Origin of the sequence: Pseudomonas pharyngis (assembly GCF_021602345.1) — a bacterium.
Classification (GTDB): Bacteria; Pseudomonadota; Gammaproteobacteria; order Pseudomonadales; family Pseudomonadaceae; genus Aquipseudomonas; species Aquipseudomonas pharyngis.
On sequence record NZ_BQID01000007.1, the window covers coordinates 1 to 114,930 of the forward strand.

General features: G+C 60.1%; 104 protein-coding genes and 2 pseudogenes (1 of these 106 only partly in view). 50 read left to right on the forward strand and 56 right to left on the reverse strand.

Annotated elements, in window-relative coordinates:
- From L6D74_RS15470 to L6D74_RS15480, 3 genes and pseudogenes are all read left to right on the forward strand, one after another.
- A pseudogene (locus tag L6D74_RS15470) lies at positions 1–298 on the forward strand (type VI secretion system tip protein VgrG); the annotation flags it as partial.
- Positions 295–1,128, forward strand: a complete 834-nt coding sequence (locus L6D74_RS15475; protein ID WP_064593688.1) for a DUF4123 domain-containing protein — start codon at positions 295–297, stop codon at positions 1,126–1,128. The pseudogene L6D74_RS15470 and the gene L6D74_RS15475, both read left to right, overlap by 4 nt.
- A 19-nt stretch (positions 1,129–1,147) precedes the next feature.
- Positions 1,148–3,640, forward strand: a complete 2,493-nt coding sequence (locus L6D74_RS15480; RefSeq protein WP_236189714.1) for a LysM peptidoglycan-binding domain-containing protein — start codon at positions 1,148–1,150, stop codon at positions 3,638–3,640.
- A gap of 32 nt (positions 3,641–3,672) precedes the next feature.
- Here the strand turns inward: L6D74_RS15480 and L6D74_RS15485 are convergent, their stop codons facing one another.
- The 5 genes and pseudogenes from L6D74_RS15485 to L6D74_RS15500 all read right to left on the reverse strand — a co-directional run bounded on the left by L6D74_RS15485 (position 3,673) and on the right by L6D74_RS15500 (position 8,034).
- Positions 3,673–4,674 (reverse strand): formylglycine-generating enzyme family protein, encoded by a 1,002-nt coding sequence (locus L6D74_RS15485; RefSeq protein WP_236189715.1) that lies wholly within the window; start codon positions 4,672–4,674, stop codon positions 3,673–3,675.
- 89 nt (positions 4,675–4,763) lie between these two features.
- Positions 4,764–5,759 carry a formylglycine-generating enzyme family protein gene (locus L6D74_RS15490; RefSeq protein ID WP_108559767.1) on the reverse strand — a complete coding sequence of 332 codons (996 nt, stop codon included), beginning with the start codon at positions 5,757–5,759 and terminating at the stop codon, positions 4,764–4,766.
- Between the two features lie 57 nt (positions 5,760–5,816).
- Positions 5,817–6,108 (reverse strand): annotated as a pseudogene (locus tag L6D74_RS30120) (DUF533 domain-containing protein); the annotation flags it as partial.
- 129 nt (positions 6,109–6,237) lie between these two features.
- Positions 6,238–7,230: a formylglycine-generating enzyme family protein gene (locus tag L6D74_RS15495; RefSeq protein WP_236189716.1), complete on the reverse strand. Its 993-nt coding sequence runs from the start codon at positions 7,228–7,230 to the stop codon at positions 6,238–6,240.
- An 81-nt stretch (positions 7,231–7,311) separates the two neighbouring features.
- The gene (locus L6D74_RS15500) at positions 7,312–8,034 is read right to left on the reverse strand and encodes a tellurite resistance TerB family protein (RefSeq protein WP_236189717.1); all 723 of its coding nucleotides are present in this window, start codon (positions 8,032–8,034) and stop codon (positions 7,312–7,314) included.
- A 176-nt stretch (positions 8,035–8,210) separates the two neighbouring features.
- Here L6D74_RS15500 and L6D74_RS15505 point away from each other — a divergent pair, with 176 nt between their 5' ends.
- The 8 genes from L6D74_RS15505 to L6D74_RS15540 all read left to right on the forward strand — a co-directional run bounded on the left by L6D74_RS15505 (position 8,211) and on the right by L6D74_RS15540 (position 18,129).
- Positions 8,211–9,125 (forward strand): LysR family transcriptional regulator, encoded by a 915-nt coding sequence (locus L6D74_RS15505; RefSeq protein ID WP_007954670.1) that lies wholly within the window; start codon positions 8,211–8,213, stop codon positions 9,123–9,125.
- Positions 9,126–9,224: 99 nt separating this feature from the next.
- Positions 9,225–10,712, forward strand: coding sequence for a gamma-aminobutyraldehyde dehydrogenase (locus tag L6D74_RS15510; RefSeq protein ID WP_064593679.1), 1,488 nt, complete (start codon positions 9,225–9,227; stop codon positions 10,710–10,712).
- Positions 10,713–10,794: 82 nt separating this feature from the next.
- Positions 10,795–11,946, forward strand: coding sequence for a putative ABC transporter substrate-binding protein YdcS (gene ydcS / locus L6D74_RS15515; protein WP_085747035.1), 1,152 nt, complete (start codon positions 10,795–10,797; stop codon positions 11,944–11,946).
- A 286-nt stretch (positions 11,947–12,232) separates the two neighbouring features.
- Positions 12,233–13,270: an ABC transporter ATP-binding protein gene (locus L6D74_RS15520; protein ID WP_085647772.1), complete on the forward strand. Its 1,038-nt coding sequence runs from the start codon at positions 12,233–12,235 to the stop codon at positions 13,268–13,270.
- 1 nt (position 13,271) lies between these two features.
- Positions 13,272–14,207, forward strand: coding sequence for an ABC transporter permease (locus L6D74_RS15525; RefSeq protein WP_085611448.1), 936 nt, complete (start codon positions 13,272–13,274; stop codon positions 14,205–14,207).
- Entirely contained in the window at positions 14,197–15,024 is an 828-nt protein-coding gene (locus L6D74_RS15530) for an ABC transporter permease (protein WP_236189718.1), read from the forward strand. Before L6D74_RS15525 ends, L6D74_RS15530 begins: the two co-directional genes overlap by 11 nt.
- A 50-nt stretch (positions 15,025–15,074) precedes the next feature.
- Complete coding sequence (locus L6D74_RS15535; RefSeq protein ID WP_236189719.1) at positions 15,075–16,499, forward strand: gamma-aminobutyraldehyde dehydrogenase; 1,425 nt, start codon at positions 15,075–15,077, stop codon at positions 16,497–16,499.
- A gap of 145 nt (positions 16,500–16,644) precedes the next feature.
- On the forward strand, positions 16,645–18,129 hold the full coding sequence (locus L6D74_RS15540; RefSeq protein WP_236189720.1) for an APC family permease: 1,485 nt from the start codon (positions 16,645–16,647) through the stop codon (positions 18,127–18,129).
- 61 nt (positions 18,130–18,190) lie between these two features.
- On the opposite strand, the gene L6D74_RS15545 is transcribed toward L6D74_RS15540, so the two are convergent.
- Together L6D74_RS15545 and L6D74_RS15550 are read right to left on the reverse strand one after the other, a co-directional pair.
- On the reverse strand, positions 18,191–18,817 hold the full coding sequence (locus L6D74_RS15545) for an RloB family protein (RefSeq protein WP_011332632.1): 627 nt from the start codon (positions 18,815–18,817) through the stop codon (positions 18,191–18,193).
- A gap of 2 nt (positions 18,818–18,819) precedes the next feature.
- Complete coding sequence (locus tag L6D74_RS15550) at positions 18,820–20,085, reverse strand: AAA family ATPase (RefSeq protein ID WP_236189722.1); 1,266 nt, start codon at positions 20,083–20,085, stop codon at positions 18,820–18,822.
- 295 nt (positions 20,086–20,380) lie between these two features.
- Between L6D74_RS15550 and L6D74_RS15555 the strand changes: the two genes are divergently transcribed.
- On the forward strand, positions 20,381–20,893 hold the full coding sequence (locus L6D74_RS15555) for a BRO-N domain-containing protein (protein ID WP_236189723.1): 513 nt from the start codon (positions 20,381–20,383) through the stop codon (positions 20,891–20,893).
- A gap of 99 nt (positions 20,894–20,992) precedes the next feature.
- Positions 20,993–21,196 (forward strand): hypothetical protein, encoded by a 204-nt coding sequence (locus tag L6D74_RS15560; RefSeq protein ID WP_064593659.1) that lies wholly within the window; start codon positions 20,993–20,995, stop codon positions 21,194–21,196.
- Between the two features lie 10 nt (positions 21,197–21,206).
- On the opposite strand, the gene L6D74_RS15565 is transcribed toward L6D74_RS15560, so the two are convergent.
- Positions 21,207–21,392: a hypothetical protein gene (locus L6D74_RS15565; protein ID WP_007954656.1), complete on the reverse strand. Its 186-nt coding sequence runs from the start codon at positions 21,390–21,392 to the stop codon at positions 21,207–21,209.
- 404 nt (positions 21,393–21,796) lie between these two features.
- Here L6D74_RS15565 and L6D74_RS15570 point away from each other — a divergent pair, with 404 nt between their 5' ends.
- Positions 21,797–23,425, forward strand: coding sequence for a glucan biosynthesis protein D (locus L6D74_RS15570; RefSeq protein WP_236189724.1), 1,629 nt, complete (start codon positions 21,797–21,799; stop codon positions 23,423–23,425).
- 157 nt (positions 23,426–23,582) lie between these two features.
- On the opposite strand, the gene L6D74_RS15575 is transcribed toward L6D74_RS15570, so the two are convergent.
- From L6D74_RS15575 to L6D74_RS15590, 4 genes are all read right to left on the reverse strand, one after another.
- Positions 23,583–24,116 carry a GNAT family N-acetyltransferase gene (locus L6D74_RS15575; protein WP_236189725.1) on the reverse strand — a complete coding sequence of 178 codons (534 nt, stop codon included), beginning with the start codon at positions 24,114–24,116 and terminating at the stop codon, positions 23,583–23,585.
- 88 nt (positions 24,117–24,204) lie between these two features.
- Positions 24,205–25,311, reverse strand: a complete 1,107-nt coding sequence (locus L6D74_RS15580) for an NADH:flavin oxidoreductase/NADH oxidase (protein WP_236189726.1) — start codon at positions 25,309–25,311, stop codon at positions 24,205–24,207.
- Between the two features lie 223 nt (positions 25,312–25,534).
- On the reverse strand, positions 25,535–27,244 hold the full coding sequence (gene recJ / locus L6D74_RS15585) for a single-stranded-DNA-specific exonuclease RecJ (RefSeq protein ID WP_064593647.1): 1,710 nt from the start codon (positions 27,242–27,244) through the stop codon (positions 25,535–25,537).
- Positions 27,245–27,298: 54 nt separating this feature from the next.
- The gene (locus tag L6D74_RS15590) at positions 27,299–27,841 is read right to left on the reverse strand and encodes a YaeQ family protein (RefSeq protein WP_064593644.1); all 543 of its coding nucleotides are present in this window, start codon (positions 27,839–27,841) and stop codon (positions 27,299–27,301) included.
- Between the two features lie 146 nt (positions 27,842–27,987).
- On the opposite strand from L6D74_RS15590, the gene L6D74_RS15595 reads away from it, so the two are divergent.
- The gene (locus L6D74_RS15595) at positions 27,988–29,187 is read left to right on the forward strand and encodes a CaiB/BaiF CoA transferase family protein (RefSeq protein WP_085611440.1); all 1,200 of its coding nucleotides are present in this window, start codon (positions 27,988–27,990) and stop codon (positions 29,185–29,187) included.
- A 13-nt stretch (positions 29,188–29,200) separates the two neighbouring features.
- Complete coding sequence (locus tag L6D74_RS15600; protein ID WP_178076181.1) at positions 29,201–30,094, forward strand: TIGR02285 family protein; 894 nt, start codon at positions 29,201–29,203, stop codon at positions 30,092–30,094.
- Between the two features lie 174 nt (positions 30,095–30,268).
- Here L6D74_RS15600 and L6D74_RS15605 read toward each other — a convergent pair whose 3' ends face one another.
- From L6D74_RS15605 to xerD, 7 genes are all read right to left on the reverse strand, one after another.
- Entirely contained in the window at positions 30,269–30,550 is a 282-nt protein-coding gene (locus L6D74_RS15605) for a DUF3509 domain-containing protein (RefSeq protein WP_064382409.1), read from the reverse strand.
- Positions 30,551–30,715: 165 nt separating this feature from the next.
- On the reverse strand, positions 30,716–31,123 hold the full coding sequence (locus L6D74_RS15610) for a response regulator (protein ID WP_236189727.1): 408 nt from the start codon (positions 31,121–31,123) through the stop codon (positions 30,716–30,718).
- A gap of 118 nt (positions 31,124–31,241) precedes the next feature.
- Complete coding sequence (locus tag L6D74_RS15615; RefSeq protein WP_064593633.1) at positions 31,242–32,612, reverse strand: transporter substrate-binding domain-containing protein; 1,371 nt, start codon at positions 32,610–32,612, stop codon at positions 31,242–31,244.
- 119 nt (positions 32,613–32,731) lie between these two features.
- Positions 32,732–34,141, reverse strand: a complete 1,410-nt coding sequence (gene thrC / locus L6D74_RS15620) for a threonine synthase (RefSeq protein WP_221398774.1) — start codon at positions 34,139–34,141, stop codon at positions 32,732–32,734.
- 66 nt (positions 34,142–34,207) lie between these two features.
- A complete protein-coding gene (locus L6D74_RS15625; protein WP_011332618.1) occupies positions 34,208–35,512 on the reverse strand; it encodes a homoserine dehydrogenase in 1,305 nt (434 codons plus the stop codon).
- 132 nt (positions 35,513–35,644) lie between these two features.
- Entirely contained in the window at positions 35,645–36,376 is a 732-nt protein-coding gene (dsbC, locus tag L6D74_RS15630) for a bifunctional protein-disulfide isomerase/oxidoreductase DsbC (RefSeq protein WP_039769559.1), read from the reverse strand.
- Between the two features lie 143 nt (positions 36,377–36,519).
- Positions 36,520–37,416, reverse strand: coding sequence for a site-specific tyrosine recombinase XerD (gene xerD / locus L6D74_RS15635; protein WP_210711064.1), 897 nt, complete (start codon positions 37,414–37,416; stop codon positions 36,520–36,522).
- A 107-nt stretch (positions 37,417–37,523) separates the two neighbouring features.
- On the opposite strand from xerD, the gene L6D74_RS15640 reads away from it, so the two are divergent.
- Positions 37,524–39,332: a cation:proton antiporter gene (locus tag L6D74_RS15640; RefSeq protein ID WP_236189728.1), complete on the forward strand. Its 1,809-nt coding sequence runs from the start codon at positions 37,524–37,526 to the stop codon at positions 39,330–39,332.
- 117 nt (positions 39,333–39,449) lie between these two features.
- On the opposite strand, the gene L6D74_RS15645 is transcribed toward L6D74_RS15640, so the two are convergent.
- The 6 genes from L6D74_RS15645 to ffh all read right to left on the reverse strand — a co-directional run bounded on the left by L6D74_RS15645 (position 39,450) and on the right by ffh (position 43,526).
- Complete coding sequence (locus L6D74_RS15645) at positions 39,450–39,863, reverse strand: acyl-CoA thioesterase (protein WP_011332614.1); 414 nt, start codon at positions 39,861–39,863, stop codon at positions 39,450–39,452.
- A gap of 91 nt (positions 39,864–39,954) precedes the next feature.
- Positions 39,955–40,305, reverse strand: a complete 351-nt coding sequence (rplS, locus tag L6D74_RS15650; RefSeq protein WP_003175895.1) for a 50S ribosomal protein L19 — start codon at positions 40,303–40,305, stop codon at positions 39,955–39,957.
- A gap of 45 nt (positions 40,306–40,350) precedes the next feature.
- Positions 40,351–41,103 (reverse strand): tRNA (guanosine(37)-N1)-methyltransferase TrmD, encoded by a 753-nt coding sequence (gene trmD, locus L6D74_RS15655; RefSeq protein WP_236189729.1) that lies wholly within the window; start codon positions 41,101–41,103, stop codon positions 40,351–40,353.
- Between the two features lie 3 nt (positions 41,104–41,106).
- Positions 41,107–41,643, reverse strand: coding sequence for a ribosome maturation factor RimM (gene rimM / locus L6D74_RS15660; protein ID WP_011332613.1), 537 nt, complete (start codon positions 41,641–41,643; stop codon positions 41,107–41,109).
- Between the two features lie 5 nt (positions 41,644–41,648).
- Positions 41,649–41,900: a 30S ribosomal protein S16 gene (gene rpsP, locus L6D74_RS15665; RefSeq protein WP_003185073.1), complete on the reverse strand. Its 252-nt coding sequence runs from the start codon at positions 41,898–41,900 to the stop codon at positions 41,649–41,651.
- A 249-nt stretch (positions 41,901–42,149) separates the two neighbouring features.
- Positions 42,150–43,526, reverse strand: a complete 1,377-nt coding sequence (ffh, locus tag L6D74_RS15670) for a signal recognition particle protein (RefSeq protein WP_064593624.1) — start codon at positions 43,524–43,526, stop codon at positions 42,150–42,152.
- A 209-nt stretch (positions 43,527–43,735) separates the two neighbouring features.
- Between ffh and L6D74_RS15675 the strand changes: the two genes are divergently transcribed.
- From L6D74_RS15675 to L6D74_RS15685, 3 genes are all read left to right on the forward strand, one after another.
- The gene (locus L6D74_RS15675) at positions 43,736–44,548 is read left to right on the forward strand and encodes a cytochrome C assembly family protein (RefSeq protein ID WP_039769548.1); all 813 of its coding nucleotides are present in this window, start codon (positions 43,736–43,738) and stop codon (positions 44,546–44,548) included.
- A 12-nt stretch (positions 44,549–44,560) separates the two neighbouring features.
- The gene (locus tag L6D74_RS15680) at positions 44,561–45,802 is read left to right on the forward strand and encodes a transporter associated domain-containing protein (RefSeq protein WP_236189730.1); all 1,242 of its coding nucleotides are present in this window, start codon (positions 44,561–44,563) and stop codon (positions 45,800–45,802) included.
- A gap of 235 nt (positions 45,803–46,037) precedes the next feature.
- A complete protein-coding gene (locus tag L6D74_RS15685) occupies positions 46,038–47,354 on the forward strand; it encodes an MFS transporter (RefSeq protein ID WP_064593616.1) in 1,317 nt (438 codons plus the stop codon).
- A 46-nt stretch (positions 47,355–47,400) separates the two neighbouring features.
- Here the strand turns inward: L6D74_RS15685 and purT are convergent, their stop codons facing one another.
- The 5 genes from purT to L6D74_RS15710 all read right to left on the reverse strand — a co-directional run bounded on the left by purT (position 47,401) and on the right by L6D74_RS15710 (position 50,598).
- Complete coding sequence (gene purT / locus L6D74_RS15690) at positions 47,401–48,582, reverse strand: formate-dependent phosphoribosylglycinamide formyltransferase (protein ID WP_039769540.1); 1,182 nt, start codon at positions 48,580–48,582, stop codon at positions 47,401–47,403.
- Positions 48,583–48,682: 100 nt separating this feature from the next.
- A complete protein-coding gene (locus tag L6D74_RS15695) occupies positions 48,683–49,150 on the reverse strand; it encodes a preQ0 transporter (RefSeq protein WP_085611431.1) in 468 nt (155 codons plus the stop codon).
- Between the two features lie 64 nt (positions 49,151–49,214).
- On the reverse strand, positions 49,215–49,430 hold the full coding sequence (locus tag L6D74_RS15700) for a DUF1289 domain-containing protein (RefSeq protein WP_236189732.1): 216 nt from the start codon (positions 49,428–49,430) through the stop codon (positions 49,215–49,217).
- Positions 49,427–49,951 (reverse strand): gamma carbonic anhydrase family protein, encoded by a 525-nt coding sequence (locus L6D74_RS15705; RefSeq protein WP_025112181.1) that lies wholly within the window; start codon positions 49,949–49,951, stop codon positions 49,427–49,429. The genes L6D74_RS15700 and L6D74_RS15705 overlap by 4 nt, the downstream gene beginning before the upstream one ends.
- A gap of 47 nt (positions 49,952–49,998) precedes the next feature.
- A complete protein-coding gene (locus tag L6D74_RS15710; protein WP_039769535.1) occupies positions 49,999–50,598 on the reverse strand; it encodes a CoA pyrophosphatase in 600 nt (199 codons plus the stop codon).
- A 147-nt stretch (positions 50,599–50,745) separates the two neighbouring features.
- Here L6D74_RS15710 and L6D74_RS15715 point away from each other — a divergent pair, with 147 nt between their 5' ends.
- From L6D74_RS15715 to nagE, 7 genes are all read left to right on the forward strand, one after another.
- Positions 50,746–51,297, forward strand: a complete 552-nt coding sequence (locus L6D74_RS15715) for an NUDIX hydrolase (RefSeq protein ID WP_064593610.1) — start codon at positions 50,746–50,748, stop codon at positions 51,295–51,297.
- Between the two features lie 102 nt (positions 51,298–51,399).
- Positions 51,400–51,915: a L,D-transpeptidase family protein gene (locus L6D74_RS15720; RefSeq protein ID WP_007954614.1), complete on the forward strand. Its 516-nt coding sequence runs from the start codon at positions 51,400–51,402 to the stop codon at positions 51,913–51,915.
- A 330-nt stretch (positions 51,916–52,245) separates the two neighbouring features.
- Positions 52,246–52,977, forward strand: coding sequence for a GntR family transcriptional regulator (locus tag L6D74_RS15725; protein WP_064593607.1), 732 nt, complete (start codon positions 52,246–52,248; stop codon positions 52,975–52,977).
- Between the two features lie 30 nt (positions 52,978–53,007).
- A complete protein-coding gene (gene nagA / locus L6D74_RS15730) occupies positions 53,008–54,114 on the forward strand; it encodes an N-acetylglucosamine-6-phosphate deacetylase (RefSeq protein WP_064593604.1) in 1,107 nt (368 codons plus the stop codon).
- Positions 54,095–55,117, forward strand: coding sequence for an SIS domain-containing protein (locus L6D74_RS15735; RefSeq protein ID WP_236189734.1), 1,023 nt, complete (start codon positions 54,095–54,097; stop codon positions 55,115–55,117). The genes nagA and L6D74_RS15735 overlap by 20 nt, the downstream gene beginning before the upstream one ends.
- Before the next feature lie 35 nt (positions 55,118–55,152).
- Entirely contained in the window at positions 55,153–57,666 is a 2,514-nt protein-coding gene (gene ptsP / locus L6D74_RS15740; RefSeq protein WP_236189736.1) for a phosphoenolpyruvate--protein phosphotransferase, read from the forward strand.
- A gap of 23 nt (positions 57,667–57,689) precedes the next feature.
- Positions 57,690–59,405 carry an N-acetylglucosamine-specific PTS transporter subunit IIBC gene (gene nagE / locus L6D74_RS15745; protein ID WP_064593595.1) on the forward strand — a complete coding sequence of 572 codons (1,716 nt, stop codon included), beginning with the start codon at positions 57,690–57,692 and terminating at the stop codon, positions 59,403–59,405.
- Between the two features lie 680 nt (positions 59,406–60,085).
- On the opposite strand, the gene L6D74_RS15750 is transcribed toward nagE, so the two are convergent.
- Positions 60,086–60,397 carry a YqfO family protein gene (locus tag L6D74_RS15750; protein WP_064593592.1) on the reverse strand — a complete coding sequence of 104 codons (312 nt, stop codon included), beginning with the start codon at positions 60,395–60,397 and terminating at the stop codon, positions 60,086–60,088.
- Between the two features lie 5 nt (positions 60,398–60,402).
- Positions 60,403–64,299, reverse strand: a complete 3,897-nt coding sequence (gene purL, locus L6D74_RS15755; RefSeq protein ID WP_103386432.1) for a phosphoribosylformylglycinamidine synthase — start codon at positions 64,297–64,299, stop codon at positions 60,403–60,405.
- 285 nt (positions 64,300–64,584) lie between these two features.
- On the opposite strand from purL, the gene mltF reads away from it, so the two are divergent.
- Entirely contained in the window at positions 64,585–66,045 is a 1,461-nt protein-coding gene (gene mltF / locus L6D74_RS15760; protein WP_011332593.1) for a membrane-bound lytic murein transglycosylase MltF, read from the forward strand.
- Positions 66,046–66,171: 126 nt separating this feature from the next.
- Here mltF and pdxJ read toward each other — a convergent pair whose 3' ends face one another.
- The 8 genes from pdxJ to lptF all read right to left on the reverse strand — a co-directional run bounded on the left by pdxJ (position 66,172) and on the right by lptF (position 74,597).
- Entirely contained in the window at positions 66,172–66,915 is a 744-nt protein-coding gene (gene pdxJ / locus L6D74_RS15765; protein ID WP_236189738.1) for a pyridoxine 5'-phosphate synthase, read from the reverse strand.
- Between the two features lie 47 nt (positions 66,916–66,962).
- A complete protein-coding gene (recO, locus tag L6D74_RS15770) occupies positions 66,963–67,652 on the reverse strand; it encodes a DNA repair protein RecO (RefSeq protein WP_039769514.1) in 690 nt (229 codons plus the stop codon).
- A gap of 169 nt (positions 67,653–67,821) precedes the next feature.
- Positions 67,822–68,724, reverse strand: a complete 903-nt coding sequence (gene era, locus L6D74_RS15775) for a GTPase Era (RefSeq protein WP_039769512.1) — start codon at positions 68,722–68,724, stop codon at positions 67,822–67,824.
- Positions 68,717–69,406: a ribonuclease III gene (rnc, locus tag L6D74_RS15780; RefSeq protein WP_011332589.1), complete on the reverse strand. Its 690-nt coding sequence runs from the start codon at positions 69,404–69,406 to the stop codon at positions 68,717–68,719. The genes era and rnc overlap by 8 nt, the downstream gene beginning before the upstream one ends.
- A 182-nt stretch (positions 69,407–69,588) precedes the next feature.
- On the reverse strand, positions 69,589–70,443 hold the full coding sequence (gene lepB / locus L6D74_RS15785) for a signal peptidase I (protein ID WP_064382430.1): 855 nt from the start codon (positions 70,441–70,443) through the stop codon (positions 69,589–69,591).
- A gap of 9 nt (positions 70,444–70,452) precedes the next feature.
- Complete coding sequence (gene lepA, locus L6D74_RS15790) at positions 70,453–72,249, reverse strand: translation elongation factor 4 (RefSeq protein WP_039769508.1); 1,797 nt, start codon at positions 72,247–72,249, stop codon at positions 70,453–70,455.
- 172 nt (positions 72,250–72,421) lie between these two features.
- The gene (gene lptG / locus L6D74_RS15795; RefSeq protein ID WP_007957365.1) at positions 72,422–73,483 is read right to left on the reverse strand and encodes an LPS export ABC transporter permease LptG; all 1,062 of its coding nucleotides are present in this window, start codon (positions 73,481–73,483) and stop codon (positions 72,422–72,424) included.
- Positions 73,476–74,597 (reverse strand): LPS export ABC transporter permease LptF, encoded by a 1,122-nt coding sequence (gene lptF, locus L6D74_RS15800; protein WP_064593584.1) that lies wholly within the window; start codon positions 74,595–74,597, stop codon positions 73,476–73,478. The genes lptG and lptF overlap by 8 nt, the downstream gene beginning before the upstream one ends.
- A 307-nt stretch (positions 74,598–74,904) precedes the next feature.
- On the opposite strand from lptF, the gene L6D74_RS15805 reads away from it, so the two are divergent.
- The 5 genes from L6D74_RS15805 (at position 74,905) to rlmF (ending at position 81,489) form a co-directional block, all read left to right on the forward strand.
- On the forward strand, positions 74,905–76,395 hold the full coding sequence (locus tag L6D74_RS15805) for a leucyl aminopeptidase (RefSeq protein ID WP_007957362.1): 1,491 nt from the start codon (positions 74,905–74,907) through the stop codon (positions 76,393–76,395).
- A gap of 60 nt (positions 76,396–76,455) precedes the next feature.
- The gene (locus L6D74_RS15810) at positions 76,456–76,884 is read left to right on the forward strand and encodes a DNA polymerase III subunit chi (RefSeq protein WP_236189739.1); all 429 of its coding nucleotides are present in this window, start codon (positions 76,456–76,458) and stop codon (positions 76,882–76,884) included.
- An 8-nt stretch (positions 76,885–76,892) separates the two neighbouring features.
- Positions 76,893–77,285 carry a DNA polymerase III subunit chi gene (locus tag L6D74_RS15815; RefSeq protein ID WP_236189740.1) on the forward strand — a complete coding sequence of 131 codons (393 nt, stop codon included), beginning with the start codon at positions 76,893–76,895 and terminating at the stop codon, positions 77,283–77,285.
- Between the two features lie 199 nt (positions 77,286–77,484).
- Entirely contained in the window at positions 77,485–80,331 is a 2,847-nt protein-coding gene (locus L6D74_RS15820) for a valine--tRNA ligase (protein ID WP_236189741.1), read from the forward strand.
- A gap of 132 nt (positions 80,332–80,463) precedes the next feature.
- A complete protein-coding gene (rlmF, locus tag L6D74_RS15825) occupies positions 80,464–81,489 on the forward strand; it encodes a 23S rRNA (adenine(1618)-N(6))-methyltransferase RlmF (RefSeq protein ID WP_236189742.1) in 1,026 nt (341 codons plus the stop codon).
- 93 nt (positions 81,490–81,582) lie between these two features.
- On the opposite strand, the gene L6D74_RS15830 is transcribed toward rlmF, so the two are convergent.
- Positions 81,583–81,864 carry an HU family DNA-binding protein gene (locus L6D74_RS15830; protein ID WP_007957357.1) on the reverse strand — a complete coding sequence of 94 codons (282 nt, stop codon included), beginning with the start codon at positions 81,862–81,864 and terminating at the stop codon, positions 81,583–81,585.
- 396 nt (positions 81,865–82,260) lie between these two features.
- On the opposite strand from L6D74_RS15830, the gene yejK reads away from it, so the two are divergent.
- Together yejK and L6D74_RS15840 are read left to right on the forward strand one after the other, a co-directional pair.
- Complete coding sequence (gene yejK / locus L6D74_RS15835) at positions 82,261–83,265, forward strand: nucleoid-associated protein YejK (RefSeq protein ID WP_039769496.1); 1,005 nt, start codon at positions 82,261–82,263, stop codon at positions 83,263–83,265.
- On the forward strand, positions 83,265–83,615 hold the full coding sequence (locus L6D74_RS15840; RefSeq protein WP_236189743.1) for a glutaredoxin family protein: 351 nt from the start codon (positions 83,265–83,267) through the stop codon (positions 83,613–83,615). The genes yejK and L6D74_RS15840 overlap by 1 nt, the downstream gene beginning before the upstream one ends.
- Positions 83,616–83,646: 31 nt before the next feature.
- Here the strand turns inward: L6D74_RS15840 and L6D74_RS15845 are convergent, their stop codons facing one another.
- The 5 genes from L6D74_RS15845 to L6D74_RS15865 form a co-directional block, all read right to left on the reverse strand.
- Positions 83,647–84,582 (reverse strand): glutathione S-transferase family protein, encoded by a 936-nt coding sequence (locus L6D74_RS15845; protein WP_064593563.1) that lies wholly within the window; start codon positions 84,580–84,582, stop codon positions 83,647–83,649.
- A gap of 726 nt (positions 84,583–85,308) precedes the next feature.
- Positions 85,309–85,611, reverse strand: a complete 303-nt coding sequence (locus tag L6D74_RS15850; RefSeq protein ID WP_085647749.1) for a GIY-YIG nuclease family protein — start codon at positions 85,609–85,611, stop codon at positions 85,309–85,311.
- 39 nt (positions 85,612–85,650) lie between these two features.
- A complete protein-coding gene (locus L6D74_RS15855; RefSeq protein WP_064593559.1) occupies positions 85,651–86,124 on the reverse strand; it encodes a nuclear transport factor 2 family protein in 474 nt (157 codons plus the stop codon).
- 100 nt (positions 86,125–86,224) lie between these two features.
- Positions 86,225–87,529, reverse strand: a complete 1,305-nt coding sequence (locus L6D74_RS15860) for a CynX/NimT family MFS transporter (protein ID WP_236189744.1) — start codon at positions 87,527–87,529, stop codon at positions 86,225–86,227.
- Positions 87,519–88,178, reverse strand: a complete 660-nt coding sequence (locus L6D74_RS15865; RefSeq protein WP_236189745.1) for a FadR/GntR family transcriptional regulator — start codon at positions 88,176–88,178, stop codon at positions 87,519–87,521. The genes L6D74_RS15860 and L6D74_RS15865 overlap by 11 nt, the downstream gene beginning before the upstream one ends.
- Positions 88,179–88,344: 166 nt before the next feature.
- On the opposite strand from L6D74_RS15865, the gene L6D74_RS15870 reads away from it, so the two are divergent.
- Entirely contained in the window at positions 88,345–88,656 is a 312-nt protein-coding gene (locus L6D74_RS15870; protein ID WP_074691191.1) for a type II toxin-antitoxin system MqsR family toxin, read from the forward strand.
- Positions 88,653–89,144 (forward strand): type II TA system antitoxin MqsA family protein, encoded by a 492-nt coding sequence (locus tag L6D74_RS15875; RefSeq protein ID WP_064593552.1) that lies wholly within the window; start codon positions 88,653–88,655, stop codon positions 89,142–89,144. The genes L6D74_RS15870 and L6D74_RS15875 overlap by 4 nt, the downstream gene beginning before the upstream one ends.
- A gap of 52 nt (positions 89,145–89,196) precedes the next feature.
- Here L6D74_RS15875 and L6D74_RS15880 read toward each other — a convergent pair whose 3' ends face one another.
- The 4 genes from L6D74_RS15880 to L6D74_RS15895 all read right to left on the reverse strand — a co-directional run bounded on the left by L6D74_RS15880 (position 89,197) and on the right by L6D74_RS15895 (position 93,359).
- On the reverse strand, positions 89,197–89,961 hold the full coding sequence (locus L6D74_RS15880) for an amino acid ABC transporter ATP-binding protein (protein ID WP_007957337.1): 765 nt from the start codon (positions 89,959–89,961) through the stop codon (positions 89,197–89,199).
- A gap of 11 nt (positions 89,962–89,972) precedes the next feature.
- A complete protein-coding gene (locus L6D74_RS15885) occupies positions 89,973–91,070 on the reverse strand; it encodes an amino acid ABC transporter permease (protein ID WP_007957335.1) in 1,098 nt (365 codons plus the stop codon).
- A 10-nt stretch (positions 91,071–91,080) separates the two neighbouring features.
- Positions 91,081–92,262, reverse strand: coding sequence for an amino acid ABC transporter permease (locus tag L6D74_RS15890; RefSeq protein ID WP_085611412.1), 1,182 nt, complete (start codon positions 92,260–92,262; stop codon positions 91,081–91,083).
- A 65-nt stretch (positions 92,263–92,327) separates the two neighbouring features.
- The gene (locus L6D74_RS15895) at positions 92,328–93,359 is read right to left on the reverse strand and encodes an amino acid ABC transporter substrate-binding protein (RefSeq protein ID WP_007957332.1); all 1,032 of its coding nucleotides are present in this window, start codon (positions 93,357–93,359) and stop codon (positions 92,328–92,330) included.
- A gap of 468 nt (positions 93,360–93,827) precedes the next feature.
- Between L6D74_RS15895 and L6D74_RS15900 the strand changes: the two genes are divergently transcribed.
- The 5 genes from L6D74_RS15900 (at position 93,828) to L6D74_RS15920 (ending at position 98,993) form a co-directional block, all read left to right on the forward strand.
- Positions 93,828–94,484, forward strand: a complete 657-nt coding sequence (locus L6D74_RS15900) for an alpha/beta hydrolase (protein ID WP_064593550.1) — start codon at positions 93,828–93,830, stop codon at positions 94,482–94,484.
- Positions 94,485–94,580: 96 nt separating this feature from the next.
- A complete protein-coding gene (rhlB, locus tag L6D74_RS15905; RefSeq protein WP_064593549.1) occupies positions 94,581–96,047 on the forward strand; it encodes an ATP-dependent RNA helicase RhlB in 1,467 nt (488 codons plus the stop codon).
- Positions 96,048–96,171: 124 nt separating this feature from the next.
- Positions 96,172–97,116, forward strand: coding sequence for an ornithine cyclodeaminase family protein (locus L6D74_RS15910; RefSeq protein ID WP_236189747.1), 945 nt, complete (start codon positions 96,172–96,174; stop codon positions 97,114–97,116).
- 14 nt (positions 97,117–97,130) lie between these two features.
- On the forward strand, positions 97,131–98,258 hold the full coding sequence (locus L6D74_RS15915; protein ID WP_085647742.1) for an NAD(P)/FAD-dependent oxidoreductase: 1,128 nt from the start codon (positions 97,131–97,133) through the stop codon (positions 98,256–98,258).
- A gap of 93 nt (positions 98,259–98,351) precedes the next feature.
- The gene (locus L6D74_RS15920; RefSeq protein ID WP_064593544.1) at positions 98,352–98,993 is read left to right on the forward strand and encodes a helix-turn-helix transcriptional regulator; all 642 of its coding nucleotides are present in this window, start codon (positions 98,352–98,354) and stop codon (positions 98,991–98,993) included.
- Between the two features lie 108 nt (positions 98,994–99,101).
- Here L6D74_RS15920 and L6D74_RS15925 read toward each other — a convergent pair whose 3' ends face one another.
- From L6D74_RS15925 to L6D74_RS15950, 6 genes are all read right to left on the reverse strand, one after another.
- On the reverse strand, positions 99,102–99,878 hold the full coding sequence (locus L6D74_RS15925; protein WP_064382451.1) for an ABC transporter substrate-binding protein: 777 nt from the start codon (positions 99,876–99,878) through the stop codon (positions 99,102–99,104).
- Between the two features lie 278 nt (positions 99,879–100,156).
- Positions 100,157–100,609 carry a molybdopterin synthase catalytic subunit MoaE gene (gene moaE, locus L6D74_RS15930; RefSeq protein WP_236189748.1) on the reverse strand — a complete coding sequence of 151 codons (453 nt, stop codon included), beginning with the start codon at positions 100,607–100,609 and terminating at the stop codon, positions 100,157–100,159.
- Positions 100,610–100,612: 3 nt separating this feature from the next.
- The gene (gene moaD / locus L6D74_RS15935) at positions 100,613–100,855 is read right to left on the reverse strand and encodes a molybdopterin converting factor subunit 1 (RefSeq protein WP_064593540.1); all 243 of its coding nucleotides are present in this window, start codon (positions 100,853–100,855) and stop codon (positions 100,613–100,615) included.
- Positions 100,852–101,325, reverse strand: a complete 474-nt coding sequence (gene moaC, locus L6D74_RS15940) for a cyclic pyranopterin monophosphate synthase MoaC (RefSeq protein ID WP_064382454.1) — start codon at positions 101,323–101,325, stop codon at positions 100,852–100,854. The genes moaD and moaC overlap by 4 nt, the downstream gene beginning before the upstream one ends.
- A 103-nt stretch (positions 101,326–101,428) precedes the next feature.
- Positions 101,429–102,823 (reverse strand): PhoH family protein, encoded by a 1,395-nt coding sequence (locus L6D74_RS15945; RefSeq protein ID WP_011332563.1) that lies wholly within the window; start codon positions 102,821–102,823, stop codon positions 101,429–101,431.
- A 349-nt stretch (positions 102,824–103,172) separates the two neighbouring features.
- Complete coding sequence (locus L6D74_RS15950; RefSeq protein WP_236189750.1) at positions 103,173–104,297, reverse strand: polysaccharide deacetylase family protein; 1,125 nt, start codon at positions 104,295–104,297, stop codon at positions 103,173–103,175.
- Positions 104,298–104,555: 258 nt separating this feature from the next.
- Between L6D74_RS15950 and yaaA the strand changes: the two genes are divergently transcribed.
- From yaaA to L6D74_RS15990, 8 genes are all read left to right on the forward strand, one after another.
- A complete protein-coding gene (gene yaaA / locus L6D74_RS15955; RefSeq protein ID WP_236189753.1) occupies positions 104,556–105,335 on the forward strand; it encodes a peroxide stress protein YaaA in 780 nt (259 codons plus the stop codon).
- A gap of 810 nt (positions 105,336–106,145) precedes the next feature.
- Positions 106,146–107,462, forward strand: coding sequence for a nucleotide sugar dehydrogenase (locus L6D74_RS15960; protein ID WP_011332560.1), 1,317 nt, complete (start codon positions 106,146–106,148; stop codon positions 107,460–107,462).
- Positions 107,463–107,545: 83 nt separating this feature from the next.
- On the forward strand, positions 107,546–109,027 hold the full coding sequence (gene alg8, locus L6D74_RS15965) for a mannuronan synthase (protein ID WP_163974069.1): 1,482 nt from the start codon (positions 107,546–107,548) through the stop codon (positions 109,025–109,027).
- Positions 109,028–109,062: 35 nt separating this feature from the next.
- Positions 109,063–110,232, forward strand: a complete 1,170-nt coding sequence (locus L6D74_RS15970) for an alginate biosynthesis protein Alg44 (RefSeq protein WP_039769455.1) — start codon at positions 109,063–109,065, stop codon at positions 110,230–110,232.
- A gap of 9 nt (positions 110,233–110,241) precedes the next feature.
- Positions 110,242–111,648: an alginate biosynthesis TPR repeat lipoprotein AlgK gene (algK, locus tag L6D74_RS15975; RefSeq protein WP_052266574.1), complete on the forward strand. Its 1,407-nt coding sequence runs from the start codon at positions 110,242–110,244 to the stop codon at positions 111,646–111,648.
- Entirely contained in the window at positions 111,645–113,132 is a 1,488-nt protein-coding gene (locus L6D74_RS15980; protein WP_102717126.1) for an alginate export family protein, read from the forward strand. The genes algK and L6D74_RS15980 overlap by 4 nt, the downstream gene beginning before the upstream one ends.
- Positions 113,133–113,158: 26 nt before the next feature.
- Positions 113,159–114,730, forward strand: a complete 1,572-nt coding sequence (gene algG / locus L6D74_RS15985; RefSeq protein ID WP_039769710.1) for a mannuronan 5-epimerase AlgG — start codon at positions 113,159–113,161, stop codon at positions 114,728–114,730.
- A gap of 10 nt (positions 114,731–114,740) precedes the next feature.
- Positions 114,741–114,930, forward strand: partial view of an alginate O-acetyltransferase gene (locus tag L6D74_RS15990; RefSeq protein WP_085647738.1) — the 5' end (the start) only. The gene runs 1,262 nt beyond the window's last position; only the first 190 of its 1,452 coding nucleotides appear in the window; the start codon lies at positions 114,741–114,743; its stop codon lies off the right edge, out of view.

Below are 114,930 nucleotides of genomic sequence, written 5' to 3' on the forward strand. Positions count from 1 at the left end.
CGAACTGACGCTGGTCGGCGGTGGCAGCTTCATCAAGATCGATGGCGGCGGCGTGACCATGAGCGGGCCGGCGATCAACATCAACTCCGGTGGTGGACCGGGCAGCGGCACCGGTGCCGCCCCACTGATGCCGGGCGTGCTGAAACAGGCGGATGCGGACAAGGCTGGCCAAGTCGTCAAACCCTCCCTCGGCTCCTTCAAGGCACAGTCAAAGGCAGGCGTGCTGTTGCCGACGCCGTCATGTCATCTCGACGCGACCGGGTGCTGTCCGGTTCACCAGACGGGAGCGTCAGCATGATTACCTCCATCCAGTCACCTTTCGAGCAGCCTACGACAACCGGGGCAATGTGCCTGATTCTGGATCGCAGTTTTGATCCGGACCTGCTGAGCCACCTGTTTCGAGGTGAAGAACAATCCAGGCCCAGCTGTATTCCATTGTTTACAAACACGCCTTACGCCGAGCTCCAGCCTGCTGGCCCCTACGTAGTCATGTACCCGGAAAAGCATTCGGCTGCGAGTTACGCCAGCAAACTGCTGGAGCAATCCGATGCAGGGTGTGTCGCCTGGTTGAGTGATCCGGCCTTGCTGGATCAGGGCATTGAACACTGGCGCAGTCTGCTGACCGTGAAAACCGATGAAGACCCTCAGCAAATGATGCGCTTCTATGAACCGCGCTGGCTGGAGCCTCTGCTATTCAGCCTCAGCGAAGCTGAAAAAGCCCAATTCATCGGCCCCTTCAGTGGCATAGCCTGGCGCAATGAGATCGGCTGGCGGTATTACGCCAAGTCGCCTCAAAGCGCTTCAACGGAAACTCAGGCTCCGGGCTGGCTGCATTTGAGCCCGGAGCGCCAGGCGCTGATCGAGCAGGGCAGGCTAAAGGTCATTGCGACCCGTTTTGCCGACGATTATCAGGAAGTCTTGCCCACGGAGGACGCCGTCGAATTCGTCCACCGCCAATTGCTGGCCGGACAGGACATGGGCTACGAGCAAATGGCCGACCAAGAGCGATGGCTTCGAGTCGCCATCCAGCGTGGCGACAGTTTCTGGGATCAGTCACCGGCCGCCGAATTACTGGCGCGTGACGACGTCGCGCTAGGCGACAAGTTGATGCAATTGGAAAGCCTGTGAATCACAAGGACGATGCGCAATGAGCGACACCTACACCGTTAAGAGCGGCGACACTCTTGGCAGCATTGCCGCCGCCAACAAATGCTCCGTGGCGGATCTTCGGGGACTGAACCCGATCATCACAGATCCCAATCACATCAAGGTCGGCTGGGTTCTGAAATTACCTGCAGCAAAAGCCCTGCCGCCACCCAAACACGCCGACAACCAAAGCACAACGGCTGTAAAAGGTGCCGTCGAGTGCAAGGACGAACTGGTCGATGTCGTACACATCACCGGAGATGAACACTTTTACGTGCTGACTGAAAAAGAGTCGAAAGACCTCAAGCAGCAGAGCGACCTCGTCAAAAAACTCATGGACGAGCTGCATCAGAATCTGGCCAAGGCGACCGAAGCCAGCAAATGCGCCAAGACCAAGGATCCGCAGGCTGGCTGCTCCTGCTCGCGTTGTGTCAAAGATGACTGGAACGCGAAGGCCGAGGAAGCAGGCCTGCTGCAACGTTCCCCTCCCCCGGTGGAAAAACCGAAAACTGTCATCGAGCGCAAGGAGGATCTGCAAGGCCAACTGGCGACCGTGCAAAAGGCCCGTGACTGGTATCAGCGCTACAAGCCGCAGCCCGCATTCGAAGGCAACTATCTGGAGACCAACTGGGAAGGCCTGCAAGCCAAAAAAGTTGCCGAGCTCAACGCGGAGATTCAGTCACTGCGCAACCGGATTGCCGCACAAGGCAAAGCCGAAGCCGGCGACAGCTCCACCAGTGCCAACGGTGCAGCACCAGACATCAAACATGGCAAAGGGAAAGCCTCGGACACCCAGAAAGGCAAGCAGGTCAAAACCGGGATTACGGTGGTCGAATACATTTCCTTCCGTGACCCGTCTCGCCGCCACTACATTCCGGTACGCACCCGAGAACAACTCACCTGGAGTGTCAAAGTCCCTACCAAGGTGATGCAAGGCAAACCACTGGACAAGAATCTGGCCAAGGATCTGATCAAGGACATCCGTACGGCGGTCAATGATGGTCGCAAAACCAGCCCTCTGGGGAGCCTGGAAGCCAAATTCACATCGTGGACGAGCAAGGACGACAACCTGCTCAACGCACTGCACAAAGAATGCTCCTGGACCTCCAACGAAGCGGACTCTGCGATGTACGCCGTGTCGGCCGAAGCCCACGCGTTCCGTTTTGCCGCCACGGCCAGTGCCGGTATCAACAGTTGGGAACCCGGCAAAGGCAACATCGAACTCGGCGTCAAAGGCAGCGCAGCAATCTCTCTGGCCGAAGGCTCCGTTGCACTCAAGAGCTACTTTCCCGACCAGGGTGGCTACGTGGTGCGCATGCCGTACCGCAATGCCGAAGGCAAGGAAGTGGTCAGCGACATTGGCATCTTCCGGCTCGACGGCAAGGTGGAATTGTCTTGCTTCCTTGGCGCCACCGCGCAAGGCCAGGCAGGTGCCAAAGCCCAATACAAACCCAAGGAAGTAGAAGCCTCCGGTGTGACCGCACTGTTGAGTACGCCCGACCTGGCCGTCGACAAGAAACGCGGTGGCAGCCTCGGCCTGAAGGGCAACGCATTCGCGGGCGTTCAAGGTGGCGGAACCGTAACCGGAACGTTGAAGTGGCTTGATTCCACCAAACAAGGTGTGGGCAAGATCACGCCCGGACAGGCGAATGACAGTGGCAGTACGGACTGGTCGAGTCTGGTGGAAATCAAGGCGGAGGGGAATGTCGCACTTGGAATCGGGGCGAGTTTTGATTTTGGGATTGAAATCCGCGCAGACCGGTTGGCAATTAATTGCAAGGCAAGCTTAGTTTTCGGACCGGGTGCAGGTGGTGGCTTTGGTACGTCGATAGACTTAGAAAAAATTGGTGATTTGATCTATGTCTTTTGCAACGCGCTATCAAAAGCAGACTTCCACTATCAGTTGGCGGTGAGCAAGGATGCCTTCAACTATATGGCAAGAGGAATGTTCAGAATAGCTACGCAGCCAGGCGAAGCATTTGATGAGGGTTTTCGAAAGATTGGACTTTGGTGGGACGATCGACAGGCAACCAAGGTAGAAGCCCAAAACCTCGCAAAATATCTAATCAACAACCAGGCCATTAAAATAAAAAACAAGAAAATACCACTTGAAATTTTACCACCTGAAACCATTGGCCCGATGCTTCATTTATTAACCGAAAGCTTTGTGGAAAGCTGGGCTGAAGACCAGGAAAAAGCTGCTGTATTATTACTTTCCCATCTACGCAGCTGGAGACACTTCATTGAGGTGTTAGAATGCTGCTCAAAAGATGGCAGCAAGGTTAATGCAATGAAAAGTCTGAATCGTCTAAACTCCTTACTTGATGGGAAGGAGCAGCAACAATTTAACCGTTTCATTGGGACGTTAGCAGTAAATATTGACAGCAAGGCGCAGGAATATGGAATGCTTGCGTGGAGCCCCGGCCAGCCTTGGCGTAAAGAAAAGACGTTGATAGCAGCAAGGCGGAGCAGCCACTTTGACAATTTGGCTTAATTAAAGGCGCTTTCAGCGCCTTAATTTCTATACTAATTTAATGATACTGACTGAACAGCACATCGAAAACCTGCATCACTCGTATGATATTTTTGTATTGGGCCCACAGCCCAGCGACGGACCATTGGAGCGGCAGATAATGGAGCTTCCAAGACCGTTGAGCCGCGCCTGATTTTTTGAGTACCAAATTCTGGTCCTTGCGGATTTTCAAGAGGAGAAACTTTGTAATAGTCTTTATCGTACCAGTCACTAACCCAATCAGTTGAGTTACCAGAAAAACCATATATCCCCAATGGATTAGGTGCGAAGCGATCCACTGGAAAATTATTCTCCTCGTCTTCGACTGGGAAATTTTTCCCAAAGTCCAGACTTCCACTGTCCGTAGGAAATAAAAGCTTTTTCCCACGACTGCGCGCAGCGTATTCCCACTGAGCTTCAGTCGGCAGCCCCACCGCATAGCCACTTAGATCCCCCAGCCACTGGCAATAATCTCTGGCATCCTGCCAAGTTTTAGTTGGCGCAGGCAAACTAGGCTGATATCTAAATTTTAGATCTTCACGCTCTCGGTACTCCTGATCGAATAGAGACTTTTTGTTTACAAAAAAATACAAATCAAAATCACCCAGAACCACTTGAAACTTAGAAATATAATACCCACTCAGCACTACCGAATGCACAAAATCATCATCACTATCAGGACTTATACTGCAAAGCTGATCCGAATCTTGCCCGCATGGCCAAGCACATACATTTCTTTCGTCATACTCACACGCCCAGCCAAAGTCACCCATATCAAACTGGCCTCCTTCGACAAAAATCATATTGTCAATCGACCGAACTACCATATTGAGTAATTTCCCGCGCAGCTCAGTGGAGAGATTCGGGTAATTAGTCTTTATAGTTGCCGCGATCGATGCGACCTTTTCCGAACTGAGGATCTTACTGACTGGCAGCGAATCATGTTCTGCTTTGCAGCCGAAAATTATAAAAAACACTGCAAAGACGAATACCCACCGACACAAAACTGACAACATCCTTATCATCCTAAAACATCTAAGAGCATCGCTACCGCCAGACCAAAATTGACATATTCACCAATGGAAAAAACGCTTGAGAGAAGCAGTCATTGCAGACGCCCCTCTGACTGAATAGCGCAGCGAAAACCAGTACCAGGATAATAGGCTTCCTGTTCTGGTTTATCCGGCCAGCGTCTAACTATAGATGCGGCGGACATTGGGCCTTCTGGATAGTAGGAGCCTCGCTTAACCTTATATGTACCTTTGTCCGGCCCTTGAGGATTTTCCACTGGTGACTGTCGGTAGTATTCCTCATCGTACCAATCATTAACCCAGTCAGTCGCGTTACCTGCAAGACTGTAAATACCCAGTGGACTGGGTGGAAATTTAGCAATTGAAAACGTTCTACCGCTTCCTTCCACAGGATAGTTTTTCCCAAAACTCAAACTACCTGTATCAGTAGGAAAAAGAATATGTTGCCCGCGATTACGGGCAGCAAATTCCCACTGCGCCTCGGTAGGCAAATCCACCGAATAACCACTAAGGCTGGCAATCCAGTGACAATAATCCTTGGACTCTTGCCAAGTTTTGGTAAATGCAGGCAAATCACGTTGATAGCGAAACTTCAAATCTTCACGTTCGCGCTTTTCAGCATCAAACAGAGGTTTTCCGTTTGCAATAAAGAACAAATCGAAATCACCCAGCGAGACTTGAAACTTTGAAAAATAATAGGAACTCAGTTTGACCGGATGAACAAAGTCATCATCGCCATTACTGCTGATATTACAAAGCTGGTCCGGATCCTGTCCGCAAGGCCAAGCACAAACATCCGTTTCGTCGTATTCGCAAGCCCAGCCAAAGTCGCCCATATCAAACTGGCCACCTTCGACAAACACCATATTGTCAATCGACTGCACTACGGTGTTGAGGACCTTTTCACGCAGATCAGTGGAGAGGTTGGGGTACTTGGTTTTGATGGTTGCCGCAATCGACGCGACCTTTTCCGGTGTCAGGCTTTTGCTGACTGGCAATGGGCCGGATTCGGCCTCGCAGCCGGCCAGAAAAAACAGGGCCGGGAGGGCAAGCACAAACTGACGTAGCACGGGCAATTTCCTTATAGGGTGCGTCAAAGGCCAAACCTTAACATCCCCTGCCGTGTCTCACAAAAACCTGAATACCTCCTCCTCCACAAAAGCCAACCTGACCGGCCTCTCCAACTCAGCCTTCAACCCCGGCCCCAGCTTCAAATGCCGAGCCAGCTCATCCAGATACCACCTCTCCATTCCTATCATCACGCTCGGCACATACACCTCCGTTGCTATCCGCGCAACGTCGGCAGGCTCAAGGAGCTATGGAGTTTGGTGTGAAGCCAGGACTTAAATTGCTGGTCGTTGTGGAGTTTGGTAATTCGTGGATCAATTGACGTTCGCGATCATCGATGTGGCTGTCGGCTTAGTCGATGGCTACAAGGGCTTCTACGACAAAAAAAGGTGACAGATTGACACTTTGAAAAACAAACCTGTCACCTCTTCGTTTGGGGTCTAAAAATGAAGGTGCAGAAGACGCCTTCAGCCTGAAATACTAAAGCGGCTTACTGGACTGAATTGCACACCTAAAACTTGTATCGCTTGAATGATATTTTTGCACTAACTCTTCAGGCCAACGGCGGATGAGAGGTGCCGCAGACAGTGGCGCGTCCAAAGTTGTAGATCCTCTCCTGATCTTCTTTTCGCCCGTTTCCGGCCCCTGAGGATTGTCTACAGGAGAAACTTTGTAATAATTTTCATCGTACCAGTCATTAACCCAATCGGTGGAATTACCAGCCATACCATAGAACCCCATAGGATTAGGTGCAAAACGATTCACTGGGAAATTTTCCTCTTCATTTTCGAAAGGAAAATTCTTACCGTAATCAAGACTCCCAGTATCAGTAGGAAACAGGATGTGCTGCCCACGGTTGCGGGCTGCAAACTCCCATTGCGCCTCTGTCGGCAGGTCTACTTCGTAACCACTTAAAGAACCAATCCAAGTGCAATAATCTTTTGCTTCCTGCCAGCTTTGAGTTGGTGCAGGAAGGTTAGGCAAATAAAGATTTTCCAAATCTTTGCGTTTTCGATCCTCTGCGTCATAGAGCGGCTTTCCATTAGCCACAAAAAAAAGATCGAAATCCGCCAACGTAGCCTGATATTTCGATAGATAGTAACTGCTCAACTTTACCGGATGGACGAAATCGTCATTGCCCTTCCTGCTGATATGACAAAGCTGCTCCGGCTCTTGCCCGCAAGGCCAAGTACAAACATCCGTTTCGTCGTATTCGCAAGCCCATCCAAAGTCGCCCATATCAAACTGGCCACCTTCGATAAACACCATGTTGTCAATCGACTGAACTACGGTGTTGAGGACCTTTTCGCGCATCTCGCTGGATAGGTTCGGATACTTGGTTTTAATAGTTTCCGCAATCGACGCGACTTTTTCCGGTGTCAGGTTCATGCTGACGGGCAATGAGCCGGACTCGGCCCCGCAACCGGCCAGAAAAAACATGGCCGGAAGGGCGAGTAAAAACTGACGTAACACGGGCAATATCCTTATAAGGTGCGTCAAAGGCCAAACCTTAACATCCCCTGCCCTGTCTCATAAAAACCTGAATACCTCCGCTTACACCAAAGCCACCCTCACCTGCCTCTCCAGCTCCACTTTCAACCCCGGCTCCAGCTTCAGTTGCCGCGCCAGTTCATCCAGATAGCTCTTCTCCATGAAGTTTTCCTCATCCACCAGCATCACGCTCGCCACGTACATCTCGGCAGCCATCTCCGGCGTGCTCGCCGCGCGGGCGACGTCGGTGGGGTCGAGGGGTTTGTTGAGTTCGGCGTGGAGCCAGTGTTTGAGTTCCTGATCGTTGTCGAGTTTGGTGAATTCACCTTCGATCAGTTGGCGTTCGCGGTCGTCGATGTGGCCGTCGGCCTTGGCGGCGGCGACCAAGGCTTTGAGGATGGCCTGGCTGTGTTGTTCGACTTGCGCCGGTGGCAGGCGATCGAGGGTTTGCGGTTCGCTTTGTGGGGCGATGCCTTTCTGGGCGTTCCAGTTGCCATAGGCTTTGTAGGCGATCACGCCCAGTGCGGCGAGGCCGCCGTAGAGGGCGACTTTACCGCCAACCTTACGGGCCTTTTTACTGCCCAGCAGCAGGCCCATGGCGCCGGCCGCCAGGGCACCGCCGCCTGCGCCTGACAGCAAGCCGCCGAGTGCGCCGTTACTGGAAGATCCGCCCAGCAAGCCGCCCAAACCACCGGCAGCCGGTTTGTTCTGCGCCCCGCCCGCCTTGTTCTGCAACAGATCCTGGCCGGACTTAAGGAGTTGATCGAGCAATCCACGGGTGTTCATGTTCCGTCTCCAAACTGGGGTTATCCGGATCAATAAGGCCCTCAGCCTAGTTCGAAAGTGCCCGTCACCTGGGTGCGAGTGTGCTTCCAGATGTTGCCTGGCCCACGGCAGCCCTTCGCGAAAATAGATATACACTCGAGGCAATCTATAAAAACCGCCCACCGGGTAAACCTTCCATGATGACCTTGCGTCAGATCCGCCATTTCATCGCCGTGGCCGAGACCGGCTCGATCTCCGCCGCTGCGCAAACCGCGTTCATTTCCCAATCGACCCTGACCCTGGCCATCCAGCAACTGGAGGAAGAAATCGGCGTCAGTCTGTTCAATCGCCACGCCAAGGGCATGACGCTGACCCATCAGGGCCACCAGTTCCTGCGCCAGGCGCACCTGATTCTGGCCACCGTGGACAATGCCAAACGCAGCCTGCAACAAAGCACCGATCAGGTCGCCGGGCAGTTGATCGTCGGGGTGACCAGTCTGGTGGCCGGTTATTACCTAGCGGATTTGCTCACCCGCTTCCAGCGTGCCTACCCCAATGTCGAGATTCGGGTGATGGAGGACGAGCGGCCGTACATCGAGCACCTGCTGGTCAGCGGCGAGATCGATGTCGGGGTGCTGATCCTCTCCAACCTCGAAGACCGCCACGCCTTGCAGACCGAAGTGCTGACCCACTCGCCGCACCGTTTGTGGCTGCCGGCCCAGCACCCGCTGCTGGAACACGACAGCATCAACCTTGCCGATGTCGCCCGGGAGCCGTTGATTCAACTGAACGTCGATGAAATGGATCGCAACGCCCAACGCCTGTGGCGCGGCGCCGGGCTGCAACCGAAGATCACCCTCAGAACCGCGTCCACCGAGGCCGTGCGAAGTCTCGTCGCGGCGGGTCTCGGCGTGTCGATCCAGCCAGACATGACCTACCGCCCATGGTCGCTCGAAGGCGACATCATCGAAGCCCGACCGATTGCCGACCTCAACCAGACACTCGACGTCGGTCTGGCCTGGCGTCGTGGCACCGCCCGCCCCGCGCTGGTCGATCCTTTCCTGACCGTGGCCCGCGAGCAGCCCCACGGCGGACGCAAGCCATCTATTTAATCGAATGCCACCTTCAGTATTTAGAATTTGTCGACCCCGGAGCCGCGCACTAGTCTTGCTGCATCGATAAGACGGTCGGCTCCCGGAACAGGGAGCAACATGGCCATACAAGAAAAGAGATCACGGAAAATGGCTGGCGCGCAGACCCACATGCACACCGCGTTGCTGATCGACGGCGAACTGGTCGCCGGCCAGGGTTTTGTCGAACCGATCCTCAACCCGGCCACCGGCGAAGTCCTGACCCAGATCGCCGAGGCCAGCACCGAGCAAGTCGAAGCCGCCATCCTCGCCGCCCACCGCGCCTTTGCCGAGTGGTCGCGCACCACCCCGCAACAACGCTCGAACCTGCTGCTGGAAATCGCCAACGCCGTCGAAAAGCACGCCGATCACCTCGCCCGCCTCGAAGCCTTGAACTGCGGCAAGCCTTTGCATCTGGCGCGGCAAGACGACTTGACCGCCACCGTCGATGTATTCCGCTTCTTCGCCGGCGCCGTGCGTTGCCAGACCGGCCAGCTCAGCGGTGAATACGTGCCGGGCTACACCAGCATGGTGCGCCGCGATCCGATTGGCGTCGTCGCCTCGATTGCGCCGTGGAACTACCCGATCATGATGGCCGCGTGGAAGATCGCCCCGGCTCTCGCCGCCGGCAATACGCTGGTGTTCAAGCCATCCGAGCACACGCCGCTGTCGATTCTGGCATTGGCCCCGGCACTGGCCGAGATTCTGCCGCGCGGGGTAATCAACATCGTCTGCGGTGGCGGCGAAGGCGTCGGCAGTCACTTGGTTGGCCACCCGAAAGTGCGGATGGTGTCGCTGACCGGCGATATCGTCACCGGCCAGAAAATCCTCCAGGCCGCCGCCAAGACCCTCAAACGCACGCACCTCGAACTCGGCGGCAAAGCCCCGGTGATCGTCTGCAACGATGCGGATCTCAAAGCGGTGGTCGAAGGCGTGCGCACTTATGGCTATTACAACGCCGGGCAGGATTGCACCGCCGCGTGCCGGATCTACGCCCAGGCCGGGATTCACGACAAGTTGGTGGCCGAACTTGGCGCGGCGGTCAGCAGCCTGCGCTTTGCTGGCAAACGCGATGCCGACAACGAAATCGGCCCGCTGATCAGCACCCGTCAGCGCGACCGCGTGGCCAGTTTCGTCGAGCGCGCCCTCGGTCAGCCACACATCGAGCGGGTAACCGGCGCGGCAGTGCATTCCGGCGCCGGGTTCTTCTATCAGCCAACCCTGCTGGCCGGTTGCAAACAGAGCGATGAAATCGTCCAGCGCGAAGTGTTCGGCCCGGTGGTGACCGTGACCCGCTTCGACGAACTCGCGCAAGCGGTGGACTGGGCCAACGACTCGGAATACGGCCTGGCCTCGTCGGTCTGGACCCAGAACCTGGACAAGGCGATGCAGGTTGCCGCACGGCTGCAATACGGCTGCACCTGGATCAACAGCCATTTCATGCTGGTCAGCGAAATGCCCCACGGCGGGTTGAAACGCTCCGGTTACGGCAAAGACTTATCCAGCGATTCGCTACAGGACTACAGCGTGGTGCGGCACATCATGGCCCGCCACGGCCAGCATCTCTGACTACGCTAATAACAAGCCGACCACGGCATGCTTCACCGCGTTCACAACTGCCCCGACCATAATTTGAAGAAGAGGGTTCACCATGTTCGTGCACAAGACCGCACTGCTCAGTGCAATCACCACGGCCCTGCTGGCCAGCGCCAGCCTGCAGGCCGCCGAGCCGCTGAAAGCCGTCGGCGCCGGCGAAGGCCAGCTGGACATCGTCGCTTGGCCCGGCTACATCGAACGCGGTGAAAGCGACAAGGCCTACGACTGGGTGACCGGTTTCGAGAAGGAAACCGGCTGCAAGGTCAATGTGAAGACCGCCGCCACCTCTGACGAAATGGTCAGCCTGATGGCCAAGGGCGGTTACGACCTGGTGACCGCGTCGGGCGATGCCTCGTTGCGCTTGATCGTCGGCAAGCGTGTGCAGCCGATCAACACCGCGTTGATCCCGAACTGGAAATCCCTCGACCCGCGCCTGAAAGACGCGCCATGGTACGTGGTCAACAGCCAGACCTACGGCACCCCGTACCAGTGGGGCCCGAACGTGCTGATGTACAACACCAACGTCTTCAAGACCGCGCCGACCAGCTGGAACGTGGTGTTCGATGCGCAGAATCTGCCCGACGGCAAGCCGAACAAGGGCCGCGTGCAGGCCTACGATGGTCCGATCTACATCGCCGACGCGGCGCTTTACCTGAAATCCACCAAGCCTGAGCTGGGGATCAAGGATCCGTACCAGCTCACCGAAGATCAGTACAAGGCTGTGCTGGAACTGTTGCGCGCTCAGCAGAAGCTGATCCACCGTTACTGGCACGACACCACGGTGCAGATGAGCGACTTCAAGAACGAAGGCGTAGTCGCATCCAGTGCATGGCCGTATCAGGTCAACGGCCTGATCAACGAGAAACAGCCGATCGCTTCGACCGTGCCGAAAGAAGGCGCCACCGGTTGGGCCGACACCACCATGCTGCACGCCGAGGCCAAGCACCCGAACTGCGCGTACAAGTGGATGGACTGGTCGCTGCAGCCGAAAGTCCAGGGTGATGTGGCGGCATGGTTCGGTTCGTTGCCGGCGGTTCCGGCGGCGTGTCAGGGCAGTGAGTTGCTCGGGGCTGAAGGCTGCAAGACCAACGGCTTTGATCAGTTCGACAAGATCGCCTTCTGGAAAACACCGCAGGCTGAGGGTGGGAAGTTTGTGCCGTATAGCCGGTGGACGCAGGACTACATTGCGATTATGGGCGGTAGATAGTTCTCGAAAATCACGCGATCGGCTCCCTTTCCCCTCGCCCCCCTGGGGGAGAGGCTGGGGTGAGGGGGTAGCTTTTGACTTTGCTTTTGAAATTGGAGCAATGGCTGAAATAGCTGCCCTCACCCCCCGCCCTCTCCCGGAGGGAGAGGGAGCTAAAAGCAGATCGCGGCGTATCGACCAGATGAGTTAGCCAAAAACCATCGCATACACCGCCAGACGATCCAGTTTTTTCAGAAGTCCAGGCAGGGCCGCTGCGACGGCCTTCGCCTTTTTGGAGCACCGCACCATGACGCTTGCAGTCCAGTTCACCAACGTTTCCCGGCAGTTCGGCGAGGTGAAGGCCGTTGACCGGGTGTCCATCGATATCCAGGACGGCGAGTTCTTTTCCATGCTCGGCCCTTCCGGTTCGGGCAAGACCACGTGCCTGCGCCTGATCGCCGGGTTCGAGCAACCGAGCGCTGGCTCGATCCGCATTCACGGCGCCGAAGCCGCCGGTCTGCCGCCCTATCAGCGCGACGTCAACACGGTGTTTCAGGATTACGCGCTGTTCCCGCACATGAACGTGCTGGACAACGTCGCTTACGGATTGAAAGTCAAAGGCGTGAGCAAGACCGAACGCCACAAGCGCGCCGAAGAAGCGTTGGACATGGTCGCCCTCGGCGGCTACGGCGCGCGTAAACCGGTGCAGTTGTCCGGCGGTCAGCGCCAGCGTGTCGCCCTCGCCCGCGCGCTGGTCAATCGCCCGCGCGTGCTGTTGCTCGACGAGCCGTTGGGCGCTCTCGACCTGAAGCTGCGCGAACAGATGCAGAGCGAACTGAAGAAGCTGCAACGCCAGCTCGGCATCACTTTCATATTCGTCACTCACGATCAGACCGAAGCGCTGTCGATGTCCGACCGCGTGGCCGTGTTCAACAAGGGCCGCATCGAGCAGGTCGATACCCCGCGCAATCTGTACATGAAACCGACCACGACGTTCGTCGCCGAATTCGTCGGCACTTCGAACGTGATTCGTGGCGATCTGGCGCGCCAGCTCAGCGGCCATCCGCAGCCGTTTTCGATCCGCCCGGAACACGTGCGCTTCGCAGAAGGCCCCTTGGCCAGCCACGAGATTGAGGTCAGCGGCCTGCTGCATGACATCCAGTATCAGGGCAGCGCCACGCGCTATGAACTGACCCTGGAAAACGGCCAGACCCTGAGCATCAGCCAGGCCAACAATCAGTGGATCGACAGCAGCGCGCAGCACCAGACCGGCCAGCGCATCAGCGCGCGCTGGGCGCGGGAAGCGATGATTGCGCTGCACGACACCGTTGCGAGCGGGGTGTGACATGACCGCCCTCGCCCTCCCGCAATCGGCGCCGTTGCGCAGGTTTTCCAACCTGCTCTATCGCAAGCCGAACCTGTATCTGTCGATGCTGCTGGTGCCGCCGCTGCTGTGGTTTGGCGCGATCTATCTGGGCTCGCTGCTGGTGCTGTTGTGGCAAGGCTTCTACACCTTCGACGACTTCACCATGGCGGTCACGCCCGACCTGACTCTGGCCAACTTCGCCGCGCTGTTCCAGCCATCGAATTTCGACATCATCCTGCGCACCCTGAGCATGGCCATCGTGGTGTCGATCGCCAGCGCCATCGTCGCGTTCCCGATTGCCTACTACATGGCGCGCTACACCACCGGCAAGACCAAGGCGTTTTTCTACATTGCGGTGATGATGCCGATGTGGGCCAGTTACATCGTCAAGGCTTACGCCTGGACGCTGCTGCTGGCCAAGGGCGGCGTCGCGCAGTGGTTCGTTCAGCACCTGGGGCTGGAGCCGGTGCTGCAGTTCATTCTGGGGATTCCCGGGGTCGGTGGCAGCACCTTGTCGACCTCGCATCTGGGCCGGTTCATGGTGTTCGTCTATATCTGGCTGCCGTTCATGATCCTGCCGATCCAGGCCTCGCTGGAGCGCCTGCCGCCGTCGTTGCTGCAAGCCTCCGCCGACCTCGGGGCCAAGCCGAGTCAGACCTTCATGCAGGTGATTCTGCCGCTGTCGGTGCCGGGCATCGCGGCCGGTTCGATCTTCACCTTTTCGCTGACCCTGGGCGACTTCATCGTGCCGCAACTGGTGGGCCCGCCGGGCTACTTCGTCGGCAGCATGGTCTACGCGCAGCAAGGCGCGATCGGCAACATGCCGATGGCTGCGGCGTTCACGCTGGTGCCGATCGTGCTGATCGCCATCTACCTGTCCATCGTCAAACGTCTGGGGGCCTTCGATGCGCTCTAATTCAGAAAAGCAGGGGGAAAAGGCCTCAATTGGCTTGCGCATTGCAGCCTGGGGCGGGCTGGTGTTTCTGCACTTCCCGATCCTGATCATCTTCCTCTACGCCTTCAACACCGAAGACGCGGCGTTCAGCTTTCCACCGAAAGGCTTCACGCTGCACTGGTTCAGCGTGGCGTTTTCCCGGCCGGACGTGCTGGAAGCGATCAAGTTGTCGCTGCAGATTGCGGCCATCGCCACGCTGATTGCGATGGTGCTCGGCACCCTCGCTTCGGCGGCGCTGTACCGCCGGGACTTCTTCGGCAAACAGGGCATTTCACTGATGCTCATCCTGCCGATTGCACTGCCGGGGATCATCACAGGGATCGCGCTGCTGGCGACCTTCAAGACGTTGGGCATCGAGCCGGGGATGTTCACCATCATCGTCGGCCACGCGACCTTCTGCGTGGTGATCGTCTACAACAACGTCATCGCCCGTCTGCGCCGCACCTCACACAGCCTGATCGAGGCGTCGATGGATCTCGGCGCCGACGGCTGGCAGACCTTCCGCTACATCATCCTGCCGAACCTCGGCTCGGCGCTGCTCGCCGGCGGCATGCTGGCGTTTGCGCTGTCGTTCGACGAAATCATCGTCACCACCTTCACCGCCGGCCATGAACGCACCTTGCCGCTGTGGTTGCTCAACCAGTTGAGCCGCCCACGGGACGTACCAGTGACCAACGTCGTGGCGATGCTGGTGATGCTGGTGACCATGCTGCCGATCCTCGGCGCCTACTACCTGACCCGGGGTGGCGAGAGCGTGGCCGGTAGCGGCGGCAAATGAATTCCCTGACCTTTCCCACCCTGAATTTGCAGTAGAAAGAGGACAACAACATGCAAACCAAACTCTTGATCAACGGCCAACTGGTCAACGGCGAAGGCCCGGCGCAACCGGTGCTCAACCCGGCACGCGGTGAAGTGCTGGTGGAAATCAACGAGGCCACCGAGGCCCAGGTCGATGCCGCCGTCCGCGCTGCGGACAGTGCCTTCGCCGAATGGTCGCAGACCACGCCGAAAGACCGTTCGCTGCTGCTGCTCAAACTCGCCGACGCCATCGAAGCCCACGGCGAAGAACTGGCCAAGCTGGAATCGGACAACTGCGGCAAACCCTACAGCGCCGCGCTGAATGACGAGATCCCGGCGATTGCCGACGTGTTCCGTTTCTTCGCCGGCGCCAGCCGTTGCATGAGCGGTTCGGCCGGCGGCGAATACCTGCCCGGCCACACCTCGATGATCCGCCGCGACCCGGTGGGCGTAATCGCCTCCATCGCGCCGTGGAACTACCCGCTGATGATGGTCGCCTGGAAAATCGCCCCGGCCCTCGCCGCCGGTAATACCGTGGTGCTCAAGCCGTCGGAACAAACCCCGCTGACCGCGTTGCGTCTGGCCGAACTGGCGTCGGATATTTTCCCGGCCGGTGTACTCAATCTGGTGTTCGGGCGTGGACCGAGCGTGGGCAGTCCGCTGGTGACCCATCCGAAAGTGCGCATGGTGTCGCTGACCGGCTCCATCGCCACCGGTTCGAACATCATTTCCAGCACCGCCGACAGCGTCAAACGCATGCACATGGAATTGGGCGGCAAGGCGCCGGTGATCATCTTCGACGACGCCGACATTGATGCGGCGGTCGAAGGCATTCGCACCTTCGGCTTCTACAACGCCGGCCAGGATTGCACCGCCGCGTGCCGGATCTACGCCCAGCAAGGTATTTACGACAAGTTCGTCGAGAAGCTTGGCGCAGCGGTGAGCAGCATCAAGTACGGTTTGCAGGATGATCCGTCGACCGAACTGGGACCGCTGATCACCGCCCAGCATCGCGACCGCGTGGCCGGGTTTGTCGAACGCGCCGTGGCGCAACCGCACATTCGCTTGATCACTGGCGGCAAGGCTGTCGAAGGCAGTGGTTTCTTCTTCGAGCCGACGGTGCTGGCCGACGCCCAGCAGGACGACGAAATCGTCCGTCGCGAAGTGTTCGGGCCGGTGGTGTCGGTGACCAAATTCACCGATGAGGCTCAGGCGTTGGAATGGGCCAACGATTCGGACTACGGCCTGGCGTCCTCGGTGTGGACGGCGGATGTCGGACGTGCGCATCGACTGTCTGCGCGGTTGCAGTACGGCTGCACTTGGGTGAATACGCACTTCATGCTCGTCAGCGAAATGCCCCACGGCGGTCAGAAACTGTCCGGCTACGGCAAGGACATGTCCATGTACGGGCTGGAGGACTACACCACGGTTCGGCATGTGATGTTCAAGCACTAAAGGCATCACCCCGGCTTCAAGGCAGAAACCGGTCATCCGCATCACCAGGCATTCAAAACAATAACTACCGATCCGGGCGGCGCCTTCAAGGCCCCGCCACGGTTTCGGCCATCCGAAATCTGCCGATTTCACGGAGCAAACACACATGAGTGCATCACCCGATCTCTCAGCCGCCGTTGCCGACAGCGATGCCGAACAACTGCGCCAACTGGGTTACACCTCCAACTTCAACCGCAGCATGAGCCTGTGGGAAAACTTCGCGTTGGGCTTCACCTATCTGTCGCCGGTCGTAGGGGTTTATACCCTGTTCGGCCTGTGCCTGGCCGCTGGCGGGCCGCCGATGTTCTGGGCCTATTTGCTGGTCGGTTGCGGTCAATTGCTGGTGTGCCTGATCTTCGGCGAAGTGGTGTCGCAGTTCCCGATTTCCGGTGGCGTTTATCCTTGGGCACGTCGCCTGGTCGGCAAGAAATGGGCATGGATGGTCGGCTGGATCTACTCCATCGCCCTGTGCGTGACCATCGCCGCCGTGGCAGTCGGTGCCGGCCCGTACCTCGCGGCCATGCTGGGTTTTGAACCGAGCAACAACACCAACATCGTCATCGCCCTGGTACTGACGCTGTTCGCCACCCTGGTGAACCTCAGCGGCACCAAAGTGCTGGCGCGGATCGCCATGTTCGGTTTCCTCTGCGAACTGGTCGGCGCGGTGATCGTCGGCGTGTACCTGCTGATTTTCGAGCGCCACCAGCCGATCAGCGTGCTGTTCAACACTTTCAACATCAGCGTCGACGGGTCCTATCTGCCGGCCTTCCTCACCGCGTCGCTGGCGGGGATGTTCCTCTACTACGGCTTCGAGGCCTGCGGTGATGTAGCCGAAGAAACCCCGAACCCGAGCAAGAAAATCCCGGTGGCCATGCGCATGACCATCTACATCGGCGGCATCGCGGCGATGTTCGCCTGCCTGGCGCTGATCCTCGCCGTGCCGGACATGCAGGCCGTGATCAACGGCACCGACAAGGACCCGGTCACCACCATCCTCAACAACGCCTTCGGCCCGGTCGGTTCGAAAGTGGTGATGGGCGTGGTAATGATTTCCTTCATCTCCTGCGTCATCAGCTTGCAAGCTGCGGCGAGTCGTCTGCTGTATTCCTACGCTCGCGATGAAATGGTCATCGGCAGCCGACTGCTGAAAAAGATTTCTCCTACGACCCAGGTGCCGGTTGCCGCGCTGTTCGTGTCCGGCGTCCTGCCCGGCCTGATCATCGCCCTCGGCTTCTTCCTGCAAGACGCCGTGGCCACCATCGTCAGCTTCGCCGCCATCGGCATCTACCTCGCATTCCAGATGATCGTCCTCGCCGCCCTGTACGCCCGTAGCAAAGGCTGGAAACCCAGCGGCAAGTTCACCCTCCGCGCCTGGGGCTGGCCGGTGAACATCGGCGCGCTGGTGTATGGCGTCGGCGCAATCATCAACATGGCCTGGCCACGTACCCCGGATGCCGCGTGGTACATCAACTACGCGATGGTGCTGAGCACGGCGATCGTTATTGGGCTGGGGCTGGTTTATATGTGGATTGGCAAGCCGTATGACCATGGGAAGGCGCCGGCTGGGGATGCCTGGAAGGTGGGCCGGTAACTCTCCTCCACCAAAATAAAGTCCCGGTTCTCAAATCACGGATCGGGACTTTTTTTGACTGCTATAGCAACTGAGGTTTAGAAAGGATTTCGAATTCATTCATTAGCAGGTGAATTTCAGTGCTGGGATTGGGTTCCCCACTGACAGCAACATCCTCAAGAACCTTCGGTGCTAAGGCTCGCGCTTTTTGAAATGGCTCACCAAGTAGCTGGGCAAAATAGCTTATATCTTTCCCCTTCTCGTATTTACCCATGTAAGGTTTCTCTCTAAGGCTTTTCGTCACGAGGTCTCCTGGAGAGTTTTTACCCACTGCAGTGAACGGCTTTCTGTTATAACCAAAATGCAACAACAACCAAAATTCGAAGCAAGGAAAGGACGCTATTATCTTTATTTTCTGATGTGGCTTAGCCAAATCAATTGCTCTATCAAAGCATAGATGAGTATCACGATCTAAAGCACAGAAGACCTTATCAAAACTCTTCTGTCGAGCAATCGCCCTTTCAACAATTCCACTTGGATGAGTTACCCCACAGTGAGCAATCTCTACTTGAGCATTAGCTCGAAAATGGTGAGCGGCGTCTTCAAGATAGCGTTTTCCAGACTTAGTATCCTCACACAGAATTAGAATCTTCGGCTGGGGTTTGAACTTCGAGCCTTTCCGATCAAAAGAATTTGCTGAGCGGCCCATGATTATTTCCTCCGGATCAGAGGTAGTCCACGATAGCGCCCTTCAAAATAACGCTTTTCTACATCCTCACCTTCTCGCCCCTCAAAATCATGGATTGAGAAAAGCTTAGTTGCACCATTTTCATCGCGCTCAGTTATCCAAAACTGATCACGCCTTAGCACCTTAGCATTCATCAAGTGCGTATCATGCGTGGTGAAAATCAACTGTGAGTCTATTTTCCTATCTAAGTGCTTCTCTATAAGATCGGCGACAATTTCCGGGTGCAAGCTACTATCAAGCTCGTCAACCGCCAATATACCGCCTTCACTATCCGACCTAAAGTTCATAGTTGTCCAAGGCAACCAAAAACCAATAAGGTTTTTTGTACCACCTGACTCCTCTGAAAAATCAAACTCCGCACTACCCAATAGAGTTGTGTGCGTTAGAGTCGTCTTATCGTTCTGATCTCCTCCAAACACATTTTCTGCCGATAAAGCTTCGGAGGCTTTCATCAGCGCCGTTTCAGCTACTGAATCTTCAAACTCAATATTGGAAACTGGAATATCTACATCCCGCAAAAACTGTTCCAAATGTTCAGTAAACCTAGGAACTTTTTTCAGAATCCTTATTGACGCGGTAGACCAACGCAACATCGAATCCTGTTCAATTGACCAAAGAGTAGTTTTAAACCACTCAAACGGTTCTCTAAGCTGCCTCAATTCCTCACTACTATTTGCTACTGACTGCGCAATAAAAAGTGCTTTAGGGCTTGTCAGTCTCCTCCAAGCCTCATGGACCTCTTTCCCGCCCTCCAGCCCTTCACCAAAGATATAACGCTCGCCCTTGCTCGTTAGTTCACGACTATATAGCAAAGACTCCTTTCCCTTTGGGTAAGATGTAAGCCTTTCCTCAACAATTCTCTTTTCTGTAACCCCTAAAATAAACTGATAGCGAAGTCCATTCTTTATAAAGTTGTATTCAAAATTACTAGGTAGATCCGCAAGTTCAGGATCAAATCTAAATGCCTTTACAGGCAAGCCCTTATTATCTGCTGTAGGTGTGATACTCAACAACTCTGTCACTACCCCCAAGGCCTGAATAAGCGAAGACTTTCCAGAGGCATTAGGTCCATAAATCGCCGCGACCTTCAGGAGATTTGGGAGTTTTTCTCCATCCACAAAAGGCTTAAACACGTTTCTTTTTTTACTAAGGCGTGGGGTTGCCACCATCGAAAGCGTCTGCTTCTCACGAAAGGAGCGATAGTTAGAAACTGAAAATTCAATCAACATGTAAAAAACCTGCACTTCGTGCGAAAAATTGAACTGAATATAGCTATTTCTGAGACGAAGTGCAGTTTTTTTACACATGATAAATTTTCAACGCCGAAAGGTCCTAGCGAACGAAGGACCTCCGCATTTCCTACAGATCACGTCGACTATGTGGACTTGGCGGTGAAACTCCTGCTAGGTAGGCTCTACTCCGGCTGTGATATCAACAGCCCGGTGTCGAAGCCGGAACAAAATCAAAATGGCGCAACCGCACTCATCCGAGTGGCGGCTCTATTCTCAATGTTGGAGTCGACAAATGCCCAATCAAACTCAAAATTCCTCTAAAGATCATCCTTACTTCATCCCCACCGTATTCACCCGCCACAACCGCTTCCTCCACGCCCTCCTGCTTGATCATCAAGCCTGGTTCTGCGCTCAAGATCTGGGCCGCATGATGGGCCATCCCTTGAACCCACGCGTCACGCTCAAACTTGACCCCGACCAACGCCGCACCGTCCGCCTGCGCAAGGACGGCGATGTTGTCGAGACCCCGATGGTCAGCGAATCCGGCACGTACGCGCTGCTCGTCCACCATTTCATCCCGGAAAACCGCAACCTTCGGCAATGGCTGAGCAATGAGGTGATTCCCATCCTGCGGGAAACCAGCTCAGCAACAGCGGAAAACTGCCCAAGCCTGAGCTCGGTGCATTGGGCAGGCGTCACCGTGCCGCTGTTGCACTGGCAACAACAGGCATGGGTGAAATGGCGTGATATGCCGGAGTTGGTGCTCGGTCAGCAGCCATATCAGGTATCGGGGACATGTAGCTGACGGCCTCACTTGGTCCAATGAAAAAGAGGCGGACTCCAGAGCCCGCCCCTTCAATATTCACCATCAACCTCGACCCATTTCTGACCGAGTTCCAAACTGATGTGCAACGCCATCCCTGTACTTCCGCCCATTCTCGAAATCATCCCGAGCGACGAGAATTTTGCTGAAGACTACCTGCAAAAATTCGTCAAACAATGTGCGGTTGCCGAGCATCTGCACGCAATCCATGTCGGCATCGCCGATGCTGACGCGGGTAAGTTGATTGATCTGGCCAACGTGAAAGCCAAATGGCTTTCACGGTGAACCTCCTGTTTCAAAACCGCGAAACACTCCTCATCGCATCCACCAGATACCGCATCGCAATCCGGTCGCTCTCCGACAACTCCCGGTAACGCTCCACCAGTTTCAGTTCGTCAGGACTGAGCCGGCGTCTTCGCCGGACGTTGGTGAGGCAGGGAAAGATGCCTAACATTTCGGTGATGCCTTGTCCTTTTGTCATGGACGATGTCCTTTTCCAGTACGTCAGAAATTTCTCGAAAACCGCATCGCCCTGCTCCTTTAAGCAGCGATTTGAGCCCTGCCGGTCGGATGGGTCGTGACCGGCGATGCCCATAGAATAGAAATTAAATCGGCGCTGAAAAGCTGTTTTTAGAGTAATTAGTCGAAAAAAGCAGATATGCCCTATAAATCAGAAAAGTCTGTGAGATAAATAACCGTAACGTCTTGTTTCATTGAGACGCTGTCGCCGTGCCATCAATGAATTTTGCAAAATCGGCGAACCGATTAAGCTAGCGGGCATCTGTTACTAGTCCGTAGCGTTTGGCCGAAGGCTTGTCCGAACCGTAATTTCTGATCCAGTACGTGCCAGGAACGGCGCGGGATTGTCCACGACAGGTTGTATTTATGCACCGCAGGAATTTGCTCAAAGCGTCCATGGCCATTGCGGCTTACACTGGCCTTTCCGCCTCCGGCCTGCTCGCCGCACGCGCCTGGGCCGCCTCTGGCGGTGCCGCCGACGTTGAAGCACAGGCCTTCGACTTCGAAACGCTGAAGCGCCAGGCCAAACAACTGGCCGGCAGCGCCTATCAGGACACCAAACAGGTGCTGCCGCCGACCCTGGCGACCATGACCCCGCAGAACTTCAATGCGATCCGCTATGACGGCGAGCATTCGCTGTGGAAGGAAAACAAGGGTCAGCTCGATGTGCAGTTCTTCCACGTCGGCATGGGTTTCCGTCAGCCGGTGCGCATGTACAGCGTCGATCCCAAGACCCGCACGGCCCGCGAGGTGCATTTCCGCCCTCAGCTGTTCAACTATGAAAACACTTCGGTCGACACCCAGCAGCTCAAGGGGGATCTGGGGTTTGCCGGCTTCAAGCTGTTCAAGGCGCCGGAACTGGACCGGCATGACGTGGTGTCGTTCCTCGGCGCCAGCTACTTCCGCGCGGTGGATGCCACTGGCCAATATGGCCTCTCCGCCCGTGGCCTAGCCGTCGACACCTACGCCAAGAAACGCGAAGAATTCCCTGACTTCACCAAGTTCTGGTTCGAAACCCCGGATCAGAACGCGACCCGCTTTGTGGTCTACGCCCTGCTCGACTCGCCGAGCGCGACCGGCGCCTATCGCTTCGACATCGATTGCCAGGCCGAGCGCGTGGTGATGGAAGTCGACGCCCACATCAATGCCCGCACCGCCATCGAACAACTGGGCATCGCGCCGATGACCAGCATGTTCAGCTGCGGCACCCACGAGCGCCGGATGTGCGACACCATTCACCCGCAAATCCATGACTCGGATCGTCTGGCCATGTGGCGCGGCAACGGCGAGTGGATCTGCCGCCCACTGAACAACCCGGCGACCCTGCAATTCAACGCCTTCGCCGACACCGATCCGAAAGGGTTCGGTCTGGTGCAGACCGACCACGAATTCGCCAACTATCAGGACACCGTCGACTGGTACAGCAAACGTCCGAGCCTGTGGGTAGAACCTACAACCGCGTGGGGCGAAGGCTCTATCGATCTGCTGGAAATTCCTACAACCGGCGAAACCCTGGACAACATCGTTGCGTTCTGGACGCCGAAGAAACCGGTAGCCGCCGGCGATTCGCTGAACTACGGCTACAAGCTCTACTGGAGCGCCCTGCCGCCGGTCGGCACGCCGCTGGCGCGGGTGCATGCGACCCGTTCGGGTATGGGAGGCTTCGTCGAAGGCTGGGCTCCGGGCGAGCATTACCCTCCGGTCTGGGCCCGTCGCTTTGCTGTGGACTTCACCGGTGGCGGCCTGGATCGCCTGCCGCAGGGCACCGGGATCGAACCGGTGGTGACTTGCTCCAACGGCAAGGTGCAGGACTTCAGCGTGCTGGTGCTGGATGACATCAAGGGTTACCGGATCCTGTTCGACTGGTACCCGACCAATGACAGCGTGGAGCCAGTTGAGCTGCGACTGTTCATACGCACCAATGACCGCACGCTGAGCGAAACCTGGTTGTACCAGTACTTCCCGCCGGCGCCGGACAAGCGCAAGTATCCTTGATGTTTTGAGGCGCCTGCCCGGGCCTATTCGCGAACAAGCCCGCTCCCACATTGGATCTGGTTCGATCACACAGCGTGTGACCGACACGGAGCCAGGGTGGGAGCGGGCTTGCTCGCGAAAGCGTCAGAATATTCAACATCGGATGGAAGGCACTGCGTCAGGTCAGTGGGCAATACAGATGAATGTCTTTGGGCTCTTGATCAAACAACTCAGGATCCGGGTGATCAACCAACCGGCAACCCTGACGCTGATAGAACTCCACGGTATTGCGCGACTCGGTCGCCGAGACATACAGCGCCTCGGCGCCGATCCTCCGACCATGGGCGCAGGCCAGGGCAAACAATCGCCCGCCAACTCCCTGCCCACGCCAGGCACGGCTGATGTGCAGAAACTTCAACTGCCGCATGTTCAGACCCTGATTGTGAATAACCCGGTTATCCACAACCACCGCTGCCACCAGTGTCTCCCCATCGAAAATCCCGTGTAGCCAACCGCCGCTGCGCCAGCATTTTTCCAATACCCGCGCATTCTCCTCCGCCTCCCCTTCGGGCCACCCGCGCATGTCGAAACGCGCCGGATACAGAACCAGCTCACCGTTTTCCACGCGATAACATTCCTCGACCAGTTCACTGCGGTCGATCAGCGCCAGCAGCGGCAAGTCGGATTCCGTCAACTCTCGTTCGATCAACATGCGATCCATTCCTTTGCATTCCAAACGATAGGCAAGAAAAAACCCGCCTTTTCAATGGCGGGTTTTATAGGCGCTGCGACAGGTCGGATCAATCCCGCAGATCAGACTCATGAATCGGCTGATCCCGATGGGTCGCACGTTGATACTGCGCCGGCCACACCGCTTTGCGGCCGCCCAGGTCATCGTCGGCGTGCAGCGGCCAGTACGGATCACGCAGCAGCTCACGGGCAAGGAAGATGATGTCGGCCTGACAGGTTCGCAGGATGTGCTCGGCCTGGGCCGGCTCGGTAATCATTCCCACGGTCCCGGTGGCGATGCCTGACTCCTTGCGCACCCGTTCGGCGAAGCGCGTCTGATATCCCGGACCCACGGGGATTTCGGCGTTGGCTGCCGTGCCGCCCGATGACACATCGATCAAATCAGCCCCCAAGGCTTTCAGGCGTCGCGCCAGCTCCACGGTTTCATCGGGATTCCAGCCGTCCTCGACCCAGTCGGTAGCCGACAGGCGCACAAACACCGGCAGTTCTTCCGGCCACACGGCGCGCACCGCTTCGGTCACTTGCAGCACCAGACGAATGCGGTTATCGAATGAACCGCCATATTGATCGCGGCGCTGATTACTCAGCGGCGACAGAAACTGGTGCAGCAGATAACCGTGCGCCGCATGCACCTCGACCACACTGAAACCGGCGGTCAGCGCACGTTTGGCTGCGGCCACGAAGTCCTGAATGACCTGGGCGATCTGCCCTTCATCCAGTTGTTTCGGCTGAGTGTGTTGCGGGTCGAAGGCAATCGGCGAAGGCCCGACCGGCGTCCAGCCACCGTCCTCCGGTTTGACGCTGCCGTGCTTGCCGATCCACGGCCGGTGGGTGCTGGCCTTGCGCCCGGCGTGGGCCAGTTGAATGCCGGCCACTGCGCCTTGGGCGGTGATGAAACGGGTGATGCGTTGCAACGGTGCGATCTGTTCGTCGTTCCACAGGCCCAAGTCTTCGGCGGTGATCCGCCCGTCGGCCGTGATTGCCGTGGCTTCGGTGAATACCAGGCCAGCGCCCCCCACCGCACGGCTGCCGAGGTGCACCAGATGCCAGTCGTTGGCCAGGCCATCGACGCTGGAGTACTGGCACATGGGCGACACGGCGATGCGGTTGGGCAGGGTCAGTTGGCGAAGGGTAAAGGGTTCAAGCAGCAGACTCATGGGGCACCTCTCAAATCAGTGGGCAGGCTCCAGGGTTCTGTTTGAAAAGTCGACGAGTGACAGGAAAAAGGTGCAGCACCCGCCCCCGCGGGCAAAAATTCGACAAGACGTCACAAGGCCAATCAAGCAGTGCTTAGAGCCTAGTCGACATCCGGGGATGAGGGAGGGTTCAGAGTAATTCTGTGTATGTAAGTCCGCCTGCGCGAGCTTGCTCGCGAAGGCGTCAACGCGGTTCGATGTGGGCAATCATCAGTTGCACGGTCTCATTGCCGCGAAACTCGTTCAGATCGAGCTTGTACGCCAGTTCGACCCATTTGATTGTCGGGTTCGGCCAGATATCACGATCAATGCCGAAGGCGATGCCATCAAGCTTCACCGAACCGCATTCGGTCTTCAGCACCACTTTCAGGTGCCGCTCGCCGACCACCCGCTGCTCGACCAACTGGAACACGCCGTGGAACAGCGGCTCCGGGAAATGCTGGCCCCAAGGCCCGGCGTGACGCAGGGCCCGAGCCAGTTCCAGATGAAACTCCTCGACCGCGAGCGTGCCGTCCGACAGCAGGCGCCCGGTCAGATCTTCTTCGCGAAGCTGCCTACGCACCTCGGCGTCAAATGCCTCGGCGAACAACGGAAAATTCTCCTGCGGCAAAGTCAGGCCAGCCGCCATCGCGTGACCGCCGTACTTGGCGATCAGATCCGGATGCTGCGCCGCGACCACGCTCAGCGCATCACGAATATGAAAGCCCTGCACCGAACGGCCCGAGCCCTTGAGCAGGCCGTCGCCGGCATCGGCGAAGGCAATGGTCGGGCGGAAATACCGCTCCTTCATCCGCGAAGCCAGGATACCGATGACCCCCTGGTGCCATTCCGGATCGAACAGGCACAATCCGAACGGCATCGACTCGACCGGCAAGTCCTTGAGCTGGGCCAGCGCTTCACGCTGCATGCCTTGCTCGATGGATTTGCGATCCTGATTCATGCCGTCCAGTTGTGCGGCCATTTCCCGGGCCAGCGCAGGGTCGTGGGTCAGCAGGCATTCGATGCCCAGGCTCATGTCATCCAGACGCCCCGCCGCGTTCAGACGCGGGCCGACGATAAAACCGAGGTCGGTAGAGGTAATGCGCGAAGCTTCACGCTTGGCCACTTCAAGGATCGCCTTGATCCCCGGCCGCGCACGTCCGGCGCGAATTCGCTCCAGCCCCTGGTGCACCAGAATCCGGTTGTTGGCATCCAGCGGCACCACGTCGGCAACGCTGCCCAGCGCCACCAGATCCAGCAGTTCACCGATGTTCGGTTGTGGCTTGCTCTCGTACCAGCCGAGGCTGCGCAGGCGCGCGCGCAAGGCCATCAACACGTAGAAAATCACCCCGACCCCGGCCAGCGCCTTGCTCGGGAACTCGCAGCCGGGCTGATTCGGATTGACCAGCGCATCAGCTTGCGGCAGTTCATCGCCAGGCAAGTGGTGGTCAGTAATCAAGACCTTCAGGCCATGGCGCTTCGCGGCCGCGACACCTTCAACGCTGGAAATGCCATTGTCGACGGTGATCAACAGTTGCGGCTCGCGGGTCATCGCGACTTCGACGATTTCCGGGGTCAGGCCGTAGCCGTATTCGAAGCGGTTCGGCACCAGATAATCGACGTGCGCCGCGCCCAGCAGGCGCAAACCGAGCACGCCGACGGTGCTGGCCGTCGCGCCGTCGGCGTCGAAGTCGCCGACGATCAGGATCCGCTGACGCTGCTCCAGCGCCGCCACCAGCAAGTCCACCGCCGCATCGATCCCTTTGAGCTGCTGGAACGGAATCAGCCGCGCCAGGCTCTTGTCCAGCTCCGCTTCGGACTGCACGCCCCGCGCCGCGTACAGGCGGGTCAGTAGCGGTGGCAGTTCACCGAGAAACGGCAGAGTGGCGGGCAACGGGCGAGGATCGATACGCATGGGGTGACAGAAGCTTCTCTTGAATACGTGGGATTTTTCGGGAGTAACGTGGAATTAACCGCGCTCGCCTTGCAGCCAGCTGAGCTGGACTTCGTGCTGGCCACGGTCGTCGGTGACGAAGATCGTGCCTTCGCTGATCATCACGTCCCACTTGATGACGCGGGGCATGTCCTTGGCCAGGGTTTCCAGCACTTCCTGCGGAACAGCGGCAATGTTGACGTTCTTCAGGTTTTTGATCGCCGGAATCACCTTGCCTTCCCAGACGCGCAGGCTGCCGTAGGCCAGCAGGCTGGTGCGTTCGGTGCGGCGCGAGCACCAGGTCAGGCGATCGGCATCCGGCTGGCCGACTTCGATCCAGTGCAGGACGCGGTCGTCCAGGCTCTTTTCCCACAGCGCAGGTTCATCCACGTCCGACAGACCACGCCCGAACGACAGTTGCTCGTTGTACCAGAGCGCGTAGGCCAACAGCCGCACGGTCATGCGTTCTTCGGTTTCCGAAGGATGGCGGGCGATGGTCTGCTTCACGTTCTCGTAGACGCTGCGGTCAAGGTCGGTGAGGTTCAGTTCGAATTTGTAGGTAGTGGACGGCTGGGCCATGAACGGGCTTCTTGATACGAGGAAAGTCGGCAAGTCTAACCGATGCTGTAGGCAATCCACGAATTGATGGCGATCAACCTTGCGCGACTGACAGCCGGCTATGTTAAAACGCTGTATCTGCTCAGCCTTGTCCTACAGGATCTCGCATGCCGTTCGCCAACAAACCGCTCAGCGGTCTGAAAGTCATTGAATTGGGTACTTTGATTGCCGGGCCGTTTGCTTCGCGCATCTGCGGCGAGTTCGGCGCCGAAGTGATCAAGATCGAGTCGCCGGACGGCGGGGATCCGTTGCGCAAATGGCGCAAGCTGTATGAGGGGACTTCGTTGTGGTGGTTCGTCCAGGCGCGCAACAAAAAGTCCCTGACACTGAACCTCAAACACCCCGATGGCCTGGCGATCCTGAAAAAACTGCTGGGTGAAGCCGACATCCTGATCGAGAACTTCCGCCCCGGCGTGCTGGAAAAACTCGGCCTGGGCTGGGAAACCCTGCACGCGCTGAACCCGAAACTGGTGATGGTGCGCCTGTCCGGTTTCGGCCAGACCGGGCCGATGAAGGATCAGCCAGGTTTCGGTGCGGTCGGCGAATCCATGGGCGGTCTGCGCTACATCACCGGTTTCGAAGACCGCCCGCCGGTGCGCACCGGAATTTCCATCGGCGACTCGATTGCCGCCCTGTGGGGCGTGATCGGCGCCTTGATGGCCTTGCGTCATCGCGAGGTCAACGGCGGCCTCGGCCAGGTGGTCGATGTGGCGCTGTACGAAGCGATCTTCGCCATGATGGAAAGCATGGTGCCGGAGTTCGATGTGTTCGGCTTCATTCGCGAGCGTACCGGCAACATCATGCCGGGCATCACCCCGTCCTCGATCCACACCAGCGCCGACGGCAAACACGTGCAGATCGGCGCCAACGGCGATGCAATCTTCAAGCGCTTCATGCTGATCATCGGCCGTGAAGATCTGGCAAACGACCCGGCGCTGGCCAGCAACGACGGGCGCGACAGCCGTCGTGACGAGTTGTATGGGGTGATCGATCGCTGGGTCAATTCGCTGCCGCTGCAAACCGTGCTGGATCTGCTGAATCAGGCCGAAGTACCGGCCAGCCGGATCTTCAGTGCCGAAGACATGTTCAACGATCCGCAATACCTGGCCCGGGAAATGTTCCTCCACGCCAAATTGCCGGACGGCAAACCTTTCAAGATGCCGGGCATCGTGCCGAAACTCTCTGAGACACCCGGCACGTCCGAATGGGTCGGACCGCAGCTCGGTGAGCACAATGCGCAGGTACTCCACGATCTTGGCTACGACGAGAAGCAGATCGCCCGGCTGCGCGAAGACGGAGCCATCTGAGCTGAAGCCCCTGATGCCCTCGGCCTCGAACCGCGCCCACCATTGGTGGACCTGGCGGTTGTTCGGCCTGCTGTTCCTGATGGTACTGCCAGCGTGGGCGCAGGCCAAACCGACGCTGATCTGGCTGTTGCGCGACCTGCCGCCACTGACGATCTTCGAGGGTCCGAAAAAGGGCCAGGGCGTTATCGATCAATTGATGCCAATGCTCATTGCCGGCATGCCGCAATACGAACACACCTTGCTGCGGGTCAATCGCGCCCGTGGCACTCAAATGCTGCATGAACATCCCTTCGCTTGCGATCCTTCGCTGATCTGGAACAGGGAGCGGGCACAATGGATCGCCTTCTCCATTCCCGCGTTTCGCGCTGTCAGCAATGGCCTGGTGGTGCGTCAGAGAGATCGCGAAGTGCTGAAGCCGTTTCTGGTCGACGATGAAGTCGACCTGTCGGCATTTCTGGCCAACGGCGAGCGAAAAGTCGGCGTGGTAGCCGAGCGCAGTTATGGCGAGTACATCGATACATTGCTGCATCAGGCACCGAGCGGCGCGCTGACGCCCCATTACGGCAACGATGCGCTCAGCAGCCTGCTGTCGATGCAGCGCCTGGGACGTTTGCAGGTGGTGCTGGGTTACTGGCCGGAAATCCGTTATCAGGCGCGCCAGGCCGAGATCACCGAGGACGAACTGCTGTTCTTCCCGATTCGCGGCACGGGCAAGTACCTGTCGGGCCATGTCGGCTGCACCGACACCACGGCGGGTCGCCAGGCGATCACCGAGATCAATCAGCTGTTGCGCACCCTGCCCCACGATCATCTCAACCAGCTCTACGCCGATTGGCTCGACCCCGAAAGGCGTCAGGATTATCTGGAACAGGCGCGGATTTTCTTCCAGCGACAAGCCGCGCAGTGAAATCCGGGCAAAAAGAAACCCCGAGAAGTGGGGAGACGACTCGGGGTTAAACGTGGCCTGTATCAAAGACCCGTAGCAGCAAGCGACAAGCACCGGAGCACAATGCTTGCTCCTGCTGTTAACGGGTCTGACCGACCTGGATGCAGGAAGGTTCCCACAAATGAAAAATCAGTTTCAGAGGGCCGGGTGCTTGTCGAGGGCTGCGTTTCGCAACGCGGCGATCACACAGGGTTCCAGCCGGCCTTCGGCAATCAGGATGTCACGGTGCAGACCGTCGACCACATCTGTCAGTTGACGCTTGTCGCTCAATTGCGCCTGATTGAATTCGCGCTCCACCACGATCGCGCCGCTGCCGTTCTTCAAGGTCACCAGGCATTCGCCATGGCGACCCCGAGGGGTCAACGTCACTTGATACGGGCTCAGAGCCTCACCGAGCAATAGACTGATACTTTCCATCTCGATCTCCACTCAATAGTCCGAAAACACAGTGCCTGGGGCGTGTTCACAGTAAATGACCACCGGCCCGAGAGGAAAGTTCTGCTTGTCGCCGGCCTCTCCCGGAGCGTCACCGGCCTATCGGAGCATGCAGGGTGAAGATGACAGGAAAATAACCATGGGGGTTCAAGCGTCCACGCAATGCCGGTGGCTTGTCATGTAGGTGTCCAGCAGACTCCTCATCAACACCGCCGACACTGGCGTGTGCAGGCGGCCCAGCAAGGTGATCCCGTGTTCGCCGAGCAAGGTTTCCAGCTCTTGCAGCAGGCTGGGTGCCACGGCCCCCAGCAGAATCATCGCCCGCGCGTCCTGCCGGTCGGCCAGATGCCGGATCAGCGCCACCCCGTCCCCGTTCTGTAATTGTGGATTGCACAGGGTAATGTCGACCGCTCCGCGACGTTCCAGTGACCGCTTTGCCGAACCCAGCGACGGCGCGGTCAGCACATCATAGATACCGATGGCGTTGAGCATCTGGTGCAACGCCATCAGCTGGAACGGATTGGGTTCTAGAATCAGGATCTTGAGCGAGCGCATGGGACGACCTCTGGAGCGGCAATCGCGGATTCACGCCGCAGTGGCCTGTCACTCTAGGGCAGTCGTCCTAAGCCTCCCATCAGAAAAGGAATCGCGGTTTATAGGACTTTTCCCATCTTTAATGCAGACATTGACACCCGCTCTCCTTCCTCCGCTCGGTGATGTCCGTCCAGCCACCCAGCAGGCCACGCAGTTTTCCATCCGCACTGTAAAACGGCACCGTCCATTGGTAGATCTGACGGGGGCCGCTCTTGAACACCAGCTGCCGTTTGCTGAAACGTGTTTTACGAGTGCCCAGCTGCGCCATGAATTCTTCGTGCAGCATCAGTGCCGTGGCCTGCGGAAGTGCATCGATCTCGAACAGCATCCGGCCCTGTACCTGTTCCAGCCGAACCGACAGCGCATCTTCATAACTGCGATTGCACATGATCAACCGCCCCTGCAAATCGCGAACGAATACGGGATCGGGCATCGCATCGATCAATGCATGTTGGAAAGCCAGTTGATCACTTAGATCCTTTTCAGCCGCCCGTCGCTGCTTTACCTCGGCCGCCAAACGGCGGTTCCACAGCAAGGGCAATAGCCCGAACACCCCAAGCGCCCCCATCGCCCAACACCCCCACTTGATCAGGAGCGAGCCGATCGAGGGAACCGGAGCGGGAGCAATGCCATCCAGCCATTTCAGGCGCATGGCACGCAGTTCGGCCGCCGAGAAAGCGCCCAATGCCTTGTTGAGGATGCTCACAAGCTCAGGCAGCCCTTTGCGTACCGCCAGATGATCCGCCTCCCATTTTCCCTCCACCAGACCGCCGACCTTGAGCAGGCCCGAGGGAAACAGCTGAGCCCCGATCTCGTTCTCGATGGTGGCGTAGGCCTCGCCACTCTCGACCAGCGCTCGCGCCTCGGCATACGTTTTCACCGAGCGGATCTGGATCGACGGGTAGTCACGTCGAATGCTGTCTTCCAGCGCATGCCGGGCCGGCAGGACCAATACCCGCTTTGCCAGCGCTTCGAACGACTGTATCGCCGGTTCGCCCGAATGACCGACGAATACCCAGCCGGCTCCGCCGAACGCGTGACTGAAGTCCAGGAATGCCTTGCGCTCGTCGTTCATCGCCAGGGTCGTGCTGATATCGGCCACGCCACTCTGAAGCCGTTCCAGCATGTGATCGGTGGAAAACGACTCCTGATGGACGAACTGCAATCCGGTCATGGCGCTGATATGCGTGAGCACATCGTTGTTCAAGCCGCTCCAATGACCATGTTCATCCTGAAACAGATACAACGGGTACTGTACCGAGGCGACCGTCACTCTGGGGTTATCTCGAATCCACTGTCGCTCATGCTCATCCAGCTCGATAGGCTGAACGGTTGTCACCCCATCGGAATGCCTCGCCAGATGGGCCGCTTCGGTCCACTGCGACACCCCGAACATCGCCCACACACACAACCAGCACAGCGCCGGTTTCAATCCTGAAAAAAACCGCATTGCCACATCCTTCGTCATCGACTCACCCGTCCTTCGTGGGTGAAACCCGGGCAGTGTGGCATGCATAAACAAGAAAGCCCGTCAGGAGACGGGCTTCAAAATGTGACAGCTTTGCGGGCTTAGAGGGGCTTGCCTCGGTTGCCATGCTGACTGACAAAGGCCTGCACGGCTTTCAGCTCATTCGGCAGGACGGTGCAGCGCTCTTCTCTCTCAAACAAATCAGAAAGATGTGCAGGTAGTTCGAGAGCTTTTCCTACACCGGCTTTCTCCACCGCGTCCGGGAACTTGACCGGATGCGCCGTGCCCAGAATCACCATCGGGATGTCCAGGCTGCGACGGCATTCGCGCGCGGCTTTCACGCCAATGGCGGTGTGCGGATCCAGCACTTCACCGGTCTGCTCGTAGACTTCGGCGATGGTTTCGCAGGTTTGCGCATCGTCCACGGCCAGCGAGTCGAACAGTTTGCGTGCTTCGGTCCAGCGTTCCTGTTCGACGCTGAAACCGCCGCCCTGCCTGAACGAATCCATCAGCCCGGCAATTGCCGCGCCGTTGCGACCGTGCAGGTCGAACAGCAGGCGTTCGAAGTTCGACGAGACCATGATGTCCATCGACGGCGACAGCGTGGCGTGCAGGGTTTCCTTGACGTACTGGTTGCCACTCATGAAGCGGTGCAGGATGTCGTTGCGGTTGGTGGCGACGATCAGCTGGTTGATCGGCAGGCCCATGTTGCGCGCCAGATAGCCGGCGAAGATGTCGCCAAAGTTGCCGGTCGGCACCGAGAACGACACCGAACGCGCCGGGCCGCCCAATTGCAGGGCCGCGTGGAAGTAGTAAACGATCTGGGCCATGATCCGCGCCCAGTTGATCGAGTTCACTGCAACCAGGCGGGTGCCCTTGAGGAAGCTCTGGTCGGCGAAGCTGGCCTTGACCATTTCCTGGCAGTCATCGAAGTTGCCTTCGATGGCGATGTTGTGGATGTTCTCACCGAGGATGGTGGTCATCTGCCGACGCTGCACTTCGGACACGCGGTTGTGCGGGTGCAGAATGAAGATGTCGACGTTTTCGCAGTGCTTGCAGCCTTCGATGGCGGCCGAACCGGTGTCACCGGAGGTGGCGCCGACGATCACCACGCGCTCGCCGCGCTTTTCCAGCACGTAGTCGAGCAAGCGACCGAGCAGTTGCAGGGCGAAGTCCTTGAACGCCAGGGTCGGGCCGTGGAACAGCTCCAGCACCCATTCGTTGCCGTTCAGCTGACGTAGCGGCGCAACGGCGTTGTGGGCGAACACACCGTAGGTTTCTTCAAGAATCTTTTTGAAATCGGCGTCCGGAATGCTGCCGGTGACGAACGGGCGCATGACGCGGAAGGCCAGCTCGTGATACGGCAGGCCGGCCCAGGAAGCGATTTCTTCCTGGGTGAAACGTGGCAGGTTTTCCGGGACGTACAGACCGCCGTCGGTGGCGAGACCGGCCAGCAGGACGTCTTCGAAATTCAGGGCCGGTGCCTGGCCGCGGGTACTGATGTAACGCATGACTGACTCCAATGGACAGTGTTCACGACACCGGCCCCGCTGGCGGGACCGGTGAAGGAGATCGGCTTAGTTCAAGTGCTCGACACGAATCCGCACGACCGGACCGACCACGCCCGCGAGCGCTTCGAGCGCGGCGATAGCGTCGTTGATGTGCTGTTCCAGCACGCGGTGGGTCAGCAGGATCATCGGCACCAGGCCGTCGTGTTCCTCGACTTCCTTCTGCATGATCGACTCGATGTTGATGCCGCGCTCCGAGAGGATGCTCGCCACCTGAGCGAGTACGCCCGGATGGTCCTTGGCCTGAATGCGCAGGTAGTAGGCGCTTTCGCAGGCTTCGATCGGCAGGATCGGATGGGCCGACAGCGAGTCCGGCTGGAAGGCCAGGTGCGGCACGCGGTTTTCCGGATCGGACGTCATGGCGCGAACCACGTCCACCAGATCCGCGATCACCGACGAAGCGGTCGGCTCCATGCCGGCGCCGGCGCCGTAGAACAGGGTCGAACCGGCAGCGTCACCGTTGACCATCACCGCGTTCATCACACCGTTGACGTTGGCGATCAGGCGATCGGCCGGGATCAGCGTCGGGTGTACGCGCAGCTCGATACCGGCGGCGGTGCTGCGTGCCACGCCCAGATGCTTGATGCGGTAGCCCAGCGCTTCGGCGTAATTCACGTCGGCGGTGGTCAGCTTGGTGATGCCTTCGGTGTAAGCCTTGTCGAACTGCAGCGGAACACCGAATGCGATCGACGCCAGGATCGTCAGCTTGTGCGCCGCGTCGATGCCTTCGACGTCGAAAGTCGGATCAGCTTCGGCGTAACCCAGCGCTTGCGCCTCGGCCAGCACGTCTTCGAAGGTGCGACCCTTCTCGCGCATTTCGGTGAGGATGAAGTTGCCGGTGCCGTTGATGATCCCGGCGACCCAGTTGATACGGTTGGCGGACAGGCCTTCACGGATCGCCTTGATCACCGGAATGCCGCCGGCTACCGCCGCTTCAAATGCCACGATCACGCCTTTCTCGCGTGCCTTGGCGAAAATTTCATTACCGTGAACGGCAATCAGAGCCTTGTTCGCGGTGACCACATGCTTGCCATTCTCGATGGCCTTGAGTACCAGCTCGCGGGCAACGGTGTAGCCGCCCATCAGCTCTATGACGATGTCGATCTCAGGGTTCGTGGCCACTTCGAAGACATCGTTGGTAATCGCAATACCGGTCGTCTGGAACTGAGGCTTTGGCGTGCGCATGGCAATTTGTGCCACTTCGATTCCACGCCCGGCACGACGAGCAATTTCCTCGGCGTTGCGCTGAAGTACGTTGAAGGTTCCGCCACCGACGGTCCCTAACCCACAGATGCCTACTTTGACCGGTTTCACTGTGAACTCCCCATAAAACGGCCGACGCGAGGCCGGCCGTGAAAACAACCGCAGGTTCGCGGCTCTCTGTTGATGGCCCGGCAATCCTGCCGCCGGACCACGCTCGTCAACGCCTGAGCGTGACGATGCGAATTACTTCGCGCCCAGCGCCAGTTTGGCGACTTGTGGCGCAGGCTGGTAGCCCGGAATGACTTGTCCGTCAGCCAAAACGATGGCCGGTGTGCCATTCACGCCGATCGACTGACCGAGGGCGAACTGTTTGGAAACCGGGTTATCGCACTTGGCGGCCTTGATTTCCTTGCCATCGACCATTTTGTCCATGGCCGCTTTCTTGTCTTTCGAGCACCACACCGCTTGCAGCTGTTCGTCACCCGGCGAATTCAGGCCCTGACGCGGGAACGCGACGTAACGCACTTCGATGCCACGCTTGTTCAGCTCGGGCACTTCAGCGTGCAGCTTGTGGCAGTACGGGCAGGTGGTGTCGGTGAAAACGGTGATGTGCGACTTGGTTTCACCCACGGCCGGGTAAACCACGGTCTCGGCTACCGGGATCGCATTGATCAGTTTGGAAATGCCCAGGCGCTCGGTCTTCTCGGTCAGGTTGACCGGTTTGCCGTCCTTGAGCTGGAACATGTAGCCCTGAACGATGTACTGGCCGTCGGCGCTGGCGTAGAGCACGCGACTGCCCTTGAGCTTGACTTCGTACAGGCCCGGCAGCGGACTGGCGGTAATGGTATCGACCGGCACGTCGAGCTGGAGGTTTTCCAGGCTTTGGCGAATCGCTTTGTCGGCCGCGTCATCGGCGACGGCAAAGGTGCTGACCAACGCAATGGCTGCGGCGGCGAAAATCTGGGTCAGACGCATGAGAACTCCTGAAGGCGGACAAATGGAACGATCAGAACGCCCGTGCCGGAACACCGGGTCATAACCGCCCATCGTGCAAACCGGCAAAGCCTACCACATAAGGCTCCCGTGGCCGAATGCGCCTGTCGCAAGACAAACGGCGCTCAGCCGCGCGGGTGATGTTTGGCATGCAGATCCTGCAAACGTGCCCGGGCGACGTGAGTGTAGATCTGCGTGGTCGACAGGTCGCTGTGGCCCAACAGCATCTGCACCACCCGCAAGTCGGCGCCATGGTTGAGCAGGTGGGTGGCAAACGCGTGACGCAAGGTGTGCGGCGACAGTGACTTGCCGATCCCGGCGACCTTGGCCTGATGCTTGATCCGATGCCAGAAGGTCTGGCGAGTCATCTGCTCGCCGCGCTGACTGGGAAACAGCACATCGCTCGGGCGACCGCCGAGCAGCTCGCCGCGACCGTCACGCAGGTAGCGCTCGACCCAGACAATCGCCTCCTCGCCCATCGGCACCAGCCGCTCCTTGCTGCCTTTGCCCATCACCCGCAACACGCCCTGACGCAGGTTGACCTGTTCCAGCGTCAGGCTGATCAGCTCGGTGACACGCAGGCCGCAGGCATACAAGACTTCGAGCATGGCGCGATCGCGCTGGCCGATGGCTTCGCTCAAGTCCGGCGCCTTCAGCAGCGCTTCGACGTCGGCTTCCGACAGGGATTTGGGCAGCGGCCGACCGAGTTGCGGCATATCCACGCGCAAAGTCGGATCAACCGAAATCAGTTTTTCCCGCAGCAGATAGCGATAAAAACCACGCACACCGGAGAGAAATCGCGCGGTGGAACGAGGTTTGTAGTTCTGTTCCAGACGCCAGGCCAGGTGATCGAGGATCAGTTCGCGACCGGCATTGACCAGTTCGAGACCTTTCTCCTGCAACCAGCCGTTGAACAGCGCGAGATCACTGCGGTAGGCGTCGCGAGTGTTGTCGGAGAGACCTTTTTCCAGCCAGAGGGCGTCGAGAAACTGGTCGATCAGTGGATGGTCGATGGCAGGCATGGGCGCTCAAGACACGCAGGTTTGGCACTGCGCGCAAATAAAGAGTGAACGGTTGAAATGGCCGCTAGTCTTTCATAGCCCGCTATTTCAAGGAACAGGGAGCTTCAATGAACGAGCAGCAAATTCTGTTGGCTTTCGGGGGTATCGGCGCCGCCGCACTGGGCTGCCAATGGCTCGCCTGGCGCCTGAAGCTGCCGGCGATTCTGTTTCTGCTGCTGACCGGCATTCTGGCGGGCCCCGTGCTGGGCTGGCTCGACCCGCAGGAAATGTTCGGCCCGTTGCTGATGCCATTGGTGTCGCTGGCGGTGGCACTGATTCTGTTTGAAGGCAGCCTGACCCTGCACCTGTCGGAATGGCGCGAGATCGGCAGCGTCGTGCATCGACTGGTCACAATCGGTGCGCTCTCGACATGGGTAGTGATTGCGGTCGCGACGCACTGGCTGCTGGGTTTCGACTGGCTGTTGGCGATCCTGTTCGGCAGCCTGACCCTGGTTACCGGGCCGACCGTGATCGTGCCGATGCTGCGCGTGGTGCGGCCGAAGGCTTCGATCGCCAACATCCTGCGCTGGGAAGGGATTGTGATCGACCCGATCGGCGCGCTGCTCGCGGTGGTGGTCTACAGCTTCATCATCGCCCGGGCCGAAGGCCACGGCCTGGAACAGAGTCTGCTGACCTTCGGTGGTGTGATTGTCTGCGGCAGTGCGTTCGGCGTTGCCGGTGGCTGGCTGCTCGGCACGATCATCCGGCGCCAATGGCTACCGGAGTATTTGCACAATCTGGCATCGCTCGCCGCGGTGCTGGGGATATTCATCGCTGCCAACCAGGCCATGCACGAATCCGGGCTGTTGGCGGTGACACTGATGGGCATGTGGCTGGCGAACATGAAGGGTGTGGATGTGCGGCACATCCTGCACTTCAAGGAAAACCTCAGCGTGTTGCTGATTTCCGGGCTGTTCATTCTGCTGGCGGCCCGACTGGATCTGAACGCGTTGATCGGTCTCGGGCCGCTGGTGTTGATCTTGTTGCTGGTGATTCAGCTGATCGCCCGACCGTTGAACGTGGTGCTGAGCACCGCCGGTTCGAGCCTGAGTTGGCGTGAACGTGCGCTGTTGTGCTGGATTGCCCCGCGCGGGATTGTCGCGGCGGCGGTCTCGGCGATCTTTGCGATTCGCCTGGATGAAGCGGGCCATGAAGGCGCGCTGTTGCTGGTGCCGCTGACGTTCGCCGTGATCATCGGCACCGTCGTGCTGCAAAGTGCGACAGCCCGGCCACTGGCCCGGCTGCTGAAAGTTGCGGAACCAGCGCCCAGCGGCTTCCTGATCGTCGGGGCGAACGGGCCTGCGCGCCTGCTCGGCAAGTCACTGCAACAGCTGGGCAGCCGGGTGCTGCTGACGGATTCAAGCTGGGAAAATATCCGCGCCGCGCGCATGGATGGCTTGCCGACCTACTTCGGCAATCCGGCCTCACAGCACGCCGATGCGCATCTGGACCTGGTCGGACTGGGGCATTTGCTGGCGCTGTCACCGTCGGGCGAACTCAATACGCTGGCGGCCATGCGCTTTCGTCATGACTTTGGCCATCAGCGGTTGTTCGGGCTGGCCAGCGGTCAGGAAAGCCGACGCAGCGACAAGCACCGCGCCAGCCTCGAACATCGCGGCAATCAACTGGGGAGCGAGGCGCTGACTTACGCCAGACTCGCCAGTCAACTGGGGCAAGGTGCCGATCTTTACAGCACGACGCTGACGGACGGGTTTGGCTGGGACAATTACCGTGCGCTGCATGGCAATCGCGCGACGCTACTGTTCATGCGCGATGACAGCGGCTGGGTACATGTCGTGACGCCGGAAACCGTGCTAAAGCCGGGACCGGGGTGGACGCTGGTGGCGCTGATTCAGCCGGAGAGCGTCAGCGTCTGACAGACCGAATCGCGGGTAAGCCCGCTCCCACAGTGTCCATGTCGAACACATCATCAGCGGACAACACAAAACGCGTGGGAGCGGGCTTGCCCGCGAATGCCGCGACTCGGTGCTGGATCAGGCCGCGAAACCCGGCAGCACCGGCACCGGACGCTTGTCATCATCAATCGCAACAAAGCTGAACTGCCCGTGAATGGCTTTCTCACGTCCGTCGCAGCTCATGCTTTCGACGAACACTTCCACCTCGACCTTGAGGCTGGTGTTGCCGACCTTGATCACCCGCCCAACCAGTTCGACGATGGAACCTGCCGGGATCGCGTGATTGAAGTCGATGCGATCGGTCGACACGGTCACCAGCGGCAAACGGCAAAACCGGGTGGCGGTGATGAAGGACACTTCGTCCATCCAGGCCAGCGCGGTGCCGCCGAACAGGGTGTTGTGGTGGTTGGTGGTCGGCGGGAAAACCGCCTTGGTCACGCGGGTCACCGAGAGTTCGGTGCGGCGTTCGATTTCTTGCTCGCGAGGGGTCATGGGTCAGGCCTGAAACAGAAATGCGGTGGATAAATTGCGGGCAACAAAAAAGCAGCCCGTAGGCTGCTTTTTTCTGCATCGGAAGCTGGACTTAAGCCAGTTTTTCCTTGATGCGAGCTGCTTTACCCGACAGGTCGCGCAGGTAGTACAGCTTGGCTTTACGTACGTCACCGCGACGCTTGACAGCCATGCTGTCGATTTGCGGGGAGTAGGTCTGGAAAGTACGTTCTACGCCAACACCGTTGGAGATTTTACGAACGGTGAACGCACTGTTCACGCCGCGGTTACGCTTGGCGATGACAACGCCTTCGAACGCTTGCAGACGGGAACGATCGCCTTCCTTCACTTTCACCTGAACGACGATGGTGTCGCCTGGGGCAAAGGTAGGGATTTCTTTGGTCATCTGCTCTGCTTCGAGTGCAAGGATGATTTTGTTGGTCATGCTGTGCTCCTAAGGTAAATCGTCTGATCTACCATCGATACGTTGTTAACTATCGTCCCGCTCGCGGATGTATTCCTCGAGCAGCTTCTTCTCTTCTCCAGAAAGCGAGCGGCTTTCCAGAAGATCGGCGCGTCGTTCATAGGTCCTACCAAGGGACTGCTGTAAACGCCAACGCCGGATATGCGCGTGATTGCCACTCAGCAACACGTCGGGAACACGCTGATCCGCATACACCTCAGGTCGGGTGTAGTGCGGGCAATCCAGCAGACCATCCGTAAAGGAATCTTCCTCAGCGGAATCCGCATGCCCTAAAGCTCCGGGCAGCAGTCGTGTAACCGCATCGATCATGACCATGGCCGGCAGCTCGCCGCCAGACAACACATAGTCACCAATCGACCACTCTTCATCGACATGAGCCTCAATAAAGCGCTCGTCAATGCCTTCATAGCGACCGGCAATCAGGATCAATGCATCCGATTTCGCCAGTTCGCGTACCGCCGACTGAGTCAGTTGACGGCCTTGGGGGGACAGGTAAATCACCTTCACCGCCTCCCCGGCTGCTGCCTTGGCCTGAACCAGAGCATCTTCCAGGGGCTTGATCTTCATCACCATGCCCGGACCACCGCCAAACGGGCGATCGTCCACAGTGTGATGTCGATCCGTCGTGTAATCCCGCGGATTCCAACAGGTCAGCTGCAAGAGCCCCTGTTTGACCGCACGACTGGTAATGCCGTACTCACTGATGGCCGAGAACATCTCGGGGAACAGCGTAATGACGTCTACGCGCAGGCTGGCCATTGCTTAGAAGTCCGCGTCCCATTCCACCCTCATCACGCCTGCTTCCAGGTCGATTGCCAGCACGCATTGCTCCGTATAGGGCAACAACCGCTCGCGATCATCCAGGCTGCCAACGCAGGGCTTGACCACCAATACATCGTTCGCGCCGGTCTCCAACAGGTGATCAACCTTGCCGAACAATTGTTCGTCCTGGTTGATGACGCTCAGACCTTCCAACTGGTACCAGTAGTACTCGTCGGCGGTCAGGTCGGGCAAAAGGCTTCGCGGGATGCAAATCTCGTAACCGCTCAGAAGACGGGCTTCATCGCGATCGTCGAGGCCTTTGAGCTTCACAACCAGATCCTTTTGAGTGGATCGGCCGCTGACCAGCTCGACCTGTTTCACCACGCCTTCGCGCCGAAGCGTCCAGTTGCGATAGCCCAACAGGTTTTCAATCGGATCGGTAAAGGAAAAGACCTTCACCTCGCCGCGAACGCCGTGAACCGAAAAAATCTTGCCGACAACGATCAGGTCATCAGCTTTTTCTGGCGTCGCGCTCATACTGCTCAGGCTGCAGCCTTGGCAGATTCCTTCAGCAACTGAGCAACACGCTCAGAAGGCTGTGCACCAACGCTCAGCCAGTAGGCAACGCGCTCTTGGTTCACGGACAGACGGATTTCCTGACCACGGGCAACAGGGTTGAAGAAGCCAACCTGTTCTTTGTGGGAACCGTCACGCGGGTTGCGGGAGTCGGTTACGGTCAGGTGGTAAAACGGGCGCTTTTTGGAGCCGCCAAGGGCAAGACGGATTGTTAGCATGTGAACATCGTTCCTGTAGTCGGTGCTGCAAATCTAAATGCACAGCGGGCATGGGTGCCCGAAAGGCCGCATATTCTAAGGAATATCCGGACTTTTGCAAATGACTTTTTCCGGCGCCTGTGGCATGCCGTGCAGATTTGCATATGGGGCCGTCGTTCAAAACGGCCAGTCAGCTCCCGCCGAGTGCGGGTTTGCTGTGGATCCCGCTTCCTTGCGGGACTGCGCCGGTGCGACGACCGGCGAGTTCTTTTACATCTTTGGCATGCCGCCGCCGGGCAACATTCCGCCCATGCCGCGCATCATTTTCGCCATTCCGCCCTTGGCGGAGAATTTCTTCATCATCTTCTGCATCTGCTTGTGCTGCTTGATCAAGCGACCGATGTCCTGCACCTGGGTGCCGGAACCCATGGCGATCCGACGCTTGCGCGAACCGCTGATCAGCTCAGGGTCGCGGCGCTCGGCCGGGGTCATGGAATTGATGATGGCTTCCATCTGTTTGAACTGCTTCTCTGCGGCGCTCTGGGCATTGCCCATTTGCGAGAGATTGACACCGCCGATGCTCGGCAGCTTGTCCATGAGCCCGCCGAGGCCGCCCATGTTCTTCATCTGTTGCAGCTGATCGCGGAAGTCTTCGAGGTCGAAGCCCTTGCCCTTCTTCAGCTTCTTGGCAAGCTTGTCGGCCTTGTCCTTGTCGAGGGTCGCTTCAGCCTGTTCGATCAGGCTGAGCACGTCGCCCATGCCGAGGATTCGCGAGGCGATACGCTCAGGGTGGAACGGATCGAGCGCTTCGCTCTTCTCGCCCATACCGATGAACTTGATCGGCTTGCCGGTGATCGCGCGAACGGACAGCGCGGCACCGCCACGGGCATCACCGTCGACCTTGGTCAGGATCACACCGGTCAGCGGCAGCGCATCACCGAAGGCCTTGGCCGTGTTGGCCGCGTCCTGACCGGTCATGGCGTCGACCACGAACAGGGTTTCAACCGGATTGATCGCGGCATGCAGCGCCTTGATCTCGCCCATCATTTCTTCATCGATGTGCAGACGACCGGCGGTGTCGACGATGACCACGTCGATGAATTTCAGTTTTGCTTCTTTAATAGCTGCGTTGGCGATGTCGACCGGTTTCTGGCTCAGGTCGGACGGGAAGAACGTCACGCCGATGTCGTTGGCCAGGGTTTCCAGCTGTTTAATAGCAGCAGGACGGTAGATGTCCGCCGACACGACCATGACCGACTTTTTCTTGCGCTCTTTAAGGAAGCGCGCCAGTTTGCCGGCGGTGGTGGTTTTACCCGCGCCCTGCAGACCGGCCATCAGAATGACGGCGGGCGGCACGGCGCTCAGGTTCAGGTCTTCGTTGGCCGCGCCCATCAGGCTTTCGAGTTCGGCCTGGACGATCTTCACAAACGCCTGGCCCGGCGTCAGGCTGCGCGACACCTCGGTGCCGACAGCGCGCTCCTTGACCGAATTGACGAAGTCCTTGACCACCGGCAGGGCGACGTCGGCCTCGAGCAACGCCATGCGCACTTCGCGCAGGGTGTCTTTGATATTGTCCTCGGTCAGCTTCGCCTTGCCGGTGACATGGCGCAGCGTCTGCGAGAGACGGTCGGTTAAGTTTTCAAACATTGCGCGATCCTTTCAGGCCCTGTGTAGACCGGGATAATGGCGGCCCAGACCGGAATCAACATGTGCTCGGCGAGCCTGCGGCGTGGGCAGGTCGCGGATTATAGCGAAGACTGCGGCTGGCGGACACCTCGCTGTCAGCTTGCCGGTCTTTCGTGCAACGGCGGTTCTATGCCAAACTCAGCCCCTTTCGGGCTTGCCTAACAGGATTTATGCTCCCCTTGTCACCGAGTTTGCTGACCACCCTCGCCGCCGCCCTTCTCTACGCCGCTGCGACCCTCTATCAGGGCACCCGCCTGGCCACCGGCGCCAAGGCCAACAAGCGCCTGCTGGTCTCGCTCGGCGTTCTCGCCGTGCTGGCCCACAGCGCCAGCCTGCTTACGCATTTATTGACGCCGATCGGTCTGGGCCTGGATTTCTTCAGCGCTTCGAGCCTGATCGCTGCGGCGGTCATTGCCCTGACCCTGCTCGCCTGCTCGCGGATTCCGGTGGAAAACCTGCTGGTGCTGCTGTTCCCGCTGGGTGCGATCACGGTGCTGCTGGCGCAGTTCGCGCCGGCCGGTACGGTGCAGATCATCGATGAAGAACCGGGCATCCTCGCGCACATCCTGTTGTCGATCCTCGCCTACGGCATGTTCACCATCGCGGTGTTCCAGGCCTTGTTGCTGCTGGTGCAGGATCATCAGCTCAAGCACAAGCACCCGTCCGGGCTGATCAAGAACTTCCCGCCACTACAAACCATGGAAAGCCTGCTGTTCGGCTTCCTCTGGGCTGGCTGGACGCTGCTGTCGCTGTCGTTGATCTCCGGCTGGCTGTTCGTCGAGAACCTGTTTGCCCAGCACCTGGTGCATAAAACCCTGCTGGCCTGCCTGGCCTGGATCGTGTTCAGCGTCCTGCTGTGGGGCCGTAACCGCCTCGGCTGGCGCGGACACAAGGCAATCCGCTGGACCCTCGCCGGTTTCTGCCTGCTGATGCTCGCGTATTTCGGCAGCAAACTGGTCCGTGAATACATCCTGCACATCTGACGGGCGGCATAAATGGACGGTTTGCCCATAGGGCCGATGCTCGCGGTATTTGTCCTGCTGATTCTCTGGTCAGGGCTGTTTACCGCCGTCGAAGCGGCGCAACAGCACCTGCTCGCGCAACGCACCGCATCCCGCGCCAGCGACAAGCCCTTGGCCAGGCTCAGCTTCCCGCTCGACAGCCTGATCCTCTGCAATACCCTGTGCCGCGCCCTCGCCGTCATTCTGGCCACGCTGCTGGCAATCTTTCTCTGTGAAGAAAACGGCCCCTGGGCGGCTTGCCTTGGCGCCGGCGCCCTGCTGCTGGTTTTTGCCGACTATTTCCCCCGCGCCCTTGCCCAGCGTTATCCGGATGCGGTGCTGTCGTTCGGCAATACGCTGCTGGCAGTACCGCTGAAGGTCATTTACCCGCTTGCCTGGCTGCTCAGCCGCGTCAGTGGTTTGCTGATGCGCCCGTTCATCCGCAAGGCCCAGGTGGTGCAACAAAGCGAAGACGATGTGCCGGCGGAGCGTCATGATGACCCCGATCATCCAGTGCGCCCGCACCCGGTTTCGGGCATCCATGCGCTGGATAACATCACGGTCAACGACATTCTGGTGCCGCGCAGCGATGTCGACGGCATCAACCTCGACGATCCGATCGAAGAAATCACCGAGCAACTGCGCCACAACCGTCGTACTCGTCTGCCGCTGTTTCACAGCGATATCAATCAGGTCGAGGCGGTGCTCAACACCCGGCAGGTCCGCCATTTGCTGGACAATGGCAACCTGACCCGCGAAGCCTTGCTGGCGGCCAGTTACGAGCCCTACTTCGTTCCCGAAAGCACCCCGCTGCAACTGCAGCTGCTGAACTTCCACAAGCAGCAGCGGCGGCTGGGCATGGTGGTGGACGAGTACGGCGAAGTGCTGGGGATTGTCACCCTGGAAGACATTCTCGAAGAGATCGTCGGCGAATTCGAAAGCGAGCACAGCCTCGACAACCCGCACATCCACCCACAAGCCGATGGCCGCATGGTGATCGACGGCGCCGCGTCGATCCGCGAACTGAACAAATGCCTGGGCTGGCACCTGCCCAGCGACGGCCCCCGGACCCTCAACGGCCTGGTGACCGAAGCGCTGGAAACCATCCCGGAAAGCGCGGTCTGCCTGAAGATCGGCCGCTACCGGCTGGAGATTCTCGAGACCGAAGAGAACCGGGTCAGCAAGGTCCTGATCTGGCACACCTCCTCGGCCCCTGCGCTCGCCCCTGTCCGCTAGGCAGCCCCTTGTTCAATCGTTAGCCACCTTCCTATAATCGCGGTGCTTACCCAAGCCCCGCCGAACCGCGTGCTTACCCCGCACCCGACTGGTTCCGGCCGGTTCATCGGCAATATCCGCATCACACCGACGACTGTTCCTACCTGAAGCAGCGATCGCGCCTCATCCCACATCCCTGGGTGTTCGACCATAATAATTCGCTCCAACGGAGCTCATGACTGTCAGGGATCACCGCATGACGACCAGTACCGCTTACAGCGACACCTCGCCCGCCCAACCGACCAACTCCGCCACCCGCGTGGCCACGGCGAGTTTCATCGGCACGGCCATCGAGTTCTACGATTTCTACGTCTACGCCACCGCTGCCGCGCTGGTGATCGGGCCGGTGTTCTTCCCGCAGACCTCCGGCACGGCGCAGATGCTCTCCGCCTTCCTGACCTTCGGCATCGCCTTCCTTGCACGACCGCTGGGCTCGGCGCTGTTCGGCCACTTCGGCGACCGCATTGGCCGTAAATCCACGCTGGTGGCCTCACTGCTGCTGATGGGTGTCTGCACCACGCTGATCGGCGTGCTGCCGGGTTATGACAGTATCGGCGCCTGGGCACCGATCCTGCTCTGCGTGCTGCGCTTCGGCCAGGGCCTGGGATTGGGGGGCGAGTGGGGTGGCGCGGCGCTGCTGGCGACCGAAAACGCCCCGAAAGGCAAACGGGCGTGGTTCGGCATGTTCCCGCAACTCGGCCCGTCGATTGGTTTTCTGGCCGCCAACGGCCTGTTCCTGACCCTGGCCATGAGCCTGAGCGACGATCAATTCCGCAGCTGGGGCTGGCGGATTCCGTTCCTGCTCAGCGCCGTGCTGGTGATGGTCGGGCTGTACGTGCGCCTCAAGCTTCACGAAACCCCGGTGTTCGCCAATGCCATTGCCCGCCAGGAACGAGTGAAAGTGCCGCTGGTCGAGCTGTTCAGCCAATACTGGGCACCGACGCTGCTGGGCGCCGCCGCCATGGTGGTGTGTTACGCGCTGTTCTACATCTCGACCGTGTTTTCCCTGAGCTATGGCGTATCCACATTGGGTTACAGCCGCGAGACTTTCCTCGGACTGCTGTGCTTCGCGGTGCTGTTCATGGCGGCCGCGACGCCGCTGTCGGCATGGGCCAGTGATCGTTACGGACGCAAACCGGTGCTGATCGTCGGCGGTGTGCTGGCGATTCTTTCCGGATTTCTGATGGAGCCGTTGCTGACTCAGGGATCGACCTGGGGCGTGGCCCTGTTCCTGTGCATCGAGCTGTTCCTGATGGGCGTGACATTCGCCCCGATGGGCGCTCTGCTGCCGGAACTGTTCCCGACGCACGTGCGGTATACCGGCGCATCGGCGGCCTACAACCTCGGCGGGATTGTCGGGGCCTCGGCGGCGCCGTTCTTCGCGCAGAAACTGGTGGCGATGGGCGGTTTGAGTTACGTCGGCGGGTATGTGTCGGCGGCCGCGGTGCTCAGCCTGATCGCTGTGCTGTGCCTGAAGGAGACGCGCAATAACGACCTGAATCAGGTGGTGTAAGCGCAAAGATCGCTCCCGCGCGGGCGGGAGCGATCAGATGGCGTGATTACAGCTCTACAACAACAGCCTGGGAAGCACGGGTCGCTTTGGCACGAGCAGCTTCAATCGACTCGTCGCGGGCCAGTGCAACACCCATGCGGCGCTGACCGTTGACTTCAGGCTTGCCAAACAGACGCAGCGCGGTATCCGGCTCGCTCAGTGCAGCACCGAGGTTGGCGAATGCGGTCTGGGTCGACTGACCTTCCACCAGAATCACCGCCGAGGCCGATGGACCGAACTGACGGATCAGCGGCACAGGCAGGCCGAGGATCGCCCGGGCGTGCAGGGCGAACTGCGACAGGTCCTGGGAAATCAGGGTCACCAGACCAGTGTCGTGCGGGCGCGGCGACACTTCGCTGAACCACACCTGATCGCCCTTGATGAACAGCTCGACGCCGAACAGGCCACGGCCGCCCAACGCTTCGGTCACGGCTTTGGCTACGCGCTCGGATTCAGCCAGCGCCACCGGGCTCATGGCCTGTGGCTGCCAGGATTCCTGATAGTCGCCCTTCTCCTGACGGTGGCCGACCGGAGCACAGAACGTCGTGCCGCCGACGTGACGCACGGTCAGCAGAGTGATTTCGTAGTCGAAATCGATGAAGCCTTCGATGATCACCCGACCTTTGCCGGCGCGACCACCCTCTTGCGCGTAATCCCAGGCTTTCTGCACGTCATCGGCGCTGCGCAGCAGGCTCTGGCCCTTGCCCGACGAACTCATCACCGGTTTTACGACGCACGGAAAGCCGAGGTCCTGAACGGCCTTGCTGTAATCCTCGAAGGTGTCGGCGAAGTGGTACGGCGAAGTCGGCAGGTCCAGCTCTTCGGCAGCCAGACGACGGATGCCTTCGCGGTTCATGGTCAGTTGCGCGGCGCGAGCGGTCGGGATCACGGTGAAGCCTTCGGCTTCCAGTTCGACCAGAGTGGCGGTGGCGATGGCTTCGATTTCCGGCACGATGAAGTGCGGCTTCTCGGCTTCGATCACTGCACGCAGGGCGGCGCCGTCGAGCATGTTGATCACGTGGCTGCGATGGGCAACCTGCATGGCCGGCGCATTGGCGTAACGGTCAACGGCGATCACTTCAACGCCCAGGCGTTGCAGCTCGATCACCACTTCCTTGCCCAACTCACCACAGCCACACAGCAATACGCGGGTCGCGGTCGGCGACAATGGAGTTCCGATACGGGTCATCTCAGGTCCTCAAAGAAGCGGATCATCGAGGAAAGCAACGCCAGACGTGCTTTCCATGGGGAGAAAGCGCGGCATTTTACATGAACCTGAGGGTTTGGCTTCAGCCGGCGACAGCCTGTTTGCGTTCGCGCCAGGCCATGATCAGCCAGACGGCGGTAACACCGGCAAACTTCGAGGCCAGCGCGGTGATGAGCACCGGCGGTGTCAGCAGGTCGATCATGCCAAAGAAGATGAAAGTATCGAGGGGAATGCTCAGCGCCGAACTGATCCACAAGCGGTCGCGCAACGGGCGCTTGGTGATGGTGAATACCAGCCAGTCGATGCACTCCGAGACCGCGAATGCCGTGGCGCTGGCCAGCGCAATCGATGGATCGGACGTGACATAAGACAGCACCAGTGCCGCCAGCATCGCCACGATCGCGCCATGACCGAAACGGGTCTGCACCATGTCGCGCAGCACGAACACCAGCCCGCCCCAGGCCGACCAGATGATGTCCAGGTGCGGCGCAGTGGAAAAGGCGAAGTTGATCAGCACGACGCTGCTGATGTAAGCGATGAGGAAAATCATGGGCGTGACCTGTCAATTTGGCGCACAGGTTACTTCAGCCCTTCGATGACGCCAATCAAATCGGTTATTGCCCTGGCGTTTTGCCGATCATCCAGACCAGGCCACTGGCCTTCGCCCGCTCATGGCAGAGCCCGAGTACAACCCGGCGTTCATCATTCGTCATCCGGCTCCAGCGAGTGATCTCCTCGACTGTGCGCTGGCAACCGGTGCAAATGTCGTCTTCGTCCAGCGCGCAAATGCTCACGCATGGCGAGGCGACAGGTTTTTCCTGGGTTGTCATTCTTCCTGCTCGACCAGATCGCGCGCGTAGCGCTGGGAGTTATGCACATAGTGCGCGGCACTGGCTTCGAGCATCTTCTTCTGCGGCTCGGTGAGTTCGCGCACCACCTTGCCCGGCGAGCCCATCACCAGCGAGCCGTCAGGAATCTCCTTGCCTTCGCCGATCAGCGAGTTGGCGCCGATGATGCAGTTCTTGCCGATCTTCGCGCCGTTGAGGATGACCGCGTTGATGCCAATCAGGCTGTAGTCGCCGACCGTGCAGCCGTGGAGCATGGCGTTGTGGCCGATGGTCACGCCGGTGCCGATGGTCAGCGGATAGCCCATGTCGGTGTGCATCACGGTGCCATCCTGGACGTTGCTGTTCTTGCCGATCAGGATCAGTTCGTTGTCGCCGCGCAACACGGCGTTGAACCAGACGTTGGCACCCTCTTCCAGTCTGACCTTGCCCACCAGCACGGCATTGGGGGCGACCCAGCTCTGCGGATGGGTGTCGACACGGGCGTCGCCCAGGCGGTATTTCATCTTGTTTTCCTCAGGGCTCACGGTGGCTGGCCATTCGAACGATGGCTTCAGGTATTGATGAAGCTTTTGGGCGGTTGATGCAGGCTGATTCTGGCGTCATAGAGCAGGTTGATCAACTCGACGATCATGATCGCCGTCAGCCCCCAGATCTTGTATTCGCCGTAACGGTAGCTCGGCACGTACCAACTGCGTCCCTGATAGTCGATGCGATGGGTGTGTTCGCGCGGATCCTTGCGGAAGAACTCCAGCGGCACACTGAACACCGCAGCGATCTCGGCATCATTGGCCTGGTATTCGACAAAATCGGGAATCACCCCGACATACGGAGTGACCTTGATGCCATGCAGGGAAATCAGCGGGCTGAGCGGACCGATCACTTCAACCAGTCCCGGCGGCAGGCCGATTTCCTCTTCGGCTTCACGCAGGGCGGTAAACACCAGGTCCGGGTCTTCGGGATCGCGTCGTCCACCGGGGAAGGCGACTTCGCCGCCGTGGGTCGAGAGACCGCTGGCCCGCAGGGTGAGGACAAGCTCGGGTTCGTCACTGCGAGTAATCGGCACCAGGACAGCGGCCTCGGGGAAACGCGTGTCGGTCTCCAGCGTGCGCGGCGTGTGATTGCTTACCCGGTGCAGTAGCTCGTCCAGCATAAGTGTTCTCGATCGGTGCCTTACCCTGCATCATGCACCAATCATTGCGACCGCCCAACCCCCGAACGGGGGTCATGTCGCGAAACGACAACTTGCCGACTGACACCGCTGCACGCCAAGATAGGCGCAGCATTCAGGAACCCCAGCATGAAATTTTGCAGCCAGTGCGGCAACCCGGTGACCCAGCGCATTCCCGAAGGCGACTCGCGGCTGCGATTCGTCTGCGACAGCTGTCAGACGATTCACTACCAGAACCCCAATATCGTGGCCGGTTGTGTACCGACCTGGGGCACCAAGGTCCTGCTGTGTCGCCGCGCCATCGAGCCACGCCTCGGTTACTGGACGCTGCCTGCCGGTTTCATGGAGAACGGCGAGACCATCGAACAGGCCGCCATCCGCGAAACCGCCGAGGAAGCCTGCGCCCGGGTGCGCAACCTGAGCATCTACACCCTGATCGACGTGCCGCACATCAGCCAGGTGCATGTGTTTTTCCGCGCCGAGCTGGCAGATCTGGACTTCGCCGCCGGCCCCGAAAGCCTGGAAGTACAACTGTTCGACGAAGCCGACATTCCCTGGGACGAACTGGCGTTCCGTACGGTGGGCCGGACCCTTGAATGCTTTTTCGCTGACCGGCGCGTCGAGGTCTATCCGGTGCGCTCCGAATCGATCCCGCCGCTCACTCAACCGGCCATCACTTGATTTCGACGATGGCCGGCCGATAACCGGCTTACGCAGCCCGCGACAGCGCCTGCACACTATCTATAAATAAAGTATCTGCTTCATTTCTGGGGAATCGTTTCAATGCGCTGGTTGCTTGCCCTGTTCTGCCTGTCGTTCGTCACCGTCTCCCAAGCGTCATTCGTGACCACTGTGACGCCATCGAACACCCCGCTCATCGAAAAAGTACTGGTGCTCAAATCGGCTCATCAACTGCAGTTGATCGCCGACGGCAAGCCCCTCAAGAGCTATCGCATTTCCTTGGGCAAAGGCGCGAAAAAAGGCCCGAAACTGATTGAAGGCGACAAACGCACGCCGGAAGGTTTCTATTGGATCGACTGGCGCAAGACCAGCGACAAATTCAACCTGTCGATGCACATCTCCTACCCGAACATCAGCGACTCCGCCCGCGCCCGCCGCGAAGGCGTCGAGCCTGGCGGAATGATCATGATCCACGGCACGCCGGACTCCGAGGACAATCCCGAACAACTGTTCCACACCCTGGACTGGACCGACGGCTGCATTGCCATGCGCAACGTCGACATGCGCGAAGTCTGGAACCTGGTGCCGGATGGCACGATGATCGAAATCCGCCCCTGATTCCGTAACCAGGGCACCTGTTCCCTCCGGGCCGCGAAGCGGCCCTTTCTCCTGACCATTGGTCGCCCGTAAAAAATAAATTCAAAAGATCGCAGCCTGCGGCCAGGCCTGAACGGTGATACCACTTTCACCCGCCAGAACGGCCGCAGACTGCGATCTTTTGCGTTTTACAGTCCACCTCTAATACCACTTGAAACCACCCACCTTGAAACCCTCGAAACCATAGGCCTACAGGCATTTCCGACGCGTTGACATGGTATGCAAGTGGTATTAGTTTTCGCCCGACAACCGAGCGACAACAATCCTATATCAGCGCCGGAAAAGCCTTACATGAACGACCTCCACGCCCTACGTCCCGACGACTCCCAGCCGACGCCGCTGTACCTGCAACTGGCGCGCAATCTGGAAGCGGCGATCCATGCCGGCCAGTGGAAAGCCGAACAGGCGATGCCGTCGGAGCGCAGTCTCAGCGAAATGCTGGGGATTTCCCGGGTCACCGCGCGCAAGGCGCTGGAAGTCCTGCTCGACCAAGGTTTGATCCGCCGCCTGCAAGGTTCCGGCACTTTCATCACCCCACGCCTTGAACAACCGCTGTCGCGTCTGTCGGGTTTCAGCGAAATGCTGCGCCTCAAGGGCTTCGTGCCCAGCTCGCAATGGCTGGAGCGGGAAATCACCCTGCCGACCCACGAAGAATTGATCCGCCTCGGCCTGTCGCCGAACGACAAGGTCGCGCGCATGAAACGCCTGCGCAAGGCCGACGACACCGTGATGGCCATCGAGATGAGCACCCTGCCCGCCTCGATCATGCCCAAGCCACAGGTGGTGGGCGATTCCCTCTACGAACACCTCGACAGCATCGGCAAGCCGATCGTGCGCGCCTTGCAGCACATCCAGGCCATCAATGCCTCGGACGAGTTCGCCGCACTGGTCGGCATCGCCCCCGGCACCGCGATGCTGCTGATGACCCGGGTCGGCTATCTGGAAGACAACACGCCGATCGAAGTCACCGACACCTATTGCCGCAACGACTACTACGACTTTGTTGCAGAGCTTCGCCGCTGATCAGCAGCCAGGCCAAACGAGAGAAGCGAAATGTCTGAAGACAACATCCTCACCGCTGACGGCTGGATTCGCGGCCGGCTGATCCACGAACACGGCAGAGTCGTGTCGATCGAAGGCGAGCCTTGCGATCCGGCGACCAATGACTTGCCGTATCTGCTGCCGGGTTTCATCGACCTGCACGTCCACGGCGGTGGCGGCAAGGACATCATGGAGGGCGCCAGCGCCTTCGAGACCATCACCAAGACCCACGTGCGCTTCGGCACCACCTCGCTGCTGGCCACCACGATGACCGCGCCGAGTGCCGAGATTTCCAGCGTGCTCAAGGAAGTCGGCGAGTTCTGTGAACAGCGCCCGAAAGGTGCCGCCCGGGTTCTCGGCGTTCACCTCGAAGGCCCCTACATCAATCCCGGCAAACTCGGCGCACAACCGAACTTTGCCCACACCGCGTTGATGGCCGAGGTCGAAGACTATCTGGCACTGGCGCCGATTCGGGTGATCACCATCGCCCCGGAAATCGCCGGTCATGACGGCTTGATTCGTGAATTGAGCAGCCGTGGCATCCGCATGCAGATCGGTCATACCCTCGGCAGTTACGAGGAAGGCGTCGCCGCCCTCGAAGCCGGCGCCACCAGTTTCACCCACTTGTACAACGCCATGAGCCCGCTGCATCACCGCGAGCCGGGCATCGTCGGCGCCGCCCTCGCCCACGCCACATTCGCCGAGCTGATTCCGGATTTGCTGCACGTGCACCCCGGCGCGATCCGCGTGGCCCTGCGTTCGATTCCGTGCCTGTACTGCGTCACCGATTCGACCGCCGCCGCCGGCATGCCCGACGGCGAATACAAGCTCGGCAGCCACACCGTCACCAAATGCCTGGGCGGCGTGCGCCTGCCCGATGGCACCCTGGCGGGCAGCACCCTGACCATGGATCAGGCCCTGCGCAATCTGGTGAAGATCGGTCTGCCGATCGCCGAGGCCTCGCAACGTCTTTCGCAATTCCCCGCCGACTACCTCGGCATCACCGAACGCGGGCGCCTTGCACCTGGCGCCTGGGCCGACTGCGTGCGGCTGGATCGCTCACTCACACTGACCGCCGTCATGGTCGAAGGAGAAGACATTGACTTCAAAAATGCTTGAGGAGGCGCTGTCCTCATTCGAGGCCGTGCAAGCCCAACTGCAACAGCTCGACTCGCCAATGATCGAGATCGCCGGGCGCCTGCGTCGTCAACCGCCGCAAGTGGCGATGACCGTTGCCCGTGGCAGCTCCGACCATGCGGCGAGCTACTTCGCCTACCTGACCATGCAGCAACTGGGGATTCCGGTGGCGTCGTTGCCGATGTCGGTGGTGACCATGCAACAGGCGCCTTTGAAGGTCAGCGGTCAGGTTGCGTTCGCGTTTTCCCAGTCGGGCCAGAGCCCGGATCTGGTCAACAGCCTGCGCCTGTTGCGCAAGCGTGGCGCGCTCAGTGTGTCGATGGTCAACGCCGCCGATTCGCCGCTGGAGGCTGCGTGCGAATTCAGCCTGCCATTGCTGGCCGGCACCGAAAGCAGTGTCGCCGCGACCAAGAGTTTCATCGCCACCCTCAGCGCCAGCGCCCGTCTGATCGCGCACTGGAAAGAAGACGCCGAATTGCTGGAGGCGCACAACGCCCTGCCCGAAGGCCTGCGCGAAGCCGCGCAACAGGACTGGAGCCTGGCCATCGACGCCCTGCGCGATTGCGAGCGGTTGATGGTGATCGGCCGTGGCGCCGGTTTCGCCATCGCCCAGGAAGCCGCACTGAAATTCAAGGAAACCTCGGCGATCCAGGCCGAAGCCTTCAGCAGCGCCGAAGTCCGCCACGGCCCGATGGCCCTGATCGACGAACACTACCCGTTGCTGGTGTTCGCCCCGCGCGGCGCCGAACAGGCCGGTCTGCTGAGCCTGGCAGCCGAGATGCGTCAGCGCGGCGCCCGCGTGCTGCTGGCCGCCCCGGATGACGTCAGCGAACGCGACCTGACCCTCAGCCGTGCCGAGCACCCGGCCCTCGATCCGATCCTCGCGATTCAGAGTTTCTACGTGATGGCGGCCGGTCTGGCCGTGGCCCGTGGCATGGACCCGGATCAGCCGCGACACCTGAGCAAAGTCACCCGTACGCACTGAGTCCGAACCGAACGTTTTCCTGATGAGACCGAGCCATGCACAACAACAATAAAGAGCTGACTTTAAGCGCCCCGCTCAGCGGCCCGGTGCTCACGCTCGCCAAAGTCCCGGACGCGGTGTTCGCCAGCGGCGCGATGGGCGACGGCATTGCCATCGATCCGCTGAACGACACCCTGTATTCGCCCTGCGCCGGGGTGGTGATCCACGTCGCCCGCACCGGCCATGCACTGACCGTGCGCGCCGACAACGGCGCCGAGCTGTTGCTGCACCTCGGTCTGGACACGGTGGAGTTGCAGGGTGAAGGCTTCTCGATGCTGGTCAAGGAAGGCGCGCGGGTCAGCAATGGCCAGCCGCTGCTGCGCTATGACCTGGACAAGGTCGGCCGCCAGTGCAAAAGCCTGGTCAGCCTGCTGATCCTGACCAACAGCCAGGATTTCCAGGCGCGCCCCATCACCCTGAAAACGGTGAAGGTCGGCGAGCCGCTGCTGCACATCATCGCTCGTCACAGCACAGCGGCGAATGCAGAAGAACTCGGCGGCCCGGAAGTTCTCGGTCACGTGCAGGTTGCCCATCGCGGCGGTCTGCATGCGCGCCCGGCGGCGTTGATCCGCCAGACCGCGCAAGGGTTCAAGAGCCAGTCCCAGCTGCATTTCGCCGGCAAGTCGGCATCGTGCAACAGCCTCATCGGCTTGATGGGCCTGGCGATTGGCGAGCAGGACGAAGTGCAGGTCAGTTGCCAGGGCCCGGACGCACAGGCTGCGCTGCAAGCCTTGCTCACCGCACTGGCCACCGCACTGCCCGAAGACCATCATGCCGCCGCACCGGTTGCCGCCGCTCCACGCAATCGCTCGGCCGAGGCTGGCGTGTTGCACGGTGTGTGCGCCGCGCCGGGACTGGTGGGCGGGCCGCTGTTTCGTCTGAACGCGATCAGCCTGCCGGCGGACACCGGCAATCATCAGCCCGAGCATCAACTACAGATTCTCGACACCGCGCTTAATCAGGTTCGCAGCGAAATCGACGGCACCCTCGTCCAGGCGAAAAAACAGCGCAATGCCGACGAGGAAGCGATCTTCGCCGCGCACCTGGCCTTGCTGGAAGACCCGGCCTTGCTCGACGCCGCCCAGCAATCGATTGAAACCGGCACGGCGGCGACCCACGCCTGGAGCCAGTCCATCGATGCGCAATGCGAAGTGCTGCAAAACACCGGCAGCCCACTGCTGGCCGAGCGCGCCAACGATCTGCGCGACCTCAGGCAACGAGTACTGCGCGCCCTGCTCGGCGAAGCCTGGCACTACGACGTGCCGGTCGGCGCCATCGTCGCCGCCCACGAACTGACGCCGTCGGACCTGCTGCAACTGAGCGCGCAAGGCGTCGCCGGTTTGTGCATGGCCGAAGGTGGCGCGACTTCCCACGTGGCCATTCTGGCTCGGGGCAAAGGCCTGCCGTGCGTGGTCGCACTGGGCTCGGCGCTGCTCGATCAAGCGCAAGGCCTGTCGGTGGTCCTCGACGCCGACGGCGGTCGCCTCGAGCTGACGCCGAATGCCGAGCGTCTGGCCGAAGTGCAGCAGGCGCAAATCGACCGTCAGCAACGGCGCGACGCCCAGCAGGCCCAGGCCCATCTGCCGGCCGAAACCCGCAACGGCGTATCCATCGAAGTGGTCGCCAACGTCGCCTCCAGCCATGAAGCGGCCGATGCGTTTGCCAATGGCGCCGATGGCGTCGGCCTGTTGCGCACCGAATTTCTGTTCGTCGACCGCCAGACTGCACCGGACGTCGAAGAGCAACGCGCTGCCTATCAAGCCGTGATCGATGCCATGGGCGACAAGTCAGTGATCATCCGCACCATCGACGTCGGCGGCGACAAGCAACTCGATTACCTGCCGCTGCCAGTAGAGGCCAACCCGGTGCTCGGCCTGCGTGGCATTCGCCTGGCCCAGGCCCGCCCGGAAATCCTCGATCAGCAACTGCGTGCGCTGCTACAAGTCAGCCCGTTGCAGCGTTGCCGGATCCTGCTGCCGATGGTCACCGAGGTCGACGAACTGCTGCACATCCGCCAACGGGTCGATGCGCTGCGTCTGGAACTGGGCATCAATCAACGTCCGGAAATCGGCGTGATGATCGAAGTCCCGGCCGCCGCGTTGCAGGCCGAGCAACTGGCCGAACACGCCGACTTCCTGTCCATCGGCACCAACGACCTGTCGCAATACACCCTGGCCATGGACCGCGACCACTCAGGCCTCGCCGCACGGGTCGATGCCTTGCACCCGGCGCTGCTACGCCTGATCGCCATGACCTGCGAAGGCGCGGCGGTGCATAAACGCTGGGTCGGCGTGTGCGGCGCCCTCGCCTCGGATCCGCTGGCGACGCCAGTGTTGATCGGCCTGGGCGTGACCGAACTGTCGGTGAGCCCGGTACAGATCGGCGAAATCAAGGACCGCGTGCGCCAGCTGCACGAAGCCGAATGCCAACGCCTCGCCCGGGACTTGCTCAAGCTGAGCAGCGCCGCCGCGGTGCGTCATGCCTGTCATCAACATTGGCCTCTGCGCTAACAAAAACAACAAGGACAAACGCCATGTACCAACTCTTCATCGAAGGCCTGCAACGCCTCGGCCGCGCGCTGATGCTGCCGATCGCGATCCTGCCGATCGCCGGCCTGCTGCTGCGCCTGGGCGACACCGACCTGCTGAACATCGCGATCATCCACGATGCCGGCCAGGTGATCTTCGCCAACCTGGCGATGATCTTCGCCATCGGCATCGCGGTCGGTTTCGCCCGGGACAACAACGGCACCGCTGGCCTCGCCGGGGTGATCGGTTATCTGGTGATGATCTCCACCCTCAAGGTGCTCGACGCCAGCATCAACATGGGCATGCTCGCCGGGATCGTCAGCGGCCTGATGGCCGGCGCGCTGTACAACCGCTTCAAGGACATCAAGCTGCCGGAGTACCTCGCCTTCTTCGGTGGCCGGCGTTTTGTGCCGATCGTCACCGGGTTCGCGGCGGTCGGTCTGGGCGTGGTGTTCGGCTACATCTGGCCGCCGATCCAGCACGGCATCAACAGCTTCGGCGCTTTGATGATGGAAAGCGGCAGCCTTGGCGCCTTCGTGTTTGGCGTTTTCAACCGCCTGCTGATCGTCACCGGCCTGCACCATATCCTCAACAACATGGCGTGGTTCGTGTTCGGCAATTTCACCGACCCGACCACCGGCGCTCTGGTCACTGGAGATCTGTCGCGCTACTTCGCCGGCGATCCCAAGGGCGGCCAGTTCATGACCGGCATGTTCCCGATGATGATCTTCGGCCTGCCGGCCGCGTGTCTGGCGATGTACCGCAACGCCCTGCCGGAACGCCGTAAGGTCATGGGCGGGATCTTCCTGTCGATGGCACTGACTTCTTTCCTGACCGGGGTGACCGAGCCCATCGAATTTGCCTTCATGTTTCTGGCGCCGCTGCTGTATCTGGTGCATGCGTTGCTGACCGGGTTGTCGATGGCGATCACCAATGCGCTGAACATTCATCTGGGCTTCACCTTCTCCGGTGGTTTCATCGACATGGTGCTGGGCTGGGGACGCTCCACCAACGGCTGGCTGGTGGTGCCGGTGGGACTGGTTTATGCCGTCATCTATTACGCGGTGTTCGACTTCTGTATCCGCCGTTTCAATCTGAAAACCCCGGGACGTGAAGACGTGGCCGCTGCCGAGAAATCCGTGCTGACAGAAAACGAGCGCGCCGCTGCGTACATCAAAGCCTTGGGAGGTGCCGAGAATTTGGTCACCGTCGGCGCGTGCACCACGCGGCTGCGACTGGAAATGGTCGATCGCAACAAAGCCTCCGATGCCGATTTGAAAGCACTGGGTGCAATGGCCGTGGTACGTCCGGGCAAGGGCGGCAGCCTGCAGGTGGTCGTTGGGCCGATGGCCGACAGCATCGCCGACGAAATCCGCCTGGCGATGCCCGCATTGGGCCGAGTCGTAGTGGCTGCTCCTGTCACAGTCGTCGAAACCAACGAGCCCGTTGCTATAGCCGCACCGCAAGCCCAGCAATGGCTGAGCGCCCTGGGCGGCAGCGACAACGTGCTGCAACTCGACTGCATCGCCATGAGCCGCATCCGCCTGCAACTGGCCGATGGCAAAGCGCTGTCGGAAAGCCGATTGAAAGAACTTGGATGTCTGGGTGTGAGCGCGCTGGAGGATGGCGTATGGCACTTGCTGGTAGGTGAGCGGGCGCAGAGTCTGAGTGCGGCGTTGGAGGGGTTGGTCAATCGGAGTGAGGTGAGTGCCAAGGTTTAGGGCGACCTCTGAAGCGATGGGTGGGGGGTGATTTGACGCATCTTTGTGCGGACTCAGAATCCCCCCTCACCCTAACCCTCTCCCGGAGGGAGAGGGGACTGACCGCGTTGTTTGGGAGAGGTACGCCGACGTGACATACCGAGGTGAACTCGGGTTATAAAATGCATGCAACTCGAATCGTGCTTCCTCTATTTCCTCTATTTCCTTTGCTTCCTTTGCTTCCTTTGCTTCCTTTGCTTCCTCCCCTTCTTCTGCTCCTGCTCCTGCTCCTGCTTCAGCTTTCGCTCCCCACCACTCAACACGATGAGCGTTAGCTCGAGTAAGGCTTTTGACGTACCGGCCCCATCGGAAGGCTGAGTGGAGGGATTTATCCGGGGGTGGGAGCGCAGCGACCGTGCGGCGCAGCCGCATGCATCGAGAGGAGGTGCAGCGAAGCAAACCGTAGGCGATGCCCCCGGATGAATCCCGGAACGAAGGAACACCGAGCCTAGGCGAGGTGCCGAACGCAGGGGACCAGACCTTTGGTTACTTTGGGGCGTTTGCCAAAGTGACCCGCCGTAAGGGCGGAACCATAAGCCGCCGCACCCGAAGAAACGGATATTCACCCAACCCAAACCCCAAACAACAAAAAACCCGCTGAAATCACTCTCAGCGGGTTTTCCATAACTGCGATCAGAAGATCAAAAATCCTCCAACCGCCAAACTTCATAAGCCGGTGTCTCGTAGGGATGGCTCAACTTAAGAGCCGCCACTACCGAGCGAATCAACTCATCGCAAACGACAAGCTCAACCTTCCACTCCTCGACCCGCTCAACCTGCCCAGCCTGACCAATGAACGGCTGACTCCCGTCCAGAGGCCGAAACTGACCAGAGCCAAGCACCTGCCAAGCACAGTGGTCATAGTCACCGATCCGCCCACCACCGGCAGCGAACACAGCGTCCTTGACCACCTCGACATGACTGTCAGGAACAAAAAAACCGAGCTTGTACACGACGCTTAGTTCACCCACACACGAGCATTACGGAACATACGCATCCAAGGTGCGTCTTCGTTCCAGTCTTCCGAACGCCACGAGTTCTGCACGGCACGGAACACACGCTCCGGGTGCGGCATCATGATCGTCACGCGACCGTCGCGGCTGGTGAGGCCGGTGATCCCGCGCGGCGAACCGTTCGGGTTGGCCGGGTAGGCTTCGGTGACCTTGCCGTGGTTGTCGACGAAACGCATCGCCACGCAACCCGACAGATCGGCTTCGAGCAGTGCCTCTTCGCTTTCGAATTCGGCATGGCCTTCACCGTGAGCGATGGCGATCGGCATGCGCGAACCGGCCATGCCCTGCAGGAAGATCGAGTTCGACTCCTGAACCTGAACCATCGCCACGCGCGCCTCGAACTGCTCGGAGCGGTTGCGCACGAAGTGCGGCCAGAACTCGCTGCCCGGGATCAGCTCGTGCAGGTTGGACATCATCTGGCAACCGTTGCACACGCCGAGGGTGAAGCTGTCGTTACGTTCGAAGAAGCCCTGGAACGCATCGCGGGCACGGCTGTTGAACAGTGCGGACTTGGCCCAGCCTTCACCGGCGCCGAGAACGTCGCCGTAGGAGAAACCACCGCAGGCCACCAGACCCTTGAACTCGTTCAGGTCGACGCGGCCGGCCAGAATGTCGCTCATGTGCACGTCGATCGCGTTGAAACCGGCGCGGTCGAACGCAGCCGCCATTTCCACCTGACCGTTGACGCCCTGCTCACGCAGTACCGCAACCTGTGGGCGGATGCCTTTCTTGATGTAAGGCGCGGCGATGTCCTGGTTGACGTCGTAGCTCAGCTTGACGCTCAGGCCCGGGTTGTCTTCTTCCAGCAGCGCATCGAACTCTTGCTCGGCGCAGTCGGCGTTGTCGCGCAGACGCTGGATCTGGTAGCTGGTCTCGGCCCACTGACGTTGCAGCAGACGACGCTGGCCTTCGAACACGGTGTCACCGTTGAAGGTGATGTTGATCTGGCCATTGTTGATCGGCTGACCGATCACCGACACGCAGTCGCCCAGACCAGCCGCGCTGAATTGGGCGAGGATGTCCGGGGTGGCGTCCTGGCGAACCTGGATCACGGCACCCAGTTCTTCGTTGAACAGGATGGCGGCGATTTCAGCGGAGCTTTCGGCAACGCTGTCCAGGTTCAGGCTCAGGCCGCAGTGACCGGCAAAGGCCATTTCCACCACGGAGGTCAGCAGACCGCCGTCGGAACGGTCGTGGTACGCCAGCAGGTGACCGTCGGCGTTGAGGCCCTGGATCACGGCGAAGAACGCTTTCAGGTCTTCGGCGTCGTCGACGTCCGGAGCCTGCTTGCCGAGCTTGCCGTGAACCTGGGCGAGGATCGAGGCGCCCATACGGTTCTGACCGCGACCGAGGTCGATCAGGATCAGGTCGGTGGTGCCCTTGTCCATGCGCAGTTCCGGAGTCAGGGTCTGACGGATGTCAGCCACTGGCGCGAAACCAGTCACGATCAGGGACATTGGCGAGGTGACGGTCTTGTCTTCGCCGTTGTCATTCCAGCGGGTGGCCATGGACATCGAGTCCTTGCCAACCGGAATGGTCAGGCCCAGCTCAGGGCACAGTTCCATGCCGACCGCTTTCACGGTGTCGTACAGACGCGCGTCTTCGCCCGGGTGGCCGGCAGCGGACATCCAGTTCGCCGACAGTTTGATGTCGGAGAGCTTGTTGATGCGCGAGGCGGCAATGTTGGTCAGGGTTTCGCCGATGGCCATGCGGCCCGACGCCGGAGCGTCCAGCAGCGCCAGCGGAGTGCGCTCGCCCATCGCCATCGCTTCACCGGTGTAAACGTCGAAACTGGTGGCGGTGACGGCAACATCGGCCACCGGAACCTGCCATGGGCCGACCATCTGGTCACGGGCCACGAGGCCGGTGATGGTGCGGTCGCCGATGGTGATCAGGAAGCTTTTGCTCGCCACGGCCGGGTGATGCAGAACGCGCTCGATGCTTTCGCCGATGTCGAGGTTCGACGGATCGAAGTCATCGCCCAGCTCGGCTTCGCGAACCACCGAACGGTGCATGCGCGGTGCCTTGCCCAGCAACACTTCCAGTGGCATGTCCACCGGGTTGTTGCCGAAGTGGCTGTCGGTCACGGTCAGTTGCGGCTCGGCGGTGGCTTCACCGACAACGGCAAACGGGCAACGCTCACGTTCGCAGATCGCCTTGAAGCGCTCGAAGTCGGCCGGGCCGACCGCCAGAACGTAACGTTCCTGGGATTCGTTGGACCAGATTTCGTGCGGGGCCATGCCCGGCTCGTCGTTTGGAATGTTGCGCAGTTCGAAACGGCCACCACGGTCGCCGTCGTTGACCAGTTCCGGGAAGGCGTTGGACAGACCGCCCGCACCCACGTCGTGGATGAAGCTGATCGGGTTCTTGTCGCCCAGCTGCCAGCAACGGTCGATGACTTCCTGGCAGCGACGTTCCATTTCAGGGTTTTCACGCTGAACCGAAGCGAAGTCCAGATCCGCCGAGCTGGTGCCGGTGGCCATGGAGGAAGCAGCGCCGCCGCCCAGGCCGATCAGCATCGCCGGGCCGCCGAGCACGATCAGCTTGGAGCCGACAACGATCTCGCCTTTCTTGACGTGTTCTTCACGGATGTTGCCCATGCCGCCAGCGAGCATGATCGGCTTGTGGTAACCGCGAACTTCATCACCGTGCGGGGTGGTGATCGATTGTTCGAAGGTACGGAAGTAGCCGGTCAGGGCCGGACGACCGAATTCGTTGTTGAACGCGGCGCCGCCCAGCGGGCCTTCGATCATGATGTCCAGCGCGTTGACGATGCGCTCGGGCTTGCCGTACGGCACTTCCCACGGCTGTTCGAAGCCCGGGATCTGCAGGTTCGACACGGTGAAACCGGTCAGGCCGGCCTTCGGCTTGGCGCCACGACCGGTTGCACCTTCGTCGCGGATCTCGCCACCGGAACCAGTGGACGCGCCCGGGAACGGAGCGATCGCAGTCGGGTGGTTGTGGGTTTCGACCTTCATCAGGATGTGCACCGGCTCCTGCACCGCGCCGTACTGGCGGGTTTCCGGATCCGGGAAGAAGCGGCCGGCGACGTTGCCGACGATCACCGAGGCGTTGTCCTTGTAAGCGGACAGCACGCCTTCGCTGTGCATCTGATAGGTGTTCTTGATCATGCCGAACAGGCTTTTTTCCTGGCTCTCGCCGTCAATATCCCAACTGGCATTGAAGATCTTGTGGCGGCAGTGCTCGGAGTTGGCCTGGGCGAACATCATCAGTTCGATGTCGTGCGGGTTGCGCTTGAGACCGTTGAAGGCGTTGACCAGGTAATCGATCTCGTCTTCGGCCAAGGCCAGGCCCAGTTCGACGTTGGCTTTTTCCAGCGCGGCGCGACCGCCGCCGAGGATGTCGATGGCGGTCAGCGGCTTCGGTTCGGCGTGGCTGAACAGACCGGCGGCCTGCTCGAGGTTGGCCAGAACGATCTGCGTCATGCGGTCATGCAGTACATCGGCAATCTGCTGTGCTTCGGCTTCGCTGAACTGACCGGCCACATAGAACGCGATACCGCGCTCCAGGCGCTGGATCTTGCTCAGGCCGCAGTTGCGGGCGATGTCGCTGGCCTTGCTCGACCATGGCGAGATGGTGCCGAAACGTGGCAACACCAGGAACAGACGACCGGTCGGCTCTTGAACCGGAACGCTTGGACCGTACTTCAGAAGGCGCGCAAGCACCTGCTGTTCGTCGCCGGTCAGGACGCCGGTGACTTCGGCGAAGTGAGCGAATTCAGCATACAGGCCACTGACAGCTGGAACCTTCTGGCTCAGTTGCTCAAGGAGTTTGCTGTGGCGAAAGGCAGAAAGGGCAGGAGCGCCGCGCAGGATCAACATCTTCGGGACAGCCTCGGGAAGGGGTGTGCTTTGAGGCCGTGCATTCTAGCCTAAACCGCCCTCAACATCACCCGAAACGCTACGCACGGTTGCACCCGGATGTCGAGTGGTGTTCCTGCCTTGAGGGTCAAATTTATGGAGTGTTGCAAGGCGGGTTATTTTTTCTGTCACAAAATGCCTTTCGGGCCCGTTTCTGCGGGGTTTCGCGCGGTTTTGTGATGCCTAGCAGACAACCCCTCGACTGTCGAGATATGGCGCCCGTTGTCCTTTGCGTATACTGCGCACATGTTTTCCCCAACGGCTTTGCGTCCGCGATACGCCAAATGGCTGATCGCTACCGGACTCTTCCTGATGCTCAGTGGCTGTGTTGATAAACCCAACACACTCGAGCGCGTAAAGGAGGATGGCGTGCTGCGGGTGGTCACCCGAAACAGCCCCGCCACCTACTTTCAGGATCGCAGCGGTGAAACCGGCTTCGAATACGAGCTGGTGAAGCGCTTTGCCGACGATTTGGGGGTCGAGCTGAAGATCGAAACCGCCGACAACCTCGACGACCTGTTCAATCAGGTCGGCAAACCGAACGGCCCGGTACTGGCGGCCGCCGGCCTGGTCAGCAGCGAACAGCGCAAGAAGCAGGTGCGCTTCTCCCGCTCCTACCTCGAAGTCACCCCGCAGATCATCTATCGCAACGGCCAGTCACGCCCCACCGACGCCGGCGATCTGGTGGGCAAGAAGATCATGGTGCTCAAGGGCAGCACCCACGCCGAACAACTGGCGGAGCTGAAACAGAAATATCCTGGCATTCAATACGAAGAGTCCGACGCCGTTGAAGTGGTCGACCTGCTGCGCATGGTCGATGAAGGTCAGATCGACCTGACCCTGGTCGATTCCAACGAAGTGGCGATGAACCAGGTGTACTTCACCAATATCCGCGTCGCCTTCGACCTCGGCGACGCGCGCAGCCAGAGCTGGGCCGTGGCGGCCGGCGAAGACAACAGCCTGCTCAACGAGATCAACAGTTATCTGGACAAGGTGCAGAAGAACGGCACCCTGCAACGTCTGAAAGACCGCTATTACGGCCACGTCGACGTCCTCGGCTACATGGGCGCCACCACCTTCGCCCAGCATTTGCAGCAGCGGCTGCCCAAGTACGAACAACACTTCAAGGCCTACGCCAAGAAAGAGAAAGTCGACTGGCGCCTGCTGGCGGCGATCGGTTATCAGGAATCGCTGTGGCAACCGGCGGTCACGTCGAAGACCGGCGTGCGCGGGCTGATGATGCTGACCCAGAACACCGCCCAGGCCATGGGCGTGTCCAACCGCCTCGATCCGAAGCAGAGCATCATGGGTGGCGCCAAGTACCTGGCCTACATGAAGGATCAGCTAGACGAATCGATCCAGGAACCGGATCGCACCTGGTTTGCTCTTGCGGCCTACAACGTCGGCAGCGGTCATCTGGATGACGCACGCAAACTGGCGGCCAAGGAAGGGTTGAACCCGGACAAGTGGCTGGATGTGAAAAAGATCCTGCCGCGCCTGTCGCAGAAGCAGTGGTACAGCAAGACCCGCTACGGCTACGCCCGAGGCGGCGAACCGGTGCATTTCGTGGCGAACATCCGTCGCTACTACGACATCCTCACCTGGGTGACCCAGCCGCAGCTTGAAGGCGATCAGGTGGCCGAGGGCAACCTGCATGTGCCGGGGATCGACAAATCGAAACCGGCTCAAGAGCCCGCCCCGTTGTAACAAACACCCCAAAAACAAATGTGGGAGCGAGCCTGCTCGCGAAGGCGTCGTGTCAGCCGACATCATCGTTGACTGATACAGCGCTTTCGCGAGCAGGCTCGCTCCCACAGCTTTTTTTGTTGAGGCTTAGTGCTTGGCGGCGGCCAGGATCAGCGCTTTCATTTCAGAGACAGCAGACTTGAAGCCTACGAACAACGCGTGCGCCACCAGCGCGTGACCGATGTTCAGCTCGTTGATGCCCTTGATTGCGGCAACCGCCTCGACGTTGTGATAGTGCAGGCCATGGCCGGCATTGACGATCAGGCCCTGGGCCAGACCGAAGGCCACGCCGTCCGCGACACGCTTGAGTTCTTCAGCCACTTCGGCAGGCGTTTCGGCATCGGCGTAACGTCCGGTGTGCAGCTCGATGGCCGGTGCGCCGACGCGCTTCGACGCAGCGATCTGCCGCTTGTCGGCGTCGATGAACAGCGATACCTCGCTGCCGATCTTCGACAGACGCTCGACCGCCGCCCGGATCCGCTCCTCCTGCCCCGCCACATCCAGACCGCCTTCGGTGGTCAATTCCTGACGGGTTTCCGGCACAAGACAGATGTGCGCCGGACGAATACGCTCGGCGAACGCCATCATTTCTTCGGTAACGCCCATTTCGAAGTTCATGCGGGTTTGCAGCACGTCCTTGAGCAGCAGCACGTCACGCTCCTGAATGTGCCGGCGATCTTCGCGCAGGTGCACGGTGATGCCGTCGGCGCCCGCCTCTTCCGCGTCCAGCGCTGCCTTGACCGGATCCGGATAGCGCGTGCCACGGGCCTGACGCAGGGTGGCGACGTGGTCGATGTTCACGCCAAGAAGAATGCGATTGCTGGTGGTCACGGATGCGCTCCTGAATGGAAAGATTCGGCGCACAGCATACGGCGAGATCAGGGCTTGCGAAACAGCTCGCGACTGACGAGGGGACGACCGCCCAGATGCACGGCCAATGCCTGGCGCATCAAGCGCTTGGCGGCGGACAGCGCGCCCGGTGCCGACCAGTCGGCTTCGGCCATGGCCAGCAGTTCGGTGCCGTTGAACAGACCGGGTTGCAGCAGATAGACCCGTTCGAGCCCGGCATCCACCTGCAAGCGGTATAGGCCATCCGCAGCGATGGGTTCGTCATTGATGTCGGTGTTCAGGGAAAAGCCATAACCGAGGTCGTCGAGCAGCCGCCATTCGAAGGAGCGCAACAGCGGTTCCAGCGGCCGCCCCTCGGCCAATGCCAGCAACGTGGCAGCGTAATGATCGAACACCGCAGGATGCGGATCTTCGGCGGGCAACAGGCGGATCAACAGCTCATTGAGATACAGACCGCTGAACAGCGCCTCGCCGACCATCCACGTTGCGTTGCCGACACTTTCCATGCGCCCGACGTTCTTCAATTCACCCTTGCCGCGAAACTCCACTTCCAGCGGCACGAATGGCCGCGCCAGCGTCCCGGCCTTGCCCCGCGCGCTGCGCAACACCGCCCGCAGCCGACCTTGCGGCGTGAGGAAGTCCACCAGGGCGCTGGTTTCGCGGTAGGCGCGCGAATGCAGGACGTAGGCGGGCTGGGCGGGAGGTGGGCTTTGCGACATTGAGTTCTCGATGACGAAACGCAGTTTTACACACAAACCCAAAACTAATGTGGGAGCGGGCTTGCTCGCGAAAGCGGTGAGTCAGTCAAAATATATGTCGACTGATACGGCGCATTCGCGAGCAAGCCCGCTCCCACAGGGGGTTCTCTGGTGCAGCAGAAAACCGGTGTTACAGGTCGCCGTAACCCAGCGAACGCAGCGCGCGCTCGTCATCAGACCAGCCGCCCTTCACCTTGACCCACAGGTTGAGCATGATCTTGGAGTCGAACAGCAGCTCCATGTCCTTGCGCGCCTCGGTGCCGATGCGCTTGATGCGCTCGCCCTTGTCGCCAATGATGATTTTCTTCTGGCCGTCGCGCTCGACGAGGATCAGCGCATGGATGTGCAGCGTCGCACCCTGCTGCTTGAACTCTTCGATTTCCACGGTGATCTGGTACGGCAGCTCGGCGCCGAGCTGGCGCATGATCTTCTCGCGCACCAGTTCGGCGGCGAGGAAGCGGCTGCTGCGGTCGGTGATCTGGTCTTCCGGGAAGAAGTGATCGTTCTCCGGCAGATGGTCGGCGATGACCTTTTCCAGGGCGTCGAGGTTGTGCCCGTGTTGCGCCGAGATCGGAATGATCTGCGCGTTCGGCAGCTGTTCCTGCAACCACGAAAGGTGCGGCATCAGCTCGGCCTTGTCTTCGATGCGGTCGGTCTTGTTCAGTGCGACGATCAACGGGCCGGTCACGTACTGCACGCGCTCAAGCACCATCTGGTCTTCTTCGGTCCACTTGGTGCGGTCGACCACGAAGATCACCACGTCGACGTCTTTCAACGCCGCCGAAGCGGTCTTGTTCATATAGCGGTTCAGGGCTTTTTCGCCACCCTTGTGCATGCCGGGGGTGTCGACGTAGATCGCCTGCACATCGCCCTCGGTCTTGATCCCGAGCATGTTGTGGCGAGTGGTCTGCGGCTTGCGCGAGGTGATCGCCAGCTTCTGGCCGAGGATGTGGTTCAGCAGCGTGGACTTGCCCACGTTGGGACGGCCGACGATGGCAACATAGCCACAGCGCGTTGCGTTTGTATCAGTCATTGCCATTCTCCACACCCAGGGCAATCAGTGCTGCGGCGGCCGCTACCTGTTCGGCAATGCGACGGCTCACACCCTGACCCCGGCTTTTTTCATTCAATAGGACAACTTCGCACTCGACGAAGAAGGTACGGCAGTGCGGCTCGCCCTGGATATCCACCACTTCATAACGCGGCAATTCGCAGCCGCGCGATTGCAGGAATTCCTGCAGGCGGGTCTTCGGATCCTTGTTGGTATCGACCAGCGTCAGGCCTTCGAACTCGCCGGCCAGCCAGGCCAGTACACGTTCGCGGGCGACTTCCATGCCGGCGTCGAGATAGATCGCACCGATCAATGCTTCAAGGGCGTCGGCCAGAATCGACTCGCGACGGAAACCGCCGCTCTTCAACTCGCCGGACCCCAGACGCAGGTAATCGCCCAGATCGAAACCGCGGGCCAGCACCGCCAGCGTCTCACCTTTTACCAGCCGTGCGCGCAAACGCGACAACTGGCCTTCGCGCGCCAGCGGGAAACGGTCGAACAAGGCTTCGCCGGCAACAAAATTGAGGATCGCATCGCCGAGGAATTCCAAACGCTCGTTATTGCGTCCGGCAAAGCTGCGGTGCGTAAGGGCCAGGACCATCAGTTCCTGGTCCTTGAAGGTGTAACCGAGCTGACGCTCGAGACGGCTTAGAGAAACGCTCACGGTTTACCCACGCTGAGTTCGTGGCTGGATTCCACTGCCATCGCCGGGATACGGCGCAGGCCTGGGACAATTAACGCTGTGTTCAAAAATGACGTCCTGAATATCGTGGCTTCATGCCCCGGAGCCGGTTGTGCCGACGCCAGAAATGCATTCGGCGCTGTGGTCAACAGCGCCGTGTTTGTTTACTTGATCAGGCCGACCCGCGAGAAGTTCGGCAGGTGGCTGAGTTTCGGTTCCGGCCAGCTCATCCAGACCGCGAAGGCCTTGCCGACGATGTTCTGGTCGGGAACCATGCCCAGCAGATCCTTGGGAATGTTCGGATCATCCCAGTAGCGACTGTCGTTCGAATTGTCGCGGTTGTCGCCCATCATGAAGTAGTGCCCGGCCGGCACGGTCCAGGTATGGTCCGGCGTGGCGCGGTAGCGGCTCATTTCCTTGCGGATCAGGTGCTCGGCGGCGCCGAGTTTTTCCTTGTAGAGTTCCGCGCTGCCCAGCGTACCCGGCTCGGAGCCGACCAGTTGCTCGGCAATCGACTCGCCGTTGACGAACAGGCGCTTGTCGGCGGTGTACCGCACGGTATCGCCCGGCAGACCGACTACACGCTTGATGTAGTTGACGTTGGGGTCGCTCGGGTAGCGGAACACCATCACATCGCCGCGCTGCGGGTCACCGACTTCGATGATCTTCTTGTCGATCACCGGCAAACGGATCCCGTAGGAAAACTTGTTCACCAGAATGAAGTCGCCGACGTCCAGGGTCGGTTTCATCGAGCCGGACGGAATCTGGAACGGTTCCACCAGGAACGAACGCAGCACCAGCACGATGAACAGCACCGGGAAGAACGACTTGCCGTACTCGACCAGCAGCGGTTCCTTGTTCAGCTTCTCGACCACCACCACGTCAGGCTGGCTGACGCTGCCCTGATAGGAGGCGATGGCGGCACGCCGACGCGGTGCCAGGATCAACAGATCGAGCAACGCCAACAGACCGCAGACGAACACGGCAATGACCAGCAACAGCGGGAAATTTAGTGACATAGGACCTGACTATTCCAACCTGAGCACGGCGAGGAAGGCTTCTTGTGGAATTTCCACGTTGCCGACCTGTTTCATGCGTTTCTTACCGGCCTTCTGCTTCTCAAGCAGTTTTTTCTTACGGCTGACGTCGCCGCCGTAGCACTTGGCCAATACGTTCTTTCTGAGTGCCTTGACGGTTGTCCGGGCGACGATCTGACCGCCAATGGCAGCCTGGATGGCCACGTCGAACATCTGACGAGGAATCAGTTCTTTCATCTTCTCGGTCAACTGGCGACCTTTGAAGTGCGAATTGTCACGGTGCACGATCAGCGCCAGAGCGTCGACCTTGTCGCCGTTGATCAGCACGTCCAGTTTCACCAGATTAGCCGATTGGTAACGATCGAAATGGTAGTCCAGCGAAGCATAGCCGCGGCTGGTGGATTTCAGACGATCGAAGAAGTCCAGCACCACTTCGTTCATCGGCAGGTCGTAGGTCACTTGCACCTGATTGCCGAGGAACAGCATGTCGACCTGCACACCGCGTTTCTCGATGCACAGAGTGATGACGTTGCCCAGATGCTCCTGCGGTACCAGGATGTTGGCGCGCACGATCGGCTCGCGCATGTCTTCGATCGACGAGACGTCCGGCAGCTTCGACGGGTTGTCGACGTAAATCGTTTCACCGGTTTTCAGCACCAGTTCGAAGATTACCGTCGGCGCCGTGGTGATCAGGTCCAGGTCGTATTCGCGCTCCAGGCGCTCCTGGATGATTTCCATGTGCAGCATGCCGAGGAAGCCGCAACGGAAGCCGAAGCCCAGCGCGTCGGAGCTTTCCGGCGTGTATTGCAGCGACGAGTCGTTCAGGGTCAGTTTCTGCAGCGCTTCGCGGAAGTCCTCGAAGTCGTCGGAACTGACCGGGAACAGACCGGCGTAAACCTGTGGCTGGATGCGCTTGAAGCCTGGCAGTACCGGAACGTCCGGAGTGGAGCTCAGGGTCAGGGTGTCACCGACCGGCGCACCGTGAATGTCCTTGATGCTCGCGATGATGAAGCCCACTTCGCCGGCCTTCAGGTCAGCGGTGGCGGTGTGTTTCGGGTTGAACACGCCAACGCTGTCGACCAGATGCACCTTGCCGGTGGACTTCACCAGAATCTTGTCGCCCTTCTTCACGCGGCCATGACGCACACGCACCAGGGAGACAACACCCAGGTAGTTGTCGAACCAGGAGTCGATGATCAACGCTTGCAGCGGATCTTCGATGTTGCCGGTCGGCGCAGGAATGGTAGCGACCAGACGCTCGAGCACTTCGTCGACACCCAGGCCGGTCTTGGCGCTGCAGGTGACGGCGTCGGTGGCGTCGATGCCGATGATCTTCTCGATCTCGTCCTTTACGCGGTCAGGCTCGGCCTGTGGAAGGTCGATCTTGTTCAGGACCGGCATGACCTCGAGGCCCTGCTCGATGGCGGTGTAGCAGTTGGCCACGGACTGGGCTTCAACGCCCTGCCCCGCATCGACCACCAGCAACGCACCTTCACAGGCCGCCAGGGAACGGCTGACTTCGTAGGTGAAGTCGACGTGGCCCGGGGTGTCAATGAAGTTCAGCTGGTAGGTGACGCCGTCTTTGGCCTTGTAATAGAGGGTAACGCTGTGGGCCTTGATGGTGATCCCGCGTTCGCGCTCCAGATCCATGGAATCCAGTACCTGGGCTTCCATTTCACGCTCGGCCAGGCCACCGCACATCTGGATGAAACGGTCAGCCAGCGTCGACTTGCCATGGTCAATGTGGGCGATGATGGAGAAATTGCGGATATGACTCAAATCACTCACGGATCAACACTCAAAAAGGCTGCAGGCTTGGCCCGCCGAAAAATAGCCGGGAATTGTACCTGATACACGGCGCAAGCGTCACGTTCGCCTGTCACCCGGATTGCATGCAAAAACGCCCCGGTCTGTCGACCGAGGCGTTTTCAAGGCTAAAGCGTGGGTGAAACCTTGTTCATCAACCGGCTCGGCGCAACAGCCAGACACCTGCCAGCGCACACACGCCAGCCGGCACCAGCACCGCGAACAGCGGCGAGAAGCCGAACACCAGACTGGATGGGCCCAGCAGATCCTGAACGATGCGGAAGGTGAAGCCCACCAACACACCGGTGAACACCCGCTGACCGAGGGTCACCGAACGCAGCGGACCAAAGATGAAGGAGATCGCCATCAGCACCAGCGCGGCGGTCACCAGCGGCTGCAACACCTTGACCCAAAATGCCAGCCAGTAACGACCGTTGCTCAGGCCCTGATCGGCCAGATAGTGAATGTAACCCCACAGGCCGGTGATCGACAGCGACTCCGGCGCCATCACCACGGTGCTCAGCAGTTGCGGGCTCAGGGAGACATCCCAGCGCTCGACCGGCGTATTGACCACTTCGGTGCTGCGCTCGTGGAATTTGGTGGTGGTCACGTCGGTGAGCTGCCAGTGATCGGTGTCGAACTCGGCGCGCTTGGCGAAGCTCGAGCTCAGCAGATGGCGCTCCTTGTCGAAGTGATAGCGGGTCACGCCGTACAGACGACCGTTGGGTTGCACGGAGTTGATGTGAATGAACTCCTCGCCCTGACGGTGCCACATGCCATGCTTGGCGCTCTGCGCGTCGCCGCTGCCTTGCGCCAGCGAGCGGTTGGCCTGAGCCATGCTTTCGGTGGCCGGTGCCACGTACTCGCCGATCAGCACGCCGGCCAGCATCAGCACCAGCATTGGCTTCATCACCGCCCAGACGATGCGCCCGATGGACACACCGGCGGCGCGCATCACGGTCAGCTCACTGCTGCTCGCCAGACTGCCGAGGCCGATCAGGCAGCCGATCAGCGCCGCCATCGGCAGCATGTCGTACATACGCCGCGGTGCGGTCAGGAGCACGAAGCTCAGGACATCGACCAGGGTATAGGTATCACTGACGTCGCCCATCTCGTCGATGAACGCAAACAAGGTGGCCAGGCCGAGAATGATTGCCAGCACTGCGATGATCGCCATGAACACGCTGCTGCCGATATAGCGGTCGAGTTTAACCACGGGCCACCTCCAGCGCTGCACTGCGACGGCTGGCCAGCTTCAGGCGCAGAGGTTCCCAGTACAGCAGGCCGAGACCGATGACCAGGAAGATCGCGTGCACCCACCACAAGCCGAGCGCAGGTGGAATCTTGCCTTTCTCGAGGGCGCCGCGGGCGGCAATCAGGATGGTCAGGTAAGCCATATAAAGAAGAATCGCCGGCAGCAGCTTGAGGAAACGCCCCTGACGCGGGTTGACCCGCGACAGCGGCACCGCCATCAGGGTCACGATGAATACCAGCAACGGCAGCGACAGACGCCATTGCAGTTCGGTTTTCGAGCGAATGTCGTCGCTGCCCAGCAGGGACGAAGTCGGCATGGCGTCACGGTCGGTGACTTCCTCGCTGACATCCGGCTTGGGCAGCAGTACGCCGTAGGTTTCGTAGTGGATGGCGCGGTAGTTGGCCTGACCCGGGCTGCCGTCGTAGCGGTAGCCATTGTCGAGGATCAAGTAGCGGTTGCCGTCGGGACGCACTTCCTGACGGCCCTTTTCCGCCACCAGCACGGAAATCCCGCGATCTTTCTGGTTGGCGCCGAGGTTCTTCTGCGAAATGAACACGCTGCCAAGGTTGACCCGATCGTCGCTCAGGGTTTCGGTGTAGGTCACCCGCGTACCGTCGCGCAGGGCCTGGAAGCGGCCGGGCTCGAGGGTGTCGAATTCGGTCAGGGCGTCCTGTTTGTTCAGCAGCAGCTGGAACTGGTTGGCGCCTTGCGGGGCCAGGCTCAGGCTCAGCCACGCCACCACCAGTGCCACCAGGGTGGCCGGGAACAGGGTCATGCGAAACAGACGCTGCTGGCTCATGCCGGTGGCCGAGAGCACGGTCATCTCGCTTTCCAGGTACAACCGGCCGTACGCCAGCAGGATCCCGAGAAACAGGCCCAGTGGCAGGATCAGTTGCAGGAAGCCCGGCAGACGGAAGCCCATGATCAGGAACAGTGATCCCGGATCGAGCTGGCCCGCAGCGGCCTGGGCAAGGTATTTGATGAAGCGACCGCTCATGATGATGACCAGCAGCACGGCGCTTACCGCACTCAGGGTCAACAGGACTTCGCGGGACAGATAACGGAAGACGATCAAACCAGACACTCCAGGGTTGTCAGGCTAAGGCGGCCAAACAAGCAAACGTATCGACGGGCCCGCAAGGCAGAGCCGTCGAAAAAAGATGCGGCATTATCCTGTGATTGAGGGCGCCTGTCACTGCGCACACTCACGCAAGCATGCAATCCGTTGAAGATCGTACAACCGAGGGTTGTCAGGCGCGGTGAGCGAGGTTCAAACTGCCGCCTCTGTCGCAGGCACTGGCCTGCGCCTCTTCTCTCTATAAGCAGGCGACGGCGGACACGTCGAACGCCTGCGTGTTGACCATTCATTCAGGGATCCGGACATGGAACTGGTTGTAAAAAGCGTTAGCCCAGAAACGTTGAAAACCGCCACCCTGGTGGTTGCCGTCGGCGAAGGCCGCAAACTCGGCGTTGCCGCCAAACAGGTCGACGAACTGAGCGGCGGCGCCATCAGCGCCGTGCTCAAGCGTGGCGACCTGGCCGGCAAGGTCGGCCAGAGCCTGTTGCTGCACAGCCTGCCGAACCTGAAAGCCGAACGCGTGCTGCTGGTCGGCGTGGGCAAGGATGAAGAACTGGGCGACCGTCCGTTCCGCAAGATCGTCGCCGGCATCCTCAACACGCTTAAAGGCCTGGGTGGCAGCGACGCCGTGCTGGCGCTCGATGAAATCATCGTCAAGAACCGCGACAGCTACGGCAAGACCCGTCTGCTGGCCGAAACCCTGGTCGATGGCGAATACACCTTCGACCAGTTCAAGAGCCAGAAAGCCGAACCGCGCGCCCTGAAGAAAATTACCCTGCTGACCATCAAGGCCGCTCAGGCCGAAGTGCAACGCGCCGTGAACCACGCCACCGCGATCGCCAACGGCATGGCATTCACCCGTAACCTGGGCAACCTGCCGCCGAACATCTGCCACCCGACCTTCCTCGGCGAACAGGCCAAAAACCTCGGTAAAGAGTTCAAGGATCTGAAAGTCGAAGTCCTCGACGAGAAGAAGATCAAATCCCTGGGCATGGGTTCGTTCTACGCCGTCGGCCAGGGCAGCGCCCAGCCGCCGCGCCTGATCGTCATGCAATACAACGGCGGCAAGAAATCCGAGAAGCCGTACGCGCTGGTCGGTAAAGGCATCACCTTCGACACCGGCGGCATCAGCCTGAAGCCGGGCGCCGGCATGGACGAGATGAAGTACGACATGGGTGGCGCCGCCAGCGTGTTCGGTACCCTGCGCGCCGTGCTGGAACTGAAGCTGCCGATCAATCTGGTGTGCATCCTGGCTTGCGCCGAGAACATGCCGAGCGGCACCGCTTCGCGTCCGGGCGACATCGTCACCACCATGAGTGGCCAGACCGTGGAAATCCTCAACACCGACGCCGAAGGCCGTCTGGTGCTGTGCGACGCCCTGACCTACTCCGAGCGCTTCAAGCCGCAGGCGGTGATCGACATCGCCACCCTGACCGGTGCCTGCGTCGTTGCGCTGGGCGCCCACACGTCGGGCCTGCTGGGCAACAACGACGAGTTGATCGAGCAACTGCTGAGCGCCGGCAAGGCTGCCGACGACCGCGCCTGGCAATTGCCGCTGTTCGACGAGTACCAGGAGCAACTGGACAGCCCGTTCGCCGACATCGCCAACATCGGCGGTCCGAAGGCCGGCACCATCACCGCCGCGTGCTTCCTGTCGCGCTTCACCAAGAACCTGAACTGGGCGCACCTGGACATCGCCGGCACCGCCTGGACCAGCGGCGGCAAGGACAAGGGCGCCACTGGCCGTCCGGTTCCGTTGCTGACTCAATACCTGCTGGATCGCGCCAAAGCCTGAAACCGATGAACCTGGGCGGCGCTGCCTTCGGGCGGCGCCGTTCAAGGCTCAGGAACCGCAATGACCAAAGTCGACTTTTATATCCTGCCCAGTGCCGATCCTTCGGCGCGTCTGGATTTTGCCTGCAAGCTCACTGACAAGGCTTGGCGCATGGGCCATCGCATCTACCTGCATTGCAGCGATGCCGCCCAGCGTGATGATCTCGATGCGCGACTGTGGGCGTTCAAGGGCGAAACCTTCGTGCCTCACGGCCCGGCTGAGAGCGAACCGGAAGGTTTGATCGTGTTGGGATTGGGCGAGGACTGTGGCCAACACACGGATCTGCTGGTCAACCTCGACCTGAAAGTCCCGGTTTTCGCCAACAAATTCGCCCGGGTGGCGGAGGTTGTGGTGGAAGATCCGGCGATCCGCACTGCGGCGCGGGAGAGTTTCCGTTTCTACCGCGAACAGGGCTATCCTCTGCAAGACCACCGTTTACAGCGACTCTGAGTACGCCGATGGACACTCCAAAACCGCTGCAAAAACCCGCGCATCTGCTGGATGACCTTGAGTCCATCCGCCAGTTGCTCGGCGATGACAACCTGCAACCGCCGCTCTTGACCGACACGGTCGATGATGGCGAACAGGAACAGATTCCGATGTTGTTCGATTCGGTCGACAACACACCGCAAGCCGTCGAGGCTGCACCCGCGCCGACGCCTGCCGCGCAGCCTGCCGCTGCGCCTGTGGATAAAGGTCCCGACGCTATCCTGCACCTGGACAGCGAACTGCGCGCTGCTGCGCAATTGATCATGCAGGACGTGATCGACGATTTCGCGCCGCACATCGAAACCGAAATCAAACGTCGCCTTGAGGCGCGGATGGAACGGCTTCTCGGCCAGTACGAATAATTCCCTGATCTCCTGTGGGAGCTGCCCTGCCAGCGATAGCATCACCGCGCCTTTCCTGAAAAACCGCGGCGCCTGCATCGCTGGCAAGCCAGCTCCCACATTTAAGCCTCCACCCGGCCCGCCCCGCTCGCCCTGCGCCCCTTGCCCCGCTATACTTCCCGGCTTTTCCTGAATAAATGCCAATAGGGTCCCGCCGCGCATGGATAAGACCTACCAGCCGCACGCCATTGAAACTTCCTGGTACAACACCTGGGAGTCCGAGAACTACTTCGCCCCGCAAGGCGCGGGCGACTCCTACACCATCATGATCCCGCCGCCGAACGTCACCGGCAGCCTGCACATGGGACACGGTTTCAACAACGCGATCATGGACGCCCTGATCCGTTTCCGCCGCATGCAGGGTCGCAATACCCTGTGGCAGCCGGGCACCGACCACGCTGGTATCGCCACGCAGATGCTGGTGGAGCGTCAACTCGAAGCCCAGGGCCAGAACCGCCACGATCTGGGCCGCGAAAAATTCCTCGAGAAAGTCTGGGAATGGAAGGATCAGTCCGGCGGCAACATCAGCCGTCAGATCCGCCGTCTCGGCTCGTCCGTGGACTGGAGCCGCGAGCGCTTCACCATGGACGACGGCCTCTCGGAAGCCGTTAAGGAAGCCTTCGTGCGCCTGCACGAAGACGGTCTGATCTATCGCGGCAAGCGTCTGGTCAACTGGGACACCAAACTGCACACGGCGATTTCCGACCTCGAAGTGGAAAACCACGACGAGAAAGGTTTCCTGTGGAATCTGAAATACCCGCTGGCCGACGGCGCGAAAACCGCTGAAGGCAACGATTTCCTGATCGTCGCGACCACCCGTCCGGAAACCATGCTCGGCGACTCCGCCGTCGCGGTGAACCCGAACGACGAGCGCTACAAAGCCCTGATCGGCAAATTTGTCGAGCTGCCGCTGGTCGGCCGCCGCATTCCGATCATCGCCGACGATTACTGCGATCCTGAATTCGGCACCGGCTGCGTGAAAATCACCCCGGCCCACGATTTCAACGACTACGAAGTCGGCAAGCGCCACAACCTGCCGCTGCTGAACATCTTCGACAAGAACGCCAACGTGCTGCCGGCAGCGCAGGTGTTCAACCTCGACGGCACGCTGAACGACAGCATCGACGGCAAGATTCCGGCCGAGTACGCCGGTCTCGAGCGTTTCGAAGCGCGCAAGCAGATCGTTGCCGCGTTCGACGCCGCCGGCCTGCTGGTCAGCGTCGACGACCACAACCTGAAAGTGCCGAAAGGCGACCGCTCCGGCACCGTCATCGAGCCGTGGCTGACCGACCAGTGGTACGTGTCCACCAAACCGCTGGCCGAGCCTGCGATTGCTGCCGTTGAAGATGGTCGCATCCAGTTCGTGCCGAAGCAGTACGAAAACATGTACTTCTCGTGGATGCGCGACATCCAGGACTGGTGCATCAGCCGTCAGCTGTGGTGGGGCCACCGGATTCCGGCCTGGTACGACGAGTCGGGCAAGGTCTACGTCGGTCGCGACGAAGCCGAAGTACGTGCCAAGCACAACCTCGGCCCGGACGTTGCGCTGCAACAGGACAACGACGTTCTCGACACCTGGTTCAGTTCGGGCCTGTGGACCTTCTCCACCCTGGGCTGGCCGGAAAAGACCGAGTTCCTGAAGAAATTCCACTCCACCGACGTGCTGGTCACCGGTTTCGACATCATTTTCTTCTGGGTTGCCCGGATGATCATGCTGACGATGCACCTGATCAAGAACGAGGACGGCACGCCGCAGGTTCCGTTCAAGACCGTTTACGTGCACGGTCTGGTGCGTGATGGCCAGGGCCAGAAGATGTCCAAGTCCAAGGGCAACGTCCTGGACCCGCTGGACATCATCGACGGTATCGAGCTCGAAACCCTGGTGCAGAAACGCACTTCCGGTCTGATGCAGCCGAAACTGGCGAAGAAGATCGAGAAGCAGACCCGCGACGAGTTCGCCGACGGCATCGCCAGCTACGGCACCGACGCCCTGCGCTTCACCTTCTGCTCGCTGGCCTCGACCGGTCGCGACATCAAGTTCGACATGGGCCGCGTCGAAGGCTATCGCAACTTCTGCAACAAAATCTGGAACGCCGCGCGTTATGTTCTGGACAAGGGCGAAGACTGCGGCCAGAACGGCGAAGCCTACGAGCTGTCGCTGGCGGATCGCTGGATCATCTCGCAACTGCAACGCACCGAAGCCGAAGTGACCCGTCAACTGGATCAGTTCCGTTTCGACCTGGCGGCGCAAGCCTTGTACGAGTTCATCTGGAACCAGTACTGCGACTGGTACCTGGAACTGTCCAAGCCAGTGCTGTGGGACGAAAACGCACCGATCGAGCGTCAGCGCGGCACCCGTCGCACACTGGTTCGAGTACTGGAAGTGGCGCTGCGTCTGGCGCATCCGTTCATGCCGTTCATCACTGAAGAAATCTGGCAGCGCATCGCGCCGCTGGCCGGCATTCAGGGCAAGACGATCATGCTGCAACCTTGGCCGGTGGCCAACGAAGAGCGCATCGATCCGGCGGCCGAAGACGACATCGAATGGCTCAAGGGCCTGATGCTCGGCACGCGTAACATCCGTGGCGAAATGAACATCGGCCCGGGCAAGCCACTGCCGATCTACCTGAAAAACGTCACCGCTGAAGACCAGCGCCGCCTGACCGAGAACGAAGCGCTGCTGAAGAAGCTGGCGCGTCTGGAATCGATCACCGTACTGGCCGCCGGCGAAGAAGCGCCGCTGTCCGCGACCGCGCTGGTTGGCGAGATGGAAGTGCTGGTGCCGATGGCCGGCCTGATCGACAAGAACGCCGAACTGGCGCGTCTGGACAAGGAAATCCTGCGTCTGCAAGGCGAAGTCCAGCGGGTTGGCGGCAAACTGTCCAACGCCGGTTTCGTTGACAAGGCCCCGGCCGAAGTCATCGAGAAGGAGCGCGCCAAACTGGCCGAGGCTGAACAGGCCTTGGGCAAACTGGCCGAGCAGCACGCGCGGATTGCCAGCCTGTAACGGCGTATCGCACTGAAAAGGGAGGCCCGCAACGGCCTCCCTTTTTTGTGCCCGGCACTTTTCCGGCCAACAACACGGCTCCCTGTGGGACAATGGCCGCCACTTTCAGCCCTACCCGAATCGACCACGCCCATGAACGCCCCACGTACACCGAAACCTGCGCGCAAGAAGCCTGACTCCGCCACCCCGGCCAAGCCCGTGGCGCCGCGTAAAGAGGCCAGCCTGCATCCGCGCAATCGCCATCAGGGTCGTTACGACTTCCCGGCGCTGATCAAGACCACGCCGGAACTGGCGAAGTTCGTGATCACCAACCCGTACGGCAAGGAAAGCATCGACTTCGCCAGTCCCGATGCAGTGCGTGTGTTCAACCGGGCGCTGCTCAAATCGTTCTACGGCATCCAGCATTGGGACATCCCGGCCGATTATCTGTGCCCACCGGTGCCGGGCCGTGCCGACTACATCCACTTCCTGGCTGACCTGCTGGCCAGCAACAACGACGGCGTGGTTCCGCGCGGCGCCATCGTCAATGTGCTGGATATCGGCATGGGCGCCAACTGCGTGTATCCGCTGATCGGTAACAGCGAATATCGCTGGCACTTCCTCGGCTCGGAGATCGATCCGACCGCCGTGGCCGCCGCCAAGGCTATCGTCCAGTCCAACGACCTGAACAAGGTCATCCAGCTGCGCCAGCAGGAGAACCGCAAGCACATCCTGATCGGCCTGCTGGAGCCAGGCGAGCGCTTTGACCTGACCATGTGCAACCCGCCGTTCCACGCCTCGATGGAAGAAGCCACCAAGGGCAGCGAGCGTAAGTGGCGAGCCCTGGGCAAGGCCGACCCGAAACGCAAACTGCCGGTACTGAACTTTGGCGGGCAGTCGGCCGAACTGTGGTGTGAAGGCGGCGAAGCGCGTTTCGTGACGCAACTGATCGCCGAAAGCGCGAACTTTGCGCACAAGGTGTTGTGGTTCAGCACCCTGGTATCGAAAGCTTCGAACCTGCCTGCCATCGAAACCGCGCTGAAGAAGGCCGGTGCGCTGGAAAGCCAGGTGGTGGAAATGTCCCAAGGGCAGAAACAGAGTCGCTTCGTCGCCTGGACCTTCCAGACCAAGTCCGAGCAGCAGATCTGGCGGCGCGAACGCTGGGTGCGCAAGAGCTGAATTCGTCCGCGCGATTCAGCAGTCACTGAATCGCAGACATAAAAAAACCGTGCCCGGATCGCTCCGGTGCACGGTTTTTTTTATCGCTGCGTCTTACTTGTTCACAGCGTCGGTCAGGCCTTTGGCCACAACCAGCTTGATTACTTTCTTGGCAGGGATTTCGATGGCAGCGCCAGTCGATGGGTTACGGCCAGTGCGGGCAGGACGCTCGGTCACTTTCAGCTTGCCGATACCTGGCAAAGTGATTTCGGCACCGTTTTCCAGCTGATCGGCAACGATTTGGCCCAGTTGGTCCAGAGCGGCACGCGCGGTGGTTTTCGGCGCGTCGATAGCTTCAGCGATGTCGGCGATCAGTTGGTCTTTAGTAAGAGCCATGTAGTGTTCCTTCCCTATCAAATTCATATGGATTGCAGAGTGCAGTGTCAGCCATCGAGCCCGATCTTCTGGATCTGGCACCCTCGGCGATAACCACGACGAGTCGGGGTTATAGATGCCGAAATCAAGGTTTGGTTCGACCTGACAAAAGCTGAATGCATGCTTGTCGCGGTGACTTCGCACAAGACCGGGCAAAACTAGCACAGAGACAAGGAAATATCCGCCTCTAGCTAGCCAAATGGTCAGGTTTATTGCGCTAAATCGGTAAATAAATGCATAAGGGCCGCCGGGTGACCCGGATTTGCCCTTCACCCCGCGCCAAATCCAGTGGTTGCGGTACACTGGGCGCTTTTTCGGGGGAGCCCGCCCTCCTCCCTTCCACCAGCCGAGAAGCCTATGCCGATCCGTCATTGCATCGTCCATTTGATCGACAAAAAACCCGACGGCACACCCGCAGTTCTGCACGCCCGTGACTCCGAACTGGCTGAGTCCGCAGCCATCGAGAACATGCTCGCCGATCTCAACGAGAGCTATAACGCCAAACAGGGCAAAGCCTGGGGGCTGTTCCATCCGGAGTCCGGTGCGTTTCCGTTCAGCGGCTGGCTGAAGGAATACATGGAAGGCGGCAAGGACTTCACCGCGTTCAGCAAGGTCGCGGTCGAGCACCTGCAAAAGCTGATGGAAGAATCGAACCTGTCGGTCGGCGGCCACGTGTTGTTCGCCCACTATCAGCAAGGCATGACCGATTACCTGGCCATCGCCCTGCTGCACCACAGCGAAGGCGTGGCGGTGACCGATGAACTGGATGTGACGCCTTCGCGCCACCTCGATCTCGGTCAACTGCATCTGGCGGCGCGGATCAACGTTTCCGAGTGGCAGAACAACAAGCAGTCCAAGCAATACATCTCGTTCATCAAGGGCAAGAACGGCAAGAAGGTTTCGGAGTACTTCCGCGACTTCATCGGCTGCCAGGAAGGGGTCGACGGCCCGGGCGAGACCCGCACCCTGCTCAAGGCCTTCAGCGACTTCGTCGAGAGCGAAGACCTGCCGGAAGATTCCGCCCGCGAGAAGACCAAGACCCTGGTCGACTATGCCAGCAGCCAGGCCAAGCTCGGCGAACCCATGGGGCTGGAAGAACTGTCTGAGCTGATCGACGAAGAACGCCCGAAGGCCTTCTACGATCACATCCGCAACAAGGATTACGGCCTGTCGCCGGAGATCCCGGCGGATAAGCGCACGCTCAATCAGTTCCGTCGCTTCACCGGTCGCGCCGAAGGCCTGTCGATCAGCTTTGAAGCGCACCTGCTGGGCTCGAAAATCGAGTACGACGAAGAAGCCGGGACCCTGGTCATCAAAGGCCTGCCGACCTCGCTCACCGATCAACTGAAGCGCCGCAACTGATGCTCGGCAATGTGCTGAAAAAGGTTCTGCTGGTTCTGCTGGTGGTCGTGGTCTATCAGAACTGGGGCAAGATCGAGCGGGTGTTCAACCCGTCGCAGATGGCGTCCGAGCAGGTTCGCGCCAACGCCAGGGTTGTGCTGTACGCCACAGACTGGTGCGGCTACTGCAAGCAGACCAAGCGCTTTCTCGATCAGAAAGGCATTGCGTTCAAGGAATTCGATATCGAGAAGGATACCGAGGCACGCAAGGCGTACGAAGCGCTGGGCGGGCGCGGGATCCCGCTGATCGACGTCAATGGCACGTTGATCCGCGGGTTTGATCCCGACGAGATTCTCGCTGCACTGAAATGAACGAGGGAGCCAATCGGCTCCCTCGGTTGTTTCAGCGTTTCTCGATCCGGAAACCGAAACGCGGGAAGTGCACATGCACCACTCCGCCGCGTTCGTCTTCACGGCGCAGGATCAGCTCCTCGCGACCGGCAAACACCAGCTCACCGGCCACCGGATCAACACCGTAGTCTGTCGCTGCGATCAGCACCTGTTGACCTGCCACGAACCCGTTCGGATCAGTGAACACCTCATCCGGCAACGCTACGGGCTTAGAGCTGCGCGCGATCTCCAGTGCTTCCTCCGAACTCATCTCGCTGGCCGCGCCATGGCCAAAACCGAGCACCCGACCCAGCCACGCCGACACTGCCGGATAAGCATCCACCAACGGCGCCGTCACGTGCGTGGCCTTGAGAAACCACAGTGGATGGGCCATGGCGAAGTCGGCAATCGAAGGCTCACCGAACAGGAAGTCACCGTCTTCACGCTGCAACTGTTGCTCCAGACGTGCCATGACAGTCGGCCAGTTGTGTTTGGCCTGCTCGGCCGACAGCCTGGTCGCGCTGCCACCACTGAACAGCCCGGCCCGATCGGCGAGGAACGCCTTGATCGCTTCCGGCGGCAACTTGCCGAAACGCACCGCCACCGATTCCGGCTGGAACACCAGGCTCACCGCATGCTGGAACACCACCGAATCGGCCCAGGCGGCGAAACTGGCGGCGATCATCTCCTGGCCTTCCGGGAAGAACGAAGGCTGGGCCTTTTCCTGCTCGAGGCGGCGGGCGATCAGCGCGGTGTCGCAGTAGATATCGGCGCCGATCTGCAGCACCGGGGTCTTGCGGTAGCCACCGGTCAGGGCAGTCAGGTCCGGTTTCGGCATCACCGGCGAGATGTGCACCGAGCGCCAGGACAAGCCCTTGAACCCCAACAGCAACCGGGCCTTTTCGGCGAATGGAGAGGTCGGGTAATGATGCAGAATCAACTCGGACATGCTCGGCTCCGCCGCACAGAAAGTGAGCCCGCAGCTTAGCGTGCAATTCGTTCGCAGCCTACGGATCCGGCTGATGGGAACTGATCAGTCAGGTTGATAAGGCACTAAAAAGCCGCCTCAGCCAAGGCTGAGACGGCTTTCCACATCAAGGACCTTACATCAGGTCATCGAAGTGATCTCGCAGGAACTCGTAAAAGCGAAACGCTTTGAACGACCTCCATACGAGGCTCAGAGTACGCAGCAAAAGCTTCATACGTTTTGGCCTCCGGTTGGGGGCCAAACCTCCAGCGTGCTTACCGGACCACGTACGCCTTCGGAATACACGCCAATGTACCCAATGAGGCGGCCGGTTGTGATCCCCCTGAAAAATCATTCCGGCACGGGAGCAACCCCATGTCAGAGGGCATGAAACCGTTACGTCGATCAGCCAGACCTCAAAGCTGCATTGGCATGCGAGCGGACGAATAGTAATCGGATTGCTATACCGTCATTTAAACAAATGAGCTCAAAATCGCATTCTCTGGAATGGGTGTTTCAAGGCTTGCCTGGTGACGTAAAGACGAATACTCTTGGCCTGCGCCAGTGTATCCAGTGAGATGCGGTAAACCCCGGCCGCAAACCGAGGTTTACAGAAAAAACCGCCTACAAGGGCGGTTTTTTCTTGCCTGTTGTTTATGCAACGTGCCGAATCTACGGAAGGGATATCTACAAGGTTCGAGGGCTTATTCAGTCAGGTCGATAAGACGCCACCAGACATTCCTTCGCACTCTTCCTGAGCTTCTTGATCAATCGCTCCTGGCGCAACGCATCACTTTTGTCGCGACAACGCTCGGTGTAGACCAGCGCCATCGCCGGGCTTGAGAGAAAGAACCGCGCGCCCTTGCCGCTCTGGTGCTTGGCAAAACGGCGCACGGGATCATCGCTGATCCCGCAGTACAGCGAGCCGTTGGCGGCGCGTACGAGGTAAACGAACCAGGACTTGCTCACTGGAACGTCGGCATCGAGAGGATTTTCGCTGAGGCTGGTCACGGGGCAATTCAGGCGTAAGGAAAACAGGCCGCGATCTTATCAGCGACTCGCCTGAAATGCCTTCAGCCCTTTCAGCGCCTGGGCGCGGACGGCGTTGCGCACCAGTGGCGTCCAGCCCAGCAGCAGGCCCTTGAAGCCCAGCGCCTGACGCGACCAGCGCCACAGATCGAAGTGGTCGTGGTGTTCGCAGATCTTGCCGTCGCGGAAGACGAAGCGTGCCTGGATGTCGTTGATCACAACGTTGCCGGTCTGGCTGAACAGGTAGGTCGCCACCCAGTGGGCGCCGCCGCTGCGTTCGTCGGCGCGGACGTTGTCGAAGGTCAGGGAGAAGTCCTTGGCGCGGGTGGTGAGCATGCGCCACATGTCGCCGGCATCGCGCCCGCGCAGCTCGCCGAAGGCCGGATCGCTGAACACTACGTCGTCGGTGTAGCAGGCGGCCATGGCCTCGGCGTCGAGGCGCTGGAAAGCCTGGTAGAAACGGGTGATCAGGGCGCTGTGGGCTTCTTCACTCATGGGCAATCTCCAGGAAATGTACAGATTGCCAGCACGATAATCCGCAAACGCCCGAAACACTATCGGCATTCGCATTCCGAATACCGACAATGTGTGCGCGTCAGACCTTTTCGCTTGTCACCTGCACGTACAGCGCGCGACCGGCACCGAGGCCGGCGAGGATCGCCCCGGCACCGATGATGCCGAAGATCCAGCCCACGGCGTTCCAGCCGCCGGTCCAGTCGTGCACCACGCCGACCGCGAATGGCCCCATCGACGCGAGGGTGTAGCCAAAGCCCTGGGACATGCTCGACAGGTTGGCCGCGACATGGGAATCCCGCGAGCGCAGCACGATCAGGGTCAGCGCCAGGCTGAACGTGCCGCCCTGCCCCAGGCCAAGGAGGATCGCCCAGCCCCAAAGGCCTTCGATCGGCGCGTACAGGCAACCGAACAGGCCGCCAAGGGTCAGCGCCATTACTACCACGATCGCCAGCCGCTGATCCTTGCCGCGGGTGGCCAGCCACGGTGCCGCCAGGGAGCTGGCGAGCTGGATGATCACCGAACCGGACAGCACCAGACCGGCCTGGGTTGGCGTCAGCCCGCGACCGATGAGGATCGACGGCAACCAGCCGAACACGATGTAGGCCAGCGACGATTGCAGGCCCATGTACAAGGTCACCTGCCAGGCCAGCGGATCCCGCAGCAGACCGCGTACCCGGTAGGCAACGTTGTGCGCACCGTGCTTCTGGCCGATTTGCGGCAGCCAGAACACTGCCGCGAGCAGTGCCGGAATCACCCAGAAGCCCAGGCCCATGGCCCAGCTATGGTTGAAGTGCTCACTCAGTGGCACGGTAGACCCCGCCGCCATCGCCGCACCCAGGCACAGGGCCATGGTGTAGACACCGGTCATGGTGCCGGCATGTTTGGCGAAGTCGCGTTTGACGATGCCCGGCAGCAACACGCCGATGATGCCGATGCTCGCGCCACCCAGCACGCTGCCGGCGAACAGACCGATCTCACCGAAATTGCTGCGCAGGATAATGCCGCCGGCCAGTGTCAGAAGAATCCCCAAGACCACCCGCTCGGCACCGAAACGCCGCGCGAGTATCGGGGCCAGCGGGGCGAACAGACCGAGGCAGAGCACCGGCAACGTCGTCAACAAACCCGCTTGAGCGGCGGACAAACCGAGGCTTTTCGACACCTCACTGAGCAGCGGCGCCATGCTCGACAGCGCCGGACGCAGGTTCAACGCCACCAGAATCAACCCCAGCAGCAACAGCCACGGACGCCGCACCAGCGGATGGCTTTGCTGCACTTGTTCGTCATCGGCTTCGGCATCGATCAACAACTCTTCGAGCTCGGCCTTGCGAACGGGTGCTGGGGAGACTTCTGGGCGGGACATGGTTTTCTCGGTTTCAAGGTTCATTGATCAACTGCCTCGACAGGGCTTTGGCCCGCTCCGGATCGCGCTGCTCGACGGCCTCAAGCAAGGCGACGTGCAAATCGAAGACTTCCTGTCGACGGGGGACGATGTTCAGGGTCTGGCGTAATTGCGCGCCGACGATGCTGGAAAAATAGCGATACAGCTCGCTGAGGGTCGGGTTGTGCGCGGCGTCCACCAGACGGCGGTGGAACACCAGATCGCAGGCGATGTAGCTGTCGAGGTCGCCATGGTAGTGACTGCCGGCGTGCCCCAGTGCCTCGCGCAGAGCCACAAGGTCGTCGTCGGTCCGGCGCATGGCCGCCAGGCCAATGGCCTCGACTTCAAGGATGTGCCGGGTTTCCCGAGCCTGATCCAGCGAGCATCTGGACAGCGCCTTGAGCGTATCCATCGGATCGACCACCGCCCGCAGGTAACTGCCGTCACCCTGACGGATTTCGATCAACCCGGAAAATGCCAGCACCCGCATCGCCTCGCGCACGGTGTTGCGGCTGATGCCGAGCTCGGCACACAGCTCGGGCTCGGTCGGCAAACGCTGACCGACCTGCCACGTGCCGTCGGTGATGCGTTGGCGCAACTGATCCAAGGCCTGATCGACCAGGGATCGCTTAATAAGTGGAGAAATGTCTGACATAGGATTCGCCCTTTCATCCAATCATGGGATGAATTTTCTGACATGTTAGTCAGCTCCGTGTAGGACAGCAACCACCTAGGGTCAGAGAGAGGCAAATGGAGCGGGATTTTCGATTAGTCAAAATTACCCTTTAAGGGTAATTTCAGGGACAGGGTTTTGGTTTCTTATGGAAAAGAACACACCCCATTACGACTTGGTGGTGATCAAGGCTGAGGTCAGGCGACGGGGAAGACAGGCATTCACCAAGAGCGCAGAAAAAACCGGACTGGATCTCGGCTTCAGCATCATAGAGATGCAAGAAATCGTTTTCGAACTGCAGAACAGGATGTTGTACAAGTCGATGACCACCTATGACGATCATCGAGTCTGGCAAGACGTTTATCACACGCACTCACACGATCTGGAGATTTACATCAAGGTGACATACCGCCCCGAAGGTGGCCCACCGGTAATCTCCTTCAAGGAGAAAAACCAATGAAGACCCGGCAATGTTTCAGCTGCGGTGCACGTGAGGGAATGACACATTTCGAGGGCCGCGGCGAAACCATCAGTGTCAAAGGCATGGAACGTCGTATCGATGACCTTGCTGGCTGGGAATGTCGCAAATGCGGTGAGGTCGAGTGGGACGCCGATACCGATAGTGCAGAACGCTACACGCAAGCCGGTGATGATCTGGTGATTGCTGCCCGACAAATGATCGGTAACGAGATGAAGCGCATCCGGCGCAAATTGCACCTGACGCAAAAAGAAACGGTGCAACTGCTTTCTGGTGGCGGACACAACGCATTTTCCCGCTATGAGCGCGGCGAAGTGCTTCCGCCGAAGGCGTTGATGCTGCTGATGCGCCTGCTCGATCGCTATCCGCACTTGCTCGCCGATGCGAAAGCCCTGGGTGAAGGGGCGGATCTGAGGAACGCCTTCAAGTTCACCGAGCACAAAGAACAAGAAGCTCTCACCGTTTCCTGACTCCCAAAAAACAAACCCGGCACAAGGCCGGGTTGGTTTTATTCATCAGATATCAATGCAGAATCTGACTCAGGAACAGCTTCGTCCGATCATTCTGCGGATTGTCGAAGAAGTCGTTCGGTGCCGCCTGCTCGACGATTTCGCCCTTGTCCATGAAGATCACGCGGTTGGCCACGGTGCGGGCGAAGCCCATTTCGTGGGTTACGCAGAGCATGGTCATACCGTCTTCGGCGAGGCCGATCATGGTGTCGAGTACTTCTTTCACCATCTCCGGGTCGAGTGCCGAGGTCGGTTCGTCGAACAGCATGATTTTCGGTTTCATGCACAGCGCGCGGGCGATCGCCACACGCTGCTGCTGACCGCCGGACAGTTGCCCCGGGTACTTGTGCGCCTGCTCCGGAATGCGTACGCGTTCCAGGTAATGCATGGCGATTTCCTCGGCCTTGCGCTTGGGCATCTTGCGTACCCACATCGGCGCCAGAGTGCAGTTCTGCAAAATGGTCAGGTGCGGGAACAGGTTGAAGTGCTGGAACACCATGCCGACTTCACGGCGGATCGCTTCGATCTGCTTGAGGTCGTTGGTCAGCTCCACGCCATCGACCACGATGCGGCCCTGCTGGTGCTCTTCCAGACGGTTGAGGCAGCGGATGGTGGTGGACTTGCCGGAACCCGACGGACCGCACAGCACGATACGCTCGCCCTGACGCACGTTGAGGTTGATGTCTTTCAGCACGTGGAACTGGCCGTACCACTTGTTCACGCCCTGCATCTGAATGATGCCTTCAGGGCCCACTGGCTTTTTGATTGCTTCGCTCATCGAAAAAACTCCTAACGCTTGTGGCCAGTGTCGAGCTTGCGTTCCAGATGCATGGAATAGCGCGACATACCAAAACAGAAAATCCAGAACACCAGGGCGGCGAACACGTAGCCTTCGGTGGCCATGCCCAGCCATTTCGGATCGGCAGCGGCTTGCTTGACGCTGTTGAGCAGGTCAAAGAGGCCGATGATGATCACCAGGCTGGTGTCCTTGAACAGCGCGATGAAGGTGTTGACGATGCCGGGAATCACCAGCTTCAGGGCTTGCGGCAGAATCACCAGGCCCATGGCGCGCCAGTAACCGAGGCCCATCGCGGCCGCGGCTTCGTACTGGCCCTTGGGGATCGCTTGCAGACCGCCGCGCACCACTTCGGCGACGTACGCCGACTGGAACAGGATCACGCCGATCAGCGCCCGCAGCAGCTTGTCGAAGTTCATGCCTTCGGGCAGGAACAGCGGCAGCATCACCGAGGACATGAACAGCACCGTGATCAACGGCACACCGCGCCAGAACTCGATGAAGGTCACGCAGACCACACGGATCGCCGGCATGTTCGAACGCCGGCCCAGCGCCAGGACAATCCCCAGCGGCAACGCACCGGCGATGCCGACAGTGGCGATCACCAGGGTCAGCATCAGACCGCCCCACTGGCTGGTCGCCACGGTGTCGAGGCCGAAGACGCCGCCATGCAGCAGGCACCAGGCAACGATCGGGTAGACCACCAGGAAGCTCAGGCCGTACACCGCCTTGTGCGCCACGCGCTTGATGAACAGCGGCGCCACGCCGATGACCGCCAGCCAGACCGTCAGGTCCACGCGCCAGCGCAGTTCCGGCGGGTAGTAGCCGTACATGAACTGGCCGAAACGCTGCTGGATGAAGACCCAGCAGGCGCCGTCCTTGGTGCAGTCGGCACGGGTGGTGCCGACCCAGTTGGCATCGATGATCGCCCAGCTGAGGATCGGCGGAATCACCAGATAGATCAGGTAGAACGCGAACAGGGTCAGCAGGGTGTTGAGCCAGCTGGAGAACATGTTCGCGCGGATCCACGCCATCGGGCCGAAGACCTTGGCCGGCGGTGGCATGTCGGGTTTGAAAGTATGAGTACTCATGCGCTATTCCTTACCGCTCGATCAGCGCGATGCGCTTGTTGTACCAGTTCATCAGCAGGGAAATGCTGATACTGATCGCCAGGTACACGCTCATGGTGATGGCAATGACTTCGATCGCCTGACCGGTCTGGTTCAACACGGTGCCGGCGAACAGCGAAACCATTTCCGGATAACCGATACCGGCCGCCAGCGAGGAGTTCTTCGCCAGGTTCAGGTATTGGCTGGTCAGCGGCGGGATGATGACCCGCAGCGCTTGCGGAATGATCACCTTGCGCAGGGTCGGGCCGTTGCGCAGGCCGAGCGAATGCGCCGCCTCGGTCTGGCCGTGGCTGACCGACTTGATGCCCGAACGCACGATCTCGGCGATGAACGCGGCGGTGTACACCGTCAGCGCCAGGGTCAAGGCCAGCAGTTCCGGAATCAGCACCCAGCCACCGACGAAATTGAAGCCCTGCAGTTTCGGCATTTCCCAGTGCACAGGTGCACCGAAGATCAGCGCGCACAGCGCCGGGATCACCAGGAACAGCGCCAGACCGGCCCAGAACTTGTGGAACGGCTCGCCGGTGGCTTCAAAGCGCTTGTTGGCCCAGCGGCTCATCAACACGATGGCGATGATGGCCACCACGATGCTGATCACGAACGCCCAGAAACCGTCGGCCATTTGCGCGGCCGGCATGTTCAGGCCACGGCTGCTGACGAAGAAGGTATCGCCGAAGTTGTGGCTGTTGCGCGGCCCCGGCATGGTCAGGAACACCGCGAAGTACCAGAACAGGATCTGCAGCAGTGGCGGGATGTTACGGAACACCTCCACGTACACCGTTGCCAGTTTGGCGATGATCCAGTTCTTCGACAGGCGCGCGACGCCGACGATGAAGCCGAGGATCGTGGCCAGGATCACGCCGATGAAGGTCACCAGCAGCGTGTTGAGCAGGCCGATGACAAACACCCGGGCATAACTGTCCGCTTCGGTGTAGGAGATCAGGTGTTGAGCGATGCCGAACCCGGCACTGCGCTCCAGAAAGTCGAACCCCGAAGTGATACCCCGGTGTTGCAGGTTGGTCTGGGTGTTATCGAACAGATACCAGCCCAGGGAGACCACCGCCACGATGGTGATGATCTGAAATACCCACGCACGCACTCGTGGATCGCTGAGGCTGAGCCTCTGCTTTGGTGCGCCGATTGAATTTTGCATGAAGTGCCCCGGAAATAATGGAACAGAACGTCACCCGGCAGTTGGCCTGCCGGGTGACAGAACCATCAGCGCACTGGTGGTGCGTATTGAATGCCGCCGTTGTTCCACAGCGCGTTCAGGCCGCGGTCGATTTCCAGCGGAGTGCTCTTGCCGAGGTTTTTCTCGAAGATTTCGCCGTAGTTGCCGACTTGCTTGACGATCTGAACGACCCAGTCCTTCGGCAGTTTCAGGTCTTTGCCGTATTCGCCGTCTGCGCCGAGCATACGAGCGACATCCGGGTTCTTGGTCGCTTTGGCTTCGGCTTCGACGTTCTTCGAAGAGATGCCCGCTTCTTCAGTGTTCAGCAGCGCGTAGCCAACCCAACGCACGATGGCCAGCCACTCGTCGTCGCCGTTACGCACGACCGGGCCCAGGGGTTCCTTGGAAATGGTTTCCGGCAGAACCACGTAGTCCTTCGGCGAAGCCAGCTTGCTGCGCTGGGCGAACAGCTGGGACTTGTCGGAGGTCAGCACGTCGCAACGACCGGATTCCAGCGACTTGGCGCTTTCATCGGAGGTGTCGAAAGTGATCGGGGTGTATTTCAGACCGTTGCCGCGGAAGTAGTCGGAAACGTTCAGCTCGGTGGTGGTACCGGCCTGGATGCAGATGGTTGCACCGTCCAGCTCTTTGGCACTCTTCACGCCCAGCTTGTTGTTTACCAGGAAGCCGATACCGTCGTAGTAGGTAATGAAGCCCGGGAATTTCAGGCCCATGCCCGCGTCACGGGAACTGGTCATGGTGGTGTTGCGCGACAGGATGTCGATCTCGCCCGACTGCAGCGCGGTGAAACGCTCCTTGGCGTTCAACTGACTGAACTTGACCTTGGTCGCATCGCCGAACACGGCAGCGGCCACGGCGCGGCAGACGTCAGCATCGATACCCACGATCTTGCCGGTGGAATCCGGAACCGAGAAACCTGGCAAGCCATCGCTGACGCCACATTGCACGAAACCTTTCTTCTTCACTGCATCCAGGGTTGCACCCGCCTGAGCGAACCCGCTGACACCCAGTACTGCAGCAGCAGTCACGATCGCCAGAGTGGATTTCAACATCTTCATTCAAACCTCCAGTTTTGCTCTTGTTGTGTCGGAGCTTGAGTCCAGTCGCACCCTTTTGAGGCGTTGTTGACCCGTGTTGGCTTTTTTTGGGGTCAACCGACGCAGGACCTTCGCTATGAGTCTAGTAGGAGACAATCCACATCATGGACAACTCACTTCTCACCAGTCGGCCGAACGGGCGGTAGCCCTTTCACGTTCGCTAAGCCCGTTGCGGCCATTGGCGAACATCCATCACCGGATTCGTTGCCATCCCGTCGCGGGTCATACACTGATAGTGTTACCGCCACGCGTAGGATGCTTCGTACAGAAACTTCCATAGCAAAGCCCGTACCACACCTGTCGCGGAATCGATTCGGCGACAGGTCAATAGCAAAACTTGTAACCTTGCGACATCTTCTTAACGGATCAACCGGACGCGCACTCGAACCACGCACTTAATGAGAGCGCCCGCACATTTTTGGAGCAGACATGACCGAGCCCTTGATTCTTCAGCCTGTTAAGCCCGCAGACGCCTGCGTGATCTGGCTGCACGGCCTCGGCGCCGACCGCTACGACTTTCTGCCGGTGGCCGAAGCGCTTCAGGAAAGCCTGCTGAGCACGCGTTTCGTCCTGCCCCAGGCGCCGACCCGTCCAGTGACGATAAATGGCGGATATGCCATGCCGAGCTGGTACGACATCAAGGCCATGAGCCCGGCCCGGGCGATCGACCGCGATGAGCTGGAAGCCTCCGCCGACCGCATCATCGAATTGATCGAAGAACAGCGAAGCAGCGGAATAGACGCCTCGCGAATTTTTCTTGCCGGTTTTTCCCAGGGTGGCGCCGTGGTCTATCACACCGCGTTTCTGAAATGGCAGGGGCCGTTGGGCGGGGTGCTGGCACTATCGACATACGCGCCGACGTTCAGCGATGAACTGGAGTTGTCCGCCAGCCAGCAGCGGATTCCGGTGCTGGCGCTGCACGGCCAGTTTGACAACGTGGTGCAGAACTCCATGGGACGCACGGCTTATGAGTATCTCAAGGCCCATGGTGTCACCGTGACATGGCAGGAATACCCAATGGAGCACGAAGTGTTACCCGAAGAAATTCGCGACATCGGCGCATGGTTGAGCGAACGCCTGCGCTGACAATTGCGACAGGGGTCGCCCTTTGATCATCCCACTACGCCGCGCCCGTTTCTTGCATTACACTGGCCGGCGTACATTCCTTAACCAATTGATGAGATGACCGTGCTCAAAGCACTCAAGAAAATGTTCGGTAAAAGCGAGGCTGAGCAGCTCGCGCCAGTCCCCACTGCGCCGTCGCACGCCCCCGGTCATCGCAACGATGCCAGCCAGGCCGACCGCCAGACGCCCAAACGCGAACCGAAACCCGCTCCAGCTGCCGCGCCCGCTACCGAGCCGGCCCGCAGCGAAACACCGAAACCGGCCAAACCACGTCGCGAACCCAAGCCCAAGGCGCCGGTGATTCCCTGGAAACTCGAAGACTTCGTCGTCGAGCCGCAGGAAGGCAAGACCCGCTTCCACGATTTCAAGCTCGCCCCGGAACTGATGCACGCCATCCACGACCTGGGTTTCCCGTATTGCACACCGATCCAGGCCCAGGTGCTGGGTTATACCCTCGCCGGCAAAGACGCCATCGGCCGCGCCCAGACCGGCACCGGCAAGACCGCCGCGTTCCTGATCTCGATCATCACCCAGCTGTTGCAGACCCCGCCGCCGAAAGAGCGCTACATGGGCGAGCCACGGGCGCTGATCATCGCGCCGACCCGCGAGCTGGTGGTGCAGATCGCCAAGGACGCCGCCGACCTGACCAAGTACACCGGCCTCAACGTCATGACGTTCGTCGGCGGGATGGACTTCGACAAGCAGCTCAAGCACCTCGAAGCGCGCCATTGCGACATCCTCGTCGCGACCCCGGGCCGCCTGCTTGACTTCAACCAGCGCGGTGACGTGCATCTGGACATGGTCGAAGTGATGGTGCTGGACGAAGCCGACCGCATGCTCGACATGGGCTTCATCCCGCAGGTCCGGCAGATCATTCGCCAGACCCCGCCGAAAAGCGAACGCCAGACTCTGCTGTTCTCCGCGACCTTCACCGATGACGTGATGAACCTCGCCAAGCAGTGGACCACCGATCCTGCGATCGTCGAAATCGAAGTCACCAACGTGGCCAACGAGAACGTCGAGCAGCACATCTACGCGGTGGCCGGTGCCGACAAATACAAACTGCTGTTCAACCTGGTCAACGACAACGGCTGGGAACGAGTGATCGTGTTCGCCAACCGCAAGGACGAAGTGCGCCGCATCGAGGAGCGCCTGGTGCGTGACGGCATCAACGCCGCGCAACTGTCCGGCGACGTGCCGCAGCACAAGCGGATCAAGACGCTCGAAGGCTTCCGCGAAGGCAAGATCCGGGTACTGGTTGCCACCGACGTGGCCGGTCGCGGCATCCACATCGACGGCATCAGCCACGTGATCAACTTCACCCTGCCGGAAGTCCCGGACGACTACGTGCACCGCATCGGCCGTACCGGTCGTGCTGGCGCCGACGGTGTGTCGATCAGCTTCGCCGGTGAAGACGACTCCTATCAGTTGCCGTCCATCGAAGAAAAACTCGGTCGCAAGATCAGCTGTGAAACGCCGCCGACCCATCTACTGCGGGCGGTTGAGCGCAAGCGTCCACAGTAAGCGACGCTATAAAGCGAAGCGCAGCCGGCAACGGACTGCGCTTTTTTTTCGCCCGGATATTGTTCAATAAAACCAAAAGTCCATAATGGACAAATTAGTTTATAAACTGCATCCGGAGTCCGACATGCCCAGTACGCCTAACGTGATCGACCAAACCCAGGCCCGCGAGCTGCTGGCCCGGATCGATGTGCCGCAGATCCTGCGCAAGCTGTTCCGCGATCTGGCGGCCGGGCATGCCGTGCAACCGGCGCAGCAACTGGTGGAATTTCCCCAGGGCGCCGGGGACTTCATCAACTATCTCGGCGTGCTGGCGGAAGACGGCGTGTACGGAGTCAAGACCTCGCCGTACATCGTTCGCGAACAAGGCCCGCTGGTGACGGCGTGGACATTGCTGATGTCGATGCACACCGGCCAGCCGCTGCTGCTCTGCGATGCCGGCGAACTGACCACCGCTCGAACCGCTGCGACCACCGCCGTGGCGGTCGATGCCCTCGCCTCGTTGAAGGCCGCGCGTCTGGCAATCATCGGCAGTGGCAAGGTCGCCCAGGCGCATCTGCATTACGTCAAAACCTTGCGCGACTGGCAGAGCATCAGTGTGTACTCGCCCACCTTAAGCGAAGACCCGGCAACCGCCCGCCAACTGCAAGCCCTCGATCCACGGGTGAACATCGCCGACAGCCGCGAAACCGCCATCGCCGGGGCCGACGTGATCATGCTCTGCACTTCGTCCGCAGGCCCGGTGATTGACCCGGCAACCTTGAGCAAACCGGCGCTGATCACCTCGATCAGCACCAACGCACCGCGCGCCCACGAAGTGCCGCCACAGAGCCTCAACGACATGCAGGTGTTCTGTGACTATCGTCTGACCACCCCGGGCTCGGCCGGCGAGATGCTGATCGCCAGCGAACAACATGGCTGGGACCACAGCGCGATCCTCGGTGACCTGGCGGATCTGCTCAGCGCAAAAGTGCAGCGTCCGGATTACAACCGTCACGTGTTTTTCCGCTCCATCGGTCTGGGCCTGGAAGACATCGCCCTGGCCAACGCCGTCTATCAACTGCAGCGCTGACACCGGAGATTTTCATGAGTCATGCAGATTTCATCATCATCGGCGGCGGGATTGCCGGCGCTTCCACCGGTTTCTGGCTGTCGCAGCACGGCAAGGTCGTGGTGCTGGAGCGCGAGTCGCACCCGGCCTATCACTCCACCGGGCGCTCGGCCGCATTGTTTACCGCCGCGTACGGCACGCCACAGGTTCGGGCGCTGACCCAGGCCAGCCGCGAATTCTTCGACCATCCGCCCAGCGGCTTCTGCGAGCACCCGCTGCTGACCCCGCGCGGCGAAATGACCGTGGATTTCACCGGCGACGCCGCCGAGCTGAACAATCAATACCTCAGCGCCAAGGCCACGGTGCCGCAGATGCAGTTGCTCAGCGCGGATGAAGCCTGCGCGCGGCTGCCGATCCTGCGCCGGGAGAAAGTCCATGGCGCGATCTACGACCCGACCGCCAGCGACATCGACACCGACGCCCTGCATCAGGGCTATCTGCGCGGTATCCGCCGCAACAACGGTCAGGTGCAGACCGATTGCGAAGTGCTCGGCCTGAGCCGCGATGCCAACGGTATCTGGCAAGTGCAGACCAACGGCCAGACCTTCAGCGCTCCCGTCGTGATCAACGCCGCCGGCGCCTGGGCCGACAAGATCGCTGCACTGGCCGGTGCCCGGCCGCTGGGCCTGCAACCGAAACGCCGGGCCGCGTTCATTTTCGCCGGCCCGGAGGGCGTCGACATCCATCATTGGCCGATGCTGGTCAGCCTCGACGAATCCTTCTATATGAAGCCCGACGCCGGCATGTTCCTCGGCTCGCCGGCCAACGCCGACCCGGTCGAACCCCACGACGTACAGCCCGAAGAACTGGACATTGCCATGGGCATTTACCAGATCGAGGAAGCGACGACCCTGACCATCCGCCGTCCGACCCGCACCTGGGCCGGCCTGCGCAGTTTCGTCGCTGACGGCGATTTGCTGTCCGGGTTCGATCCGCAGGTGCCGGGGCTGTTCTGGGTCGCGGCCCAGGGCGGTTACGGTATCCAGACTTCGCCGGCGATGGGCCAGGCCAGTGCGGCGCTGGTGCGTGGTGAATCGTTACCCGAACACCTTCAGCAATTCGGCCTGACCGCCGCCATGCTCGCCCCTGCCCGCCTGGCCTGACCGTCCACCCGGATGACGCGCCCGACGGATTGCGGCACACTCGCAACGCCCCCGGATCAAGGGGGCGTTGACGTTGCCTGGAGCTCCACAGTTATGACCGCCCCCGAACACACGCCCGAGCTGCATGACGCCGCGCTGGATAACTACCACGCCATCGCCGACGCCATTGCCACGCTGTTCTTTCCCCACGCCGAAGTGGTGTTGCACGACCTGCGCACGCAGAAGGTCGACTATATCGCCAACAATCTGTCGAAACGGGTGATCGGCGATGAGTCGTCGCTGGAAGACATGCTCAGCGAAGACGTCAGCGAACGGAACATCGGCCCGTACGAAAAGCTCAACTGGGATGGCCAGAAGATTCGCAGCCTGAGTACCGTGCTGCGCGACAGCGAAGGGCATCCGCTGGCGGTGCTGTGCATCAACCTGAATATTTCGCTGTTCGAAAATGCCAAAGCTGCGCTGGACCTGTTCCTCTCGCCGAGCAAACTGATCCCGCAACCGGACTCGCTGTTTCGCGATGACTGGCAGGAGCGGATCAACACCTTCCTGCACGCCTGGCTACGCGAGCGGCAACTGAGCCTGAACCTGCTGACCCGCGATCACAAACGCGAACTGGTGCTGGCGCTGCACGCCGAAGGGGCATTCAAGGGCAAGAGCGCCTCGAACTATGTGGCCAATGTGCTGAACATGGGGCGGGCGACGGTGTACAAGCATTTGAAGGAATTGAAGGGCTGAAGATTTTGCGGTGAATCTGACGGCCTCATCGCTGGCAAGCCAGCTCCCACAGGTTTTGTGTACACCGAAAATCTCTGTGGGAGCTGGCTTGCCAGCGATGGCGGACGATCAGTCGCCGTAGATGTCCGACTTGAAGTACTTCTCGGAAATCTTCTGGTATTCGCCACTGGCACGAATGCCGTCGATGGCACTGTTCAACTGGCTGACCAGTTCGGTATTGCCCTTGCGCACCGCAATCCCCGCGCCCTCGCCCACATACTTCGGATCCTTCAGCTCAGGCCCGACAAAGGCGTAACCCTTGCCGCGCGGCATCGACAGGAAGTCGTTCAGCGGGATGGTGTCGGCGAAGATTGCGTCGAGACGCCCCGCCGCCAGGTCCATGTAGATTTCTTCGTTGTTGCCATAGCGTTTGACGTTGATGCCCTTGGGCTCGAACACCTCGGTGGCGTAACGGTCGGTGGTGGTTGCACGCTGCACGCCGACGGTCTTGCCTTTGAGGCTGGCGTACTGGTCATCGACGCTCGCGCCTTCCTTCATCACCAGCCGCGACGAGGTGAAATAGTACTTGTGGGTGAAGTCCACCGACTTCTTGCGGTCTTCGTTGATGGTCATGGACGACAGCGCCATGTCGATTTTCTTCACTTTCAGGGAAGGAATCAGACCGTCGAACTCGCCCTCGACCCACACGCACTTGACCTGCATCTGCGCGCACAGGGCATTGCCGATGTCGTAGTCGAACCCGACGATCTCACCCTTGTCGGTTTTCGAAGCGAAGGGCGGATACGCCGCTTCGATACCGATGCGCAGGGTTTTCTCGGCGGCGAACGCGCTGCTGCAGGCCAACAGGCTCAATGCCAGACCGGTGATGAGGGGAAATTTCTTCATGTTCGTTCTCTCGCGGGTTGTTGTTGGTTTGGCAAGACAGAAGAAAGAGCTGAAACAGGGAAAATCTTTATTTGTACTTGTAAATCCATACTGGACTTCTACGTACAAACCGTCAATCAGGCAAACGGGATTGCATTCGGCCGGTGGTCGGGACGAAACATTTGGAGTAGCGGTGTAGCAGATGGCGCCATCGCGAGCAGGCTCGCTCCCACAGGGGAATGCATTCCGAAGTGGGAGCGAGCCTGCTGGCGATGACTGAATGAAGGGCGCTGCGGGGTTTACTGCTTCCAGCGATCCGCCGCCGCATGATCGCTGTCACGGCCTTCGACCCAGCGCGGGCCGTCGCTGGTGTTCTCTTTCTTCCAGAACGGTGCGCGGGTTTTCAGGTAATCCATGACGAAGGCGCAGGCGTCGAACGCCGCCTGGCGGTGGGCGCTGGCGGCGGCGACAAACACGATCGGCTCGCCCGGTTCCAGCGCGCCGATGCGGTGCAGCACTTCCAGCTTCAACAACGGCCAACGCTGCTCGGCCTCCAAGGCAATCTTGCCGAGGGCCTTTTCGGTCATGCCCGGATAGTGTTCGAGGAACATTCCGGCGACATCGAGGCCATCGTTGAAGTCGCGCACGTAGCCGACAAAACTCACCACCGCGCCGACGCCGACGTTGGCCGCGTGCATCGCGTTGACTTCGGCACCCGGATCGAACGGTTCGGACTGCACCCGAATGTGCATGGCTCAGCCTCCGGTCACGGTGGGAAAAAACGCCACTTCGTCGCCGTCCACCACCGGTTCGTCGAGCTGGCAGAGGTCTTCGTTGCGCGCGCACATCAGGTTCTGCTCGCTCAGCACCTCGGCGCCCTCTCGCTGCGCCAGCAACGCACGAACGTCATCGACAGTGGCGAAATCACCCTCGACCTCCACCGAATCCACGCCCAGCGCCTCGCGGTAACGGGCAAAAAACTTCACGGTCAGGTTCATGGCTGCTCCGCCTGGAAATGCCCGCTCTTGCCGCCGACCTTCTCCAGCAGACGCACGCTTTCGATGGTCATGCCACGGTCCACGGCCTTGCACATGTCGTAGATCGTCAGCGCGGCGACGCTGGCGGCGGTCAGTGCTTCCATCTCGACGCCGGTCTGCCCGGACAGTTTGCAGCGAGCCACGATGCGTACCGTGTCATCGCCTTCGGCGCTGAGTTCCACCTTGACGCCGGTCAGCATCAACGGATGGCACAGGGGAATCAGATCACTGGTTTTCTTCGCCGCCTGAATGCCGGCAATGCGCGCCACGGCGAACACGTCGCCCTTGGGATGGCCGCCGCTGACAATCATCTGCAGGGTATCGGGCAGCATGCGCACCAGCGCTTGGGCCGTCGCCTCACGGAACGTCACGGCTTTTTCGGTGACGTCGACCATGTTGGCGCGACCTTGGGAATCGAGATGAGTCAGCACGGGATTACTCCTGATCAGGAGCGCCGATTGTAAACCTGGGGGTCAGAATTGCGCACATAAAAAACCGGGCGACTTTTTGCAGTCGCCCGGTTCGGTTTGACGGTTACAGATGCGATTCGGCGTATTCGGCCAGGATCGAGCGAGGCACCCCTTGCAGGGTGATGTGCACACCGTTGGGGAAATCCTTGAAACGTTCGGTCAGGTAGGTCAGCCCGGAGCTGGTCGCGGACAGGTAAGGGGTGTCGATCTGTGCCAGGTTGCCCAGGCACACCACTTTGGAACCGGCGCCGGCCCGGGTGATGATGGTTTTCATCTGGTGCGGCGTGAGGTTCTGGCATTCGTCGATCAGGATCAGGCTCTGCTGGAAGCTGCGACCGCGAATGTAGTTGAGCGATTTGAACTGCAACGGCACTTTGCTGAGGATGTAGTCGACGCTGCCATGGGTGTTTTCGTCATCCATGTGCAAGGCTTCGAGGTTGTCGGTGATGGCGCCGAGCCAAGGCTCCATTTTTTCCGCCTCGGTGCCGGGCAGGAAGCCGATTTCCTGGTCCAGGCCCTGCACGCTGCGGGTGGCGATGATGCGGCGATAACGCTTGCTGACCATGGTCTGCTCGATCGCAGCGGCCAGCGCCAGAATGGTTTTACCCGAGCCGGCGGCGCCGGACAGGTTGACCAGGTGAATGTCCGGATCCAGCAGCGCGTACAGCGCCAGGCTCTGATAGATGTCCCGTGGCTTGAGGCCCCAGGCTTCCTGGTGCAGCAGCGGTTCCTGGTGCAGGTCGAGGATCAGCAGCTTGTCCTCTTCGATCTCCTTGATCCAGCCGACGAAGCCCTGCTCATCGATGATGAACTCGTTGATGTGCACGGCAGGCAGGTTGTCGATCAGCTGCACCTGATGCCAGGTGCGACCGTGGTCCTGACGGGTTTCGACCTTGCTCACGCGGTCCCAGAAAGAGCCGGTCATGTTGTGATAGCCGTTGGGCAGCAGGGACACGTCGTCGACCAGTTGGTCGGTGCTGTAGTCCTCGGCGTCGATCCCGCAGGCGCGCGCCTTGAGGCGCATGTTGATGTCTTTGGTGACCAGCACCACCGGTTTGCTCGGTTCGCGGGTGTGCAGGTCGATCAGCTGGTTGATGATTTTGTTGTCGTTCAGATGCTCGGGCAGAATCAAGTTCGATTCGGCCTGCTTGCTCATCAGAATCGACAGCAAGCCCTTCGGACCGCCCTTGCCGCGCTGGATCGGCACGCCCTGTTCGACGTCATCGGGTGAGGCATCGCCCAGGGTCTTGTCGATCAGCCGGATCGCCTGACGGCATTCGGCGGCCACGCTGTGATGCCCGCTCTTGAGCTTGTCCAGCTCTTCAAGCACGGTCATCGGGATCGCGACGTGGTGTTCTTCAAAATTCAGCAGGGCGTTCGGATCGTGAATCAGTACGTTGGTATCGAGTACATAAAGGATTGGCTGGTTGGAGGAAGGGCTACGTCCGTGATCATCCATACTCGGTCACCTTTGTGGGAGCCATTCGACGCAATACCTCGGCGGTGCTGCGCCTCGAAGTGACTGCCGAATCCACCTGCACAGCTTTTGTCGGGATAGCAGGTGAACCGCACACAAAATGGGTCTTGGAAGACGCCACCTGTGTTGCAGGTTTCGGCGGTCTGACTTCGTAATACTCCAAAACCCGTGACAGAAAAAAGCACTTTGACGCTTTTTTGAAGTTTATTTTGCAAAGTGACGAAAAGCCCTTGGCGGACTGCCCTGCCCCCGTTAGAGTCGGAAGTCCGCCTGCATCGAATTCTGCAAAAAATTCACCCCAAGCCCAATGTTTCCGGGCTCTTGCCGTTTTTCAGCGAAACGCGTCCTGACAGTCTTCCCAGCCGATGCCGCTTTGCGCGGTTTGCGTGATCAGCCACGGCAACGCAGTCTTCACTGCATCCTGCTTCATGTTGAAATTGATCACCCCGTGCCGCCACAACAGCATCAGGGTCAGGACCCGTTGCGCACTCTGGCTGCCCTTGAGCTTGCCGGCGCCGTCCTGGGCATCGATGTCCCACAGCGCCACTTGCAGACCCTGACTGTTGAAGAACCCCCGGGCATCGCTGCGACGCTGGCCTTCCGGTGGACGGAACAGCGGCACGTAGTTTTCCGGCAGTTTGTTGCGGACCAGGTCGGCACTGCGCCGCACCGAATCCTGCCAGTCCTGCCAGTGGCTGTGGGACCTGAATTCCCAGCCCTGCACGCCGACGCACTGCTGCGAAAATGCCGCTTGCAGGCTGCTGACGGAACGCTCGGCCAACCGCGCCTGAACATCCTTGCCCAACATGAAGAAGGTGCCGCTCAGGTTCGACTTGCGCAGGTACTCGGTGAGCCAGTCAGTGTTGTCCGGTTGCAGGTTGGCGGCGCTGTCGAAACTCAGCAGAAACAGGCGATCGTGCATGTCGTCGCCGTTGCGCTCGTAGTCACCGAAATGATCGATTTCGCTGCTGGTCTGCGGTGACAGCGCCGCCTTGCGCATCAGTTCATCGAGGTATTGCAGGTGGAAGATCCGGCTCGGCTCGGCCCATTTGGTGTAATAGCTTTCGTCGCTGACCACGAATTTGGCGGCCTGCTCGCGCAGGGTCGGCAGGTCTTCGACGAGGAAGCAGAAGGAGGCGTCCTGATCGCAGCTTTGCTGGGCGAAGTTGTAGTTGGCGAGCAGGCGCTGCCACAGGCGCTCGCGCAGACTGTTGATCGCATCCAGATTGACCGTGCGCAGCCCCAGACGCTGGGCCAGCGCCGCCTCGTCCAGCGCTTCGGTACCGAGCAGGCCCCGGGCGAACATCAGGATTTCCGCCCGCGAGGCGACATCGAACAGCGTCGGGTTGTCGAGCTTTTCCGGCCAGGTGCTGCGATCCAGCGTCGCGATATCGCCCGGCGCCGCAACGGCACCGACGCTCAACAGCCACGCGGTGAATAAAAGAACAATGCGCAAAGGGTGTCTCCATAACAAAACCCGCGCCGCACTATAGCCGATCCACAACCAAATCCCGCAGCCACACACTTGTGGGAGCGAGCCTGCTCGCGATGGCGGTGCATCTGACGACAATTGCGGTGACTGACACTCACCATCGCGAGCAGGCTCGCTCCCACAAAGGGTTGCAACACACCGCCGATCACCTATGGACCTGATAGCTGGAGTGATCCGTCCCAACCCCCTAGAATCGCCCCCACGATTAAAGGAGACAACTTCATGCTGATGGTGATTTCCCCCGCCAAGACACTCGATTACGAAACACCGCCGGCGACCCAGCGCTTCACTCAGCCGCAATACCTCGACCATTCCCAGGAACTGATCCAGCAACTGCGCGAACTGAGCCCGGCGCAGATCAGCGAACTGATGCTCGTGTCCGACAAGATCGGCGGCCTCAACGCCGCGCGCTTCGGCAGCTGGACACCAGCGTTCACGCCGGAAAACGCCAAGCAGGCGCTGCTCGCGTTCAAGGGTGACGTCTACACCGGTCTCGACGCCCAGTCGTTCAGCGAAGCCGATTTCGACTACGCGCAACAGCACCTGCGCATGCTTTCCGGCCTCTACGGCCTGCTGCGCCCGCTCGACCTGATGCAGCCGTATCGCCTGGAAATGGGCACCAAACTGGCCAACGCCCGAGGCAAGGACCTGTACGCCTTCTGGGGCACGCGCATCAGCGAATGGCTGAACGAAGCACTGGCCGATCAGGGCGACGACGTGCTGCTCAACCTCGCGTCCAACGAATACTTTTCGGCGGTGAAACGCACAGCCCTGAACGCGCGGATCATCAACACCGAGTTCAAGGACCTGAAGAACGGCCAGTACAAGATCATCAGCTTCTACGCGAAAAAGGCCCGAGGCCTGATGAGCCGTTTCGTGATCCAGGAAAAAATCAACGATCCGGCCCTGCTCAAACAGTTCGATGTGCAGGGTTATCGCTACAGCGCCGAGCAATCGAAACCGGATAATCTGGTGTTTCTACGCGATCACGCCCCCGAATAAAGCATGCCTAATGCACGACTCTTTATATGAAGAGTCGTGCAGCTCGCACGATGTCAAAAATCCCTCGCCCTATTTCGCCATTTTACTGGCGCCAGAAAAACCTCCCTGTCTTTTCTAAGATTAGTTTCACTCGACACTGATCATTTTTTTCAGTAGTGGCACCTAAATTTTCTCATCGTAGTGGCACAAAACTATCTAACGTGATTTTTCGCCTGTTATTAAAGGTCGAAAACGAAACTGCTATCAAATTGATACTGGTGCCATCTCTGACAATATTTCAAGAAATTTCAGATTTCGCGATGAGCGGACAGGAACTTCGTCCGAATGCATAGCTCATACCACCGGTAACGATTCTCGCCGAGTTTGTACGAGATAACTTACGCGGAGCAGATAGCCATGTAACCAAGTTGTCACAGCAACTTGCCTAGATGACTAACTAGTCTCAAAGCAGACGATGGACAGGAGATACGCACCATTAATATCCCCTACAAAGGCCATGGCCGCGCCCTTATAAACGTGCTCACCTGAGCACCCAACCGCTTGATTTACTGGACTTTCATCCTGACATCGAGCGCGCAAGACGATTGCACAAGAGTCTTCTCCAAAGAAGATCGGCTGCATAACAGGGCACGTCATAACAACAAGGCCTGGTTGCGCACATCTTGAGTGCACTTATTTAGACACTCGAAACTTAGTATGCCTGCACACGGCATTGTGGCGCCTGTATGCCGCACTTTCGAGTGCACTAATGAACGCTGAACACCATTAACTCCGGCCCTCTAAGGCCTGATATATACAGAGGTAATTGCGATGCGCATCAGCATATTTGGTTTGGGTTACGTTGGCGCAGTATGTGCCGGTTGCCTGTCTGCTCGGGGCCACGACGTAGTGGGCGTCGATGTTGCCAAAGACAAGATCGACATGATCAACGCTGGCAAATCTCCCATTGTCGAACCGGGCCTGGGCGAGTTGCTGGCACAAGGTATCCAGACCGGTCGTCTGCGCGGCACGACCAACTTCGCCGAAGCGATTCGCGACACCGACCTGTCGATGATCTGCGTCGGTACGCCGAGCAAAAAGAACGGCGACCTGGAACTGAACTACATCGAAGCGGTATGCCGCGAGATCGGTTTTGTCCTGCGTGAAAAGTCCACCCGCCACACCATCGTGGTGCGCAGCACCGTATTGCCGGGCACCGTGGCAAACGTTGTCATCCCGATTCTCGAAGACTGCTCCGGCAAGAAGGCCGGCGTCGATTTCGGCGTGGCGGTCAACCCTGAGTTCCTGCGTGAATCCACCGCAATCGCCGACTACGACCTGCCACCGATGACCGTCATCGGCGAGTTCGACAAGGCTTCGGGTGACGTTCTGCAATCGCTGTACGAAGAACTCGACGCACCGATCATCCGCAAGGACATCGCCGTCGCCGAGATGATCAAGTACACCTGCAACGTCTGGCACGCCACCAAAGTGACCTTCGCCAACGAGATCGGCAACATCGCCAAAGCGGTGGGCGTCGATGGTCGCGAAGTGATGGACGTGGTCTGCCAGGACAAGACCCTCAACCTGTCGCAGTACTACATGCGCCCGGGCTTCGCCTTCGGCGGCTCGTGCCTGCCGAAAGACGTGCGCGCCCTGACCTACCGCGCCGGCTCCCTGGACGTCGAAGCGCCGCTGCTCAACTCGCTGATGCGCAGCAACGAATCGCAAGTGCAGAACGCCTTTGACATCGTTGAAAGCCACGACAAACGCAAAGTCGCCCTGCTCGGCCTGAGCTTCAAGGCCGGCACCGACGACCTGCGCGAAAGTCCGCTGGTGGAACTGGCCGAGATGCTGATCGGCAAAGGCTACGACCTGAGCATCTACGACAGCAACGTCCAGTACGCCCGTGTCCACGGCGCGAACAAGGACTACATCGAGTCGAAGATCCCGCACGTATCGTCCCTGCTCAATTCGGACTTCGATTCGGTGATCGACAACTCCGACGTGATCATCCTCGGCAACCGCGACGAGAAGTTCCGCGCCCTCGCCGAAGAAGCGCCGCAGGGCAAGCAGGTGATCGACCTGGTGGGCTTCATGTCCAAGGCCACCAGCGCCGGTAGCCGCACCGAAGGGATCTGCTGGTAACGCAGCAGCAAGCCTCGAGCTTCAGGCCGCACGCCGTGAATCGGCGAGCGGCTTGAAGCCCCCATCACCTTCGGATGACGGTCATGTCCAAGCTCAAACATTTTTTTCTGCAATCCGCCGGCTGGCTTTTGTTTCTGAGCCTGCTGATGGGCCTGGCCCTGATGCTGCCCACGTCCACATTCGACTCCGAGTCGAAGGACTTCATTTTCCTGATTGGCGCCGTAGGTATCTGGCGCTACTCGATGGGTGCCACGCACTTTGTGCGCGGCATGATTTTTCTCTACATCGTCTACCCGCACCTGCGCCGCAAGGTTCGCAAGCTGGGTAAGGCGGCGGACCCGTCCCATGTGTTTCTGATGGTCACCAGTTTCCGCATCGACGCGTTGACCACCGCGCAGGTTTACAGCTCGGTGATCCGCGAAGCCATCGACTGCGAACTGCCGACCACCGTGGTCTGCTCCATCGTCGAAATGTCCGATGAGCTGCTGGTCAAGGCACTGTGGGCGCGGATGAATCCGCCAGACCGCGTGAAACTCGACTTCGTACGCATTCCCGGCACCGGCAAACGCGATGGCCTGGCCTATGGTTTCCGCGCGATCTCCCGTCACCTGCCGGACGACCGTGCCGTGGTAGCCGTGATCGATGGCGACACCGTGCTCGGCGAAGGCGTCGTGCGCAAAACCGTGCCGTGGTTCCAGATGTTCGGCAACGTCGGCGGCCTGACCACCAACGAGTTCTGCGAAGTGCGCGGCGGGTACATCATGAGCGAATGGCACAAGCTGCGTTTCGCCCAGCGCCACATCAACATGTGCTCGATGGCCCTGTCCAAACGCGTGCTGACCATGACCGGGCGCATGTCGGTGTTTCGCGCCACCGTGGTCACCAACCCGGAATTCATCGCCGACGTTGAAAGCGACTCGCTGCAACACTGGCGCCTGGGCCGTTTCAAATTCCTGACCGGCGACGACAAGTCGAGCTGGTTCAGCCTGATGCGTCTGGGCTACGACACCTTCTACGTGCCGGATGCGGCGATCAACACCGTTGAACACCCGCCGGAAAAGAGCTTCATCAAGGCCAGCCGCAAACTGATGTTCCGTTGGTACGGCAACAACCTGCGCCAGAACTCCCGAGCGCTGGGCCTGGGTGTAAAACGCCTCGGCGCCTTCACCTCGGTGGTGCTGTTCGACCAGCGCGTATCGATGTGGACATCCTTGCTCGGCCTGACCGTGGCAATCATCGCCAGCTTCAAGTACGGCACCGCGTTCATCCTGGTTTACCTGCTGTGGATCGGCATCACCCGTCTGATTCTGACGCTGCTGCTGTCCTGCTCCGGCCACCGGATCGGCCCGGCTTACCCGGCAATTCTCTATTACAACCAGATCGTCGGTGCGCTGGTGAAGATCTACGTGTTCTTCCGCCTCGACCAACAATCCTGGACTCGCCAACCCACTTCCCTGACCCGTGATCTCGCCAGCTTTCAACGTTGGTTCAACACCTGGTCGTCTCGGACCATGACCTTCTCCGCCGGCAGCATTTTCGTCGCCGTGCTGCTGATGATGGTCTGACCTGCCCCTATTGAATTAACAAGGAAATCGCCCCCATGAATACCGCCGTCAACGCCAACGTAGTGCATGAATCCGAAGCCCAGCGTCAGCACGCCCGTGTGAAAATCCCGGCCAAGCTGCGTTTCTTCGGCCCCGACCGGACTCCGGTTGAAGCGCGGGTCCTCGACCTGTCCGCCGGTGGTCTGGCGTTCAACGCCGGACAACTGCCGCTGACCGTCGGCGAGGTGTACAAGGCGCGTCTGCAGTTCGTCATCGACAACCTCGGCCTGGCCATGGACGTTGAACTGCAAGTGCGCTCCTACGACCGCCAGACGGGTCGTGCTGGCTGCCAGTTCCAGAACCTCGAGCCGCAGGACATTTCCACCCTGCGCCACCTGATCACTTCGCACCTGGCCGGCGACATCGTCAGCATCGGCGAAGTGCTGGCAACCCTGCAGCGCGACAACTTCACCAAGGCCCGCAAGGTCAAGGACGGCGACTCCGGCATGACCCCGTTCGGGCGTCTGAAAGCGGTGACGTTCAGCGCCGGTATCTTCGCGGTCGGGCTGGTGGCGGCGGGTTTCATTTTCAAATCGGTGTACAGCATGTACTTCGTCAGCCATGCGCAGGCCGGTCTGGTCAGCGTGCCGGGGATGAACATCACCATGCCGCGCGACGGCACCGTGCAGAGCCTGGTGAAGTCCGACGGCGTCGCCGCCAAGGGCGCACCGCTGGCGACGTTCAGCACCAGCATGCTCGACGTACTCAAAGGTCATCTGGAAGAAGATCAACTGTCCCCGGCCAAGGTTGAAGAACTGTTCGGCAAACAGATGACCGGCACCCTGACCTCGCCGTGCGATTGCACCGTGGCCCAGCAACTGGTGGCCGACGGTCAGTACGCGAGCAAGGGCGACGTGATCTTCCAGCTGGTGCCGCGCAACACCCAGGCCACCGTCGATGCGCGCTTCTCCTATCGCCAGTTCGGCGACGTGCGTCCGGGCACCCCGGTGAGCTTCCAGATCGCCGGCGAAGACAAGACCCGCACCGGCAAGATCGTCAGCAGCACCAGCCTGAAAAGTGCCGACCTGTCCTCCGACATCCGCGTGCAGATCCAGCCTGACGAGCCGCTGGACAGCCGCTTCGCCGGCCGCCCGGTGGAAGTCAACAGCGACCGTGGTCCGAACCTGAACTGGCTGATCGATAAAGCCATGGCTGCCGGTCTTTAAGTCGAGGACATGCCCGTGACGAGCCCTATCAGAATCCTGCCGGTCCCGCTGACGCTGGCCATGGCAATCGCCCTGGCCGGTTGCGCCGGCCTGCCCGACCAGCGCCTGGCCAACGAAGCGCTCAAGCGCGGTGACACCGCGACCGCCGCGCAGAACTACCGTGCGCTGGCCGATCTGGGGTACAGCGAAGCCCAGGTGGGCCTTGCCGACATCCAGGTCGACAGCCGCGATCCGGAACAAATGAAACAGGCCGAAGCCACCTACCGCGCCGCCGCCAGTGTTTCGCCGCGTGCCCAGGCCCGACTCGGTCGTTTGCTGGTGGCCAAGCCCGGCTCCACCGAAGCCGAGCATCAGGAAGCCGAAAGCCTGCTGAAAAAGGCCGCCGCCAGTGGCGAAGGCAACACGCTGATCCCGCTCGCGATGCTGTACCTGCAATACCCGCACAGTTTCCCGAACATCAACGCCCAGCAGCAGATCGACCAATGGCGCAAATCCGGTTACCCGGAAGCCGGTCTCGCACAAGTGCTGCTGTATCGCACCCAAGGCACGTACGACCAGCATCTGGATGACGTGGAAAAAATCTGCAAGGCCGCGCTCAACACCACCGACATCTGCTACGTCGAGCTGGCCACGGTCTATCAGAAACGTGGCGCGCCGGAGCAACAGGCCGAGCTGATCAAACAACTGCAGGCCGGTTACAGCCGCGGCACCGTCAGTGCTCAGCGGGTGGACTCCGTGGCCCGTGTGCTGGCCGATTCGACCCTGGGCAAGACCGACGAAAAAACCGCGCAGTCGCTGCTCGAGCCGATCGCGCCGGGTTACCCAGCGTCGTGGGTCACCCTCGCGCAACTGCTCTACGACTTCCCGGAACTGGGCGACGTCGACCAGATGATGAAGTACCTGGACAACGGCCGCGCCGCCGACCAGCCGCGCGCCGAGCTGTTGCTGGGCAAGCTCTACTACGAAGGCAAACTGGTCCCGGCCGACGCCAAAGTCGCCGAGGAACATTTCCAGAAAGCCGTCGGCCGCGAAGTCGCTGCCGATTACTACCTCGGCCAGATCTACCGCCGTGGCTACCTGGGCAAGGTCTATCCGCAGAAGGCCCTCGACCATCTGCTGACCGCTGCGCGCAACGGCCAGAACAGCGCCGACTTCGCCATCGCCCAACTGTTTTCCCAAGGCAAGGGCACCAAGCCCGACCCGCTCAATGCTTATGTGTTCAGCCAGTTGGCCAAGGCCCAAAACACTCCGCAAGCCGATGAGCTGGCGACCACCCTCGCCGCCCAACTGCCGCCCGAGCGCCTGGCCGAAGCCCAGCGCCTGCTGCAACAGGAACAGGCAACCCGTGGCGCCCTGAGCCAGAACACGCTGCAACTGCACGCCCTGCAAGAAGAAGACGGCGAGGAAAAACCATGAAATTGAATCCCTTTGTGAAGGCCGGCATTGGCCTCACGTTCGCGTTGATCTGGTCTTGCCCGACCCTGGCCGCGATGACTGAATCGAAGAACTTCGGCCTCGAAGTGAAAATCACCGGCCAGTCCGAAGACGACCGCGACCTCGGCACCGCCAGCGGCGGCGACGTCAACGGCCTCGGCCTCGATCTGCGTCCGTGGGTCTACGGCGAAAGCGGCGCGTGGAGCGCCTACGCCATGGGCCAGGCCGTGACCTCGACCGACATCATCGAGACCGACACCCTGCAGCAGTCCGACAGCGAGGGCACCCAGACCACCGACAACGGCGATCGCAAGACCAAGAAAAACTACCTGGCGATGCGCGAATTCTGGGTCGGCTACAGCGGCCTGACGCCCTACCCCGGCGAGATCCTCAAGTTCGGTCGCCAGCGCCTGCGCAATGACGACGGCCAGTGGCGCGACACCAACATCGAAGCCCTGAACTGGACCTTCGACACCACCCTGCTGCGCGCCAACGCCGGTGTCGCCGAACGCTTCAGCGAATACCGCACCGACTTGAAAGAGCTGGCACCCAAAGACAAGGATCGCCTGCACGCCTACGCCGATGCCGCTTACCAGTGGACACCGGGCAACTGGGTCGGGATTCGCGGTCACCACACCCACGACGACGGCAAGCTCGACTATCCGGAGCCAGGCGTGGCCGGCGATTCGCTGGACAAGAAAGAAAACGGCGATATCAGCTGGCTCGGCCTGACCGCAGACAGCGACGCCTACAACTGGCGCAACACCAACACCGTCAACTACTGGGGCAGCATCACCGGCATGAGCGGCGACCGCGACACGGTCAACGCCCTCAACGCCGACGGCACCCGCCCGGCCCAGGCCAAGCGCAGCGACAACGTCGACGGCTGGGCGACCGACATCGGTGTGCGTCTGCGCCTTGATCCGCAATGGCAGGTCGGTGCGGCGTATGCCCGTGCGAGCGCCGATTACGAACAGAACGGCCTGGAAAGCAACCGCTCGAACTACACCGGTACTCGCTCGCGGGTTCACCGTTTCGGCGAAGCCTTCCGTGGCGAAATGAACAACATGCAGACCGCCACCCTGTTCGGTTCGTGGATGCTCAACGACCAGTACGACGCCAGCCTGATCTACCACAAGTTCTGGCGTGTGGACGGCAACAAGCCGGTGGGCAGCAACGGCATCAACGCCGTGGAGAACAACACCGACGACGTCACCGGCGCGATCCTTTCCAGCACTTCCCTGCCACTGCAGGACGGCAACAAGGATCTGGGCCAGGAAATGGATCTGGTGGTCACCAAGTACTTCAAGCAAGGCTTGCTGCCGGCGGCGTTGAGCCAGTCGATCGACGAACCGTCGGCGCTGGTGCGTTTCCGTGGCGGCGTGTTCAAGCCGGGTGATGCCTATGGCAGCCAGGTCGATTCGTACATGCACCGCGCATTCATCGACGTGATCTGGCGCTTCTGATGCTGACCGCCAAGGGAGTGCCCGACATGAACAGTGCCCGCAAAGGCTCACTCAGCCTGCTGGCCGGCGCGATGCTGCTGGCCTCGGCCGGCGCCTTCGCCAGTGTGGAACCGGCCAAACCCGCGACCACCGCCAAGGAGCTGCAACAGGCCAAGACCTACACCGTCAGCAGCGCGCCGACCGAAGCGCTGGAACTGGCCAAGCCGAAATTGCCCGACCTCTCCGGCTACACCGCCGAAGCCGCCGCCGCGAAAATCGTGCGCAGCAAACCGGGCAAGATCAGCGTGCGCCGGATGATGCAGGAAGACGCCCTGAAGGACTTCATCGGCGGCGACAACAAGATGGCCGAATGGGTGGTGCGTCAGCACGGCATCCCGCAGGCGATCTTCGTCGACGACGGCTACATGAACCTGAAAGAGCTGGCGCAGAAACTGCCCAAGCAGTACTTCAGCGAAACCTCGCCGGGCGTCTACCTGGCCAAGTTGCCGATCGTGGTCGGCCGCAAAGGCATCCTCGAGATCGACGGCCAGACCCAGGAATTGCGCCTGTCCCAGGAGGCCGGTTCGTTCCTGGTCAACGACGGCCAGCTGTTCGTGCGTGACACCAGGGTCACCGGCTGGCGCGAGAAGGAAAACGGCCCGGCGACCTTCCGTTCGCCGAAGGAATTTCGCCCGTTCCTGCTGGCCTGGGGCGGCACCGAGACCTACATCGTCAACAGCAAGATGGCCAGCTTCGGCTACGCCAACAGTAAGTCCTACGGCGTGAGTATTTCCCAGTACACGCCGAACATGGCCAAGGTGCTCAAGCGTCCCGAGCCGACCGGCTGGATCGTCGGCTCCGAGTTCTCGGACATGTGGTACGGCTTCTACTGCTACGAGACCCGCGACTTCGTGGTCAAGGGCAACACTTACAAGGACAACATCGTCTACGGCATCGACCCGCACGACCGTTCCCACGGTCTGATCATTGCCGAGAACACGGTGTACGGCACGAAGAAGAAGCACGGGATCATCATTTCCCGTGAAGTGAACGACAGCTTCATCTTCAACAACAAAAGCTACGACAACCACCTCTCGGGGCTAGTGATCGACCGTAACAGCGTGAACAACCTGATCGCCTACAACGAGATCTACAAGAACCACACCGACGGCATCACCCTCTACGAGTCCGCCGACAACCTGCTGTGGGGCAACAAGGTCATCAGCAACAAGCGCCACGGCATCCGCATTCGTAACAGCGTGAACATCCGCCTCTACGAAAACGTCGCCATGGCCAACGGCCTGACCGGCGTCTACGGACACATCAAGGACCTGACCGACACCGACCGTGACATCAAGCTCGACCCGTTCGACGCCCAGGTCTCGCTGATCGTGGTCGGCGGTGAACTGGCGGCTAACGGCAGCGGCCCGCTGTCGATCGATTCGCCGTTGAGTGTCGAGCTGTATCGCGTGTCGATGCTGGCGCCGACCAAATCCAGCGGCATCAGCTTCAACGGCATCCTCGGCGAGCGCCAGGATGAAATTCTCGACCTGCTGGTGCGCCAGCAGAAAGCCGTGCTGATCGACCCTGTCGAACGCCAGACCGAATTGCAGGACTGAGGATAATTTTATGCACCCACACCTGATCAAATTACTCAGCCTGTCGGCCCTGACCGTGGGCATCCTGGCGGCCAGCAACGGCGCCCGCGCCGATGAAGTCCAGCCGCCGAAATTCACGGCCGAACCTTGCTGCAGTCTGTGCCCGGCCGCCCACGACGCGAAGAACTACACCACCCGCTATCAGCAGAACTTCACCACTC

What these genes read in the sequence shown, in the direction of transcription:
- L6D74_RS15475 (WP_064593688.1), top strand. Translation starts at nt 295, where the DNA reads ATGATTACCTCCATCCAGTCACCTTTCGAGCAGCCTACGACAACCGGG.
- L6D74_RS15480 (WP_236189714.1), top strand. Translation starts at nt 1,148, where the DNA reads ATGAGCGACACCTACACCGTTAAGAGCGGCGACACTCTTGGCAGCATT.
- L6D74_RS15485 (WP_236189715.1), bottom strand. Translation starts at nt 4,674, where the DNA reads ATGTTGTCAGTTTTGTGTCGGTGGGTATTCGTCTTTGCAGTGTTTTTT.
- L6D74_RS15500 (WP_236189717.1), bottom strand. Translation starts at nt 8,034, where the DNA reads ATGAACACCCGTGGATTGCTCGATCAACTCCTTAAGTCCGGCCAGGAT.
- L6D74_RS15505 (WP_007954670.1), top strand. Translation starts at nt 8,211, where the DNA reads ATGATGACCTTGCGTCAGATCCGCCATTTCATCGCCGTGGCCGAGACC.
- L6D74_RS15510 (WP_064593679.1), top strand. Translation starts at nt 9,225, where the DNA reads ATGGCCATACAAGAAAAGAGATCACGGAAAATGGCTGGCGCGCAGACC.
- ydcS (WP_085747035.1), top strand. Translation starts at nt 10,795, where the DNA reads ATGTTCGTGCACAAGACCGCACTGCTCAGTGCAATCACCACGGCCCTG.
- L6D74_RS15520 (WP_085647772.1), top strand. Translation starts at nt 12,233, where the DNA reads ATGACGCTTGCAGTCCAGTTCACCAACGTTTCCCGGCAGTTCGGCGAG.
- L6D74_RS15525 (WP_085611448.1), top strand. Translation starts at nt 13,272, where the DNA reads ATGACCGCCCTCGCCCTCCCGCAATCGGCGCCGTTGCGCAGGTTTTCC.
- L6D74_RS15530 (WP_236189718.1), top strand. Translation starts at nt 14,197, where the DNA reads ATGCGCTCTAATTCAGAAAAGCAGGGGGAAAAGGCCTCAATTGGCTTG.
- L6D74_RS15535 (WP_236189719.1), top strand. Translation starts at nt 15,075, where the DNA reads ATGCAAACCAAACTCTTGATCAACGGCCAACTGGTCAACGGCGAAGGC.
- L6D74_RS15540 (WP_236189720.1), top strand. Translation starts at nt 16,645, where the DNA reads ATGAGTGCATCACCCGATCTCTCAGCCGCCGTTGCCGACAGCGATGCC.
- L6D74_RS15545 (WP_011332632.1), bottom strand. Translation starts at nt 18,817, where the DNA reads ATGGGCCGCTCAGCAAATTCTTTTGATCGGAAAGGCTCGAAGTTCAAA.
- L6D74_RS15550 (WP_236189722.1), bottom strand. Translation starts at nt 20,085, where the DNA reads ATGTTGATTGAATTTTCAGTTTCTAACTATCGCTCCTTTCGTGAGAAG.
- L6D74_RS15555 (WP_236189723.1), top strand. Translation starts at nt 20,381, where the DNA reads ATGCCCAATCAAACTCAAAATTCCTCTAAAGATCATCCTTACTTCATC.
- L6D74_RS15560 (WP_064593659.1), top strand. Translation starts at nt 20,993, where the DNA reads ATGTGCAACGCCATCCCTGTACTTCCGCCCATTCTCGAAATCATCCCG.
- L6D74_RS15565 (WP_007954656.1), bottom strand. Translation starts at nt 21,392, where the DNA reads ATGACAAAAGGACAAGGCATCACCGAAATGTTAGGCATCTTTCCCTGC.
- L6D74_RS15570 (WP_236189724.1), top strand. Translation starts at nt 21,797, where the DNA reads ATGCACCGCAGGAATTTGCTCAAAGCGTCCATGGCCATTGCGGCTTAC.
- L6D74_RS15575 (WP_236189725.1), bottom strand. Translation starts at nt 24,116, where the DNA reads ATGTTGATCGAACGAGAGTTGACGGAATCCGACTTGCCGCTGCTGGCG.
- L6D74_RS15580 (WP_236189726.1), bottom strand. Translation starts at nt 25,311, where the DNA reads ATGAGTCTGCTGCTTGAACCCTTTACCCTTCGCCAACTGACCCTGCCC.
- recJ (WP_064593647.1), bottom strand. Translation starts at nt 27,244, where the DNA reads ATGCGTATCGATCCTCGCCCGTTGCCCGCCACTCTGCCGTTTCTCGGT.
- L6D74_RS15590 (WP_064593644.1), bottom strand. Translation starts at nt 27,841, where the DNA reads ATGGCCCAGCCGTCCACTACCTACAAATTCGAACTGAACCTCACCGAC.
- L6D74_RS15595 (WP_085611440.1), top strand. Translation starts at nt 27,988, where the DNA reads ATGCCGTTCGCCAACAAACCGCTCAGCGGTCTGAAAGTCATTGAATTG.
- L6D74_RS15600 (WP_178076181.1), top strand. Translation starts at nt 29,201, where the DNA reads ATGCCCTCGGCCTCGAACCGCGCCCACCATTGGTGGACCTGGCGGTTG.
- L6D74_RS15605 (WP_064382409.1), bottom strand. Translation starts at nt 30,550, where the DNA reads ATGGAAAGTATCAGTCTATTGCTCGGTGAGGCTCTGAGCCCGTATCAA.
- L6D74_RS15610 (WP_236189727.1), bottom strand. Translation starts at nt 31,123, where the DNA reads ATGCGCTCGCTCAAGATCCTGATTCTAGAACCCAATCCGTTCCAGCTG.
- L6D74_RS15615 (WP_064593633.1), bottom strand. Translation starts at nt 32,612, where the DNA reads ATGCGGTTTTTTTCAGGATTGAAACCGGCGCTGTGCTGGTTGTGTGTG.
- thrC (WP_221398774.1), bottom strand. Translation starts at nt 34,141, where the DNA reads ATGCGTTACATCAGTACCCGCGGCCAGGCACCGGCCCTGAATTTCGAA.
- dsbC (WP_039769559.1), bottom strand. Translation starts at nt 36,376, where the DNA reads ATGCGTCTGACCCAGATTTTCGCCGCCGCAGCCATTGCGTTGGTCAGC.
- xerD (WP_210711064.1), bottom strand. Translation starts at nt 37,416, where the DNA reads ATGCCTGCCATCGACCATCCACTGATCGACCAGTTTCTCGACGCCCTC.
- L6D74_RS15640 (WP_236189728.1), top strand. Translation starts at nt 37,524, where the DNA reads ATGAACGAGCAGCAAATTCTGTTGGCTTTCGGGGGTATCGGCGCCGCC.
- L6D74_RS15645 (WP_011332614.1), bottom strand. Translation starts at nt 39,863, where the DNA reads ATGACCCCTCGCGAGCAAGAAATCGAACGCCGCACCGAACTCTCGGTG.
- rplS (WP_003175895.1), bottom strand. Translation starts at nt 40,305, where the DNA reads ATGACCAACAAAATCATCCTTGCACTCGAAGCAGAGCAGATGACCAAA.
- trmD (WP_236189729.1), bottom strand. Translation starts at nt 41,103, where the DNA reads ATGGCCAGCCTGCGCGTAGACGTCATTACGCTGTTCCCCGAGATGTTC.
- rimM (WP_011332613.1), bottom strand. Translation starts at nt 41,643, where the DNA reads ATGAGCGCGACGCCAGAAAAAGCTGATGACCTGATCGTTGTCGGCAAG.
- rpsP (WP_003185073.1), bottom strand. Translation starts at nt 41,900, where the DNA reads ATGCTAACAATCCGTCTTGCCCTTGGCGGCTCCAAAAAGCGCCCGTTT.
- ffh (WP_064593624.1), bottom strand. Translation starts at nt 43,526, where the DNA reads ATGTTTGAAAACTTAACCGACCGTCTCTCGCAGACGCTGCGCCATGTC.
- L6D74_RS15675 (WP_039769548.1), top strand. Translation starts at nt 43,736, where the DNA reads ATGCTCCCCTTGTCACCGAGTTTGCTGACCACCCTCGCCGCCGCCCTT.
- L6D74_RS15680 (WP_236189730.1), top strand. Translation starts at nt 44,561, where the DNA reads ATGGACGGTTTGCCCATAGGGCCGATGCTCGCGGTATTTGTCCTGCTG.
- L6D74_RS15685 (WP_064593616.1), top strand. Translation starts at nt 46,038, where the DNA reads ATGACGACCAGTACCGCTTACAGCGACACCTCGCCCGCCCAACCGACC.
- purT (WP_039769540.1), bottom strand. Translation starts at nt 48,582, where the DNA reads ATGACCCGTATCGGAACTCCATTGTCGCCGACCGCGACCCGCGTATTG.
- L6D74_RS15695 (WP_085611431.1), bottom strand. Translation starts at nt 49,150, where the DNA reads ATGATTTTCCTCATCGCTTACATCAGCAGCGTCGTGCTGATCAACTTC.
- L6D74_RS15700 (WP_236189732.1), bottom strand. Translation starts at nt 49,430, where the DNA reads ATGACAACCCAGGAAAAACCTGTCGCCTCGCCATGCGTGAGCATTTGC.
- L6D74_RS15705 (WP_025112181.1), bottom strand. Translation starts at nt 49,951, where the DNA reads ATGAAATACCGCCTGGGCGACGCCCGTGTCGACACCCATCCGCAGAGC.
- L6D74_RS15710 (WP_039769535.1), bottom strand. Translation starts at nt 50,598, where the DNA reads ATGCTGGACGAGCTACTGCACCGGGTAAGCAATCACACGCCGCGCACG.
- L6D74_RS15715 (WP_064593610.1), top strand. Translation starts at nt 50,746, where the DNA reads ATGAAATTTTGCAGCCAGTGCGGCAACCCGGTGACCCAGCGCATTCCC.
- L6D74_RS15720 (WP_007954614.1), top strand. Translation starts at nt 51,400, where the DNA reads ATGCGCTGGTTGCTTGCCCTGTTCTGCCTGTCGTTCGTCACCGTCTCC.
- L6D74_RS15725 (WP_064593607.1), top strand. Translation starts at nt 52,246, where the DNA reads ATGAACGACCTCCACGCCCTACGTCCCGACGACTCCCAGCCGACGCCG.
- nagA (WP_064593604.1), top strand. Translation starts at nt 53,008, where the DNA reads ATGTCTGAAGACAACATCCTCACCGCTGACGGCTGGATTCGCGGCCGG.
- ptsP (WP_236189736.1), top strand. Translation starts at nt 55,153, where the DNA reads ATGCACAACAACAATAAAGAGCTGACTTTAAGCGCCCCGCTCAGCGGC.
- nagE (WP_064593595.1), top strand. Translation starts at nt 57,690, where the DNA reads ATGTACCAACTCTTCATCGAAGGCCTGCAACGCCTCGGCCGCGCGCTG.
- purL (WP_103386432.1), bottom strand. Translation starts at nt 64,299, where the DNA reads ATGTTGATCCTGCGCGGCGCTCCTGCCCTTTCTGCCTTTCGCCACAGC.
- mltF (WP_011332593.1), top strand. Translation starts at nt 64,585, where the DNA reads ATGTTTTCCCCAACGGCTTTGCGTCCGCGATACGCCAAATGGCTGATC.
- recO (WP_039769514.1), bottom strand. Translation starts at nt 67,652, where the DNA reads ATGTCGCAAAGCCCACCTCCCGCCCAGCCCGCCTACGTCCTGCATTCG.
- era (WP_039769512.1), bottom strand. Translation starts at nt 68,724, where the DNA reads ATGACTGATACAAACGCAACGCGCTGTGGCTATGTTGCCATCGTCGGC.
- lepB (WP_064382430.1), bottom strand. Translation starts at nt 70,443, where the DNA reads ATGTCACTAAATTTCCCGCTGTTGCTGGTCATTGCCGTGTTCGTCTGC.
- L6D74_RS15805 (WP_007957362.1), top strand. Translation starts at nt 74,905, where the DNA reads ATGGAACTGGTTGTAAAAAGCGTTAGCCCAGAAACGTTGAAAACCGCC.
- L6D74_RS15810 (WP_236189739.1), top strand. Translation starts at nt 76,456, where the DNA reads ATGACCAAAGTCGACTTTTATATCCTGCCCAGTGCCGATCCTTCGGCG.
- L6D74_RS15815 (WP_236189740.1), top strand. Translation starts at nt 76,893, where the DNA reads ATGGACACTCCAAAACCGCTGCAAAAACCCGCGCATCTGCTGGATGAC.
- L6D74_RS15820 (WP_236189741.1), top strand. Translation starts at nt 77,485, where the DNA reads ATGGATAAGACCTACCAGCCGCACGCCATTGAAACTTCCTGGTACAAC.
- rlmF (WP_236189742.1), top strand. Translation starts at nt 80,464, where the DNA reads ATGAACGCCCCACGTACACCGAAACCTGCGCGCAAGAAGCCTGACTCC.
- L6D74_RS15830 (WP_007957357.1), bottom strand. Translation starts at nt 81,864, where the DNA reads ATGGCTCTTACTAAAGACCAACTGATCGCCGACATCGCTGAAGCTATC.
- yejK (WP_039769496.1), top strand. Translation starts at nt 82,261, where the DNA reads ATGCCGATCCGTCATTGCATCGTCCATTTGATCGACAAAAAACCCGAC.
- L6D74_RS15840 (WP_236189743.1), top strand. Translation starts at nt 83,265, where the DNA reads ATGCTCGGCAATGTGCTGAAAAAGGTTCTGCTGGTTCTGCTGGTGGTC.
- L6D74_RS15845 (WP_064593563.1), bottom strand. Translation starts at nt 84,582, where the DNA reads ATGTCCGAGTTGATTCTGCATCATTACCCGACCTCTCCATTCGCCGAA.
- L6D74_RS15855 (WP_064593559.1), bottom strand. Translation starts at nt 86,124, where the DNA reads ATGAGTGAAGAAGCCCACAGCGCCCTGATCACCCGTTTCTACCAGGCT.
- L6D74_RS15860 (WP_236189744.1), bottom strand. Translation starts at nt 87,529, where the DNA reads ATGAACCTTGAAACCGAGAAAACCATGTCCCGCCCAGAAGTCTCCCCA.
- L6D74_RS15865 (WP_236189745.1), bottom strand. Translation starts at nt 88,178, where the DNA reads ATGTCAGACATTTCTCCACTTATTAAGCGATCCCTGGTCGATCAGGCC.
- L6D74_RS15870 (WP_074691191.1), top strand. Translation starts at nt 88,345, where the DNA reads ATGGAAAAGAACACACCCCATTACGACTTGGTGGTGATCAAGGCTGAG.
- L6D74_RS15875 (WP_064593552.1), top strand. Translation starts at nt 88,653, where the DNA reads ATGAAGACCCGGCAATGTTTCAGCTGCGGTGCACGTGAGGGAATGACA.
- L6D74_RS15880 (WP_007957337.1), bottom strand. Translation starts at nt 89,961, where the DNA reads ATGAGCGAAGCAATCAAAAAGCCAGTGGGCCCTGAAGGCATCATTCAG.
- L6D74_RS15885 (WP_007957335.1), bottom strand. Translation starts at nt 91,070, where the DNA reads ATGAGTACTCATACTTTCAAACCCGACATGCCACCGCCGGCCAAGGTC.
- L6D74_RS15890 (WP_085611412.1), bottom strand. Translation starts at nt 92,262, where the DNA reads ATGCAAAATTCAATCGGCGCACCAAAGCAGAGGCTCAGCCTCAGCGAT.
- L6D74_RS15895 (WP_007957332.1), bottom strand. Translation starts at nt 93,359, where the DNA reads ATGAAGATGTTGAAATCCACTCTGGCGATCGTGACTGCTGCTGCAGTA.
- L6D74_RS15900 (WP_064593550.1), top strand. Translation starts at nt 93,828, where the DNA reads ATGACCGAGCCCTTGATTCTTCAGCCTGTTAAGCCCGCAGACGCCTGC.
- rhlB (WP_064593549.1), top strand. Translation starts at nt 94,581, where the DNA reads ATGACCGTGCTCAAAGCACTCAAGAAAATGTTCGGTAAAAGCGAGGCT.
- L6D74_RS15910 (WP_236189747.1), top strand. Translation starts at nt 96,172, where the DNA reads ATGCCCAGTACGCCTAACGTGATCGACCAAACCCAGGCCCGCGAGCTG.
- L6D74_RS15915 (WP_085647742.1), top strand. Translation starts at nt 97,131, where the DNA reads ATGAGTCATGCAGATTTCATCATCATCGGCGGCGGGATTGCCGGCGCT.
- L6D74_RS15920 (WP_064593544.1), top strand. Translation starts at nt 98,352, where the DNA reads ATGACCGCCCCCGAACACACGCCCGAGCTGCATGACGCCGCGCTGGAT.
- L6D74_RS15925 (WP_064382451.1), bottom strand. Translation starts at nt 99,878, where the DNA reads ATGAAGAAATTTCCCCTCATCACCGGTCTGGCATTGAGCCTGTTGGCC.
- moaE (WP_236189748.1), bottom strand. Translation starts at nt 100,609, where the DNA reads ATGCACATTCGGGTGCAGTCCGAACCGTTCGATCCGGGTGCCGAAGTC.
- moaD (WP_064593540.1), bottom strand. Translation starts at nt 100,855, where the DNA reads ATGAACCTGACCGTGAAGTTTTTTGCCCGTTACCGCGAGGCGCTGGGC.
- L6D74_RS15945 (WP_011332563.1), bottom strand. Translation starts at nt 102,823, where the DNA reads ATGGATGATCACGGACGTAGCCCTTCCTCCAACCAGCCAATCCTTTAT.
- yaaA (WP_236189753.1), top strand. Translation starts at nt 104,556, where the DNA reads ATGCTGATGGTGATTTCCCCCGCCAAGACACTCGATTACGAAACACCG.
- L6D74_RS15960 (WP_011332560.1), top strand. Translation starts at nt 106,146, where the DNA reads ATGCGCATCAGCATATTTGGTTTGGGTTACGTTGGCGCAGTATGTGCC.
- alg8 (WP_163974069.1), top strand. Translation starts at nt 107,546, where the DNA reads ATGTCCAAGCTCAAACATTTTTTTCTGCAATCCGCCGGCTGGCTTTTG.
- L6D74_RS15970 (WP_039769455.1), top strand. Translation starts at nt 109,063, where the DNA reads ATGAATACCGCCGTCAACGCCAACGTAGTGCATGAATCCGAAGCCCAG.
- algK (WP_052266574.1), top strand. Translation starts at nt 110,242, where the DNA reads ATGCCCGTGACGAGCCCTATCAGAATCCTGCCGGTCCCGCTGACGCTG.
- L6D74_RS15980 (WP_102717126.1), top strand. Translation starts at nt 111,645, where the DNA reads ATGAAATTGAATCCCTTTGTGAAGGCCGGCATTGGCCTCACGTTCGCG.
- algG (WP_039769710.1), top strand. Translation starts at nt 113,159, where the DNA reads ATGAACAGTGCCCGCAAAGGCTCACTCAGCCTGCTGGCCGGCGCGATG.